This is a genomic window from Vibrio sp. KUL80 (genome assembly GCF_059725495.1).
Map to the genome: position 1 here is coordinate 634,387 of NZ_AP045841.1, position 115,343 is coordinate 749,729.

The 115,343-nt window shown below is 46.6% G+C and carries 99 protein-coding genes, 2 tRNA genes and 2 pseudogenes (2 of these 103 only partly in view); 69 read left to right on the plus strand and 34 right to left on the minus strand.

The window, feature by feature from the left end:
* The 6 genes and pseudogenes from prfB to AC6I8U_RS02900 form a co-directional block, all read left to right on the plus strand.
* Positions 1-376, plus strand: a protein-coding gene (prfB, locus tag AC6I8U_RS02875) for a peptide chain release factor 2 (RefSeq protein WP_156110994.1) (it extends 723 nt beyond the left edge of the window). Within the gene, positions 1-376 belong to an annotated coding region that runs on past the window's edge; the region does not span the whole gene.
* Between the two features lie 36 nt (positions 377-412).
* Complete coding sequence (gene lysS, locus AC6I8U_RS02880) at positions 413-1,930, plus strand: lysine--tRNA ligase (RefSeq protein ID WP_498017703.1); 1,518 nt, start codon at positions 413-415, stop codon at positions 1,928-1,930.
* Positions 1,931-2,090: 160 nt separating this feature from the next.
* Positions 2,091-3,285, plus strand: a pseudogene (locus AC6I8U_RS02885) (ISL3 family transposase).
* A gap of 174 nt (positions 3,286-3,459) precedes the next feature.
* A complete protein-coding gene (locus tag AC6I8U_RS02890; RefSeq protein WP_498017704.1) occupies positions 3,460-4,788 on the plus strand; it encodes a sigma-54-dependent transcriptional regulator in 1,329 nt (442 codons plus the stop codon).
* 345 nt (positions 4,789-5,133) lie between these two features.
* On the plus strand, positions 5,134-5,259 hold the full coding sequence (locus tag AC6I8U_RS02895; RefSeq protein WP_267967700.1) for a hypothetical protein: 126 nt from the start codon (positions 5,134-5,136) through the stop codon (positions 5,257-5,259).
* Positions 5,260-5,365: 106 nt separating this feature from the next.
* Complete coding sequence (locus tag AC6I8U_RS02900) at positions 5,366-5,617, plus strand: hypothetical protein (RefSeq protein ID WP_042473538.1); 252 nt, start codon at positions 5,366-5,368, stop codon at positions 5,615-5,617.
* Between the two features lie 89 nt (positions 5,618-5,706).
* Here the strand turns inward: AC6I8U_RS02900 and AC6I8U_RS02905 are convergent, their stop codons facing one another.
* Entirely contained in the window at positions 5,707-6,741 is a 1,035-nt protein-coding gene (locus AC6I8U_RS02905) for an NADP(H)-dependent aldo-keto reductase (protein ID WP_498017705.1), read from the minus strand.
* 145 nt (positions 6,742-6,886) lie between these two features.
* Between AC6I8U_RS02905 and AC6I8U_RS02910 the strand changes: the two genes are divergently transcribed.
* A complete protein-coding gene (locus AC6I8U_RS02910) occupies positions 6,887-7,192 on the plus strand; it encodes a DUF6482 family protein (protein ID WP_128648275.1) in 306 nt (101 codons plus the stop codon).
* Between the two features lie 15 nt (positions 7,193-7,207).
* On the opposite strand, the gene mutH is transcribed toward AC6I8U_RS02910, so the two are convergent.
* Positions 7,208-7,873: a DNA mismatch repair endonuclease MutH gene (mutH, locus tag AC6I8U_RS02915; RefSeq protein ID WP_498017706.1), complete on the minus strand. Its 666-nt coding sequence runs from the start codon at positions 7,871-7,873 to the stop codon at positions 7,208-7,210.
* Between the two features lie 622 nt (positions 7,874-8,495).
* On the opposite strand from mutH, the gene rppH reads away from it, so the two are divergent.
* Genes rppH through AC6I8U_RS02940 form a run of 5 tightly spaced genes read left to right on the plus strand, consistent with a single transcriptional unit; the run spans position 8,496 to position 13,793 of the window.
* Positions 8,496-9,014 (plus strand): RNA pyrophosphohydrolase, encoded by a 519-nt coding sequence (rppH, locus tag AC6I8U_RS02920; protein ID WP_042473544.1) that lies wholly within the window; start codon positions 8,496-8,498, stop codon positions 9,012-9,014.
* A 2-nt stretch (positions 9,015-9,016) separates the two neighbouring features.
* Positions 9,017-11,266, plus strand: a complete 2,250-nt coding sequence (gene ptsP / locus AC6I8U_RS02925) for a phosphoenolpyruvate--protein phosphotransferase (RefSeq protein ID WP_498017707.1) — start codon at positions 9,017-9,019, stop codon at positions 11,264-11,266.
* A gap of 21 nt (positions 11,267-11,287) precedes the next feature.
* A complete protein-coding gene (locus AC6I8U_RS02930) occupies positions 11,288-12,079 on the plus strand; it encodes a sulfite exporter TauE/SafE family protein (RefSeq protein ID WP_128648276.1) in 792 nt (263 codons plus the stop codon).
* 35 nt (positions 12,080-12,114) lie between these two features.
* Positions 12,115-12,930 (plus strand): prolipoprotein diacylglyceryl transferase, encoded by an 816-nt coding sequence (gene lgt / locus AC6I8U_RS02935; RefSeq protein WP_128648277.1) that lies wholly within the window; start codon positions 12,115-12,117, stop codon positions 12,928-12,930.
* Between the two features lie 11 nt (positions 12,931-12,941).
* The gene (locus AC6I8U_RS02940) at positions 12,942-13,793 is read left to right on the plus strand and encodes a thymidylate synthase (protein ID WP_498017708.1); all 852 of its coding nucleotides are present in this window, start codon (positions 12,942-12,944) and stop codon (positions 13,791-13,793) included.
* 50 nt (positions 13,794-13,843) lie between these two features.
* Here the strand turns inward: AC6I8U_RS02940 and AC6I8U_RS02945 are convergent, their stop codons facing one another.
* Positions 13,844-14,584, minus strand: coding sequence for an SDR family NAD(P)-dependent oxidoreductase (locus tag AC6I8U_RS02945; protein WP_498017709.1), 741 nt, complete (start codon positions 14,582-14,584; stop codon positions 13,844-13,846).
* 115 nt (positions 14,585-14,699) lie between these two features.
* Positions 14,700-15,023 (minus strand): YMGG-like glycine zipper-containing protein, encoded by a 324-nt coding sequence (locus AC6I8U_RS02950; RefSeq protein WP_498017710.1) that lies wholly within the window; start codon positions 15,021-15,023, stop codon positions 14,700-14,702.
* A 239-nt stretch (positions 15,024-15,262) separates the two neighbouring features.
* Here AC6I8U_RS02950 and AC6I8U_RS02955 point away from each other — a divergent pair, with 239 nt between their 5' ends.
* On the plus strand, positions 15,263-15,853 hold the full coding sequence (locus AC6I8U_RS02955; RefSeq protein ID WP_498017711.1) for a Slp family lipoprotein: 591 nt from the start codon (positions 15,263-15,265) through the stop codon (positions 15,851-15,853).
* A 49-nt stretch (positions 15,854-15,902) separates the two neighbouring features.
* Here the strand turns inward: AC6I8U_RS02955 and AC6I8U_RS02960 are convergent, their stop codons facing one another.
* The gene (locus AC6I8U_RS02960) at positions 15,903-17,048 is read right to left on the minus strand and encodes a Na/Pi symporter (protein WP_498018308.1); all 1,146 of its coding nucleotides are present in this window, start codon (positions 17,046-17,048) and stop codon (positions 15,903-15,905) included.
* A 407-nt stretch (positions 17,049-17,455) separates the two neighbouring features.
* Between AC6I8U_RS02960 and nhaR the strand changes: the two genes are divergently transcribed.
* Together nhaR and AC6I8U_RS02970 are read left to right on the plus strand one after the other, a co-directional pair.
* On the plus strand, positions 17,456-18,349 hold the full coding sequence (gene nhaR / locus AC6I8U_RS02965) for a transcriptional activator NhaR (RefSeq protein ID WP_498017712.1): 894 nt from the start codon (positions 17,456-17,458) through the stop codon (positions 18,347-18,349).
* A gap of 156 nt (positions 18,350-18,505) precedes the next feature.
* The gene (locus AC6I8U_RS02970; RefSeq protein WP_042473561.1) at positions 18,506-18,805 is read left to right on the plus strand and encodes an ArsR/SmtB family transcription factor; all 300 of its coding nucleotides are present in this window, start codon (positions 18,506-18,508) and stop codon (positions 18,803-18,805) included.
* A 111-nt stretch (positions 18,806-18,916) separates the two neighbouring features.
* On the opposite strand, the gene rpsT is transcribed toward AC6I8U_RS02970, so the two are convergent.
* Positions 18,917-19,177, minus strand: a complete 261-nt coding sequence (gene rpsT / locus AC6I8U_RS02975) for a 30S ribosomal protein S20 (protein ID WP_042473565.1) — start codon at positions 19,175-19,177, stop codon at positions 18,917-18,919.
* Between the two features lie 259 nt (positions 19,178-19,436).
* On the opposite strand from rpsT, the gene murJ reads away from it, so the two are divergent.
* The 7 genes from murJ (at position 19,437) to AC6I8U_RS03010 (ending at position 28,413) form a co-directional block, all read left to right on the plus strand.
* Positions 19,437-20,999 (plus strand): murein biosynthesis integral membrane protein MurJ, encoded by a 1,563-nt coding sequence (gene murJ, locus AC6I8U_RS02980; RefSeq protein WP_498017713.1) that lies wholly within the window; start codon positions 19,437-19,439, stop codon positions 20,997-20,999.
* A gap of 69 nt (positions 21,000-21,068) precedes the next feature.
* Positions 21,069-22,004 carry a bifunctional riboflavin kinase/FAD synthetase gene (gene ribF / locus AC6I8U_RS02985; RefSeq protein ID WP_498017714.1) on the plus strand — a complete coding sequence of 312 codons (936 nt, stop codon included), beginning with the start codon at positions 21,069-21,071 and terminating at the stop codon, positions 22,002-22,004.
* 62 nt (positions 22,005-22,066) lie between these two features.
* Positions 22,067-24,895, plus strand: a complete 2,829-nt coding sequence (gene ileS / locus AC6I8U_RS02990; RefSeq protein WP_498017715.1) for an isoleucine--tRNA ligase — start codon at positions 22,067-22,069, stop codon at positions 24,893-24,895.
* Positions 24,896-25,025: 130 nt separating this feature from the next.
* Positions 25,026-25,529, plus strand: coding sequence for a signal peptidase II (gene lspA / locus AC6I8U_RS02995; RefSeq protein ID WP_498017716.1), 504 nt, complete (start codon positions 25,026-25,028; stop codon positions 25,527-25,529).
* A 130-nt stretch (positions 25,530-25,659) separates the two neighbouring features.
* Positions 25,660-26,091, plus strand: a complete 432-nt coding sequence (gene fkpB, locus AC6I8U_RS03000) for an FKBP-type peptidyl-prolyl cis-trans isomerase (RefSeq protein ID WP_042473872.1) — start codon at positions 25,660-25,662, stop codon at positions 26,089-26,091.
* Between the two features lie 40 nt (positions 26,092-26,131).
* Positions 26,132-27,088 (plus strand): 4-hydroxy-3-methylbut-2-enyl diphosphate reductase, encoded by a 957-nt coding sequence (gene ispH / locus AC6I8U_RS03005; RefSeq protein WP_498017717.1) that lies wholly within the window; start codon positions 26,132-26,134, stop codon positions 27,086-27,088.
* Positions 27,089-27,564: 476 nt separating this feature from the next.
* Positions 27,565-28,413, plus strand: coding sequence for a magnesium transporter (locus tag AC6I8U_RS03010; RefSeq protein WP_498017718.1), 849 nt, complete (start codon positions 27,565-27,567; stop codon positions 28,411-28,413).
* 46 nt (positions 28,414-28,459) lie between these two features.
* Here AC6I8U_RS03010 and dacB read toward each other — a convergent pair whose 3' ends face one another.
* The gene (gene dacB / locus AC6I8U_RS03015; RefSeq protein WP_498017719.1) at positions 28,460-29,899 is read right to left on the minus strand and encodes a serine-type D-Ala-D-Ala carboxypeptidase; all 1,440 of its coding nucleotides are present in this window, start codon (positions 29,897-29,899) and stop codon (positions 28,460-28,462) included.
* Positions 29,900-30,321: 422 nt separating this feature from the next.
* On the opposite strand from dacB, the gene greA reads away from it, so the two are divergent.
* Positions 30,322-30,795 (plus strand): transcription elongation factor GreA, encoded by a 474-nt coding sequence (gene greA, locus AC6I8U_RS03020; RefSeq protein ID WP_042473574.1) that lies wholly within the window; start codon positions 30,322-30,324, stop codon positions 30,793-30,795.
* 118 nt (positions 30,796-30,913) lie between these two features.
* Positions 30,914-31,927, plus strand: coding sequence for an IS110 family RNA-guided transposase (locus tag AC6I8U_RS03025; RefSeq protein WP_498017720.1), 1,014 nt, complete (start codon positions 30,914-30,916; stop codon positions 31,925-31,927).
* 428 nt (positions 31,928-32,355) lie between these two features.
* Here AC6I8U_RS03025 and AC6I8U_RS03030 read toward each other — a convergent pair whose 3' ends face one another.
* Together AC6I8U_RS03030 and yhbY are read right to left on the minus strand one after the other, a co-directional pair.
* Complete coding sequence (locus tag AC6I8U_RS03030; RefSeq protein WP_498017721.1) at positions 32,356-33,390, minus strand: IS110 family RNA-guided transposase; 1,035 nt, start codon at positions 33,388-33,390, stop codon at positions 32,356-32,358.
* Positions 33,391-33,672: 282 nt separating this feature from the next.
* Positions 33,673-33,969 (minus strand): ribosome assembly RNA-binding protein YhbY, encoded by a 297-nt coding sequence (yhbY, locus tag AC6I8U_RS03035; protein ID WP_042473875.1) that lies wholly within the window; start codon positions 33,967-33,969, stop codon positions 33,673-33,675.
* A gap of 112 nt (positions 33,970-34,081) precedes the next feature.
* Between yhbY and rlmE the strand changes: the two genes are divergently transcribed.
* The 17 genes from rlmE (at position 34,082) to AC6I8U_RS03120 (ending at position 52,187) form a co-directional block, all read left to right on the plus strand.
* The gene (rlmE, locus tag AC6I8U_RS03040; RefSeq protein ID WP_498017722.1) at positions 34,082-34,711 is read left to right on the plus strand and encodes a 23S rRNA (uridine(2552)-2'-O)-methyltransferase RlmE; all 630 of its coding nucleotides are present in this window, start codon (positions 34,082-34,084) and stop codon (positions 34,709-34,711) included.
* A gap of 97 nt (positions 34,712-34,808) precedes the next feature.
* Positions 34,809-36,776, plus strand: a complete 1,968-nt coding sequence (ftsH, locus tag AC6I8U_RS03045) for an ATP-dependent zinc metalloprotease FtsH (protein WP_498017723.1) — start codon at positions 34,809-34,811, stop codon at positions 36,774-36,776.
* A gap of 55 nt (positions 36,777-36,831) precedes the next feature.
* Positions 36,832-37,662 (plus strand): dihydropteroate synthase, encoded by an 831-nt coding sequence (gene folP, locus AC6I8U_RS03050; RefSeq protein ID WP_498017724.1) that lies wholly within the window; start codon positions 36,832-36,834, stop codon positions 37,660-37,662.
* 19 nt (positions 37,663-37,681) lie between these two features.
* Entirely contained in the window at positions 37,682-39,019 is a 1,338-nt protein-coding gene (glmM, locus tag AC6I8U_RS03055) for a phosphoglucosamine mutase (RefSeq protein WP_234495242.1), read from the plus strand.
* Positions 39,020-39,298: 279 nt separating this feature from the next.
* A complete protein-coding gene (secG, locus tag AC6I8U_RS03060; protein WP_042473582.1) occupies positions 39,299-39,634 on the plus strand; it encodes a preprotein translocase subunit SecG in 336 nt (111 codons plus the stop codon).
* 34 nt (positions 39,635-39,668) lie between these two features.
* Positions 39,669-39,752: transfer RNA gene (locus AC6I8U_RS03065), tRNA-Leu, on the plus strand.
* Positions 39,753-39,807: 55 nt separating this feature from the next.
* Positions 39,808-39,884 (plus strand) — tRNA-Met (locus AC6I8U_RS03070).
* A gap of 236 nt (positions 39,885-40,120) precedes the next feature.
* Complete coding sequence (rimP, locus tag AC6I8U_RS03075) at positions 40,121-40,576, plus strand: ribosome maturation factor RimP (protein WP_042473583.1); 456 nt, start codon at positions 40,121-40,123, stop codon at positions 40,574-40,576.
* A 33-nt stretch (positions 40,577-40,609) separates the two neighbouring features.
* Entirely contained in the window at positions 40,610-42,097 is a 1,488-nt protein-coding gene (nusA, locus tag AC6I8U_RS03080; protein ID WP_234495243.1) for a transcription termination factor NusA, read from the plus strand.
* Positions 42,098-42,119: 22 nt separating this feature from the next.
* Positions 42,120-44,819 carry a translation initiation factor IF-2 gene (gene infB, locus AC6I8U_RS03085; protein ID WP_234495244.1) on the plus strand — a complete coding sequence of 900 codons (2,700 nt, stop codon included), beginning with the start codon at positions 42,120-42,122 and terminating at the stop codon, positions 44,817-44,819.
* A gap of 108 nt (positions 44,820-44,927) precedes the next feature.
* On the plus strand, positions 44,928-45,344 hold the full coding sequence (rbfA, locus tag AC6I8U_RS03090; RefSeq protein ID WP_498017725.1) for a 30S ribosome-binding factor RbfA: 417 nt from the start codon (positions 44,928-44,930) through the stop codon (positions 45,342-45,344).
* Positions 45,344-46,324, plus strand: a complete 981-nt coding sequence (gene truB / locus AC6I8U_RS03095; protein ID WP_498017726.1) for a tRNA pseudouridine(55) synthase TruB — start codon at positions 45,344-45,346, stop codon at positions 46,322-46,324. Before rbfA ends, truB begins: the two co-directional genes overlap by 1 nt.
* Before the next feature lie 90 nt (positions 46,325-46,414).
* Positions 46,415-46,684, plus strand: a complete 270-nt coding sequence (gene rpsO / locus AC6I8U_RS03100) for a 30S ribosomal protein S15 (RefSeq protein ID WP_005380094.1) — start codon at positions 46,415-46,417, stop codon at positions 46,682-46,684.
* Between the two features lie 336 nt (positions 46,685-47,020).
* Positions 47,021-49,153 carry a polyribonucleotide nucleotidyltransferase gene (pnp, locus tag AC6I8U_RS03105; protein ID WP_234495247.1) on the plus strand — a complete coding sequence of 711 codons (2,133 nt, stop codon included), beginning with the start codon at positions 47,021-47,023 and terminating at the stop codon, positions 49,151-49,153.
* 174 nt (positions 49,154-49,327) lie between these two features.
* Entirely contained in the window at positions 49,328-50,263 is a 936-nt protein-coding gene (gene nlpI, locus AC6I8U_RS03110; protein WP_498017727.1) for a lipoprotein NlpI, read from the plus strand.
* Positions 50,264-50,381: 118 nt separating this feature from the next.
* Positions 50,382-50,798: a MarR family winged helix-turn-helix transcriptional regulator gene (locus tag AC6I8U_RS03115; RefSeq protein WP_394150798.1), complete on the plus strand. Its 417-nt coding sequence runs from the start codon at positions 50,382-50,384 to the stop codon at positions 50,796-50,798.
* 48 nt (positions 50,799-50,846) lie between these two features.
* Positions 50,847-52,187 (plus strand): MATE family efflux transporter, encoded by a 1,341-nt coding sequence (locus AC6I8U_RS03120; RefSeq protein ID WP_498017728.1) that lies wholly within the window; start codon positions 50,847-50,849, stop codon positions 52,185-52,187.
* Positions 52,188-52,246: 59 nt separating this feature from the next.
* Here AC6I8U_RS03120 and AC6I8U_RS03125 read toward each other — a convergent pair whose 3' ends face one another.
* The 3 genes from AC6I8U_RS03125 to AC6I8U_RS03135 all read right to left on the minus strand — a co-directional run bounded on the left by AC6I8U_RS03125 (position 52,247) and on the right by AC6I8U_RS03135 (position 56,340).
* Complete coding sequence (locus AC6I8U_RS03125) at positions 52,247-53,125, minus strand: U32 family peptidase (protein WP_446567807.1); 879 nt, start codon at positions 53,123-53,125, stop codon at positions 52,247-52,249.
* A gap of 12 nt (positions 53,126-53,137) precedes the next feature.
* Positions 53,138-54,151 (minus strand): ubiquinone anaerobic biosynthesis protein UbiU, encoded by a 1,014-nt coding sequence (gene ubiU / locus AC6I8U_RS03130; protein WP_252012356.1) that lies wholly within the window; start codon positions 54,149-54,151, stop codon positions 53,138-53,140.
* A gap of 149 nt (positions 54,152-54,300) precedes the next feature.
* Positions 54,301-56,340, minus strand: a complete 2,040-nt coding sequence (locus AC6I8U_RS03135) for a putative bifunctional diguanylate cyclase/phosphodiesterase (protein WP_042473596.1) — start codon at positions 56,338-56,340, stop codon at positions 54,301-54,303.
* 179 nt (positions 56,341-56,519) lie between these two features.
* Between AC6I8U_RS03135 and ubiT the strand changes: the two genes are divergently transcribed.
* From ubiT to AC6I8U_RS03170, 7 genes are all read left to right on the plus strand, one after another.
* Complete coding sequence (gene ubiT / locus AC6I8U_RS03140) at positions 56,520-57,047, plus strand: ubiquinone anaerobic biosynthesis accessory factor UbiT (RefSeq protein WP_498017729.1); 528 nt, start codon at positions 56,520-56,522, stop codon at positions 57,045-57,047.
* The gene (locus AC6I8U_RS03145; protein WP_498017730.1) at positions 57,031-57,546 is read left to right on the plus strand and encodes a GNAT family N-acetyltransferase; all 516 of its coding nucleotides are present in this window, start codon (positions 57,031-57,033) and stop codon (positions 57,544-57,546) included. The genes ubiT and AC6I8U_RS03145 overlap by 17 nt, the downstream gene beginning before the upstream one ends.
* Positions 57,547-57,663: 117 nt before the next feature.
* Positions 57,664-58,095, plus strand: coding sequence for a DNA polymerase III subunit psi (locus AC6I8U_RS03150; RefSeq protein WP_498017731.1), 432 nt, complete (start codon positions 57,664-57,666; stop codon positions 58,093-58,095).
* On the plus strand, positions 58,082-58,549 hold the full coding sequence (gene rimI / locus AC6I8U_RS03155) for a ribosomal protein S18-alanine N-acetyltransferase (RefSeq protein WP_498017732.1): 468 nt from the start codon (positions 58,082-58,084) through the stop codon (positions 58,547-58,549). Before AC6I8U_RS03150 ends, rimI begins: the two co-directional genes overlap by 14 nt.
* A 177-nt stretch (positions 58,550-58,726) precedes the next feature.
* Positions 58,727-59,518: a hypothetical protein gene (locus AC6I8U_RS03160; RefSeq protein ID WP_446567814.1), complete on the plus strand. Its 792-nt coding sequence runs from the start codon at positions 58,727-58,729 to the stop codon at positions 59,516-59,518.
* Positions 59,519-59,701: 183 nt separating this feature from the next.
* On the plus strand, positions 59,702-60,469 hold the full coding sequence (locus AC6I8U_RS03165) for an SDR family NAD(P)-dependent oxidoreductase (RefSeq protein ID WP_042473607.1): 768 nt from the start codon (positions 59,702-59,704) through the stop codon (positions 60,467-60,469).
* Between the two features lie 62 nt (positions 60,470-60,531).
* Positions 60,532-60,936 carry a YMGG-like glycine zipper-containing protein gene (locus AC6I8U_RS03170; protein WP_128648295.1) on the plus strand — a complete coding sequence of 135 codons (405 nt, stop codon included), beginning with the start codon at positions 60,532-60,534 and terminating at the stop codon, positions 60,934-60,936.
* A 68-nt stretch (positions 60,937-61,004) separates the two neighbouring features.
* Here AC6I8U_RS03170 and AC6I8U_RS03175 read toward each other — a convergent pair whose 3' ends face one another.
* Positions 61,005-62,618: a transmembrane adenylate cyclase gene (locus AC6I8U_RS03175; protein ID WP_498017733.1), complete on the minus strand. Its 1,614-nt coding sequence runs from the start codon at positions 62,616-62,618 to the stop codon at positions 61,005-61,007.
* 325 nt (positions 62,619-62,943) lie between these two features.
* Between AC6I8U_RS03175 and AC6I8U_RS03180 the strand changes: the two genes are divergently transcribed.
* Positions 62,944-64,080 carry a BamA/TamA family outer membrane protein gene (locus AC6I8U_RS03180; protein ID WP_498017734.1) on the plus strand — a complete coding sequence of 379 codons (1,137 nt, stop codon included), beginning with the start codon at positions 62,944-62,946 and terminating at the stop codon, positions 64,078-64,080.
* Positions 64,081-64,133: 53 nt separating this feature from the next.
* On the opposite strand, the gene AC6I8U_RS03185 is transcribed toward AC6I8U_RS03180, so the two are convergent.
* Positions 64,134-65,312 carry an MFS transporter gene (locus tag AC6I8U_RS03185; protein ID WP_498017735.1) on the minus strand — a complete coding sequence of 393 codons (1,179 nt, stop codon included), beginning with the start codon at positions 65,310-65,312 and terminating at the stop codon, positions 64,134-64,136.
* Positions 65,313-65,648: 336 nt separating this feature from the next.
* Between AC6I8U_RS03185 and prfC the strand changes: the two genes are divergently transcribed.
* Positions 65,649-67,238: a peptide chain release factor 3 gene (gene prfC / locus AC6I8U_RS03190; protein ID WP_234495260.1), complete on the plus strand. Its 1,590-nt coding sequence runs from the start codon at positions 65,649-65,651 to the stop codon at positions 67,236-67,238.
* A 99-nt stretch (positions 67,239-67,337) separates the two neighbouring features.
* On the opposite strand, the gene AC6I8U_RS03195 is transcribed toward prfC, so the two are convergent.
* The 5 genes from AC6I8U_RS03195 to AC6I8U_RS03215 all read right to left on the minus strand — a co-directional run bounded on the left by AC6I8U_RS03195 (position 67,338) and on the right by AC6I8U_RS03215 (position 73,755).
* Complete coding sequence (locus AC6I8U_RS03195) at positions 67,338-68,720, minus strand: IS4 family transposase (RefSeq protein ID WP_498017736.1); 1,383 nt, start codon at positions 68,718-68,720, stop codon at positions 67,338-67,340.
* Between the two features lie 251 nt (positions 68,721-68,971).
* Entirely contained in the window at positions 68,972-69,937 is a 966-nt protein-coding gene (locus AC6I8U_RS03200) for an ABC transporter permease (protein ID WP_234495261.1), read from the minus strand.
* 2 nt (positions 69,938-69,939) lie between these two features.
* Positions 69,940-71,070, minus strand: a complete 1,131-nt coding sequence (locus AC6I8U_RS03205; RefSeq protein WP_498017737.1) for an ABC transporter permease — start codon at positions 71,068-71,070, stop codon at positions 69,940-69,942.
* Entirely contained in the window at positions 71,067-72,644 is a 1,578-nt protein-coding gene (locus tag AC6I8U_RS03210) for an ABC transporter ATP-binding protein (RefSeq protein WP_498017738.1), read from the minus strand. Before AC6I8U_RS03210 ends, AC6I8U_RS03205 begins: the two co-directional genes overlap by 4 nt.
* Before the next feature lie 115 nt (positions 72,645-72,759).
* Positions 72,760-73,755, minus strand: coding sequence for a BMP family lipoprotein (locus AC6I8U_RS03215; protein WP_197058735.1), 996 nt, complete (start codon positions 73,753-73,755; stop codon positions 72,760-72,762).
* A 314-nt stretch (positions 73,756-74,069) separates the two neighbouring features.
* Between AC6I8U_RS03215 and AC6I8U_RS03220 the strand changes: the two genes are divergently transcribed.
* From AC6I8U_RS03220 to deoD, 7 genes are all read left to right on the plus strand, one after another.
* The gene (locus AC6I8U_RS03220) at positions 74,070-74,195 is read left to right on the plus strand and encodes a DUF5363 family protein (RefSeq protein ID WP_128648315.1); all 126 of its coding nucleotides are present in this window, start codon (positions 74,070-74,072) and stop codon (positions 74,193-74,195) included.
* Positions 74,185-74,976 carry a TatD family hydrolase gene (locus AC6I8U_RS03225; RefSeq protein WP_498017739.1) on the plus strand — a complete coding sequence of 264 codons (792 nt, stop codon included), beginning with the start codon at positions 74,185-74,187 and terminating at the stop codon, positions 74,974-74,976. The genes AC6I8U_RS03220 and AC6I8U_RS03225 overlap by 11 nt, the downstream gene beginning before the upstream one ends.
* A 186-nt stretch (positions 74,977-75,162) precedes the next feature.
* Complete coding sequence (locus AC6I8U_RS03230; RefSeq protein ID WP_234495266.1) at positions 75,163-76,428, plus strand: NupC/NupG family nucleoside CNT transporter; 1,266 nt, start codon at positions 75,163-75,165, stop codon at positions 76,426-76,428.
* 463 nt (positions 76,429-76,891) lie between these two features.
* Complete coding sequence (gene deoC, locus AC6I8U_RS03235; RefSeq protein ID WP_042473619.1) at positions 76,892-77,668, plus strand: deoxyribose-phosphate aldolase; 777 nt, start codon at positions 76,892-76,894, stop codon at positions 77,666-77,668.
* 138 nt (positions 77,669-77,806) lie between these two features.
* Complete coding sequence (gene deoA / locus AC6I8U_RS03240) at positions 77,807-79,141, plus strand: thymidine phosphorylase (protein WP_128648298.1); 1,335 nt, start codon at positions 77,807-77,809, stop codon at positions 79,139-79,141.
* 15 nt (positions 79,142-79,156) lie between these two features.
* Positions 79,157-80,377, plus strand: coding sequence for a phosphopentomutase (locus tag AC6I8U_RS03245; protein WP_128648299.1), 1,221 nt, complete (start codon positions 79,157-79,159; stop codon positions 80,375-80,377).
* An 89-nt stretch (positions 80,378-80,466) separates the two neighbouring features.
* Entirely contained in the window at positions 80,467-81,186 is a 720-nt protein-coding gene (gene deoD, locus AC6I8U_RS03250; RefSeq protein ID WP_042473625.1) for a purine-nucleoside phosphorylase, read from the plus strand.
* A 91-nt stretch (positions 81,187-81,277) separates the two neighbouring features.
* On the opposite strand, the gene AC6I8U_RS03255 is transcribed toward deoD, so the two are convergent.
* Entirely contained in the window at positions 81,278-81,880 is a 603-nt protein-coding gene (locus AC6I8U_RS03255; protein WP_042473628.1) for a YtjB family periplasmic protein, read from the minus strand.
* Positions 81,881-81,988: 108 nt separating this feature from the next.
* Here AC6I8U_RS03255 and serB point away from each other — a divergent pair, with 108 nt between their 5' ends.
* Entirely contained in the window at positions 81,989-82,957 is a 969-nt protein-coding gene (serB, locus tag AC6I8U_RS03260; RefSeq protein WP_234495269.1) for a phosphoserine phosphatase, read from the plus strand.
* Positions 82,958-83,024: 67 nt separating this feature from the next.
* Here the strand turns inward: serB and AC6I8U_RS03265 are convergent.
* Positions 83,025-85,369, minus strand: a pseudogene (locus AC6I8U_RS03265) (PilZ domain-containing protein).
* Positions 85,370-85,628: 259 nt separating this feature from the next.
* Between AC6I8U_RS03265 and radA the strand changes: the two are divergent.
* Together radA and fusA are read left to right on the plus strand one after the other, a co-directional pair.
* On the plus strand, positions 85,629-87,008 hold the full coding sequence (gene radA / locus AC6I8U_RS03270) for a DNA repair protein RadA (protein WP_498017740.1): 1,380 nt from the start codon (positions 85,629-85,631) through the stop codon (positions 87,006-87,008).
* 292 nt (positions 87,009-87,300) lie between these two features.
* On the plus strand, positions 87,301-89,382 hold the full coding sequence (gene fusA, locus AC6I8U_RS03275) for an elongation factor G (protein ID WP_128648301.1): 2,082 nt from the start codon (positions 87,301-87,303) through the stop codon (positions 89,380-89,382).
* Positions 89,383-89,451: 69 nt separating this feature from the next.
* Here fusA and AC6I8U_RS03280 read toward each other — a convergent pair whose 3' ends face one another.
* Positions 89,452-90,399 (minus strand): LysR substrate-binding domain-containing protein, encoded by a 948-nt coding sequence (locus tag AC6I8U_RS03280; protein WP_498017741.1) that lies wholly within the window; start codon positions 90,397-90,399, stop codon positions 89,452-89,454.
* 91 nt (positions 90,400-90,490) lie between these two features.
* On the opposite strand from AC6I8U_RS03280, the gene AC6I8U_RS03285 reads away from it, so the two are divergent.
* Positions 90,491-90,700, plus strand: coding sequence for a DUF1127 domain-containing protein (locus AC6I8U_RS03285; RefSeq protein ID WP_498017742.1), 210 nt, complete (start codon positions 90,491-90,493; stop codon positions 90,698-90,700).
* A 42-nt stretch (positions 90,701-90,742) separates the two neighbouring features.
* Here the strand turns inward: AC6I8U_RS03285 and AC6I8U_RS03290 are convergent, their stop codons facing one another.
* From AC6I8U_RS03290 to chrA, 3 genes are all read right to left on the minus strand, one after another.
* The gene (locus tag AC6I8U_RS03290) at positions 90,743-92,428 is read right to left on the minus strand and encodes an AMP-binding protein (RefSeq protein WP_252012313.1); all 1,686 of its coding nucleotides are present in this window, start codon (positions 92,426-92,428) and stop codon (positions 90,743-90,745) included.
* Positions 92,429-92,635: 207 nt separating this feature from the next.
* Positions 92,636-93,769 (minus strand): HD-GYP domain-containing protein, encoded by a 1,134-nt coding sequence (locus tag AC6I8U_RS03295; protein WP_498017743.1) that lies wholly within the window; start codon positions 93,767-93,769, stop codon positions 92,636-92,638.
* A gap of 266 nt (positions 93,770-94,035) precedes the next feature.
* Positions 94,036-95,193 (minus strand): chromate efflux transporter, encoded by a 1,158-nt coding sequence (gene chrA / locus AC6I8U_RS03300; protein ID WP_498018309.1) that lies wholly within the window; start codon positions 95,191-95,193, stop codon positions 94,036-94,038.
* 145 nt (positions 95,194-95,338) lie between these two features.
* Here chrA and AC6I8U_RS03305 point away from each other — a divergent pair, with 145 nt between their 5' ends.
* Positions 95,339-96,283, plus strand: coding sequence for a LysR family transcriptional regulator (locus AC6I8U_RS03305; protein ID WP_498017744.1), 945 nt, complete (start codon positions 95,339-95,341; stop codon positions 96,281-96,283).
* 57 nt (positions 96,284-96,340) lie between these two features.
* On the opposite strand, the gene AC6I8U_RS03310 is transcribed toward AC6I8U_RS03305, so the two are convergent.
* Complete coding sequence (locus AC6I8U_RS03310; RefSeq protein ID WP_498017745.1) at positions 96,341-97,684, minus strand: MATE family efflux transporter; 1,344 nt, start codon at positions 97,682-97,684, stop codon at positions 96,341-96,343.
* Positions 97,685-98,033: 349 nt separating this feature from the next.
* Here AC6I8U_RS03310 and AC6I8U_RS03315 point away from each other — a divergent pair, with 349 nt between their 5' ends.
* Positions 98,034-99,218, plus strand: a complete 1,185-nt coding sequence (locus tag AC6I8U_RS03315) for an NnrS family protein (RefSeq protein ID WP_498017746.1) — start codon at positions 98,034-98,036, stop codon at positions 99,216-99,218.
* Positions 99,219-99,268: 50 nt separating this feature from the next.
* Here AC6I8U_RS03315 and asnB read toward each other — a convergent pair whose 3' ends face one another.
* From asnB to nagA, 4 genes are all read right to left on the minus strand, one after another.
* Positions 99,269-100,933, minus strand: a complete 1,665-nt coding sequence (gene asnB, locus AC6I8U_RS03320) for an asparagine synthase B (RefSeq protein ID WP_234495278.1) — start codon at positions 100,931-100,933, stop codon at positions 99,269-99,271.
* A 223-nt stretch (positions 100,934-101,156) separates the two neighbouring features.
* A complete protein-coding gene (locus AC6I8U_RS03325) occupies positions 101,157-102,737 on the minus strand; it encodes a cation:proton antiporter family protein (RefSeq protein ID WP_234495279.1) in 1,581 nt (526 codons plus the stop codon).
* Between the two features lie 103 nt (positions 102,738-102,840).
* Complete coding sequence (gene nagC, locus AC6I8U_RS03330) at positions 102,841-104,055, minus strand: DNA-binding transcriptional regulator NagC (protein WP_234495280.1); 1,215 nt, start codon at positions 104,053-104,055, stop codon at positions 102,841-102,843.
* A 2-nt stretch (positions 104,056-104,057) separates the two neighbouring features.
* Positions 104,058-105,194: an N-acetylglucosamine-6-phosphate deacetylase gene (nagA, locus tag AC6I8U_RS03335; RefSeq protein ID WP_498017747.1), complete on the minus strand. Its 1,137-nt coding sequence runs from the start codon at positions 105,192-105,194 to the stop codon at positions 104,058-104,060.
* 468 nt (positions 105,195-105,662) lie between these two features.
* Here nagA and nagE point away from each other — a divergent pair, with 468 nt between their 5' ends.
* Positions 105,663-107,234, plus strand: a complete 1,572-nt coding sequence (gene nagE, locus AC6I8U_RS03340; RefSeq protein ID WP_234495282.1) for an N-acetylglucosamine-specific PTS transporter subunit IIBC — start codon at positions 105,663-105,665, stop codon at positions 107,232-107,234.
* Between the two features lie 204 nt (positions 107,235-107,438).
* Positions 107,439-109,106 (plus strand): glutamine--tRNA ligase, encoded by a 1,668-nt coding sequence (gene glnS, locus AC6I8U_RS03345; protein ID WP_498017748.1) that lies wholly within the window; start codon positions 107,439-107,441, stop codon positions 109,104-109,106.
* A gap of 218 nt (positions 109,107-109,324) precedes the next feature.
* Here the strand turns inward: glnS and fcrX are convergent, their stop codons facing one another.
* A complete protein-coding gene (gene fcrX, locus AC6I8U_RS03350; RefSeq protein WP_252012297.1) occupies positions 109,325-109,771 on the minus strand; it encodes a ferric iron uptake transcriptional regulator FcrX in 447 nt (148 codons plus the stop codon).
* A 190-nt stretch (positions 109,772-109,961) separates the two neighbouring features.
* On the opposite strand from fcrX, the gene AC6I8U_RS03355 reads away from it, so the two are divergent.
* On the plus strand, positions 109,962-110,474 hold the full coding sequence (locus AC6I8U_RS03355; protein WP_042473656.1) for a DUF4442 domain-containing protein: 513 nt from the start codon (positions 109,962-109,964) through the stop codon (positions 110,472-110,474).
* A gap of 62 nt (positions 110,475-110,536) precedes the next feature.
* Here the strand turns inward: AC6I8U_RS03355 and fldA are convergent, their stop codons facing one another.
* The 3 genes from fldA to AC6I8U_RS03370 form a co-directional block, all read right to left on the minus strand.
* Complete coding sequence (gene fldA / locus AC6I8U_RS03360; RefSeq protein WP_042473660.1) at positions 110,537-111,070, minus strand: flavodoxin FldA; 534 nt, start codon at positions 111,068-111,070, stop codon at positions 110,537-110,539.
* A gap of 50 nt (positions 111,071-111,120) precedes the next feature.
* Complete coding sequence (locus AC6I8U_RS03365) at positions 111,121-111,342, minus strand: DUF2788 domain-containing protein (protein WP_042496654.1); 222 nt, start codon at positions 111,340-111,342, stop codon at positions 111,121-111,123.
* A 98-nt stretch (positions 111,343-111,440) separates the two neighbouring features.
* Positions 111,441-112,199 carry an alpha/beta fold hydrolase gene (locus AC6I8U_RS03370; RefSeq protein WP_252012295.1) on the minus strand — a complete coding sequence of 253 codons (759 nt, stop codon included), beginning with the start codon at positions 112,197-112,199 and terminating at the stop codon, positions 111,441-111,443.
* Positions 112,200-112,291: 92 nt separating this feature from the next.
* Between AC6I8U_RS03370 and seqA the strand changes: the two genes are divergently transcribed.
* From seqA to AC6I8U_RS03385, 3 genes are all read left to right on the plus strand, one after another.
* On the plus strand, positions 112,292-112,822 hold the full coding sequence (gene seqA / locus AC6I8U_RS03375) for a replication initiation negative regulator SeqA (RefSeq protein WP_128648311.1): 531 nt from the start codon (positions 112,292-112,294) through the stop codon (positions 112,820-112,822).
* A 91-nt stretch (positions 112,823-112,913) separates the two neighbouring features.
* Positions 112,914-114,560 (plus strand): phosphoglucomutase (alpha-D-glucose-1,6-bisphosphate-dependent), encoded by a 1,647-nt coding sequence (gene pgm, locus AC6I8U_RS03380; RefSeq protein ID WP_498017749.1) that lies wholly within the window; start codon positions 112,914-112,916, stop codon positions 114,558-114,560.
* A 425-nt stretch (positions 114,561-114,985) separates the two neighbouring features.
* Positions 114,986-115,343: the beginning of a transcriptional regulator GcvA gene (locus tag AC6I8U_RS03385; protein WP_252012292.1), read on the plus strand. It continues 551 nt past the right edge of the window; the window shows 358 of its 909 coding nt (coding positions 1-358); it begins with the start codon at positions 114,986-114,988; its stop codon lies beyond the right edge, outside the window.

Genomic DNA, 115,343 nt, shown 5'->3' on the forward strand with positions numbered 1-115,343 from the left:
CGACGTATACCGCGCGTCTGGTGCGGGTGGTCAGCACGTTAACACCACGGAATCTGCGGTTCGTATTACCCACGTTCCTACTAACATCGTAGTTCAGTGTCAGAACGATCGTTCTCAGCATAAAAACAAAGACCAAGCGATGAAACAGCTACGTGCAAAACTGTTCGAGCATGAACTGCAAAAGCAAAATGCAGAGAAGCAAGCGAACGAAGATGCCAAATCTGACATCGGTTGGGGCAGCCAAATTCGCTCTTACGTACTTGATGATTCACGCATTAAAGACTTGCGTACTGGCATTGAAAATCGCAACACTCAAGCGGTTCTTGATGGCGACTTGGACAAATTTATCGAAGCTAGCCTAAAATCAGGCCTGTAAGCTTTTCACCACTTTTAAAACAGGATACATCGAAAAATGACTGATGCTGTTCAAAACGAAAACGCACAAGAAGAGAATAAGCTAATCGCTGAGCGTCGTAGCAAGCTGGATCACATCCGTAAAAGCTGCAAAGCGAACGGCCACCCAAATGATTTCCGTCGTGAGCACCTAGCTGGCGACCTTCAAGCGGAATTTGGTGAGAAGACGAAAGAAGAGCTAGAAGAGCTAAACCACGTAGTGGCAATTGCAGGCCGTGTTATGGCTAAGCGTGGTCCATTCTTAGCGATTCAAGAAACGTCTGGTCGTATCCAAGCATACGCAGCAAAAGATGTTCAAAAAGAGCTAAAAGAGAAATACCAAGGCCTTGATATCGGTGACATCATCGGTGTGAAAGGTGCACTGCACAAGTCTGGTAAAGGCGATCTTTACGTGAACATGGAAGAGTACGAGTTGCTAACCAAAGCACTTCGTCCACTACCAGAGAAGTTCCACGGTCTCACTGACCAAGAGATGCGTTACCGTCAGCGTTACGTTGACCTAATCGTTAACGAAGACTCTCGTCACGCGTTCATCATTCGCTCTAAGCTTGTATCGGCAATTCGTAACTTCATGAGCTCAAAAGGCTACCTAGAAGTTGAAACGCCAATGATGCACGTGATCCCTGGCGGTGCGACTGCACGTCCATTTATCACGCACCACAACGCGCTTGATATCGACATGTACCTACGTGTTGCACCAGAGCTTTACCTAAAACGTCTAGTGGTTGGTGGCTTTGATCGCGTATTCGAGATCAACCGTAACTTCCGTAACGAAGGTCTATCGCCACGTCACAACCCAGAATTCACTATGATGGAATTCTACCAAGCGTATGCTGACTACAAAGATCTGATGGATCTCACTGAAGAGATGCTAAGCACGGTAGCGATGGATGTTCTAGGTTCAACGTCTATGCCTTACGGTGACGAAACTGTAGAGTTTGGTGGCACTTACGCTCGCATGAGCATGTTCGAAGCGATCAAACACTACAACCCAGACCACGCTGAAATCCAAGCGCTAACAGAAGAAGATCTCACTGACCGTGACAAGATGGTAGCGATTGCGAAATCTGTACACGTTGAGGTTGAGACGTTCTGGACATGTGGTCAGCTTCTAGAAGAGATCTTTGGTGAGACAGCTGAGCCTCAGCTAATCCAGCCAACGTTTATCACTGGCTACCCAGCAGATATCTCTCCACTGGCGCGTCGTAGCGATGATAACCCATTCTTCACTGACCGCTTCGAGTTCTTTATCGGTGGCCGTGAAGTTGCGAACGGTTTCTCTGAGCTTAACGATGCAGAAGACCAAGACGCGCGCTTCAAAGCACAGGTTGATGCGAAAGACGCGGGTGATGACGAAGCGATGTACTACGATGCAGACTACATTACTGCACTAGAACATGGTCTACCACCAACAGCGGGTCAAGGTATTGGTATCGACCGTCTAGCGATGCTATTTACTAACACGCACACCATTCGCGACGTTATCCTATTCCCAGCGATGCGTCCGCAAAAATAATCGTATATCCATCAGCAAGATGGTGAATGATTCCTACAAAGCCTCTCTTCGGAGAGGCTTTTTTCAGGTTCATCGCGGATTAGCGGGGACTTAAAACAAAAACGGTAGTAAGTGATAAGGTTACATCGCCAAACACAACCTTGCACAAACTACCGTTTTCATGCCGAATAATACTTTCCTATCATCGTTCTGGGAAGGCTTTCATGTCGTAAAGTCTGTACAAACGTCTTCTCTTATCACGATTACTCTCAAACCCAGTACGACTGCTCGATGTGCATGTGGGCAACATGTTCAAGCCATACATGATTATCAGTGGCGCACCATTAAGGAAGCGATGATTCTTGGCGTACCTGTCGAGCTGCACCTACAAACAAGGCGTATCAAGTGCCCTGACTGCGGTATCAAAACCGAATCTATTTCTTGGCTTGAACCTTTTTGCCCGTCTTACTAACCGCTTGCGTAGTTATATTGAACAGTTGCTGCCTCTTCTCCCTATCAAACATATTTCCCAAATGACGGGTGTTCATTGGCATACCGTCAAGGAGATAGATAAGCGCCGGCTGCAAAATGTAGTGCCAGAGGTTAACTGAGCGGAGCTGCGACAGCTTGTTATGGATGAGTTTGCCCTCTTCAAGGGACATCGTTATGCCACTGTTATCGCGGATGCAAAGACGCATCAAGTACTTTGGATAGGCGTCGGACGCAGCCGAAAAGATATCCGTCCTTTTTTCGAGTTACTCGGTAAGCATGGCCAGAACATAGAAGCGGTTGCGATGGATATGAATACGGCTTTCGACCTCGAAGTGCAGCAGCATTGTCCTAACGCCCGCATTGTGTACGACTTATTCCATGTAGTCGCCAAATTTGGACGAGAAGTGATGGATAGAGTCAGAGTTGACCAAGCTAATCGACTTAAACAAGACAGGAAAGCACGTCAATGGATTAAACGTTCACGCTGGGTTCTCCTCAAAAACAGAGGCAATTTAGACAGTAAGCAGGAGAGTTATCTAAATGAGATACTGAGTATGAACAAGGACTTAATGGTGACGTATTTACTTGGCTCTCAGCTTAAAGAGTTATGGCGGTGCCAGTCAGAGAGCGAAGCGGAAGGCTTGTGGGACATATGGTGGGAGCAAGTTCAAGAAAGCGGGATCAAACCACTAATGGACTTCGCGAGAAAGCTCAAACCGTACCTTCATGGCATAGTTGCTTCTGCAAGGTACCCACTCAACACCTGTACGCTAGAAGGGATAAACAACAAGATAAAGTTAATCAAACGAATGGGCTACGGTTACCGAGATATCGATTACTTCTTTCTAAAGATAAAAGCGGCTTTCCCCGGAAAGCCGCGATGAACCTTTTTTCATGCCACATTTCCGAGAATGTTTATAGAAAAGTTAGAAATCGTACACTAGTCTTAATTATGAGACACATCTGTACGTTTTAAACGCGATTGCCGTGTTTGATAGATGGTTTTATTTGCATAGAATAAATCTATTGAATCTAAAAACAATAATAGGAATGATGTAATGGGAACCGAATTTCGGATGGATTCAATCCCCGGCTCTTTAGTGGTTGTAGGGGGCGTGTATGAGCCATGGCTCTCTGTATTGGAGCAGGCGGGATGGCGCTGTACCCAATGTTCAGATTTACGTAAAGCTGATGCGTTATTTTCAGAGATTGGTCCCTGTATTGGAATTGTAGACCTAACTCGTGATGATTTCAGTCTTAACGGGATTGCGAAACTTGTCAGCACGCACAAGCAGGTGCGTTGGATAGCCTTTATTCGCGAGGCTCAATTGGGCTCGGATACGATATGCCAATTTATCGTAAACTTCTGTATCGACTTTTTTACGACACCTATTCCGGACTCACGATTGATGAGTACCATTGGACACCAACTGGGTATGCTCAAACTCGAGCAGAAGGTGTGGCCGCATAATGGTAATGACAGCGATCTCGGGATTGTTGGGCAATCTTTACCAATAAGACGTTTACGCGATCAGATTCGTCGAATCGGGCCTACTGATGTCAGTATCATGATTCATGGCGAAGTTGGCGCTGGTAAAGAGTCTGTGGCGAAAGCGATTCACCGCTGTTCTGCTCGTTCACAAAAGCCTTTTGTAGCGGTAAATTGCCGTGCATTCTCAGACGCTCGATTTGAGAATGAGTTTTTTGGGATGCACGATCCCGAACAAAGTTCGCTACTTGATCAAGCCTCTGGGGGAACGATCGTTCTCAACGATATCTTTACTCTACCCGCGAAACAGCAGCTTAACTTATTGAAGTTCTATCAAGATGGTCAAATAGAAACGGCGAAAGGAACCAAAGAGTTTGATGTGCGTATTCTGGCTGCCGATTCTTCGGATATTGAAAAAGCCCTGGGAGACGGCTCCTTCAATGAAGAGCTATTTCACTGTATCAATGTGCTTAGAATTAATGTCCCTAGCCTAAAAGAACGCGCGACTGATATTTCTTTGCTCGTCGCTCATTACATCAACCAGTTTGCGAAAGAGTTTAACTCTCCTGTTAAGTCGATTGATGATGATGCCATTAAAACGCTTACTTACTACCACTGGCCAGGTAATGTTAAAGAGTTAATGAACCAAGTTAAACGTGCCGTACTCATGACTGAAGAAGAGGTGTTAGTTAAGAAGCACTTCGAACTTCCAGGTACATTCTCTGGCAAGCGGAGCCTCAAGAGCATACGAGAGCGTTCTGAACGTGATGCACTTATCTTGGTGCTAGATAGCCATAACGGCCAGGTTACCTTAGCGGCAAAAGAGCTGGGTATTTCTCGAGCTACTATGTATAGATTGCTTAATAAGCACAATCTAATCACGGAAGAAACAATTTAACTTCCTCCAGTTATTCAGTTTAATCACCTAAAGGCGCTGTGGCGCCTTTATTTTTTTCATACTGGTTGCAGTCTAAACTAGATGTTTGTCGCACTATGAATATCCAGTACAATATCGTGTTGTATATTTCCGGTTTAAAATTAATCACCATAGTTAAAGGTAAAAGCTATGTAATAGTCGGCCTTTAAGTCGTCATTCGGCTTGTAACTAGAGTTTTCCGTTGTTTTTAACTTTTTTTTATATGATATGTTGATTTAATATACGGATTGAATAAGAATTAACCGTGAGCAAGACGCTCAACCTATCAAATTTCAGGATTAATAAGTCAGTATGGAGGCGCAGAAAATGATGAATCGTATTTCTTTTATCAACACTTGTGCTGCTTTCCGTACCGATGCTGAGCATATTATCGATCGTGATTCGATCGTAATTATGGCCGATAAACCGGTAGTAAAATCAGCACAAGATTAATTAATCCGTAACCTTATGAGGCTGCGGAATAGCAGTCACATAAGAGTCTAATTACCTCCAAGACCGCTATTTCTCTCCTCTGTAATATTCCAATCAGGAGATTATTATGCGTACATCTGTTTATCTAACTATCGCAACTTGGCTTATTAAAGCAGACATTCAAAAAGAAGAACGTGAGTGGAAACGACGCTACCGCCGCAGTGCTTATCAACTACCTTTGCACAATGAACACTTGTTGAGAGACATTGGCTTAGACAAAGAAGGTCGTCCTCTTGGTCGTGTCGCTGCACCTCAAGTTGTCGCTAAACGTAAAGCTCGTCATCTTCGTCGAGAATTACAGTCGCGAATAGCTACGTAAACCAAGGCGGGTAGTACGACTACCCGCCGACTATCAGAATATCGAGAAATATCTAATGAGTTGTAGTAGATATTCTCAATACCTAAAATCTAGGGGCATGGATTAGAATACTGTGCCCCTAATAATTGAAGCTCTTCTAGTAATTCATTTGAAAGCGTAACGTCGATACTGTCTATATTGCTTTTTAACTGAGTGAGATTTGTCGCTCCAATTATATTCGAAGCAACAAATGGACGTTGATTGACGAAAGCGAGCGCCATTTGCGCGGGATCTAAATCATGCTTATGAGCGAGATCGACATAAGCTTGTGTCGCTTCGATGCCTTGCGGCGTAAAATAACGGACGAAGCGTTCAAATAAACTACAGCGAGCGCCTGCGGGCTTTTGTCCATTAAGATATTTACCACTCAAGCAGCCAAAAGCGAGAGGAGAGTAGGCGAGCAGGTCGACGCCCTCATGGTGGCTGATTTCTGATAAACCCACCTCAAAACTGCGGTTCAATAGGTTGTAAGGGTTTTGAATTGAGACGATTCTCGGTAGATCGTGCTTTTCAGCGAGCTTAAGGAGCGTCATCACCCCCCATGGGGTTTCATTCGAGACACCGATATAACGAATCTTTCCAGCTTTGATGAGCTCATTGAGCGCCTCTAGCGTTTCAATAAGTGTGACTTCCTCATTGCCTTCAGGGTAGGGGTAATTGAGCTGGCCAAAGCAATTGGTTTTCCGTTGTGGCCAGTGCAATTGGTACAAGTCGATATAGTCAGTCTTCAAGCGCGTTAAGCTGTCATCGATCGCTTGGTGAATGTTACGTCGATCTAAGCTCATATTATCGCGGATGTAAGGTACGTTACGTGGGCCTGCAACCTTGGTGGCGACAATAACTTTTTGGCGCTTGTCTGAGTGAGATAACCAGTCGCCGATATAGGACTCCGTCAATCCCTGTGTTTTTTGTTTAGGTGGGACGGGATACATCTCTGCGGTATCAATGAAATTGACGCCACGCTCAACGGCATAATCCAACTGGTCAAATGCATCTTGTTTGCTGTTCTGTTCACCAAAGGTCATGGTACCTAAACAGATTTTGCTCACTTCGAGCGAAGAATGTGGGAGCTTGTGGTATTTCATTGAGCCATCCTTGCTTGTCGTTGTTTGATTCCACTATACCCCGTTTTTATAAAAGATCTGTTCAATAAATGCGCAATTAGCCACTTATTGGCTAAACTGAGAGTTATCAGTAAAGCATTATCCACAAAAGAGAAGGAGGTGGACTATGCAAAAGCATCAGCTCGATCGATGGTTACATGGACACCACAAAGATTCTTATAAACCGCCTAGAGTGTTCGTAATTGGTTGTGCTGATATTTCACACTATCTACTTGCAGTGGAATACAAGCACAAACTTGAACCGATCAAAGAAGACGATGAGCCGATCCATTACGAGTCTTTAGACTCGGTAAAAGAAGCTCTGACCCGTCTAGGCGTTGAGAAGGCATATTTGCGACTTCATAACGCCTATGATGAGTGCGGAAGCGCTGAGATGAACCGGTATTGCGACATTGAACTGAATCTGCATTGAAAACCAGGGCAGATGTTAGGCAAAATAAGTATCTAGTATGTAGCTAGTAAACTTTGCCCTGAGGTAAAAGCCTCGAGGTAGGGTTTTGATTGGCTGTCCGCTCGCACCATAAGCTTCGGTTTTAGCGCGGCTGTTGGCGGCTTTCGGGCGTATTTGTAATACCTCGCCGCTTCTGGCTGTTATTTGGTTGACCCCGCCAAGCGCGATAAGATCCATCAACTCTTCCCAGTCATTGCGCAGCAGCGTCTCTTCTTCTTCTGACGGGCTCCAGATAAGTGGAGAACCCACTCGTCTCTCTGCGACCGGAATTTCACGTTCACCTTCAACCGGCAGCCATAGCACGCGAGATAGTTTGTTTCTGATGTGACTCGTTTCCCAAGTCAAACCTGTGATGCCAGTCAAGGGCGCAACACACACAAAAGTTGATTCTAGAGGTTTACCGTTGTAGCCGACAGGAATGCTCTTTAGCTCGACACCGATTTCTGGAAAGTCTTGAACCGGCTTACTGCCAGCCGTGGCACCAAGATGCCATTCGAGAAGTTGTCCCACCCAGCCTTTATCTCGTTTGAGATTTTCAGGCACTTTCATATTTGCTTGTTCGGCAAGTTCGCCAAATGACACACCTGCGATGTTGCGAGCACGTTCGAGCAGTTCCGATTCTGTAGCTGGAGTCGTTTTCATGTTTGCTAGTACAGTTGGCTGGATAGACGATATTGAGTTTACCACGTTAGCGTATTTGTGCTCTGTACAAAAAGAGATCACTCTGGTGGAAAGTTGATCTATTAATGACTTATCCACAGGAAGGATGGTAAATACCGGTGATTTATCGACTTCTGTATAAATAATCAGTGGTATTGTGCCTATAAAACACTTGATATATCAGGGTTTGTATGAATCTTATCAAATTCGATGTGGATAATTTAGCTTGTGGTTGATCTTTAACCGATCTGATCTTTTCGTTAATTTTTAAATCGCCAGTTCAAAAACTAATGATCGATATTAATTTAAGTTACTGAATTTATGGTGGTAAAATTTAATTAGTGCATTATTGGCTTTTCTAGGGCTTTTATACTAAGTTGAGTTTTTCCTAGAGATCAAAGATTCTGCACACAGTTATTCACAGAAAAGGTGAATAAATGTGGTCTAGGTCTCATTGCTATGTTGATAACTGGCGTTTTGTTCGAATCTTATCCAATGGTTCTCAAAGAACTGGGAATTGTTCAAATTTACACATCCTTAAGTTTGCTCAAGTTGGGGATATGTGGAAAAATCAAGGTAATGAAAATTTAATTGAGGTTGGCCAGTGATAGATGGCGATGGTTACCGACTGAATGTTGGTATTGTAATCTGTAACAACCATGGTCAGGTCTTCTGGGCTAAACGATACGGACAACACTCATGGCAGTTCCCTCAGGGCGGTATTGACGAAGGTGAATCCCCTGAAGAGGCCATGTATCGAGAACTGTATGAAGAGGTGGGGCTCACTAAGAACGACGTCAAGGTCGTTGCGGTCAGTCGCCATTGGCTAAGATATAAGTTACCCAAGCGCTTGGTTCGCTGGGATTCGAAACCTGTCTGTATTGGGCAAAAACAGAAATGGTTTTTACTGCGTCTGGATTGTGATGAATCCAAGATCAACATGCAGCGCGGTAATACCCCTGAGTTTGATGGTTGGCGTTGGGTGAGCTATTGGTACCCAGTAAGACAAGTCGTTTCTTTTAAGCGTGATGTCTATCGCCGAGCGATGAAAGAATTTGCATCCTTGGCAATGCCGTTTAAGGAACGAAAATTTAAAGGCAAAAGAAAGCATCGAAGAGGGTAAGTATGCTATCGCAACTAAGGGATATAGTTGAGCACGTTTCAAAAGTTGAAGACGTGCATGCGGCCCTCGAGATGTTAGTACAACAAACATGTGCAGCCATGAACACCGAGTGCTGCACGATTTACCTTGCTAACAAAGATAAGCAGCTCTTAGAGTTGATGGCCACTCAAGGCCTCACCTTTGAGGGTGACACAATCCAAATTGGTTTTGATGAAGGCTTGGTGGGGTTGGTGAAGCGTACAGCAGAGCCTATCAACTTAGCCGAAGCCGCCAAACACCCTGCTTTCAAGTTTTTCCCAGAACTTGGTGAGGATGTCTACCACTCCTTTTTAGGCACACCGATTATTCATCGCAAGCAAGTGCTTGGCGTATTGGTCGTGCAACAAAAAACGTCCCGCCAGTTTAGTGAAATGGAAGAGTCTTTCCTCGTCACGCTGTCTGCGCAGGTTGCGGTTTTGATAGCCCACGCCATCGCTCAAGGACATGGATTCTTTGACGATAACGCAGTCCCAGTGATTAAAGGTATTGGCGCGTCATCCGGTGTGGCCATAGGCCCGATTTGGTGGGACAACACTCAGCCTGATCTTAGTGATGTTTTTCCCGCCTCTACCCTTGATGTTGCTAGAGAGCAAGAGCTTCTTTCTGTGGCGATTGAGAATGCGCTGGCCGATTTTAAGCGTATGCGTAAAAAGCTCGATCTCGAGCTGAACAAAGACGCGTTAGCCATATTCGATCTCTTTACCCACTTGCTCAACGATCCTATGTTGAGAAATGATCTCAAGGCGCAGATTCAAAAAGGTGATAAGGCCGATTGGGCCCTAAGACAGGTGGTTGAAAGCTATGCCAATCGCTTTGCTAAAATGTCTGACGTCTATCTACGTGAACGTGCGCAGGATGTGAAAGAACTTGGACAGCGCCTGCTGTTTTTCTTACATGATACTGAATACCCGATTCATGAATTTAGTGAGCCGGTGATCTTTGTCGTTCGAGAACTCACCGCCTCGATTCTAGCTTCCATCCCTAAAGAACAACTGCTCGCAGTCGTCTCTCTTGAGGGGGCTGCCAACTCGCACGCAGCGATTTTGTCGCGTGCAATGGGTATTCCTGCTGTAATGGGCGTAAACACCAACCCTGCACTGCTTAGTGGCAAGCTCGGTATCGTTGATGGGTACAGCGGTGAAATATTCCCTGACCCGAGCCATGAATTGCTCTCTGAATATCGTGAGTTGGTAACGGAAGAATCTGAGTTGTCTCAGATGGTGGAGTCAACCGCGGGGCTAGAAGCTGCTACCAAAGATGGTCAGCGTATCCAAGTGATGCTCAACGCAGGTTTGAGTGCCGATACCAGTATTTCTATTAATAAGAACGTAGACGGTGTTGGATTATATCGAACCGAGATCTCGTTCTTGCTTCAGCAGCAGTTTCCATCTGAGGAAGAGCAGCTACATCAGTATCGTTCTGTCCTGAGTGCTTATCCAAGCAAGCGAGTTGTGATGCGAACGCTGGATATTGGTGGAGATAAAGCGCTGCCGTATCTGCCAATTGATGAAGACAACCCATTTTTGGGCTGGCGTGGTATCCGCTTCACACTGGATCACCCTGATATATTCCTTATTCAGATCAGGGCGATGTTGCGCGCCAGCGTCGGCATTGATAATTTGAGTATCCTCTTGCCCATGGTGTCGTCAGTGCAAGAGTTTGATGATGCCTCGACATTGATTGAACAAGCTTATCAAGAGGTTCTCGTTGAGCACCCTGAGGTGAAGAAGCCGGAAATAGGTGTGATGATCGAAGTGCCCTCTATGCTCTACATCTTGCCGTTTATGGCTGAGCGGGTCGACTTTGTCTCGGTGGGGACCAATGATTTAACCCAGTATCTGCTGGCGGTTGATCGAAATAATGCTCAGGTTGCCGACATCTACGAAACCTTGCATCCATCCGTATTGGCAGCGATGAAACATATATTTGAAACCTGTCAGTCTTATCATCTACCTGTTTGTATTTGTGGTGAGCTTGCGGGCGATCCTATTGGTGCACTACTGCTTGTTGGTTTGGGGTATGACACGTTAAGTATGAACACCTCAAACGTTGCTAAGGTAAAGTATTTGCTTCAACAAAGCTCGCTTGATGAGCTTAAGCAACTTGCTGACAAAGCGCTGATGCAACCTTATGGTAAAACCATCTACAATCAGATGCGCGAATACTTCGAGAATAAAGGGCTCGCGGGCTTTATTCGTGCAGGCAAATTTTAACTTTACTATTTTGGTCGTTTTGTGAATTACGAATTAATACTGCTTTTGTTGCTGCTTGGCGCTGTAGTAGGGACCATGTCTGGTCTTTTAGGGATTGGCGGTGGACTTATTGTGGTGCCCGCACTGGCGTTTTTGTTGCCGAAGTTTCACATTTCCAGTGATGTGGTGATGCACATTGCGTTGGCTACTTCGCTTGCCTCTATCATTATTACCTCTGGCTCTTCTGCGCTCAATCACCTCAAATTGGGTAACGTAGATCTGTTTGTTATTAAGTGGTTGATGCCTGGTGTCGTCATCGGTGGTTTTGCTGGATCTTATGTTGCTGAGTGGATTCCCTCTCACTATCTGCCGAAAGTGTTCGCGTTTATTGTGCTTATGCTCGCCATTCAGATGTTTTTATCGATCAAGTCGCAATCGGTGCGCTCGTTGCCTTCACCTGCGGTGACGACATGTTGTGGTGCGGGTATAGGCATGATTTCCAGTCTAGCCGGGATTGGCGGCGGCTCAATGTCGGTGCCATTTTTGAGTAAACACGGTGTCGAAATGCGTAAAGCAGTCGGCTCATCCTCAGTGTGTGGTTGTGTGATTGCGATTGCCGGTATGATAGGGTTCGTGATTCATGGTGCGAAAGTGGATGGTTTACCAGAGTACAGCGTCGGCTACGTCTATTTGCCCGCGTTATTTGCGATTGCGGCGACGTCGATGATTACGACTCGTTTTGGTGCCAAGTTGGCTACGACCATGCCAACACCGAAACTAAAGAAGATTTTTGCGGTCTTTCTATTGTTCGTTGCATTCTCTATGATGTTCTAGCCCCAATTAATCAATAATTTTTAAGTGAGCGTTTTATGTCTCAGGGATATATCCAATTTCCTAATATTGACCCTGTTCTGTTTGAGTTAGGTCCTTTGTCGGTTCGCTGGTACGGTTTGATGTACCTGATTGGCTTTGCTTTTGCGCTATGGTTGGCAAATCGCCGCGCCGATAAGGCTGGCTCTGGTTGGACTCGTGAACAGGTTTCAGATCTGCTGTTTGCTGGCTTCCTTGGGGTCGTTATTGGCGGTCGCGTCGGTTACGTGCTGTTTTATGGCTTCGAAGAGTTGATGCAAGACCCACTTTACCTGTTTAAGGTATGGACCGGTGGTATGTCATTCCACGGTGGGTTGTTGGGTGTCATCAGTGCGATGTTCTGGTATGCACGAAAAAATGGTCGCACCTTCTTTAATGTTGCTGATTTTATTGCGCCGCTTGTACCGTTTGGTTTAGGTATGGGGCGTTTAGGTAACTTCATGAACAGTGAACTTTGGGGACGAGTCACCGATGTGCCGTGGGCGATTATCTTTCCTAACGGTGGCCCGTTGCCGCGCCACCCATCACAACTCTATGAATTTGCCCTAGAAGGTGTGGTTCTGTTCTTCATCCTGAACTGGTTTATTCGCAAACCGCGTCCTGAAGGCTCTGTCTCAGGTTTGTTCTTGCTCGGTTATGGTACGTTTAGATTTATGGTAGAGTACGTCCGCGAGCCGGATGCGCATCTTGGCTTGTTCGGTGGATTTATCTCAATGGGACAAATCTTATCCCTACCAATGGTTATCATTGGTGCCTTGATGGTTGCGTGGGCTTACAAAGTGAATGGCGCAACCACCTCCAACGTTTCAAAGTAATAGGAATTGTCGTGAAGCAGTATTTAGACTTATGTCAGCGTATCGTTGACGAGGGTGTATGGGTAGAGAATGAGCGAACAGGTAAACGTTGTTTGACTGTTATTAATGCGGATCTTACCTACGATGTTGCCGGCAATGCCTTCCCGTTAGTCACAACACGTAAGAGCTTCTGGAAAGCGGCGGTCGCAGAGCTGCTGGGTTACATTCGCGGTTATGATAATGCGGAAGATTTTCGCAAGCTTGGCACTAAGACATGGGATGCCAATGCAAACCTAAATGATGCGTGGCTAAACAATCCTTACCGTAAAGGTGAAGATGATATGGGCCGCGTCTACGGTGTTCAGGGCCGAGCTTGGGCAAAACCGGATGGTGGTCATATTGACCAACTGCGTAAGATTGTCGATGATCTGACGAATGGGGTCGATGATCGCGGAGAAATCCTTAATTTCTATAACCCTGGTGAGTTCCATATGGGTTGTCTGCGCCCTTGTATGTATAGCCACCATTTCTCATTATTGGGCGACACTCTATACCTAAATAGTACGCAACGTTCATGTGATGTACCGCTGGGCTTAAATTTTAATATGGTTCAGGTTTACGTGTTCTTGGCGATTATGGCTCAAATTACAGGTAAAAAGCCTGGCCAGGCGTACCATAAAATTGTCAACGCGCATATTTATGAAGATCAGCTAGAACTGATGCGAGATGTGCAGCTTAAGCGTGAACCACTTGCTGCGCCAACATTCCGTATTAACCCTGATATTAAGTCTCTTGAAGACCTTGAAACGTGGGTGACATTGGATGATTTTGAGGTAATTGGCTATGAGAGCCATGAACCTATTCGTTACCCGTTCTCTGTGTAACGTTGATTAGAAACGCCGAGCTTGATGCTCGGCGTTTTTCTTTCAGCTGATTACCAGCTTATCGCCTCCCGCTCGGTGAAGAAACCAGCCGTAGGGCCATCCTCAGCTAATGTCGCAAGCCAAATCGCGGTATCAGCGCCTTCCCGTGGCGTTTTCAGTTTGACGTTCTCTCCGTACTCAGGGAGCTCTTCTAGATTCATCCCCGAATCAACCCAGCCAGGGCAGTAAGAGTTCACTTTAATCCCAAAAGGCTCTAGCTCTTTAGCGAACAGAACTGTGTTAGCGTTGACACCAATCTTGGACGATTGATACGCAGCGCAGATGTCATCTCGCCAAGGGGAATGCATGTCGGATAACTGCGACAGTTGGGCTGCTTGACTGGAAACATTAACCACTCTAGCACTGCTCGATTTCTTAAGCAGCGGCGTTAGGGCGCGCGTCAGCAAGAAGGGACCAATCTGGTTGACTTCAATCACGCGTCGATAGGTGTCTTCATCGATCAAAGATGGATGCTTACCGAAATCGGTTAAGATAGAAGCGTTATTGACCAGCACGTCCAAGCGACCAAACTCCTCGTGGATTTTGTTGGCGATGGCTGGAAACATCGATGACATGGCGAGATCAATTTTAACGTGTGACGCCATATAGCCTTTATGACGGAAGTCATTGGCTAGCGAGCCGCAAGATTGAATATCGGCCATGATGACATGGAATCCTTGTTCCATCAGCATTTCCGATGTGGCTAAACCGATGCCTTGATATGCACCAGTAACGAGAGCAATTTTGTGCATGATTGACCTTTTTTGTGGCGTTCAATCAAGACAGTTTATCGGCGGGGAACAGAAGATGGCAGTAACATAGGGGGATGTTACTTAAAGGTTACTGCCAAAATGTGAAGGTAAAATGCTAGTCGTAGTAGTACTCTTCGGCGATTTCTTCTTCAACAATTTCTTCCTCGACGATTTCCTCTTCGACAACAACGTCTGTTGCCACTTCACAAGCACCCTCGTTATACGCCCCGTCTATGGTACCGACAACCGCACCGGTACCGCCACCAATAGCTGCGCCAGCCGCTGCACCACTGCCACCATCGACAATACCACCAACCACGGCACCAGTAATAGCGCCGTCTACCGCACCATCAATCGCCCCTTCTGCGGTTTGGTCGCAGTAATAGGCGAAGCTAGGGGAAGCGATAAGTGAGGCTAGAAGTAGAATTTTTGTTTTCATGACAAGGTCCTAGATTGAGTAACTGCGTATTAGAGTAAACAAGGAATGTGCGCTGAGTAAGGTCGGCAGCGTCAATCTTGGGTTAGATTCTGGTTGTCGTATTGTTGGGGTGTATTAGGTTTGATTAGAAGTGTTTGTGTATCAATATCTGGAAGCCTAAACTCAAGTTCAGGGAGCAACTTGCTAAGCGGTAACACCTTGACTCATAATGAAATGAGTGATGATTAGGAGAGCAGATAATGCGAGTGTACGTATGGATATTGGTCGCCTTACTGGTGGGGTGTAGCAGTGGACCAGATGAGATTAAAGTGGCGGATGAAAAGCTGCTTGTTAGCTACCAAGATGCCCGTGAAGACGCGACACCTTTCAAGAGCCAACCCGCTCGTTGGGGAGGTGTGGTGGCTAAGCTCACTAATCCTTCTGCGAGTAGTAGTGAGCTGCAGATCAGCCATTTTGAGTTGGACTCTAAAGGAAGGCCAGATGAAACTCGTCAGGGTAGCAGTCGCTTTGTGGTCAAAGTAGAACGCTTTTTGGACCCAAAAATCTTTATGTTAGGCAAACCGATGACGTTTGTTGGCATTATTGAGGGGCAAACTGAGATAAAAGTGGGTGAGCAGACCCTATCTGTCCCTGTGCTCAAAGCATCAAATTATTACCTTTGGACAGAAGATAAGCGCATCAAAACCTACTATGTCGGCGATCCGTTCTACAACTACTACTATGACAGATATTATTATTGGGATTACGTCGATGAAGCGGATCTCATCGAGCATTATGACGCCTATGATGCTTACGACGCTTATGATGCCTACGACTATGGCGATTTTTAGATAAAAAAAGACCCAGCTTCTTAGCTGGGTCTTTTTATGAGTTTTAACCTTAGGCTGTTAGCGCGAGGATGGAACCAGGAATCACTACGAAGATAGAGACTAGGTAACCAGCAACCACCGCTTTGTTTTTGATGGCCATATCTGAGATATAGTCCGCGCCTTTCACTGGTAGCTCACGTAAGAACGGAATACCAAAGATGAACACCGTTGCCATAATGTTGAACACTAGGTGCACGAGGGCAATCTGTAGCGCAAATACAGCGTATTCACCAGATACCGCCGTCGCAGCAAGTAGACCCGTGATACATGTACCTATGTTCGCACCTAGCGTGAATGGGTATACATCACGAACCTTTAGAGCACCTGTACCTACTAGCGGTACCATCAAGCTTGTTGTCGTTGATGAAGACTGAACCAGTACAGTAACGATTGAGCCAGATACGATACCGTGAATTGGACCACGACCAATTGCGTTCTTCAAAATCTCGCGAGCGCGGCCAACCATCAGGCTCTTCATCAGTTTGCCCATCACTGTGATGGCAACGAAGATAGTCGCAATACCTAAAACAATAAGTAGCACACCGCCAGTCACACCACCAAATGCACTTAGCGGCTCTTGGATTGCGCTCACTACCGGCTTAGTGATTGGCTTGATGAAGTTGAGACCACCCATACTTACATCACCAGTTGCCATCATAGGTGAGACTAACCAGCTAGAGATCTTATCCAACACACCGAACATCATTTCCAACGGCAGGAAGATAGCCACAGCAAGCAAGTTGAAGAAGTCGTGAATCGTTGCACTTGCAAAAGCACGTTTAAATTCTGTATTGCAACGAACGTGACCTAGGCTTACTAGGGTATTGGTTACGGTTGTACCAATGTTAGCACCCATGATCATTGGGATTGCTGTCGTGACAGGCAAGCCACCGGCTACCAGACCAACAATAATAGAAGTAACGGTACTAGAAGATTGGATAAGTGCCGTAGCAACCAAACCGATCATCAAACCTGCAACTGGGTGAGAAGCAAACTCGAACAGCACTTTTGCGTGCTCGCCAGTCGCCATTTTGAAGCCACTACCTACCATCGAAACAGCAAGTAGCAATAAGTAAAGCATGAATGCCAAGTTAGCCCAGCGCAGCCAACGCGTCGTAGTCGACATAGGAGTCGTCGCTGTAGTTGCTTGGTTCATCATAGTTTTCTCCGTTTGGCCTTGGTTAATCTATTTGCGGCCTGTTGTTGAATCTGACGCGATAGTAGAACTCGAATATTACAGAAATATGACGAAACTATTTCTATGTGAATTAAGTGCGATCTTAGGTTGGTTTTTAGTCTGTAATTTTGAATTTACGACTTTAAGTTATTGAATTTTATTGATTATATTCTATGTGAGAAAAAGAGATTAATCTGACCTGATTAATGAATTAAATCGATTTATATTGTCTTGTTTGTCAGTTATATGACAGTGGTGTGTCTAATGTGACAGTTGGCGGTTCGTAGAAACAGTATCATTTGCTTAATAATTTCGGTTTTAACGAATATTGTTGGATTGGGCAGATTTTGCTATAAATGTAGGTCACTCTTTTTAGGCGAATTAGCATGTCTCACCTTAACTATAATCATTTGTACTACTTCTGGATGGTGTGCAAACAAGGTTCGGTCACCAAAGCGGCAGACGCTCTGTTTTTAACCCCTCAAACGGTCACGGGGCAAATCAAAGCACTGGAAGAGCGCATGGATGGCAAGCTAACCAAGCGAAACGGGCGTAGTGTTGAACCTACAGAACTAGGTCAGCTGGTGTATAAGTATGCCGATCGTATGTTTGGCCTAAGTTATGAGATGCTCGACATCGTTAATTACAGTCAGCGCTCTAACTTACTGTTTGATGTCGGCGTTGCTGACGCGTTATCAAAACGCTTGGTGAGTAAGATCTTGATGACGACGATACCAGAAGACAACAATATTCATCTTCGCTGTTTTGAATCGACGCACGAGATGTTGTTAGAACAACTCGCTCAGCACAAGTTGGATATGATCCTGTCTGATTGCCCAGTTGATTCAAGTCAGAGTCCGGGGCTATTCAGCAAGAAGTTAGGGGAGAGTCGTATGAGCTTCTTTACTTCAGGACACAGGGACAATGTTAGCTTTCCAGAAGTATTAGAGCAGACCCGCCTTCTTATCCCTGGCAGTCGAACCTCAATGGGACGAAAAGTGCTTCAATGGTTTGATCAGCAGGGGATTCAACCTAACATTCTAGGCGAGTTTGATGACGTAGCTCTGATGAAAGCCTTCTCTATGTATAAAGATGATGTGATTTTCCTTGCGCCGAGTATCTACATGTCTGAAATTAAAGACCAGCGACACTTGCAGCTTATTGGTGACATAGAAGATATCAAAGAAGAGTACTACGTCATTTTTGCGGAACGTATGATTCAACACCCTGCGGTGAAGAGTGTATGTGAAGCAGACTTTACTGACTTACTTGCGTTTTGAGTAAGCTAACAAATTACTCTTTCCAATTACACTTAATTAAACAAAGCGTTACCATACACGTCCTAACCATGTAGAATGTGCTGGAAATTGCCAAGGTTGCTCAAAAAGCAGCCAGTAGGTTGTCATCGGTGTCGCGAAAAGATTTAGAGGTAGACTATGAACTTGCAGGATATGGAGAAAAACTCAGCACAAGCGGTTGTACTCTTGAAAGCGATGGCTAATGAGAGGCGCCTGCAAATTCTGTGTATGCTACACAATACCGAGCTCTCTGTCGGTGAACTGTGTTCTCGCCTAGAGCTAAGTCAGTCGGCATTATCTCAACACTTAGCTTGGCTTCGCCGAGATGGTCTGGTCTCCACTCGAAAAGAAGCTCAAACGGTGTATTACACACTAAGCAGTGGTGAAGTCCGTCAATTAATTGAAACACTACACGGTATGTATTGCAGTGATCACTAGTAGGTAGTGGAAGGCGCGAGCAACGAATGTTGCGAAAGAGCGCAGTGAAAGAAACGACAGATACAAAAAAACCGGCATTAGCCGGTTTTTTAACGCAATACAAAGTCTAAATTATAGAGCTTTGATTGCAGCAGAGAAGCGTGCCTTGTGACGAGCAGCTTTATTCTTATGAATAAGGCCTTTAGTCGCCATGCGGTCAAGGATTGGAGTAACTTCTGCAAATGCTGAAGTTGCTGCTTCTTTGTCGCCAGCTTCGATAGCTGCGATTGTTTTCTTCATGTAAGTGCGCATCATAGAACGACGGCTAGCGTTGTGCTGGCGACGTTTCTCAGCTTGGATAGCGCGCTTCTTAGCAGATTTACTGTTTGCCAAGGGTCTAACTCCCAAAAACTTAGTTCGGTGACAATTTAAGGGCGAGGAATATCCCTCATTTGCGCTCAATTGTCAAATGATTTGTGCAAAAACCCGACGATATAAAACAACTTTTGATATCTGTGGGCTATCGCGGTTAAGATGGCGGGGATTCTAACAGTATTTTTCGACCAATGCTAATACTAATCCTCTCTTCAATAACAAAGGCTATTGAAACCGATAAATAGCAAAGCATTGGCTAGGTAATTCAGAGGTTATCGTGAGTAAACGCCTTCTTAAGTCAGGCATGATAGTGAGTGCCATGACGCTGGTGTCTCGAGTATTGGGACTGGTTCGTGATGTGGTGGTGGCGAATCTAATGGGGGCAGGGGCGAGCGCTGATGTCTTCTTCTTTGCCAATAAAATCCCCAACTTTCTTAGACGCCTTTTTGCAGAAGGCGCATTCTCTCAGGCATTTGTGCCGGTACTTACTGAATATCATGCCTCGGGTGATAAAGACAAAACTCGAGAGTTAATCGCCAAAGCCTCAGGGACGCTTGGCGTCATTGTTACCATAGTTACCTTGCTGGGTATTCTTGGCTCGAGTGTCGTGACGGCACTGTTTGGCTTTGGTTGGTTTCTTGATTGGCTCAACGATGGACCCGCAGCACCAAAGTTTGAACTCGCCAGTTTGATGCTCAAGATCACCTTCCCTTATCTTTGGTTCATCACCTTTGTAGCCTTGTCTGGGGCGATTCTCAATACCTTAGGTAAGTTTGCGGTTTCCTCTTTTACCCCTGTTTTTCTTAACGTGATGATCATTGCCAGTGCGTGGTTCATTTCACCTAACCTTGCTCAACCAGAAATTGGTTTGGCGATAGGGGTATTCATGGGCGGCTTTGTCCAGTTCGCGTTTCAAATTCCCTTCCTTATAAAAGAGGGTGTACTCGTTAAACCTAAATGGGGTTGGCGCGATCCCGGCGTAACTAAGATCCGTACCTTGATGATCCCAGCGCTGTTCGGCGTATCGGTTAGTCAAATTAACTTGCTATTCGATACCTTCATTGCCAGTTTTCTCGCGACGGGCTCTATCAGTTGGCTCTATTATTCCGATCGTCTTTTGGAGTTTCCGCTTGGTCTGTTTGGTATCGCCATTGCGACGGTGATTTTGCCTGCCCTGTCTCGTAAGCACGTGGATGCGCACAGCGAAGGCTTTGCCCATACCATGGATTGGGGGGTGCGCATGGTGATCCTACTTGGATTGCCTGCCATGTTGGGATTAATGGTGCTCGCCAAACCCATGCTGATGGTGCTATTCATGCGCGGTGAGTTTACGCCGCACGATGTTGAGCAAGCCTCTTTGTCCCTCTTAGCTTATGCATCTGGCTTGCTTAACTTTATGTTGATCAAGGTGCTGGCACCAGGCTATTACTCACGTCAAGACACAAAGACGCCGGTGAAATATGGCATTATTGCTATGGCGTCCAACATGGTCTTCAATGCAATCTTTGCTTATTTCTACGGGTATGTTGGTCTGGCAATGGCAACAGCGCTGTCTGCCTTTATTAATATGGCGCTGCTTTATCGTGGACTTCACCGTCAAAATGTCTATCGCATTACCAAGAAAACCATTGGTTTTGTCATTCGTCTAGTGATGGCTGTAGCCGCCATGGTGGCAGTATTGATGTGGCAACTACAAGACATGCAGCAATGGCTAAGCTGGGGCTTATCAGAGCGTATTTTGACTTTAACGGTTCTGATCGGTCTTGGTGGCGTCACTTACTTGGTTGCATTGCTTATCTTGGGAATTCGCCCGAAAGACGTAAAAGCAGCGACAGATTAACAATGATTGGTTATAATCCGTCAGTTTCACACTCGTAACATTTACTCAAGCAGGTGGTTTAGTCGTTTCATGGAACTCATTCGAGGCATACATAACCTTAAAAATCAGCACCATGGCTGCGTTTTAACCATCGGCAATTTTGATGGTGTTCACCTCGGACATCAGCGTGTACTGAATCAAGTTAAGCAGAAAGCATCGCAACTGGGTTTACCTGCGGTTGTCATGACATTTGAGCCTCAGCCTATGGAGCTGTTTGCCAAAGACAAAGCGCCGGCGCGTTTGACTCGGTTGCGTGATAAGTACGAGCTGCTTGAGAAAATGGAACTGGACCGCCTATTGTGTGTGAACTTTAATCAGCGATTTGCCAGCTTAACGGCGGAGTCTTTTATTCGAGACTTGTTGGTGGGTAAATTGGGTGTTAAGTTCCTTGTCATCGGCGATGACTTCCGCTTTGGTAAAGGGCGTGAAGGCAATTTCGAGATGCTTAAAAAAGCGGGCGAAGAGTTCGGTTTTGAGGTTGTGAATACGGCAAGTTTTCGTGTTGAAGAGACTCGAGTCAGTTCAACGGCCATTCGTCAGGCTCTTGCCAATGACGAGCTCGATGCAAGCGCAGAAATGTTGGGGCGTCACTATACTTTGTCCGGGCGTGTTGCCCATGGTCAAAAGTTAGCGCGTGGCTTTGGGTTTCCAACTGCCAACATTTCACTTAAGCGCTATGTCGTTCCTGTCCGCGGCGTCTATGCGGTGCAGGTGTTTGGTGTTGATGATAAGCCGCTACCGGGCATTGCCAATGTAGGTAAAAAGCCAACGGTTGCGGGGACAACGCCAGATCTTGAAGTGCATATCTTTGACTACGAGGGCAACCTTTATGGTCAACAAATTGAAGTGGCACTGCTTCATAAAATCCGTGATGAGAAAAAATTTGAGTCACTGGAGCTGCTTAAGCAGCAAATAGAATTGGATGCTGATGTAGCAAGGGTGTGGCTACGTCAGTTTAAGGGTTAGCGGAAGATTCCACCGCTAACATAATGTCTAACTTTCGCCCAATACAACGGAATTAAGAATCGATGAGTGAGTATAAAGATACCCTGAACCTACCTGAAACAGGGTTTCCAATGCGCGGCAACCTGGCCAATCGTGAGCCAGAAATGCTTAAGCGTTGGTACAAAGAAGATCTTTACGGTGAGATCCGTAAAGCTAAAAAAGGCAAAAAATCCTTCGTGCTACACGATGGCCCTCCATATGCGAATGGTGACATTCACATTGGTCACGCTCTAAACAAGATTCTTAAAGACATTATTATTAAATCCAAAACACTTTCAGGTTTTGACGCACCATATATCCCAGGTTGGGATTGCCACGGTCTGCCTATCGAACTAATGGTAGAGAAGAAAGTGGGTAAGCCAGGTCAAAAAGTGACTGCGGCTGAATTCCGTGAGAAATGTCGCCAATACGCGGCAGGTCAAGTTGAAGGTCAAAAAGAGAGCTTCAAGCGTCTAGGTATTCTTGGTGAGTGGGACAAGCCTTACCGCACTATGGACTTTGCAACTGAAGCAAACATCATTCGTGCTCTAGGTAAGATTGCTGATAACGGCCACCTACTAAAAGGCTTCAAGCCAGTTCACTGGTGTACAGACTGTGGTTCTGCACTTGCTGAAGCTGAAGTAGAGTACAAAGATAAAGTGTCACCTTCTATCGACGTACGCTTTAAAGCGGCAGACGAAGCTGCGCTAGTGTCTAAGTTCGCACTAAGCGAAGGTCATGAAGGTCAAGGTGACATCTCAATCGTTATCTGGACGACCACACCATGGACGTTGCCAGCTAACCGTGCGGTATGTCTACGTGACGATCTTGAGTACGTACTTATCCAAACTGAGGGTGACAACCCTGAGCGTATTATCGTGGCTTCTGAGCTTGCGAAAGACGTGATGGATCGTGCGGGTATCGAGCACTTCCACAACCTTGGTTTTGCGAAAGGTGCGGATCTAGAGCTTTCTCAGTTCAACCACCCATTCTACGACTTCACTGTTCCGGCGATCCTAGGCGATCACGTAACGACTGAATCAGGTACCGGTGTGGTTCACACAGCACCAGGTCACGGTCAAGAAGACTTCGCGGTTGGTCAAAAGTACGATCTAGAAGTGGCAAACCCTGTAGGCTCAAACGGCGTTTACTTGCCAGACACTGAGCTATTTGCCGGTCAACACGTGTTTAAAGCGAACGATGCGGTTGTAGAAGTACTAAAAGAAAAAGGTGCGCTACTTCATCATCATGCATACGAGCATAGCTACCCACACTGCTGGCGCCATAAGACGCCAATCATCTTCCGTGCAACACCTCAGTGGTTCGTATCTATGGACCAAGCGGGTCTACGTGCAAAAGCACTAGAGTCAATCAAGGGTGTTGAGTGGATGCCTGAGTGGGGTCAAAGCCGTATCGAAGGCATGATTGAAGGTCGCCCTGAGTGGTGTATCTCTCGTCAGCGTACTTGGGGTGTGCCAATCGCTCTGTTTGTTCATAAAGAGACAGCAGAACTTCATCCAAACTCGCTAGAGCTGATTGAAAAAGTCGCTCAGCTAGTGGAAGAGAAGGGCATCCAAGCTTGGTGGGACGTAGAAATTGCAGATCTACTTGGCGACGACGCAGACCAGTACGAGAAAGTTTTGGATACACTCGACGTTTGGTTCGATTCTGGTGTGACTCACTACTCGGTTGTAGATTCTCGTGAAGAATTTAACGGCAACAGTGCAGACCTGTATCTAGAAGGTTCTGACCAACACCGTGGTTGGTTCCAGTCTTCGCTGATTTCATCTATCGCGATGAAAGACGAAGCGCCATACAAGCAAGTGCTAACGCACGGCTTCGTGGTTGATGGTCACGGCCGTAAGATGTCTAAGTCAATCGGTAACGTTGTTGCGCCAAAAGATGTGACTAACAAACTAGGTGCAGACATCCTGCGTCTATGGGTAGCATCGACTGACTACACGGGTGAAGTTGCGGTTTCTGATGAAATCCTAAAACGCTCTGCAGATGCTTACCGTCGTATCCGTAACACGGCTCGTTTCTTCCTAGCAAACCTAAACGGTTTCAACCCAGAAACTGACCTAGTACCAGCAGAAGAAATGGTGGCACTGGATCGCTGGGCGGTAGGTCGCGCGCTAGCGGCTCAAGAAGAGATCGTAAAAGCATACGAAGAGTACAACACGCACGGCGTGACTCAGCGTCTAATGCAGTTCTGCTCTATCGAAATGGGCTCGTTCTACCTAGACGTTATTAAAGACCGTCAGTACACAGCGAAACTGGGCGGACACGCACAGCGCAGCTGTCAGACAGCGCTTTACTACATCGTTGAAGCACTTGTTCGTTGGATGGCACCTATCATGTCGTTCACTGCTGATGAAATCTGGAACGAAATGCCAGGCAAGCGTGAGAAGTTTGTGTTCGCTGGCGAGTGGTTCGAAGGTCTGTTCGGTCTTGCTGAAGGCGAAGAGCTAAACAACGAATTCTGGGCTGAAATCCAAACGGTTCGTGATGCAGTAAACAAGCAGCTTGAAGCGGCGCGTAGCGAGAAAACCATCGGTGGTGCACTGCAGGCTGAAATCACCCTGTTTGCTGATGATGCGCTAACGGCGAAGCTTAGCAAACTAGAAGACGAGCTACGTTTTGTGTTGCTAACGTCTGCAGCAGCGGTTAAGCCAATGTCTGAGAAGACAGATGCAGCGAAAGCAACAGACCTAGAAGGTCTATTCGTTGAAGTAGCAGCTACTGAAAATGAGAAGTGTGACCGTTGTTGGCATCACACTCCTGACGTAGGCACGATCGCGGGTCACGAGAAGATTTGTGGTCGCTGCGTATCGAACGTAGACGGTGAAGGCGAAGTTCGTAAGTTCGCTTAATGGTAAGCTAACCGGAACTTTTGAAAGATTTAACAGCCCCAGTTTTTACTGGGGTTGTTTTTATCAGCTAACTGATTGAACATATAATTCATTGAGTGTTTGCTACCAAAGGTAGCGATAAAGGAAACAGATGAGCGAAACGGCAATCACATTTCGACAATCAGGTGTACGCTGGCTTTGGCTAGCGGTGGTGATTTTTATTGCAGATATCAGCATCAAGCTCGTAGTCATGGATAACATGGGTTACGGTTGGGCAAATCGAATTGAAATCTTGCCATTCTTCAATTTGCTCTACGTCCATAACTATGGTGCAGCATTTAGCTTCTTGAGCGAGCAAGCTGGCTGGCAGCGTTGGCTGTTCACCGGCATCGCGTTTGTCGTCACTGGTATGCTAACGTACTGGATGAGCAAGCTTCCGGCAAAAGAGAAGTGGAACAACATTGCTTATGCGATGATCATCGGCGGCGCAGTAGGTAATGTTTTTGACCGCGTAGTTCATGGCTTTGTTGTCGACTACTTGGATTTTTACTGGGGTAACTATCATTGGCCCGCTTTCAACCTAGCAGACATGGCTATCTGTATTGGTGCGGCGATGATTATTATCGATAGCTTTCGCAATAAAGAGCAAAAGTAGCGCAGATAACGAATAACCTTAAGCGCTGTGCGTTGATATGCACGGCGCTTTTTTATATAACAAGCTAAATGATAAAGAGCTGCTGTGCGTATCAATCAACACAGACTCAATAACACAAGGAAGCCGTAACGTGAGCATCATTTCCCAAGATAGCGCTGTCACCCTACATTTCACCATCAAGCTGAGCGATGGCTCTGTAGCCGACAGCACCCATAATATGGGTAAGCCTGCCAAATTTATTATTGGTGACGGTAGCTTAAGTGACAATTTTGAAAAATGCTTGGTGGGTTTGACGTCTGGTGACAACAAAGCCATTGAGTTAAAAGCCGTAGATGCGTTTGGTATGCCAAATCCAGACAATGTTCACCATATGGATCGCGCAAAGTTTGTAGGTGACTCTGAGGTTGAAGTCGGTACAATAATGGCCTTCTCAGGTCCTGATGGCATGGAGATCCCTGGTATCATTACGGATATTGCGGGCGATTCGGTAACGGTTGATTTTAATCACCCGTTAGCAGGGCAAGATGTCACCTTTGAAGTTGAAATTCTCGAAGTAGAATAAAACCACTCAGATAAATACGATAAGTAATAGCGGTTCCTCAATGAGTAATGAAATGAAAATTAAACTAGCTAACCCACGTGGCTTTTGTGCGGGTGTAGACCGAGCGATCAGCATTGTTGAGCGCGCGCTTGAGATGTATCAGCCGCCAATCTATGTCCGTCATGAAGTGGTACACAACCGCTTTGTGGTTGAAGGTCTAAAACAGCGTGGTGCGATCTTTGTTGAGGAACTGAGTGAAGTGCCTGATGACAACATTGTGATCTTTTCAGCTCACGGCGTGTCTCAAGCGGTTCGTAAAGAAGCAAAAGCGCGTGAACTGACGGTGTTTGATGCGACTTGTCCGTTGGTAACTAAAGTCCATATGGAAGTGGCTCGTGCGAGTCGCCGTAATATGGAAGTAGTGCTTATTGGTCATGCGGGTCACCCTGAGGTGGAAGGGACAATGGGTCAGTACTCAAGTGAGACTGGCGGCATGTACCTTGTTGAGCGTCCAGAAGATGTATTAACGCTTGAGGTTAAAGACCCAAGCAACCTTCATTACGTGAGTCAAACCACACTGTCTGTGGATGAAACCGCGGATGTGATTGATAAGCTTCGCGAAGTGTTCCCTGATATCCAAGGTCCTCGTAAAGACGACATCTGCTATGCAACGCAAAACCGCCAAGATGCGGTTCGTGAACTCGCTGGAGCCGTGGATGTTATGGTTGTCGTAGGCTCGACCAACTCTTCGAATTCAACGCGTCTTAAAGAGCTTGCAGAGAAGCTGGGTACACCGGCATACCTGACGGACACGCCTGATCTGATTCAAGCAGAGTGGTTTGAAGGTAAAGGTCTGGTTGGCGTGACAGCGGGTGCGTCAGCGCCAGAAGAGCTAGTTAATCATATTATCGACCGAATTAAAGCACTGGGTGCTGATGATGTGGAAGAAGTCTTAGGCCGTGAAGAGAACATGTTCTTTGAGGTGCCAAGAGAGCTTCAAGTGAAGGTTGTCGATTGATCTTGATATCAATGTCTGTTGAAAACGCCGCGTTTCTTACGCGGTGTTTTTTATTGCGCTTTTTGTCTAGTAAGGATGAAGAAAAACAACGAGTTCGAGCCTGTGAAATGACACTTATATGAACAAAAGTAAAAAGAGATTTCTATACCGAAATTGGGCTTTACTCACCGGCGTATTTTGGTATCCTACGCCGCGCTACCAGTAGGGTAGTTTTTTCGGAGATAACTATGAACAATACCGACCATCCTCCTAGTATGAAAGGAGAAGAATAGCCTCACGTCGGTAATTGCGATCTTCGCTCCTACCCCTTGAGGTAGGTGTATTTCCTTTCTGTAACACCCTGATATTTTTCTCCTTTCTTCTATTTAGTCATTCTATAAGTGTGCTTGTTGCATGGCAGCTGTGCTGTGTTTAACTGCGCCCATACAGAGCTGACGTTTTGATGGTCGTTACCAACGCTAATCGGGAGATTCGCCATGACGGTAATGAGCAATACATATATTGAAAATGCAACACCTCGCTTCTCGGAAGAGGAGATCAGTGCAGCAACAAAAGCATTTCTACAATACGACACAGATCAGCAACTGAACTTACTGACAGTGATGCCGATTGATGAAGCAGTAGGTGTGTTACAACACTGTGCCCTAGGGCAAGTGCAATTTCTAATTGAAGAACTTGATCTGCAAGGTCACGACAAGCGAGCTCGACTGTTCGCTCACCATTTGGGGTTAATTCACTCAGAAGCGGAAACCACAGGTGGCTATCTAACAACAGGTGTGCTCGAGCACGTTAAACAGCGTATTGGCTGGATCATTACGTTGGCTCTATTGGGTATCGTATCTGGGCTTATTATTGCACAGTATGAAGATACACTTAGCCAGCTTGTACTGCTTGCCGTCTACATGCCTGTCATCGCTGCCGCTGGTGGTAATACGGGTACTCAGGCAGCGACCTTGGTCATTCGCGCCTTAGCGACAGGCGAGCTACGCAAAAGGCAGTGGCTTGACGTGTTGTGGAAAGAAAGCCGCGTGGCGGTCTGTCTTGCGGCTGCCGTTGCACTCGTAATGGTAGGGCGCATTCTAGTCTTTGGCGATGCGAATTCAGCTGGCGGCTTTGATATTAACTTGATTGCGATGGCCATTGCCGTGGCGCTGTTTATTCAGGTCACAGTGTCCACGACATTGGGTGGCGTGCTACCAATCATTGCACGTGTATTCAAGTTGGATCCTGCTGTACTTGTGAGCCCAGTGCTAGCCTCTATCGTTGATATCTCAGGTATGTGGATTTACTTCACTGTGGTCAATCACTTCTTAGGATTGTCTTAACCACTCAAGAACTCGGCTATCTAATCGCAGAGAACGCAGAGCGCAGCTATTGCTGCGCTTTGTTGTTTGAGCGTTCTAACGAGAAGCTGTAATCCACGACTTGTCGATAATAGGCTTTCTCGAACTGGGTGAGCGGCGACTCTACCGGTTTGCTCGTCGTAGGCTTCTGAGGGTGATAATCCGTCACAAATTGCACGAACAAGCTCTCACGTTCTCCTTTACTACCTAGGCCAAATCCCATCATATTGTAAGTACCAAACAATGAACCACTTTTGGCGACAAGTGCACCCTTTATAGGGGCTTTTCGCATGCTTGAGCGATACTTTAGCGTGCCGTTGTTTCCTGAGACTGGCATCAATCGAGCGAGTTTTAATTGGCTGTCATTGTTATGGATGTAGCTAAGGACTTGCTGCATCTGATTGGCTGTCACACGGTTATTACGAGATAATCCTGAGCCATCTTCAAGCACGGCGAGTTCAAGATCGATGCCCGCTTTATCTTTCAAAATGGCTTTAATCGCTCCAGTACCGTTGTTAAAAGAGCCGGGCTCATTAAAGTAGGTCGCGCCTAGGGTTTTGGTGATGTTATCCGCATAGAGGTTGTTGGAATCTTTGAGCATGACAGCAAGCAGGTCATTCAGCGGACGAGAACGCTGGACGAACAGTGGCTTCTGGCTGGTTATGTTGGGCGTACCTACTCGCACTTCACCTGAGAGCGTGACGCCAAGGCGTTGTAACTCAGATTTAATTACGTCGACTGTAAATTGCTCAGGAGAAGAGACAGCAAATTTAAGGGGGATGGGGGACTGACGTTGCACCGCGCAGCCACTAATCGAGTACTGGTTATTTGGGCTGACTTCGAGCTCTAGGTCGCAATGACTTTGCTCTTGTTGTTCTTTGGATACGCTAAGCGCAGTAGTTGATGCACTGACAGGCTGGTGTGATGGGATATTAACACGTGTGGAACCATTGCTATTGGTGTAGAGCGCACCTTGGACACAATTACCGTCAAGGGTAATGGCCGATGCTGGAGCGCTGTAGCAAACCCCAAGAATATCCCAAGGCCACCCAACACCGCGCTGATAGCCTGCGAAAGCTCGGTCATCTAACCAAATATTATTAAAGCGTGAACCTACTTCTGATTTAGCCTCTTTGAGCATAGTCGTCAGTGATGCTCGACTAAAGGTAGGATCTCCTGAATACTTGATGATAAGGTCTTTGCCTGATGTATAAAGCGTGGTTTCAAATCGAAAACTATCGGGTAACGTTAGTTTTGCGGCCAAAGCTGTTACGACTTTTAACGTACTCGCTGGTGGAAAGAATTGATCGATATTTTCTGCGATAAGAGGCTGCTCTGGGCTTGAGAGTGGTGCGATTAGCTGCGCATTGCGACTACCATATGGTAAGTGCTTGCTGGCATCGATGCCGGTGGCAAATATCGACGATGAAAAAAGCAGAAGACAGCTGAGTGAGAGTTTTGGTGTCATGGCGATTCAAAGAAGAATGGGCTTAGTTTTAATGTAGGCTAACAACCTATTAAGTCGAGATAAAGCGTTTAATTTTCGCAAAAATTTGCTTCGAATAGTCTTTATACTGCTCAGCGAAAAGGACACTAGGTCGCTCACACTTTCATACTATCGTTAGCGTGGTTTACCTTGCGAAATCAAAGCCAACTAGGCTATATTGTTGCGTTGCTCTAAAAGAACAACTCTGATTGTTATCAGAAAGAGCACAACAGCCAGTGCCAGCAATAAGTGCTTCCTTATTGCCTCAGAATCCGAATCTCAGTGATTTGTATCCACGGATTGATTACACTAGGCTTAATCCAGTTTATTTTTCAAATTGTACTCAGGCTTGCTTGAGTAGGGTTTTATTGTCCAAAGGATGCTTTGGAAAAGAGGTTGTTACAATGGAAAAGGTTCCAATGACTGTACGTGGCGAACAGCAGCTACGTGAAGAGCTAGATCGTCTACTTAAACTTCGTCCACAGATTTCTGAAGCAATTGCAGAAGCGCGTGAACTTGGTGACCTAAAAGAGAACGCAGAATATCACGCAGCTCGTGAAGAGCAGGGCATCTGTGAAGCCCAAATTCGTGATATTGAATACAAGCTGTCTGTCGCGCAAGTTATCGATGTGACGAAGCTAGACAACACGGGTAAGATCATCTTTGGCTCTACTGTGACTCTAATTGATATCGATACGGATGCTGAGCAGACTTACCAAATCGTGGGTGATGACGAAGCCGATATTAAATCTGGTCGTATCTCAGTAAGCTCACCGATCGCGCGTGGCCTTATCGGTAAAATGGAAGGTGACGAAGTGACAATCGTGACTCCTGGCGGTCAAAAAGACTTCGAAATCGACAAGGTAGCTTACGTTTAAGCTACGTTGTTGACTGAAAGGTCGAAAGAAAGTCGCCAATTTGGCGGCTTAATTATATGGTCCGCCTCACTCTTAAGCCCCTACGCTTAGAGTAGGCTCTCAGAACGAGGTGAACCATATGTCTACCATCCACATTTTAGGTATCGATTTAGGTAAGCACTGCTTTCATGCAGTAGGTAATAATTATTCTGGCAAGGAAGTTATTCGCCGTAAGTTTAATCGAAGCCAACTCCTGCGTTTCTTATCCTCACTCGAACACACAACGATTGCTTTCGAAGCCTGCGGTGGTGCTCACTGGCTCGCAAGAAAGTGCCAAGCCTTTGGGCATCGAGTTCGTCTCATCCCACCTCAATATGTAAAGCCTTACGTCAAAGGCAATAAGAATGACTTCATCGACGCAGCTGCGATAGCCGAAGCCGCCAGTCGACCAACCATGAGATTTGTCTCGGTTAAATCAGAAGAAGCTCAAGTTATTTCTGCTATTCATCGTGTACGAGAAGGCTATGTGAAAGAACGAACCGCATGTATGAGTCGTATTGGTGCATTGCTACTCGAATTTGGACTCAGCTTCCCTAGAGGGCATGCGAAGATGAAAACACTGTTTCAATGGTTAGCGGAACAAGATGTTGAATTGCCACAAAGTCTTATTGCTGAACTTCTCTCGATTCATGAACACTACAAGTACTTAAATGACCGAGTCTCTGAGCAAGACCAAAAGTTGAAAAGCATCGCTATAAGTAATGAAAGCGCAGAGTTGCTGAAGACCATCCCAGGGGTCGGTGATTTAACGGCAACGTTGTGCGTAGCGAACATCAGTTCCGCTTCTAATTTCGATGGAGGGCGAGAGATGGCAGCATGGCTTGGGTTAGTTCCTAGACAATTCTCAACAGGGGGAAAGTCTAAGCTGTTAGGCATGAGTAAACGAGGGAATAAACACCTAAGGACTCTATTTATTCATGGCGCTCGGGCCGTACTTTCTAGGATAGAAACAACAGGAAAGGTGTTTGGAGATTGGTTAGTGAATCTTCGAGTAACGAAACCTTTTAATGTGGTTTTAGTAGCACTTGCCAACAAGCTGGCGAGAATAGCTTGGGCGGTGTTGTATCACCGCCAAGCTTTTCAGGCTGCATAGCCATAACCAAGTTTGCAACGCCAATGAACGTGATGACAAAACGGTCAATCGGCCAGATTAGTAACCTGTCACAAAAATAGCATTTAATGCTTTCGGCTTTTTTAAGGATAATCTGGCGCGGATATCATCGTGGAGCGGGGAAGTTAGTGTTCCCAACGTGGACTCCGAATACATATATGGTCTCCCCCATTTGCGCAAGCAGCATTTCGATGATAGGGACAGGTTAGCGGTCATATATTCGGTCTCTCATATTGAAGCTATAACTTCGGACCTTGATGAATCATTCGCACGTACCATCCTACTAATCATTAGCTCGGACTTAATATCCGATGTATTCGTCAGGTTTTGGGTACGTCGGTTTGACCTGTGTCTCATCTTAAATGCTAATCACACAAATTTGGTGATATTAAAAATTTCAGATTAAAGAGTTAGCAACCTGCTAACTTTTCGATTGGTTTATACTCCTGTTTCTTAGTCACAATTACCCACGCCATCCGTAACATTTTGTTCGCGAACGCAATAACAGCTCGATTAAAGCCTCTTTGCTCAACCAAGCGGTTAATCCAGATACTAAGCTTATCGGTCTTCTTCTTAGCATGAGCAACTACAGCTCTTGCACCGTTAACAACTAAAGAGCGGAGGTGGGAGTCACCCCTTTTACTAATACCCAGTAAGACATTTTTTCCTCCAGTGCTGTTTTGACGGGGGATTAATCCTAAAGCTGCCGCAGCATCTCTGCCGCGCTTAAACTGATACCCATCTCCCATCCAAGAGGTTAAGGAAATACTTACGATAGAACCGACACCAGGCATTGTAATTAAACGCTGACAAGTATCATTCGATTTAACAGTGGCTTCTATATAATCCTGATACGCACTCAGTTCTTTCTCGATATCAAGCAATCGCAAATATTGACGGTTAAGAAATTGGCGAAACACATTAGTCAACTCATTTTCAGCATCTTCTAGTATTCTGGGGACTTCTTTTTTAACCGTAGAGGCTCGCTGGGCTATGACGATACCGTATTCACTCAAAAGCCCACGGATATGGTTAATTAGCCTGGTTCGTTCGACATTTAAAAGTCGGCGCATATGAAGGATGCTTTGCTGATCCTGTTGTTCAATTGATTTTATCGCGACCGTTCGCATAGCTCCGTGTTGCGAGGCTTCAGCTATCGCTTGAGCATCGTTGTAATCATTTTTTTGACCACGTAAATAACCTTTAACATGCTGAGGCGGCAAAAGTTGAACATCATGACCAAGTTTTCTAATCTCACGCCCCCAGTAATGGGCTGAGGAGCAAGCTTCCATAGCAACGACTGACAGATCTAGGTTTGCCAAGTATGGTAGTACCTGGTTTCTGCTTAACTTCTTTCGGGTTACCCGCTTTCCATGCTCGTTCAAAACCACAAAGAAGAAACTATTTTTTGCTAAATCGAGGCCTATTGTTTTACGCTTAATCATGGTCTTCCCCTTATTTCTGATAAAATAGAACTAGTTCTATTTTGGCGCAATATGACGCCGTTAGTGGGAGGGGGAGACCATTTCATCATTAGCGCAAACCAACTCCGTTATTACTAAATTGTAGTTGCAATAACGGGGCGGACCATACATTTTTTGTGCCTGCATGATGGTGGCGTCGTACTTGTTTGACAGATACCCCTTGTCAGAAAAATGAAAAGGCCGCAGATGCGACCTTTTCCACTTTGAAACAAATTGTTTCTATAAAATCAACTGATCAACAAATTACTTGCGTGGCAGTTCGATTTTCTTTTGCTCTGACTGACGGTAAAGAACAAGAGTCTTACCGATAACCTGAACTTTCTCCGCTTTCGTTTCGCGCACAATTGCGTCGATAATCAGCAGTTTAGTTTCACGGTCTTCTGACGCCACCTTCACTTTAATCAGTTCATGGTGGTCAAGAGCGATTTCGATTTCCGCTAGAACAGCCTCTGTTAGTCCATTTGCGCCCATAAGCACAACGGGTTTCAGTGCGTGTGCTAGGCCTTTTAGGTGCTGTTTTTGTTTGGTGCTTAGGTTCATAACGCGGCCAAATTTATTTACTATTAGGGTTGAAAAGTCGTATTTTAACGCCATCTAATGACGAAGACTATACTTTATTCTAAGGGCTTGCCCTTATCGAGTTGGAAATTGAATGAGTAAGCAAAAACATTCGGCCAGTTCTGGTCGTTGGCTAAAAGAGCATTTCGATGATAAATATGCCAACGAGGCCAGACGAAAAGGCTATCGTTCACGTGCTATCTTTAAGGTTGAAGAGATTCAAAATAAAGATAAGCTACTGAAACCTGGGATGACTGTGGTTGACCTTGGTGCTGCTCCTGGTGGGTGGTCTCAATACGCAGCTAAAGTCGTTGGCGACGAAGGACAGGTGATTGCCTGTGACTTGTTGCCAATGGATCCTATCTCTGGTGTGAGCTTCCTTCAGGGCGATTTTCGTGAAGAAGCGGTGCTCGATGCACTACTAGAAAGAATCCAACCGGATATGGTCGACGTAGTAATGTCTGATATGGCTCCGAACATGGCAGGAAACTTATCTGTCGATCAGCCTAGAGCAATGTATCTTGTTGAACTAGCATTAGATATGTGTCATCAAACTTTAGCACCTGGCGGCAGTTTCGTCGTGAAAGTGTTCCAAGGCGAAGGGTTTGATGAATACGTAAAACAGGTACGTGAAGCCTTCAAAGTTGTGAAGATTCGCAAGCCTGACTCATCTAGAGCTCGCTCTCGTGAGGTGTTTATTGTGGCTAATGGTTTCAAAGGCTGAACATTAGTTTACAAAGACAAAATTAACAATGTAGCTACAGCCTAAAAACTGTAGTACCCTACCTTTAATTACAATTAGTTATCGAGAGGCTGACACCTTGAGTGACATGGCAAAGAATTTAATTTTGTGGTTAGTCATCGCCGTTGTGTTGATGTCGGTATTCCAAAGCTTTGGGCCGGGAGAAAGTAACGGCCGAGCGGTAGATTACACCACGTTCGTACAGGAAGTTGGCAATGGCCAGATTCAAGAAGCTCAATTCAAAGACAGCGAGATAACCTTTACTCGTCGTGGCGGTGGCGGTCGTTTTGTGACTTACATGCCAGTTTATGATCAAAAACTTCTTGATGACCTAATTAATCAAAACGTGAAAGTTTCGGGTACGCCACCGGAAGAGCAGAGCCTGCTTGGCACTATCTTCATCTCGTGGTTCCCTATGATTCTTCTTATCGGTGTCTGGATTTTCTTCATGCGCCAGATGCAAGGCGGCGGCGGTAAAGGCGCTATGTCGTTCGGTAAGAGTAAAGCTCGCATGATGAGCGAAGAACAGATCAAAACTACCTTTGCTGACGTTGCAGGTTGTGACGAAGCAAAAGAGGACGTTAAAGAGCTCGTAGACTACCTACGTGATCCAAGCCGCTTCCAGAAGCTGGGCGGTAAGATCCCAACGGGTGTTCTAATGGTTGGTCCTCCAGGTACTGGTAAAACGCTTCTTGCTAAAGCGATTGCCGGCGAAGCGAAGGTACCGTTCTTTACGATTTCTGGTTCTGACTTCGTAGAAATGTTCGTGGGTGTGGGTGCATCTCGTGTACGTGACATGTTTGAACAAGCGAAGAAAGCAGCACCTTGTATCATCTTCATCGATGAAATCGATGCGGTAGGTCGTCAGCGTGGCGCTGGTGTTGGTGGTGGTCACGATGAGCGTGAGCAAACCCTTAACCAAATGCTCGTAGAGATGGATGGTTTTGAAGGTAACGAGGGTATCATCGTTATTGCGGCAACTAACCGTCCTGACGTACTTGACCCAGCTCTACTTCGTCCTGGTCGTTTTGACCGTCAAGTTGTGGTTGGTCTACCTGATGTACGTGGTCGTGAACAGATCTTGAAAGTACACATGCGTAAAGTACCTCTAGCGTCAGACGTTGAGCCATCTTTGATCGCACGTGGTACCCCAGGCTTCTCTGGTGCAGACCTTGCTAACCTAGTTAACGAAGCTGCTCTGTTTGCAGCGCGTGGTAACAAACGCAACGTGTCTATGGTTGAGTTCGAACTAGCGAAAGACAAGATCATGATGGGTGCAGAGCGCCGCTCTATGGTGCTTTCTGAAGAAACCAAAGAATCAACGGCATACCACGAAGCGGGTCACGCCATCGTTGGTCGCCTGGTTCCTGAACACGACCCTGTGTACAAGGTATCTATTATCCCACGTGGTCGTGCACTGGGTGTGACTATGTACCTACCAGAGCAAGACCGTGTGAGTATGTCTCGTCAGCACCTTGAGTCGATGATCTCAAGTCTATACGGCGGCCGTCTAGCTGAAGAACTTATCTACGGTAAAGACAAGGTATCGACAGGCGCATCAAACGATATCGAACGTGCGACAGATATCGCTCGTAAGATGGTGACACAGTGGGGCTTCTCTGAAAAATTGGGTCCTCTACTGTACGCGGAAGATGAAGGTGAAGTGTTCCTAGGTCGTAGCGTAACTCAAACGAAACACGTATCGGGTGAAACGGCGAAACTGATTGACGAAGAAGTTCGTCTCTTGATTGACCGAAACTACGATCGTGCTAAGCAGATACTCGAAGACAACATGGATATCATGCACGCCATGAAAGATGCGCTTGTAAAATACGAGACCATCGATGCAGGTCAGATTGATGACCTGATGGAGCGAAAATCGGATATTCGTGAGCCAGCAGGCTGGGCTGACCAAGCGGCAGCGCAGCAAGAAAAGGCAGAGGCTAAGCCAGAGCCTAAAGCAGAAGAGCCAGCTGCGCCAGCCGCTGACTCAGAAACAAAGGCAGAAAACGTGTCTTCTGAGCCAACTAAGAAAGACTCAGAGTAACCACTTGTGATTAAGCCCCGAGCCTAGCTCGGGGCTTTTGTCGTTTAAAGCAGTTATGATTTTACAAGCAAACAACAAAACACTCTCTCTCGATACGCCCCAAGTCATGGGCATCGTCAATGTCACGCCAGACTCATTCTCCGATGGTGGGAAATTCAATTCGGTTGATGCCGCGCTTGAACAAGTTGACGCTATGGTTGCGTCTGGGGTTACCATTGTCGATGTAGGTGGCGAGTCAACGCGCCCTGGAGCGCCAGATGTTGAACTACAAGAAGAGCTAAAGCGTGTTATCCCAGTCATTAAAGCCATCCGTGAACGACATGACGTATGGATTTCTGTCGATACGAGTAAGGCAGAAGTGATGCGTCAAGCGGTAGAGGCGGGGGCGGATATCATTAATGATGTCCGTGCACTTCAAGAACCGGGCGCTTTAGAAGTGGCGGCTAAGGCAGGAGTGCCGATTTGTCTGATGCACATGCAAGGCCAGCCGCGCACTATGCAAATGAATCCGACCTATGAGGATCTTTTGAAAGACGTGGCGGAATTCTTACAAGAACGTATCTCTGCGTGCGAAGCAGCCGGCATTTCTCGTGATAAACTCATCTTAGATCCGGGGTTTGGATTTGGCAAAACACTCGAACATAATTATCATCTGCTAGCGCATCTAGATAAATTCCATCAATTTGAATTGCCTATTCTTGCTGGTATGTCGCGTAAATCAATGATTTTCAAATTGTTAGATAAAGCCCCCGCGGATTGTTTAGCGGGAAGCCTTGCCTGTGCGACGCTCGCTGCCGCGAAAGGGGCACAGATTATCCGCGTTCATGATGCGGTGGAAACCGTTGAGGCGATGAAAATCGTCCAGATGATGCAATCAAATTTATAAAAACGAATAAGGAAATAGAATGTCACAACGACGTTATTTTGGTACCGACGGTGTTCGTGGAAAAGTGGGTCAATACCCAATTACACCTGACTTTGTACTTAAACTAGGCTGGGCTGCGGGTCGTGTTCTTGCGAAGCAAGGCACAAAGAAAGTGATCATCGGTAAAGACACGCGTATCTCTGGCTATATGTTGGAATCGGCACTAGAGGCGGGTCTTTCTGCAGCGGGTCTAAAAGCCATCTTCACTGGTCCATTGCCAACTCCTGCAGTGGCTTATCTAACGCAGACTTTCCGCGCGGAAGCTGGCATCGTTATTTCTGCTTCGCATAACCCATATTATGACAACGGCATTAAGTTCTTCTCTTCTGAGGGAACGAAACTTCCGGACTCAATTGAGCTAGCGATTGAAGAAGAGCTGGACAAAGAGATTGAGTGTGTTGAATCGGCTGAGCTTGGTAAAGCAAGTCGTTTGACCGATGCTGCGGGTCGTTATATCGAGTTTTGTAAGAGCACCTTCCCACACGATTTGAGCCTAGCAGGTCTAAAAATTGTTATCGATTGTGCTCATGGTGCCACTTATAAGATTGCACCTTCAGTATTTAAAGAGCTTGGCGCTGAGCTAATTTCTATTGGTGTTGACCCAGATGGTACCAACATTAACGCTGAAGTGGGTGCCACGGACGTACGAGCTCTACAAGCAAAAGTGGTTGAAGAAAAAGCCGACCTTGGCCTTGCTTTTGATGGTGATGGCGACCGCATCATCATGGTCGATCACCTAGGCAACAAAGTAGATGGTGACCAAATTGCCTACATTATTGCCCGTGACGCATTACGTCGTGGCGAGCTAAAAGGTGGTGTTGTCGGTACTCTAATGACCAACCTAGGTATGGAGAATGGTCTTAAGCAGCTTGGAATCCCATTCGTTCGCGCAGCCGTTGGTGACCGCTATGTCATGGAACAATTGCTTGAGCGTGACTGGCGCATCGGTGCAGAAAACTCAGGTCACGTTATCCTGCTTGATAAAGTGACGACGGGTGATGCTATCGTGGCTGCGCTGCAAGTGCTTGCTTCTGTGATTGGTGCGAAGATGTCGCTCAATGAGCTTGCAAGTGGCATGACGCTCTACCCACAAGTGCTGATTAACGTTCGTTTCAGTGGCGATGCAAACCCGCTAGAAGCAGAAGCTGTAAAACAGGCGGTAGCGAAAGCGGAAGCGGATCTTGGCGATAAAGGTCGTGTACTACTTCGCAAATCGGGCACAGAGCCACTGCTGCGTGTTATGGTTGAAGGCGAGGATGACGCGCTAGTGAATCAGTCAGCACAATACATTGCTGATATCGTAAAAGAAAACTGCTAAATAGAGACTGTTTAGCATGAGCAAGAACCAAATTAGTTCTTTTGGTTCTTGCTTATTTTTTATATGATTACTCGCTTATTCTTATCGGTAATTGTTCTTTTGCCCTTTTTTTGAGCGTTCGGTTGCTCGGCGAAAGATTTTTGTCATTTTTCTCTTGTCAGTCAGTGCGGCATTCGCTAGTATTGCCACCGCCTTCGCTTAGGAGGTCATAGCCAGGTTTTCAGTGCGTACAGCAAGGAAAGCGGCGCTGGCTCAACAATTAGGAACATAGGTGGACACATGATTCAAGTTCTACTTGTGATTTACCTGTTGGCTGCGCTTGGTGTTATTGGCCTAGTGTTGATTCAACAAGGTAAAGGCGCAGATATGGGAGCCTCATTCGGTGCTGGCGCTTCAAACACAGTGTTTGGTGCTAGTGGCTCAGGAAATTTCCTAACCCGAATGACTGCAATTTTTGCAATCGTATTTTTTGTTATCAGCTTAGTACTTGGCAACATGTACACTCACAAAGGTGAGTCTCAATGGGTTGACCCTACTCAAGGTCAAGTGATTGAGCAAGCAGCTGATGCAGCGAGTGATGTTCCAGCTGAAAACAGCGACGAGATCCCTCAATAAGTCGATTGATTCTAACGAATCGAAAAGCTTAGATGCCGAGATGGTGAAATTGGTAGACACGCTAGCATGAGGTGCTAGTGCCTTTGGTGTGAGGGTTCGAGTCCCTCTCTCGGCACCATTATTTATAAACTTGTAATACAGGTTGTTGAGCGTATAATGCTCAGCACGTCGGACGCGGGGTGGAGCAGCTTGGTAGCTCGTCGGGCTCATAACCCGAAGGTCGTCGGTTCAAATCCGGCCCCCGCAACCAATACTTTCTAAGTGTTGATGGATTGCAAGTTTAGCAGTGTGAAAAAATCACTGCACATCGAGGAAACACCAACTATCTTTTTAGGGTGTTATTTTTTCTCGATGATCAGGGTCCAGCAACAAAAAACCCCGACTATCGGGGTTTTTTGTTATTTGCGCTTTTTAAAAGGCCGCAAATACAAGTGCTTGGAATTTAAATTGGGCTATATGCCCTTTTTTTGTTTCTGGAGTGGTTAAATGACTGGTTTAGAAAGACAACTTACAGAATTGCTCGAAGCGCCTGTTGAGGCAATTGGCTACGAGCTTGTTGGTTTAGAGTTCATCCGTGCAGGTGAGCATTCTACCCTTCGAATCTATATCGACCATGAAGATGGTATTACTGTTGATGCTTGCGCAGAAGTAAGTCATCAAGTAAGTGCAGTAATGGATGTCGAAGACCCAATTACGGTGGCTTATAACCTAGAGGTGTCTTCACCAGGCCTAGAAAGACCACTTTTCAAAGCAGCACATTACCAACAATTTATTGGTCACGAGGTCAGCATCGTTCTAAAAATGGCTGTCGGCAACCGTCGTAAATGGAAAGGTGTCATCCAATCTATTGAAGGCGAGACAGTGACCATCCTTGCTGATGGTAACGAAGAAGAAATGGCGCTAAGCAACATTTCAAAAGCTAACCTTATCCCTAAATTTTAGGTCCCTAATAATAAAAGCTTAGAGGCTAGATAAATGAGTAAAGAAATTTTAGCGGTAGTAGAAGCAGTTTCTAACGAGAAAGCTGTTCCTCGTGAGCGTATCTTTGAAGCGCTAGAGATTGCATTGGCGACCTCTACAAAGAAAAAACACGAAATGGAAATTGAAGTTCGTGTTGCTATTGACCGCAAAACTGGCGAATTTGAAACTTTCCGTCGCTGGATGGCAGTAGAAGAAGTTGAATTCCCAACGAAAGAAATTTCTATCGAAGCTGCGCAGTATGACGATGAATCTGTTGAACTAGGCGACTTCGTAGAAGAAGAAATCGAGTCAGTAACGTTTGACCGCATCACGACGCAAACAGCGAAGCAAGTTATCGTTCAGAAAGTACGTGAAGCTGAGCGCGCGCAAATCGTTGAGCAGTTTATCGACAACGAAGGCGATCTGGTGACAGGTGTGGTTAAGAAAGTTAACCGTGACACTATCATTTTAGACCTTGGTAACAACGCAGAAGCCGTGATCCTACGCGATGACCAGCTTCCACGTGAAAACTTCCGTCCAGGTGACCGTGTACGTGGTCTTCTTTACAAAGTGGCTCCTGAAGCTCGCGGTTTCCAGCTATTCATTACTCGTTCTAAGCCAGAAATGCTTGCTGAGTTGTTCCGTGTGGAAGTGCCAGAGATTGCTGAAGAGCTAATCGAACTGAAAGGCGCTGCGCGCGATCCAGGTTCTCGCGCGAAGATCGCTGTGAAAACAAACGACAAGCGTATCGACCCTGTGGGTGCGTGTGTGGGTATGCGTGGTGCACGTGTACAAGCGGTTTCTGGTGAGCTTGGCGGTGAGCGTATCGATATCGTTCTTTGGGACGATAACCCAGCTCAGTTTGTTATCAACGCAATGGCACCAGCAGACGTTGCTTCTATCATCGTTGATGAAGATGCGCACGCAATGGACATCGCAGTTGAAGCAGATAACCTAGCGCAAGCTATCGGTCGTAGCGGTCAAAACGTACGTCTTGCATCTCAACTTACAGGTTGGGAACTGAACGTAATGACAGTTGCAGACCTTCAGAAGAAACACCAAGAAGAAGCATCAGCTTCTATCGAAAACTTTATGAAGCACCTAGACATCGAGCAAGACTTCGCGGAAATGCTTGTTGAGGAAGGCTTCTCAACTCTAGAAGAAGTGGCCTACGTGCCAGTTAACGAGCTTCTGGAAATCGACGGCTTAAACGAAGAGCTTGTAGAAGAGCTTCGTAGCCGTGCAAAAGATGCCCTAACGACACTTGCTCTTGCTCAGGAAGAGTCATTCGAAGGTGTTGAGCCAGCTGAAGACCTACTAGGACTAGAAGGTCTAGAGCGTGAAATGGCATTTAAACTGGCTGCAAAAGGTGTAGCTACTCTTGAAGACCTTGCAGATCAAGGTGTCGATGAGCTAGAGGGCATTGAAGGGCTAACAGAAGAGCGCGCAGGTGAGCTAATCATGGCTGCACGTAACATCTGTTGGTTCGGCGACGAAGAATAATAATCAGCAAGGAGGTAGTTGCATGACAAAACTTACGGTTAAAGCACTTAGCGAAGAGATTGGTACGCCAGTTGAACGCCTAATTGAACAACTTGCTGATGCTGGTCTGAAGAAATCAGAAAGCGATCAGGTGAACGATGAAGAGAAGCAAACGCTTCTCACTCACCTTAAGAAAGAACATGGTGATACATCTGGTGAGTCAGAGCCTACTCGTCTTACGCTGCAGCGTAAAACTCGTAGCACTCTGTCTGTTTCTGCCGGTGGCGGTAAGAGCAAAGATGTACAAGTAGAAGTGCGCAAGAAGCGCACTTATGTCAAGCGCAGTGCGATCGACGAGCAAGCAAAACGTGAAGCTGAGGAAGCAGCAAATCGTGAGGCGGAAGAGCGTGCCCAACGTGAAGCCGAAGAGCTAGCCAAACGTGAAGCTGCAGAGAAAGCACAGCGTGAAGCAGAAGAGAAAGCTCAGCGCGAAGCCGAAGAAAAACGTCTAGCAGAGGAAAAAGCTAAACGTGAGGCTGAGCAACCTGAAGCAGATGCTGCTAAGCGCGAAGAAGCGGAAAAGGCTAAGAAAGAAATGAACGCAAAGAATGCTGAAGCGAAGAAAGAAGCGGACGAACTAAAACGTCGTCAAGAAGAAGAGGCGCAACGTAAGGCGGAAGCTGAAGCGGCTCGTCTAGCTGAAGAAGCTCGCAAACTAGCGGAAGAAAACGAAGCTCGTTGGACTGCTGAAGAGAAGAAACCAAAAGAAGAGGGTGACTACCACACCACCACTTCTAAATACGCTCGTGAAGCAGAAGATGCTCAAGACCGTAAAGAAGAAAAAGCACCTCGCCGTCGTAAGAAGAAGGCGAGCCCACAAGAAGACAACCGCGGCGGTCGTGGCGGTCGTAACCAACGTGGTAAGAAAGGCAAACTGGCTAAGCCTACGTCTATGCAGCACGGCTTCGATAAGACAGCTCAGGTTGCTAAGCAAGATGTTGTTATCGGCGAAACCGTTGTTGTTTCTGAGCTAGCAAGCAAGATGTCTGTTAAAGCAACAGAAGTCATCAAGGTGATGATGAAGATGGGCGCAATGGCGACTATCAACCAAGTTATCGACCAAGAAACTGCACAGCTTGTTGCTGAAGAAATGGGCCACAAAGTTGTTCTACGTAAAGAGAACGAACTGGAAGAAGCAGTGCTGTCTGATCGTGATGAAACATCAGAGGCCGTTTCTCGTGCTCCTGTTGTAACTATCATGGGTCACGTTGACCACGGTAAGACATCGACACTTGACTACATCCGTCGTACTCACGTTGCTTCAGGCGAAGCGGGTGGTATTACCCAGCACATTGGTGCATACCACGTAGAAACTGAAAACGGCATGATTACTTTCCTTGATACTCCTGGACACGCGGCGTTTACCGCAATGCGTGCTCGTGGTGCTCAAGCGACAGATATCGTTGTTCTAGTTGTAGCTGCAGACGATGGTGTAATGCCACAAACAATCGAAGCGATCCAACACGCGAAAGCGGCGGGTGTTCCTCTGATTGTTGCAGTGAACAAGATCGATAAAGAAGACGCGAACCCAGACAACGTTAAGAACGAGCTGGCGCAGTACGACGTTATCCCTGAAGAGTGGGGCGGTGAGAACATGTTCGTTCACATCTCTGCGAAACAAGGTACTAACATCGATGGTCTTCTAGAAGCTATCCTACTTCAATCAGAAGTACTTGAGCTAACAGCAGTTGCTGACGGCATGGCATCTGGTGTGGTTGTTGAATCATTCCTAGATAAAGGCCGTGGTCCAGTTGCAACAGTTCTAGTTCAATCTGGTACGCTACGTAAAGGCGACATCGTACTTTGTGGTCAAGAATACGGCCGTGTACGTGCGATGCGTGACGAGCTAGGTAAAGAAGTGACTGAAGCTGGTCCATCTATCCCAGTTGAGATCCTTGGCCTATCTGGTGTTCCATCATCAGGTGACGAAGCAACAGTTGTACGTGATGAGCGTAAAGCACGTGAAGTAGCGAACTACCGTCAAGGTAAATTCCGTGAAGTTAAGCTAGCACGTCAGCAAAAAGCGAAACTAGAGAACATGTTCTCTAACATGGCTGCTGGTGATGTTGCTGAACTAAACGTAGTACTAAAAGCGGACGTACAGGGTTCTGTAGAAGCAATCTCTGACTCTCTACTGAAACTGTCTACTGATGAAGTTAAAGTGAACATTGTTGGTTCTGGTGTAGGTGGTATTACAGAAACTGATGCAGTACTAGCAGCAGCTTCTAACGCTATCATCCTAGGCTTTAACGTACGTGCTGATGCATCTGCTCGCCGTGCTGTTGAAACTGAAAACCTAGACCTACGTTACTACTCAATCATCTACCAGTTGATTGACGAAGTGAAACAAGCAATGGGCGGTATGCTTGCTCCTGAGTTCAAGCAAGAAATCATCGGCCTTGCAGAAGTACGTGACGTATTTAAGTCTCCAAAACTTGGCGCAATCGCGGGTTGTATGGTGACAGAAGGTACTATCAAGCGTAACAACCCTATCCGCGTACTGCGTGATAACGTTGTAATCTACGAAGGTGAGCTAGAATCTCTACGCCGCTTCAAAGATGACGTTCAAGAAGTTAAGAACGGTTACGAGTGTGGTATCGGCGTTAAGAACTACAACGATGTTCGCGTTGGCGACCAAATCGAAGTATTCGAAATCGTTGAAATCAAACGTACTCTAGACTAATTGACAAAATCGCTACTCAGTTTTTAACTTGAGTATTGATGGTTGTTGAATACGCCATGGGGGGCTGGTATTTACCATCCCCCCATTCTTTCTATAGTGAGAAAAGAAATGTCAAAAGAATTTAGCCGCACACAACGTGTTGCGCAGCAACTACAAAAAGAGCTTGCTCTTATCCTTCAACGCGAAGTTCGCGATTCTCGCCTAGGTATGGTGACGATTTCAGACGTAGAAGTGTCTCGTGACCTAGCATACGCAAAAGTATTCGTCACTTTCCTATGTGTGGGCGAGCAAACGCCTGAATCTAGCCTAGCAGCACTTCGTGAGCACGAAGCTCATATTCGTATGATGCTAGGTAAGCGCATTCGCCTACGTCTAACGCCAGAAGTACGTTTCCACTACGACAACACGCTTGTTGAAGGTATGCGTATGTCTAATCTAGTGAGCGAAGTGGTTAACGAAGACAAGCGTAAGCAAAACGAAGCTGGTCGTAGCGAAGAAAACGGCGCTGAGGGAGAAGAGCAGTAATGGCTAGACGTCGCAAGGGACGTCCAGTCAACGGCGTTATCCTTCTAGATAAACCTACCGGTATCTCATCGAATGATGCTCTGCAAAAAGTAAAGCGTATCTACTTTGCTGAAAAAGCAGGGCACACGGGTGCTCTTGACCCACTAGCAACTGGCATGCTGCCAATTTGCTTGGGCGAAGCCACCAAGTTTTCGCAATTCCTATTGGATTCAGACAAGCGCTACCGCGTGATCGCTAAACTTGGTGAGCGCACCAATACCTCTGACTCTGATGGCGAAGTGGTTGAAACTCGCGATATCAACGTCACTCCAGAGCTTCTTGATGAATGCATCGATAAGTTCCGTGGTGAGTCTGATCAAGTGCCGTCAATGTTCTCAGCACTGAAATATCAAGGTAAGCCACTTTATGAGTACGCTCGCCAAGGTATCGAAGTACCGCGTGAGGCGCGCAAGATCACTGTGTATGAAATCGTCCTACATCGCTTTGAAGGTGACGAAGTAGAGATGGAAGTACACTGCTCGAAGGGCACGTACATCCGTACTATCGTCGATGATTTGGGCGAAATGCTAGGCTGTGGTGCGCACGTGACTATGCTGCGTCGTACGGCGGTTGCTAAGTACCCTTATGAGAACATGGTGACCCTAGAGCAGCTTAACGAGCTATTCGAACAGGCAAAGCGTGAAGAGCGTCAGCCGCGAGAGCTGCTTGATCCACTGCTAATGCCAATGGACAGCGCAGTACAAGACCTTCAAGAAGTGAATGTATCACCTGAGCTTGGTGACTTGCTTCAGCATGGTCAGCCAGTGCAGGTTTCAGGCTTACCAGTCGATGCGCCAGTACGCATGACCATGGGTGAAAAGCGTTTATTCATCGGCGTTGGCGCGATGAATGACGATGCCAAGCTTGCACCTAAGCGACTCGTTGTTTTCCGTGAGGAAGAAGTACTCAATAGAGCGACGAATACTCCTTGCTCTAGCTAGAATTATTCCCTATAATTCGCGCTTCGCGTAGCGGCTGAATCAGAGATTGGCTGCTACAAATTTTAAACTTACTCTTATTAGGAGAGAATTATGTCTCTGAATGCAGAAACTAAAGCAGCAATCGTTGCAGAATACGCACAAGGCGAAGGCGACACTGGTTCACCAGAAGTTCAAGTAGCTCTACTTACAGCTTCTATCAACCACCTACAAGGTCACTTCAAAGCACACAAAGGCGATCACCACAGCCGTCGTGGTCTTCTACGTATGGTTTCTCGTCGTCGTAAGCTTCTAGATTACCTAAAAGGTAAAAACCTAGCTCGCTACCAAGACCTAATCAAACGTCTAGGCCTACGTCGCTAATCAGCGTCTGCATAGAAAGTTTGTTAAAAGGGGCTATATGCCCCTTTTTTGTTAGCTAAATTCTTTAGTTAATGGCAAAACTTCCACTAAGTAGTTTATACTACGTCCCGTCTAAACAGAGTTGTCTAAAGCATATCCGTTTAGCCACAATCTGCTCAGTACATTACAGTCCATTTTGTCGACCGCAGGGTCGCGACTATTCCAAGCACATTTGCTCGCTTTTAGCGGCATAGAACTCGCTGCTTAGAGTTAAGTTTGTTTGAACTAGTCGCGATTTGTAATGCATTGAGCGCACAATCAAATGGTCTGGACTCGCTCCAGAAAAAAGGAAATACAATGTTCGAAAAACCAGTTGTTAAGTCGTTCCAATACGGCAACCACACTGTGACGCTAGAAACAGGCGTTATCGCACGTCAAGCTACTGCAGCTGTAATGGTAACAATGGACGATACAGCAGTATTCGTATCTGTTGTTGGTAAAAAAGAAGCGGTTGAAGGTCAAGACTTCTTCCCTCTTACAGTTAACTACCAAGAGCGTACTTACGCGGCAGGTAAAATTCCAGGTGGCTTCTTCAAGCGTGAAGGTCGTCCATCTGAAGGTGAGACACTGACAGCTCGTCTAATCGACCGTCCAATCCGTCCACTATTCCCAGATGCATTCAAAAACGAAGTTCAGGTTATTGCAACGGTTGTCTCTGTTAACCCGAACGTACAGCCAGACATTCCAACAATGATTGGTACGTCTGCAGCACTTGCTATCTCTGGTATCCCGTTCAACGGTCCTATCGGTGCAGCACGTGTTGGTCACATCGACGGTCAGCTTGTTCTTAACCCAAGCAACACTGAGCTAGAAACATCTAAGCTTGATCTTGTTGTTGCGGGTACTGAATCTGCAGTACTAATGGTTGAATCAGAAGCTGATAACCTAACTGAAGAAGAAATGCTATCTGCAGTTGTGTTCGGTCACGACCAACAGCAAACTGTCATCACTGCAATCAACGAGTTTGCAGCTGAAGTTGCTACTCCTGCTTGGGATTGGGTTGCTCCAGAAGAGAACACGGCTCTTAACGAGCGTATCGCAGAGCTAGCGGAAGCTAAGCTAGTTGAAGCGTACCAAATCACTGAAAAGATGGCTCGTTACGATCGCATTCACGCGATTGCAGCAGAAGTGAACGATGTTCTTCTTGCTGAAGATCCAGAAGCGAACACGAAAGAAATCCACACTATCTTCCACGATCTAGAGAAGACAGTTGTACGTCGCAGCATCATCGCGGGTAACCCACGTATCGATGGTCGTGAAAAAGACATGGTTCGTGCACTGGATGTACGCACTGGCGTTCTTCCACGTACTCACGGTTCTTCACTGTTCACTCGTGGTGAGACTCAGGCGCTAGTAACTGCGACTCTTGGTACGCAGCGTGATGCTCAAATCATCGATGAGCTAACTGGTGAGCGTAAAGATCACTTCCTACTACACTACAACTTCCCTCCATACTGTGTGGGCGAAACGGGTTTTGTAGGTTCTCCTAAGCGTCGTGAAATCGGTCACGGTAAACTGGCTAAGCGCGGTATCGCAGCAGTAATGCCTTCTGTTGAAGAATTCCCATACACAGTTCGTGTTGTATCGGAAATCACTGAATCTAACGGTTCATCTTCAATGGCTTCTGTATGTGGTACGTCTCTAGCTCTTATGGATGCAGGTGTTCCAATCAAGTCTTCTGTTGCGGGTATCGCAATGGGTCTTGTTAAAGAAGGCGACGACTTCGTTGTACTTTCTGACATCCTTGGTGACGAAGACCACCTAGGTGACATGGACTTTAAAGTAGCAGGTACTAACACTGGTATCACTGCACTTCAAATGGACATCAAGATCGAAGGTATCACTAAAGAGATCATGCAAATTGCTCTTAACCAAGCGCAAGGTGCACGTAAGCACATCCTTTCTGTAATGGATGAAGCGATCTCTGGTGCTCGTGAAGAGATCTCTGAGTTCGCTCCACGTATCCACACAATGAAGATCAGCGCAGACAAGATCAAAGACGTTATCGGTAAAGGTGGCGCGGTTATCCGTCAGCTAACTGAAGAAACTGGTACGACTATCGAGATCGAAGACGACGGTACTATCAAGATCGCGGCGACTGACGGTGACCAAGCGAAAGATGCGATCGCTCGTATCGAAGCTATCACAGCAGAAGTTGAAGTTGGTAAGATCTACACGGGTAAAGTTGCTCGTCTAGCTGACTTCGGTGCATTCGTAACGGTTCTTCCAGGTAAAGATGGTCTAGTACACATCTCTCAAATCGCTCAAGAGCGTGTTGAGAAAGTGACTGACTACCTGAAAGAAGGCCAAGAAGTTCAAGTTAAAGTACTTGAAATCGACCGCCAAGGCCGTGTACGTCTAAGCATGAAAGAAGCGGTAGAACAGCCAGCGGAAGCTGCGAATGAAAAAGCGGCACCTGACGCAGAATAATTCGCATTTCTAGACCATTGCGTCTAAAAGCATGCTATAAAGAGGGGGCAATCGCCCCCTTTTTTAGTGCGCGAAGGAAATTACCTGCTATACCATTAAAGCAGCACGGCAAAAAAATTTAATAAAAGCCGTCAGTTACGCTTAGCGATAGTAGGCATTAAGGAGAAGAATATAGTGAAGTGGTTTCGAATCTTAGGATTGAGTTTAGTGGCCGTCGTGACGGGTTGTGCATCCAACTCATCAACGCAAGATCAGCAGTGGTTAAACCCACCAATGGCAGTGCCTTTGCAAGCCAATGTTCAATATGAAGTACAGGTTGCAAGACTGACTCAGCTACTTCAACGCAGCGATCTTGATAATGACGTGCGTGCTAAAATGCACTTTGAGCGTGGTTCTTATTTCAATAGTCTAGGTATGCGTGATTTGGCGCAACTTGATTTTAACCAATCGCTTCAGCTTAATCCTGCTCAGCCAGTGGTGTTCAACCAAGTTGGCCAATACTTCACGCAGATTGGTGATTTTGATTCAGCCTATGAAGCATTTGATTCAAGTTTAGAGCTGGATCCTGCCAACTCTTACGCGCTTCGCAACCGCTCGATCGCACTTTACTACGGGGACCGTATCCCTCTCGCTATCGAAGGCATGACGCGTTATTACCAAGAAGAGCCATCAGATCCATACCGCGCGTTATGGCTTTACATCATCTCTCGTGAAGCGAGTCCATCAGAAGCTGCGATTAACCTCAATAAGCAATATCTATCTCGCAATAAAGATTGGGGCTGGATCTTGGTCGCGCTGATGTTAGATCAAGTATCGGAAGAGCAGGCCTTCCAAGCGATTTTGGCAAGCAGCCGAGACAACAATGTATTGGCAGAGCGTTTGACAGAAGTGTACTTCTATCTTGCGAAGCGTCATCAAATCGACGGTGATTTCCCAACAGCCGTATCGCTCTATAAGTTGGCAATCGCCCAAAACGTCTATGATTTTGCAGAGCATAAGTACGCATTCCTAGAGCTGACAAAAATCTTTGAAATCGTTAGAGCTCAACAACAAGAAGAAGCGAAGAAACAGCAAGAAGAGCAAGTGAACGCAGAGCCTAGCGACGCCTAATTTTCTGAGACACGTTGAATTCGAAAACACCAGCCATTGGCTGGTGTTTTTTTATGCGTTGAAGTTTATTTCTAATCGCCCTAAAATAGTTAGCCATGCTAATTAATAAGTAATGTGAATGTCTATAGAAGTCAATTTAGAGAAAATGGAGCGACTGACTGCTAAGGTCTGGCGTAGTTACTGTAAGGAAGATCCACTCTCGCATCTTAGTTTTAATGAGTATGACTATTTGAAGACGGTACAGGGTTCGTTAGAACCAATACGCCTTACCGACCTCGCCAAGGAGTTAGAGGTGTCTAAACCTTCAGCAACCAACATGGTTAAGCGGTTGGAAAAGAAAGGGTTGGTGGAGCGTCTACCATGCCCAGATGATGCTCGCGCGAAAAGAGTGATACTTACTGAGAAGGCTCGCATTCCTTTGGCATCAGAAACGGAGATTTACGGCGCCGTTGCTGAAAAACTAAAAGTAAACCTCTCACAGAGTGAGTTTGCTTCGCTCAACCAGCTACTGACAAAGGCTCTGAGGCCAGAATAGGGTTCTGGATGAGCCATCTGATAACAATAAAACCGTAGTAAAGTCGTTATGGAACAAAAATCAATCTATCAACAGTTTTGGCGCTATGCGATCCCAACCATTGCCGCCATGCTCGTCAACGGCTTGTATCAAGTCGTGGATGGGATATTCATTGGCCAGTATATGGGTGGGGAGGGGCTCGCGGGTATCAATGTCGCTTGGCCTGTTATCAGTGTCATCCTTGGACTTGGGATGATGGTCGGCGTGGGCACGGGCGCTTTGGCTTCCATCAAGCAGGGTGAGAATGACCTTGCGGGTGCTAAACAGGCATTGGCAACCGGTATGATGGCCTTGCTCGCGCTAAGCCCTATTGTCGCGATTGCTTTGTGGCAATTTGCGGATGATATGATATTGCTTCAGGGCGCGCAGGGGCGCATGTATGAGTTGGCAATGCAGTATCTCGATATACTCATTGTCGGTGGCGTCTTTGCGCTTGGCTCCATCGCTGTCCCGTTTCTGCTGCGTAATGACGATAGCCCTAATATGGCGACTTTGCTCATGGTGCTGGGTGCGGTGATCAACATCGCTCTAGACTATTGGTTCATTGCTTTATTAGGGTGGGAGCTAACAGGGGCTGCTCTCGCAACCGCTATCGCCCAAGCTGTGGTCACTGTTTTAGGTATTGGCTATTTCTTTACGTCTAGAGCCAAAATGCGCTTAACACTGAAGGACTTTAAGTTTCAGTTCCATTTGCTGCCCAAGATCTTTTCGATCGGCGTGGCGAGCTTCTTTATGTACGCTTATGGCTCATTTATGGTGGCGATACATAATGCACTCTTTGCAGAGTATGGTTCGGTTACCTTAGTCGGGGCTTATGCGATACTTGGTTATATCGTCGCATTCTACTATTTGATTGCCGAAGGCATTGCCAATGCGATGCAACCGCTGCTGAGCTACAACTACGGTGCGCGCCGTGAAGATAATATGCGTAAGCTGTTTAATGTCGCCATGCTAAGTTCAGTTGTCGGTGGGGCTGCATTTATCGGATTGTTAAATCTGTTCCCGTATCAGGCGGTATCGGTATTTAACTCATCAGAACCGCAGCTTATTGAACATACGGTGATGGGGATACGATTACATCTTTTCTCGATGTTCTTAGATGGATTTCTAGTCGTTGCCGCCGCTTACTATCAAGCGATAAGCTACAGCAGAAAGGCGCTATTTGTTACCTTAGGGAACATGCTGATTCAATTGCCATTTCTTTATGTGATGCCAAAACTCTGGGGAGTCACTGGCGTTTGGATTGCTTACCCGTTGTCAAACGTCGCGCTGAGCCTGGTGGTTGGCGTGATTATCTGGCGTGACATACGTAAGCTGCAAACCAATGGCTATACCGCAGCGACGGCTTAATCTTTTGAAACTAAAGGGCCTCGCGAATAGCGAGGCCCTTTGTATTGGATTTGCTTTGACTAGATCTGTTTAATATCGAGACCAGCAATCTGATGCCAGTAACCGTTGCACTGACGGTCGAGTGAGGCGACTGGGTTACTGCCGTCTTCATTGGCTCTGAAGCGGTCAACCTCAGCAAAGGTATCCAGTCCAAGTGGGCTCAGACGTACAACATCGACCAAGCCTTCCATCGACTTAAGATCGTTGATTAGGTTGTACTGATAACCAGATTGCGTTTGGATACCGTTTAGGTTGAACACCGACTGGCCCTCTTGGCTCTCTACTTGGAGGCCTGTCGGGTATTTAATACAGCAGGTTTCGCAGTCATCTTTTGCGCGGTTTTCTGCACGAGCAGTGAAGCAGCGTGCAGAATACGCGAGCGGTAAATAACCGTGGCTAAATACTTCCACCTCGAACTGACCACGAATGCCCAAGTCGTCTGCTTGGTTCATGGCGTTTTCTAGCCATTCGCGTGACAGTTCCACTGGCATACACCAACGAATCATGCCTTGCTTAGCAAACAACTGTAGCGTGCGAGCGTTGTAGGTGTTCACCGCTGGCCCTACGACAAATGGTACCTTACTTTCACTGGCAAGTTGGATAGCGGATACGTCATTGGCTTCAATCGCAAAGTCACCGTTATCGATGTACTTCTTCATGATATTCACTTCACTCGGCGCTTCGAGTAGTGCCATAGTGGATAGCACCACTTGCTTACCCGATGCGCTGAGCTCTTTAGCAATATCAAACCAATGAGCAGGTTTCATCTCACGGCGCTTAGAACACACACTCTCGCCTAGATAGATAATATCGGCAGAGCTTGATTTTGCTTGTTCGTAGAAGCTCTCTACATCTTGCTTTGGCCAAAAGTACAACAATGGCCCTAATGCATATTTCATGTATTTTGCTCCTTATTGCCACTTACGGTGGTAAGCACCGAGTGTCGTTTGTGTGCCTTCAGAAACGTTGGCTAGAGCACTATCCCAGCTTGGTTTTACTTGGTATTGCTCTGGGTTGCGTTGGTACATATCAATGGCTTCGCGCCAAGTGCGAGTCACTTGCTCGACGTAGGCTGGACTGCGTTGGCGACCTTCAATTTTCACTGATGCGACATTCGCTGCAAACAGCTCAGGCAACATAGATAGGGTATTTAGGCTAGTTGGCTCCTCAAGGGCGTGGTAGCGCTTGCGTTCACCGTCAACTTCCGCTTCAAAACGTCCCTTACAAAGCGTAGGGTAGCCAGCGTTTTCACCTTGTGCGTAGCGGTCGATCAAAATGTCATTTAGACGTGACTCTAACCCGCTTTCGGTCTCTTGCCAGCGTACATATTTTGCTGGAGAACAAGCGCCAACTGTGTTCGGAGATTCGCCTGTCAAATAGGAGGAGAGATAGCAACGTCCTTCAGACATGATGCACAGGCTGCCGAAAGCAAACACTTCAAGTTCAACATCTGACGTCATGTTTCGAGATAGCTGTTTGACCTGATGAATCGACAGCACGCGAGGTAGAACCACGCGCTTCACATTGAAGTTCTTGTGGTAAAAATCGATGGCCGCTACGTTGGTCGCAGAGGCTTGTACTGAGAGATGCAATTCAAGATCTGGGTACTTGTTTGCAGCATAATCCAGTACGGCGATATCGGCCACAATCAATGCATCGACACCAAGGTCTGCCGCCTGATCAACGGCATTCGTCCAGCGCTCAAAGCCATTTGGGTGAGCAAAGGTATTTAGGGCGATATGCAGCTTTTTATTGTGGTCATGAACATACTGCGCGGCACGTTCAAGCTTTTTACCCGTGAAGTTCAACCCCGCAAAATGGCGGGCATTGGTATCGTCTTTAAAGCCGATATAAACGGCATCGGCACCGCAATCAATTGCAGTCTTTAGCGCAGGTAAGTTGCCTGCTGGGCATAAGAGTTCCATATGCTCATTACCATAAATCTGTCAGTAGAGCGCATTTTATGAAGATTTGATAAAGGTCAATTTGATATAAGGCAGGTTTCGCTTAATAAGCAACGAATTAACACCAAAGAGGTAAGCTAATTTGGGGGATAAACGCTCAGTCTCTTTGGCTAGTTTCTGTGTCGGCGGTTTTGAGCAAATAGCGCTTCGACTTCATGCTTTGGTTGTGGGCGATGGAAGTGGAAACCCTGAATCGAATTGCAATTTAAGTTGGATAGTAGTGTCGCTTGATGGCGTGTCTCGACCCCTTCGGCAACAACAGACAGATTCAGTGATTTACCAAGGTTGATAATGTTCTCGATCACCGTGAGCTGTTTTGGCAGCGTATCGATATCCATGATAAACGCTCGGTCTATCTTAAGTTCATCGATAGGGAAGTGCGCTAGGTAAGAGAGCGAAGAGTACCCAGTACCAAAGTCATCAATAGAGAGCGCAAAGCCAAGCTTCTTGATTGAGTTGAGCATCTGCAAGGTGTGCTCACTGTTACTCATTACTGCACTTTCTGTCAGCTCAAAGGTGATACAGCTTGGATCGAGTCCGGTGCTGCGAAGTAAGCGCTCCATGTAGTCAATAAGCTTAGGGTTGCCAAATTGCTCAGGCGATAGGTTGATCGCGACGCGGCCTGGCAAGATGCCTTGAAGTTTCCAGCGTTTCACAGTGGTGAAGACATCACGCATAACTACTCGGCCTAAACTCTCGATCAGGCCCGCTTGCTCGGCGACAGGGATGAAAGACGCTGGACTAATGTAACCTTCGACAGGGTGCTTCCAACGCACCAGTGCTTCTGCGCCATTAATGCTGAAGTCACGCGCGTTCACCTTAGGTTGATACCATACCTCAAGACCATTTTGTTGCAGTGCTTTTTGGAGCTCGATCTCAAGCCACAAGCGCATACGTGCTTCTTTGTTCATTTGGTCGTTGAACTTCACCAAACGGTTACGACCACGCGCCTTTGCTTCGTACATTGCGGTATCGGCGTTTTGCAGCAGGATGCGAGCATCATTGCCATCGTTTGGTGATTGGACGCTACCAATCGAGCAAGCGAGTCTTTTGCTGAAATGGTGTAGGTCGAAGGGTTGGTTAATTAGGCTAATGATTTTCTCTGCTAGCTCATCAGCGGCAATGTTGCTATCAGGCTCTGGCAGAATGATGCCAAACTCATCGCCACCAAGGTGAGCGAGAACCGCATGCTGAGGCAAGTAGCGTTTGAGGCGTGCTGAGACCTCTTGAATCACTCGGTCGCCGATATGGTGACCCAATGAGTCATTAATATTCTTAAAATTGTCGATATCAAGGTAAAGCATCACAAACGGGGTGCCTTCCTCAATAAAGTGCTCCAAACAGCGTGTAAATCCGAGGCGGTTATACAGCTTGGTGAGCGCGTCGATATTCGCGTCTTCATGGCTGTTTTTTGCAACAGGACTCGGTTTCTCATCAAGGTCTTGGACCAATATTAGGTGCGCATTGGCACCAAATAGATTGGCACTATCGACATGCAATGAGAGTCTGCGTTGAATGCCGCAATAATCACTGGTTGAGAAGGTAAGCGGTGTTTTAGCATCGACTTGACTCAGGTCGAGTTGTACTCGTTGATTGTCGTTTTCGTTGCGTAGGAGTCGTGTCAGTGACTCTCCGAGTAAGTCGCTTTGACTTGAGTAACCAAATAGGCGCGCTGAAGCCGGGTTTGCCGACAAAATGCAGCCATCTTCAACCAGTAACAAACCATCGGGAATTAACTCAGCAAGCTTTAAAAATTTGCTTTCAGATTCCTCTAGGGAGCGAGTGATGATCTGCTTTTCTGACGTATCGATGGCATGGAAGACGATGTATTCGATAACGCCATTGAGTTCAATAGGAGAGACGCTGAAGTGAAGACTAGATTCGATATCTGATTCATCGAGAGTGACTTCGGCTTCAATGGATTCACCAAGAAAGGCACGCTCGTAGTATGGTTTGAGGTGATTGTAGAAACGAGCGCCTAAAACCTCGTGGTCATTCATACCAACCAGGTCACTGTGGGTAAGTCCCGCGACATCGCAATAGCGATCATTGACCATCCAGTAACGGTGCTCGTCATCCAAAATAGCAAAAAAGAAGGGGCTATTGGATGTTAACTTAGCAAAGTATTCCTTTAACAATTTGGATGACATCAATGTACTACCAGTTTTCTGAAGCGCTTATATATCAGTAACCCACACACTATAACTGTGATTTATCCGTTAGAAAAGGGTTAAGACAAAAGCAAAAAATATTTGACGCACAACAGGATTTTTTTTGTACGAATACCGTATTATGTCGTTTCTCAAGTACAAACTAACGGAAAAACCGCGTGTTAGACAAGATTCGAAGTCAACTAGTTAAAAACGCAGCACAAATTTTGCGATCTCCAGTCCATTTTCTGCCAACCAAAATTCAGAATAAAGCGCTGCTTGAAGGGCTAAAAACCGTTTTTAAAGAAGCACTTGAGGACGGTGACTTCGAGCTTTTAGAACAGAAGTGGTTGAAAGTTCATATTCGTGATCTAAACCTCAGTTGGTATATTTCCTACAACGATGAGACGCTCGTCGTTTCCGAATCTGTTGAGCAAGAAGACGTCAGTTTTAGCGGTAATCTGAATGACTTAGTCCTAATCGCGGGGCGTAAGGAAGATCCTGATACGCTGTTTTTCCAACGCCGTCTAAGCATTGAGGGTGATACCGAACTAGGCTTAGAAGTAAAGAACTTAATGGATAGTGTTGATCTTGACGCGCTTCCAAAACCAATGTTGTCAGCATTGATGCATCTTGCAGAGTTCGTTCATAAAGGATTGCAGCCAGCTCAAGGCGCAAGTGAGGTACCTAATGCTTATTCGAACTGAAGCACCCGCTGACATTCTTGCCATCGACCGCCTACTTAAGTCAGTGTTTGATACAGAGGCGGAAGCAAACTTGGTGATGGCACTTCGCGAGAACAGTCGCTTGACGCTGTCGCTTGTGGCATGCAGTGACGAAGGGGAAGTGATCGGCCACGTGCTGTTCTCACCAGTAACACTCAATGGCGAAGACTATGCTTGGCAGGGTTTAGCTCCACTTGCTGTGGCTCAATCGCACCAAGGCCAAGGTATTGCAAAGGCTTTGGTAAAAGAAGCGTTCGAGACTCTACCAGACTTTGGCTATCCAGCGTGTGTGGTGCTTGGCGATCCGAATTACTATTCAAAGTTTGGCTTCAGCTCCGCAGGCGAAGAGGGATTGAGCTGTCAATGGGAAGTACCAGAAGGTGCATTCCAGGTAAAATCATTGACGGCAGACTCGATTCAGACTCTTCTTTCTGGTAAATCGGGTGTGATTGAGTACAGCCCAGAGTTTCTAGAGCTTTAATTCATTTTTCACACGAGTAAGATCCTACTTACTCGTGTGTTGGTGATCCAATTCGCCTCTGTTACACTTCGCCCAACATACTCGGATTTTGGTCGAACCTGATGAGCAGGCAGTCCTATGCATAACAGCACCACGCTACAGCTGATGGGTATTCAAACTTGGGAGCTAGCTCACCCAGAGAGAATGCCAAACAGTGCTCAAGCCACATTTTCACTCGCTCCATCTTGCCAGCTGCTGTTTGTATCAGCTGTGAAGCCGGAGGGAGAGCTCGTCTCATTCTTTGAAAAAATCTTAAAGGCGATGAAGTTAGAGCTTGATAGTGTCTTGCACATCACACCAGAACAGCTGGGTCAACTCGACGCGCAATCTGTCCCGACTTGGATGTGGTTCGCAGGCGATGAACATGCTGCTGACCGTTTTGAGCATTGGATGCTACTGCGCGACATACCATCAAAACCTAAGTTTCTTCAATCGTCTTATTTGGCAGAAATCGAGGGTGACGACAGTCAAAAACGACAGCTTTGGAATCAAATTCGTGCCTACAACTGATATCACCTTTACTGAGATACAAACATCCCATCTCGACGCCATTGTAAACATCGAGAGTCAAGCGCATAGCCACCCTTGGAAAACCTCCATGCTCCATGACCTAAACGGTCGAGGCGCACACAACGTCGTTATGCTGGTGGACGAACAGCCGGTTGGCTATTTCTACGCTCAGAATATTGTCGGCGAAGTGTCGCTGTTAAACATTGCGGTGTCACCACTTCATCAAGGCAAAGGTTATGGTCGTCAATTGGTCCAGCACTTTTTAGCCTACTGTGAGACTTCCCAAGCGGAGAGTGCATGGCTAGAGGTAAGGGAGAGTAATGTGCCCGCTGTGTCGCTCTATTTGGCGGAGGGCTTCAATGAGGTCGACCGACGCCGTGATTACTACCCAACCGAAGATGGTCGTGAAGACGCGGTTATCATGTGCTATCACTTTTTGTTTTCAGCAATGTGACAGAGAATTGCCGCTGCGCCTCAACTCTATATTTCCGCTCTATCGTGCCTAAAACTTAGTTAGAACGCCGACTAAACCGTCAGATTTATAGATAGGTTACATTACCCAGAGTTACTTCGAATAACTCGCCAGTGCTTCATACTGCCCGCAATTATTGATAATCATGGGATTAAAAACATGAAGCACATTTCAACTCTTTCTGCAGCGATCCTAGCCGCATTGACAGTCAATGCTCAGGCATCGGAAGAGCAAACCAATGACCCTGCTGACGTGACTCGTCCTCAAACCTACTTAAAAGTTGATTCTGGCGCGAAAGGCAAAGACGGCCTAACTCGCCTGCAATTGAACATGGCTGGCTCTTATAATGAAGACATTGGCTACCTAGGTCAGTTTGAGACCGACTTCCAAACCAACCTTGACGGACAAGAAGGTAAGTCGAAAGACTTTGGCCTGTCTCGTATCCGCGCACGTTACTTCCAAGTGCATGCGACGGGCTCTGAGGTGCTTCCTGAAATTGGCTTCTCGCTTGATTACATTAGTTATGGTTCAAACTGGGTAGCAAAGCAAAGTGGCGTAGAGCAAACCGCCGCGGTAGGTGCAGTTGCCAAAGTGATTACTCCGTTTGAAAACTGGGTCTCTTACCCGAATATCGCCGTGATGCGTAACGAATACGACAACGGTCGTTCTGAAAACGGCTGGCAGGCAAACTGGTTCAACTCATTCTATCTGTCTGAGCAAGGTCACTATGTCACCGTGAACCCACAGTACGCGAACTACAACAACGCGTTTGGTAAAAACGAGCAGTCACTTGAACTTAACTTCGAAGGTGGTGTACCACTGACTTCCGATGGCAGCGTTTGGGGTAACGTCACATACTCAGAACACTTCTTCAAAGCAGGTACAGAGTCACGCATGAAGCATCTAGATGGCAATCGTGAAGTGCGTATTGGTGCTACTTGGTTCTTCTAACCAATTAGCGTAAACAGTTCCTCTCAACTCTAAGGCAAGGATGCCTTAGTCTCTACTTTATTCCTACTTTTTCGTTCCCTTGTTACTGGATCGTTTCCAGTTACTAACTCCATCCCAAGTCGCAGAGTCGTTACACTGCATCACAGTGAAATTCTAAACGAGTTAAATCCATGAGGACGCATAATGTCTATGCCATTTCAGCTTACCGATAAAGTCGTTGTATTGATTGGAGGAACGTCAGGTATCGGAGAAGCGATTGCCAAGCGTTTAATCAATGCAGGCGCAAAACTGGTGATTGCCGGTGTCAATGCGAACGAGCCTGCGTTGCAGACGTTGGAGGCGCACTATGTCTATGCCGATGTGACCGATGAGTTCTCGCTAAGCGAGCTTATGGCGATTGCGTTCGAGCGCTATGGCCAGATTGATGTGTTGGTGAACTGTGCTGGCTCGACCAATGGCTACAGCACCATCATGGAGTCGAAGAAATCGGAGTACAACGCCAACTTTGAAGTGAATGCGCTAGGAACGGCTTTGACGATCAAACACGCTGTACCTTACATGCCAAAAGGCAGCAGTATTATCAATATTGCATCAGTTGCCGGTACACAGGGCGTGCCATACCTTGGGGCGCTTGCTAGCTCAAAGTGGGCGGTTTTGGGTATTACTCAGACTGCAGCACTTGAACTTGGTACCAAGCAAATACGGGTCAACGCCGTATGTCCTACCTCTGTCGATACCCCGCGTGCGCACACGTCCGGTGGCGAGCCACAACTTCGTATGGAAAAGCGCGCTGTCCCACTTGGTCGTATCGCGCAGCCAGAAGAAGTCGCCGCGGTGGTGCATTTCTTAGCATCGGAAGACAGTAGCTTTGTGAATGGCCAATCAATTGGTGTTGACGGCGGTTTCAGCGCCGGCATGAGTATTGATGCCTACAATCAGCTCGCACAGTGATTAGCTCGCACAGAGATCAACTTGCACAAGAACCAACTAGCACAATAATTTGGAGCTTATTTATGAATAAAACCCGTTTACTTTTAGGAGCATGCCTATTGATGCTCAGCTCAAGTACTTTTGCTTATTATTGCGATCAAGAAGCGGAAGGCGCTGTTGTCGGTGCCGTTGATGGTGCGATTACCGGTGCGATTGTTGGTGGTATTGTTGATGGCAGTGATGGTGCGAAAACTGGTGCTGTGATTGGCGGCGGTGCTGGCGCGGTCGGTGGTGCTATTGATGGTGCTTACTATGAGGGTGCTTGTGAAGTGGCAACGGATGTGATCGTTGAAGACGAGATCATTGCAGAGGAATATCTGGCGGAAGAGTATATTGAAGAAGAGTACATCGCCGAAGAGATCGTCGAAGAAGAAATTGAAGATGAGTACTTAGCTGAAGAGATCTACGACGACGCTTTGTACGACTAATTCGGAATTCACAGCCATCAAACTATAAGAAAAGAGAGCCAATCGGCTCTCTTTTCGATTCTAACTTTTTATAAACGCTCTAGGGCTTCAAGTAGCTTGTTTTTAATGGCTGGGCTTGAGATAAAGGCACCCAAATATCGCTCTTCACTACCCTCGAAGTCAGGGCGGATTTGTAGCATTTCTTTGTAGCTTGCTTGAGCTTGTTTAAACTCACCCTTGTAGACTTGGATGACCGCTTTGAGCATCGGGATCCAAAATAGACGACGTAGCGATAGCTTGCTGACCGACTTCTCAGCACCGTCAAAGTCATCTTGCATGATCTTAAACACCACAGAGGCAATCGAGAACCAAGGTGGACGGAACGGGTTCAACTCTTTAGAGCTGCGAATCAGCTCTAGGCCTCGTTCGAATTCGCCTGCCATGCACAATGCCCAGCCACACAAACCAATCTGATAAGCGGCATTCGGGTTGATATCCAATACCTTGTCGACGGTCTCTATAATGCCGTTAACGTCGTCTTTCAACTGATGCGCCATCAGCATTGCCATTTGTGCTTCTTGGTTGCTTGGCTCTAGCTCTACCGCGCGACGAGCGTGGTTCAGACCAGTTTCAACAGCGTTGTCGACCTGTCCCATACCGAGCATCTCGGCATCAAAGTACAGAACCGCGAGCATAGAGTGAAGCAGCGCCACATCAGGCTCGTTCTGAACCGCGCTAAGCAATGCTTGCATGGCTTGAAGGTGGGTATCTTCTGTCAGCGTCATTAGGTAGTGACGATAGCGCAAGGTGGCTTCATAAGTCGATAAGTGCTCAATCTTCTTCTGATTGCAGCTTGCATAGATTTCACGATGGATAATTCCAAAGCTAGACGCAAGCTCAGCAACAATCTCGGCGATGATGTCGTCTTGAACAGAGAAGAGGTCTTCAGTGGCTAGGTCACAGGTGTACTTTTCAGCCCAAACTTGCTCACCGCTGTCGGTGCGATACAACTTGGCATAGATGCGCACTTTGTTGCCAAGGGCCTGCATAGTACCTGATGTAATAAACGATACATTGAGCTTCTCACCAAGCCCTTTAACATCTGCGGACGTGCGAGGGTCAATATTGGTATCACCAAGGGCATGCATCGAGACAACTTTTAGCATGTCAAAGCGAGCAAGCTCAGTGGCGAGCTCTTCACCAAAGCCTTCTGCAAAGAAGCGTTTTTCAGCATCATCTGATAGAGACAAAAATGGCAGTACAGTAATGGTTGGATTAAGCGATTTATTGGTCTCGCCAACCATTTGCGCCAGAGTTGTTGATTGACGAGCGGCCTGTGGAACCTGAGGGGTAAAGAGAGGGCTGTAGCGACCTTTAGGGATCGACAGTACCAATGGGTCATTAACCCCTTCCGTTAAATAATACGTTTCGAGAGTGCGTCGGACGCGACCCGCTTGAATTCGAACAATTGGGTCTGCTTGATGATCAAAATCAGCATCACGATCAAAGACTTCGGTAGCAATTGTAAATTGCTTTAAGCGATCTCCATTGCCCGCCAAAGTTTGCTCTACAACGAAAGAGAGGAGCTGCTTCATCTTAGGGCTTTGGTCGAATGCTTTGCTGGAAAGAATGCGATTGAGTTGATCTTTCACACGGGCTTGATTTTCTTCGATTCGAATATCTAATGGAGCTTGTTCTGACACCGTTGGTAACTCTCTCTTTGTAGGATCTGCGTATTCTGCCACTTTAGGACATTGAAAAATAGTAACGAGTTCACTTCTTGATTAAAAACTAGATATCACTCGCTACTCATACCAATATAAAAGTATGCACGCCGTTAAAATAATAATCTAAACCATAGACTTATCATTAGTAACTATAGACGAGCCGAATGCTTACAGCGAGCCAACAGGCTGACATTTTTACTAAGAAGTGCCGCTAACTCAGTGGCTTTTGTTATCTAAACGTGATTATTATGTAACGATTGATATCCGCTAATGCTGTGTGTTTTTACGCGTGGGAGAGGTCATGGAAAAGACGAATAATAGGATAATTCTGGCAGTGATTTCAGCCTTGTGTGTCTCGTCAAATGTCGGGGCTATGGGGCAATTTATTGATCCCAAAGATGGAATGTTTGATGCGAGTAAATGGGTACTGGATAACGCCGTGGGTTTTATGCCGGTGCCCATCATTATTACTGACCCAGCCGTTGGCGCTGGTGGTGGTGCAGCGCTACTGTTTTTCCATGAATCTGAGAAGCGCAAACAGCTTAGAGAAGAGAACCCCGACGAAGTGGTAGGTTTGCCGCCAAGTGTCACGGCAGTAGCAGCGGCGGCAACCGAGAATGGCTCTTGGCTAACCGGCGCATTCCATTTTGGTTCATGGCAAGAGGACACTTGGCGCTACCAAGGTGGTTTGTTTTACGGCTCGTTTAACCTCAAATACTACGTTGTCGATACCCCGTTTGATTTCAATATCGATGGTCTCTATTTCATGCAGGACATTGACTACCGAGTCGCGGGCAGCGATTGGTTTGTTGGTGCTAAGTACTCGATTCTCTCCTCGAAAAGCACGTTTGATATCGGTAATGTCATTCCCGGAATTCCCCCTCTCGATTTTGATTTAGAGGACGCTGCTGTCGAGCTCAAGGTTACCTATGACAGCCGGGATACCATCTTTACACCGAACGATGGGCTAAAAGCTAAATTAAGTGCTGATTTTCATAATACGGCATTTGGTGGCGATGTCGACTATACAAAAGCTCGTGCACAAGTGAACTACTTCGCACCTGTTCGAGATGATCTCATTATTGGCGTCAGAGGGGATTACCAAACGGTTACTGACGATGCGCCTTACTACGCCAGACCTTTTATTAATATGCGCGGCATTGCGGCCATGCGCTACCAAGGACAGGATATGGCATTGGCTGAGCTCGAAGCGCGCTATGACATCACACCTCGCTGGTCAATCATCGGATTTACTGGAACCGGTAAAGCCATTGAAGATGGACAAAGCTTCTCCGATGCAGAGTATCAAAGTGTCGTCGGTGGCGGCTTCCGATACCTTGTAGCAAGACAGCTTAATATGCGGGTAGGTGTGGATGCTGCGAAAGGTCCAGAGGAGTGGGCGTATTACATTACTGTCGGGCATGCGTGGCAGCTGTGATTGAATAAAACAAAGGCTGGAGTCATCCAGCCTTTGTTCGTTAATGTGAGTAATTACTTACGTTTAAACAACAGAGTAGCGAATGCTAACATCAAGGTCACAACGATACTTGCCGCACAATAATCCACAACCGAAACAAAACCTCCAGCGTCGATGAGCTGACCTGCAATGTAAGTACCTACTCCGAAGCCAATCGCCATCGCAAACATCAAAATGCCCTGGGTCAAAGCTGGAGAGCTTGGGCTGAGCTCTTCTGCGATCGCTGGAATGACCATATCAAACCAAGAGATCGCTTGCATGAGTAGTACTATCAACAAGATAGGAACAAGGCTTGGAATATTGGTGCCTATTGCTAACCACAGACCAATAGAGGTTACTGCATAGCAAGCCAATGACACCATCCAGATGATATAAGGGCTGCTTTTCTCTGCGAGGCGACCAGCTGGCTCAAGGAGTGCCATGGTTAATACCGCGGAGCCAGCGAGACCAAACGCAGAGTGTCCAAGGTCGACGTTAAACACCTCTTTGATGATGATAGGCCCAGTTTCCATTAAGTTACTGGCGGTAAACATGGAAATGAACACGGTTGCCAAGAACATCACAAATGCGATGGCGGTGCGCTTGTTGCTTTTCTTCGTCAGTGATTCATCGTCGCTTTGCTGTTCAGCCTCAGGCACTTGTACTTTTGGTGGCGGTGCAATAAAGACAGTAACAATAGAAACACAGACCAATGCCATCAGCATCAGCAGTTTTTGTTCACTAGTCCAACCTAATAGGCTCACCACGCCGAGGAGCGAACCTGCAATCACCACGCCCAAAAACTGGAACTGAAACAGGCGACTTAGCCCACGCGCTTGCTCGTTCTCTGGCAGAGAATTTAGAACAAACGTTGGGTTCAGTACCAACTGAGAGACGGTACCAATACCGATGGTCAGACCGACTAGCAGGTAGGTGCAGGTTTCAGTTTGTGCAAAGTAGAGCAGTATCAGCGAAAGTAGGTGTGAGAACAGCGCCACTTTTTGCATCTGGCGGTGGATGCCATATTTATCGGCGAGCCAACCAATGAGCGGTGCACTGATACCAAACAGGCCAATCAGAGACATCACGCTACCCATAAGAGAGCCGCTGCCTGTGCGTTCGATAATTAGCGGTGTCAGCATCAGGGCAATGCCCGCCCACTGAACCACACCGTTTGACATCTGTGCGATGTACCAAGGTTTAAAAGTTTTCATGGAGTGTTCCCCAAATTAAAGACCCTAAGGTCAAAACGAAATGAAATTGCGATAGGTAAAAGCACAGGAAAATGCTCTTATTTATCGAAACTTGGTTTACGGCAAAAAGTATATGGGAGGCGATTTGCGTTGAGCAGTGTGTAACCCGTTGTTACTTCAAGGGAGGAAGTAAGTTACTGAGCGTGTGAGACGTGAGTTATTGGCTTGGGGAAACTAGTGATTGAGAATCGAAGCCAGATCGGTGAAAATAGCGCCCATTATTTTTTCGACGCCTTCGAGTAGTGGTTGAGCCAATACTCTCAAACGCTATTCTACAAACCAAGAAGATCGAGATTCATGTCAAATCCTCAATTTCAGCAAGAAGTTTCTAAGCGCAGAACTTTTGCGATCATCTCTCACCCGGATGCGGGTAAAACCACCATTACTGAAAAAGTACTGTTATTCGGAAACGCGATTCAGAAAGCAGGCACAGTAAAAGGCCGTGGCAGTGCACAGCACGCGAAATCGGACTGGATGGAAATGGAAAAAGAGCGTGGTATCTCGGTAACAACCTCCGTGATGCAGTTCCCATACAACGACTGCTTGGTTAACCTTCTTGATACCCCAGGACACGAAGACTTCTCGGAAGATACCTATCGTACACTGACGGCGGTTGACTCTTGCTTGATGGTTATCGATGCTGCTAAAGGTGTCGAGGATCGTACTCGTAAACTGATGGAAGTTACCCGTCTTCGCGATACGCCTATCGTTACCTTCATGAACAAACTTGACCGTGACGTTCGTGACCCAATGGAAGTATTGGATGAAGTAGAGAGCGAATTGGGCATGATGTGTGCGCCAATCTCTTGGCCAATTGGTTGTGGTAAAGAGTTTAAGGGCGTGTATCACATCCACCGTGACGAAACGATTCTTTATGAATCTGGCCACGGTCATGAAATCCAAGAAGTACGCATCATCAAAGGTCTTGATAACCCAGATCTTGATGAAGCTGTCGGCGCTGATCTTGCGGAAAGCGTGCGTGAAGAGCTTGAGCTAGTGATGGGCGCATGCCCTGAGTTTGAACTTGAGTCATTCCTAAAAGGTGAACTGACGCCAGTTTACTTCGGTACCGCACTTGGTAACTTCGGTGTTGACCATATGCTAGATGGTCTAACAAAATGGGCACCAGCACCGCAAACACGTCAAGCGAACGAGCGTGACGTTGAAGCAACAGAAGACAAGTTCTCTGGTTTCGTGTTCAAGATCCAAGCAAACATGGACCCTAAACACCGAGACCGTATTGCCTTCATGCGTATCGTATCGGGTACCTACAAGCAAGGTATGAAGATGAACCACGTTCGTACTGGTAAAAACGTCAGCATCTCTGACGCAGTAACCTTTATGGCGGGTGACCGTGCGCGCGCTGAAAATGCGTACGCAGGTGATATCATCGGTCTTCACAACCACGGTACTATCCAGATTGGTGACACCTTCACTCAAGGTGAATCACTGAAGTTCTCTGGTATTCCAAACTTCGCACCAGAACTGTTCCGTCGCATCCGTCTAAAAGATCCATTGAAGCAGAAGCAGCTACTGAAAGGTCTGGTTCAGCTATCTGAAGAGGGTGCTGTACAGGTATTCCGTCCACTGCAAAACAACGATCTGATCGTTGGTGCGGTTGGTGTACTCCAGTTTGACGTGGTTGTTGCGCGTCTGAAGTCTGAGTACAACGTTGAAGCGATCTACGAGAGCGTTAACGTTGCAACAGCACGCTGGATTGAGTGTGACGACGATAAGAAGCTCGAAGAGTTCAAGCGCAAGAACCAAACCAACCTAGCGTTGGATGGTGGCGACAACCTAAGCTACGTTGCACCGACTATGGTGAACCTAAACCTAGCGCAAGAACGTTTCCCAGATATTAAGTTCCGTGCGACGCGTGAGCACTAATGCTGGTTGATTGAATGGGAAAGCCGCTCGGGAGAGCGGCTTTTTTTGTTTTTGGTAGGGTTATTGAAGAGCCTACCCCCTCTAACTCCTGTCTCTTGATCACAAGTCTGGATCAAGAGACTTTGCTAGATCATACCCCTCAACAATATCTTGCAGTCTAAACCAACCTTCCCAGAGTCGTTCCCATCCAACTCGGCCAGTTCGCTTAGTGTCATGCCAGTTGGCCAGTTTCCCCAGATTGAGGTATGCCCAGTGTAAGTGTGGTGGCTTCTTTGGGAGACGTTTTTTCTCTCTTTTTAACCAAAGTAATTTCCAAGCCTTGGGGCTTAGTATCTGTTCGCAACTCACTTTCTTAGCTCTATCTTTTTCTAAACCCAAGTATCGAAGTTGCTGAATTCGGCATGCTATAAAGCTAAGTAAAACAATCATTTTCTCTAGATTGGCTCTGCTTTGCATACGTAGGTTTTCAACTTGAGTTCCTCCTGTCTTCCACGACTTATGGAAGTCTTCAATTAACCAGCGTCGCTCGTAATATTCTAGGATGGTGATGGCTTGTTTTTTGGTTCTCACAGGTTCAGAAGTCAGAATATGCCAGCACAACCCCTTGCTATTACCTTGTTCAATGCAACTTACGTAATTAAGTTGAACCGGCTCTCCCTTCTTGGTCGATGGAACTTTGAGCGTCACAGGTGCGTAGCGAATATCACATATCGCTTCTCGTGCTTTTCGCCCACCTCTCTGCATCACTGGAACCGTTCGCTCACCTGCACTTTTAAGCGAAGAACCGAAAGAGTAGAGTTTATCGTCTGACTCCTCTATACAACGAGCCTGCATGGAGCGAACAATAAATCTCTGATTATTTTCTGTTTTATACGTCAGGTACTCATACAGATCTGCTTCTCTATCACATACAGAAATGACGTGCTCCATTGTATCGCCCAGTCGTTCTGCTACTTTGCGAGAGGCTTGTTCCCATTTATAGCTTTCTTTCTCTTTATATGGACGCTTGGGCTGCGTTTCACTTTTTCCTTTCTCAGCTATATTTCGGGTCCAGCGGTACTGTTCAATCAAACCCACAACATGGTGTTGCTTAGGAGAAAAAAGCAACACTGAGTGAGCTTGAAAACCTTTCGATTTCTCGTAACGAGTCGTGTGCCCTAGCTCTTTGGATACAGTTTTGTGGGTAAAGCTTAACGAGGTTGTGTCTTCAAGGGCAAGCAATGCCCCTAAGCCTTTCGCAGACTCAGCAGTTGCAGAGAACCCCGCTTCTGCAATGTCGTCTGCTTTGATATCTTCGTTTCGAATGAACCGATAAGCGGCTTCAATATCGGCTGGATTGGAGAGAGATTGCAACACAGATTTACCTATATGGCTGGCTATTGAGCTCGCAAGAGAAACAAGTCGACGGGTACGTCGTGGGTCACCAAGCTGAGCATCATTAAAAGTGGCTTTGGCCCATTTTGCAGTATCTGTGATGAACATGTCGATATCCGTGTTGTTTTAGATATCGTTTAGATCGCAGTTAAATCAATAAGTTTAATAAAATAGCGCAAGGATTAACTTGCGCTATTTGTGTATGAAAGACAGCTCTAACTCCCCCTTATAAAGGGGGAGAACTACAGGCTAGCTCCTATCGTCGCATCGCCGTTTTTTTGTAAGGCGATGCGTAGCGAGCCAGTAGTTCCTCCCCTTAATAAGGGGAGGCTAGGAGGGGTAAAAACGCGAAGCGTTTTCTACTCTCGCTCCTTAGTATAGGGCACCCCAATCGCCTTAGGCGCCACCGCCTTACCAATAAACCCGGCCAACAAGAACACCGTCAACACATACGGAATCGCCTCAATCGCCTGAACAGGAATTGGGAAGTCGCCAATCGATACACCCTGCATACGAATCGCCAATGCATCCAAGAAGCCAAACAGCAAACATGCACCCATTGCTGTAAACGGACGCCACTTACCAAAGATAAGCGCTGCCAGAGCCATATAGCCCTTACCTGCACTCATGTTAGGAATGAACTGCGCCGTTTGTGCCACCGACAAGTAAACGCCGCCGATACCAACTAACACGCCACAAATAGCGACCGCAGCATAACGCATACGAACCACTGAGATGCCTGCGGTATCTACGGCTGATGGCGATTCACCCACAGCGCGCAGACGAAGTCCAAAGCGCGTCTTAAACAGTAGGTACCAACAGGCTGGGACGATGAAGACTACCATGTACACCAGAATCGAGTGGCCACTGATAAGCTCTGAATAAAGCAGACCAAGCACAGGCACATCCGCTACCGCATCAGCGCCCGGGAAGGTGATAGGCGCAAATCGCGCATCGCCCGATAGTGCTGGTGTTTGACCGCCTTGTTGGAACCAGTGACGACCAAGCGTAATGGTGAGGCCTGCCGCGAGGATATTGATTGCCATACCACTGACCACCTGATCGCCGCGGTGGGTGATCGAGGCAAAACCGTGGAGTAGGGCAAGTAATACCGACACGCCAACACCTGCAAATAGACCGAGCCAAGCGGAGCCGGTGACATGTGCTGTCGCAGCACCCGCAAATGCAGCTGCCAGAAGCTTGCCTTCTAGGGCAATATTAACGATACCCGAGCGTTCACAAAACATACCGGCAAGCGAGGCAAGGATAAGCGGGGTTGCCACACGTAGCGTGGCATCAAGCATGAGAATAATCGTTTCAAACATAATCAAGCGACTCCTTTCTCTGCTTGTTGCTCAGTTTGTTTCTTGCCGAACAGTTTGAGGTAGGTTCTCTCTAGAGAAGGGCGGAACATGTGCTCAAGAGCGCCAGAGAATAGAATCACCAAGCCTTGCAGTACCACAACGATGTTTCGGTCAACACCATACTCAAAGCTCAGCTCCGCGCCGCCTTGGTATAGGAAACCGAATAATAAGCTTGCCAGTAATACACCCACTGGGTGGTTACGACCCATCAGTGCAACGGCGATACCAGTAAAGCCAAAGCCTTCAACGAAGTTCAGCTTGATCTGGTGCAGCTCACCTTGAAGTACGTTCAGACCAAAGAAGCCCGCCAGCATGCCCGAGATAAGCATGGTCAAGATGATGATCTTCACATACTTGATGCCTGCGTAGTTGGCTGCTGAAGGGTTAGAGCCCACAGAGCGGATCTCGTAGCCCCAGCGTGAGTGCCACATCAGTAGCCACACAAACACACAGCACAAAAGAGCAAAGATAAAGCTGAGGTTCATTGGGCTTGGTGCCATTTCAATCCCAACGACCGCGAGGATCTCATGCATCTTTGGTAGCCAACTTGAAGCCGCAAAGACCCGGCTTTCTGTTGCCATGGTGGTTTCTGGCTTGAGGATATCGACCAACAAGTACGCCATCAAAGAAGAGGCGATAAAGTTAAACATGATGGTGGTGATAACAATGTGTGAGCCGCGCTTGGCTTGTAGGTAAGCTGGGATAAATGCCCACGCTGCGCCAAATAGGCCGCCGACAACAATTGCTACCGGAAACACAAAGTACCAAGGCGCATATTCGCCTAAGGTGAGACAGATAAGCCCCACACCGAGGCCGCCAATGTAGGCCTGACCTTCGCCACCGATGTTAAACAGACCCGCGTGAAACGCGACGGCGACAGCAAGTCCGGTAAAGATAAAGCCTGTGGCGTAATACATGGTGTAGCCAAAGCCTTCGGCGTAACCAAAGGCACCCGTCCACATCACTTTTGCAGCATCAATCGGATTGATGTCGATATACATAAACAGCAGGGCAGACACTAGGAATGCCACCAGCACGTTAATCGCTGGTAGCAGAGCCACGGTTACCCAAGCTGGAACTTTTGCTTGGCTCATGCACTTTCTCCTTGTGGCTGATTGGCCGCTGCCGATTTAAGGTGGTCAGGCATGATGTTTGCCATCATCAGACCTAAGGTTTTCTCATCGGCATCTTTGATTGACACTTCGCCGACAATCGCGCCATCGAACACGACAAGAATGCGATCAGAGAGGCTCAGAATTTCATCAAGCTCTACCGAGACTAAAAGCACGGCTTTATTGGCATCACGCGCTGCGATGATCTGCTGGTGGATGTACTCAATGGCACCGATATCAACCCCACGAGTCGGCTGTCCGACTAAAAGCACATCCGGGTTTTGTTCCATTTCACGGGCAATTACCAGTTTTTGCTGGTTACCACCGGAGAAATTAGCGGTTTTTAAGGTAGTGTCGTTGGGGCGCACATCCCACTTATCCATGCTGGCCTGACAGCTCTCTTTTATGGCCTGCTTGTCTTGCAGAAGACCCTTGTTGTATTGCGGTAGGTGATGGTAGCCAAGGATATAGGCTTCTTGTGCTTCGAACTTGTTGATAAGCCCTTGCTTGTGGCGATCCTCGGGAATATGACCCACGCCAATCGCGCGAACCTGCTGCGGATCGAGCAAGGTGTGCTTATCGATGTGGCTGCCGTTGATGTCAATGCTGCCCGAATAAGGCTGGATGATGCCGGATAGCAGCGCGAGGATCTCGGATTGCCCATTGCCAGATACGCCGGCAATACCGACCACTTCACCTTGGCGCACGCCAAAGCTCACGCTTTTCACGCGCTCGACACCTGCGTCATCAAAGTACTGTAAGTTATCGACTTTAATCAGCTCTTTCTTCGGATTGGCCTCTGACTTATCGACTTTAAGACGAACTTTGCGTCCTACCATCAGCTCAGCCAATTGCTCTTTATTGGTGTCAGCGGTCACTACATGTTCCACCATCGCCCCTTGGCGCATAACGGAGATGTTATCGGTGATCGCCAATACTTCACGCAGTTTGTGCGTGATGATCATAATGGTGGTGCCTTGCTGACGAAGTTTGTCGAGGATCTTAAATAGGTGATCCGCTTCTTGAGGTGTCAGCACGCCCGTTGGCTCATCGAGGATCAAGATCTTCGCACCGCGATAGAGCGCTTTTAAGATCTCCACGCGCTGCTGAAGACCTACCGGAAGCTCGCCAACTATGGCGTCTAAAGGGACTTCCAAGCCATAATCTTCGGCGAGTGCTTTGAGTTTCTTCTTCGCTTTGCCAAGGCTTTCTTGTAGCTTCCATCCATCTTCAGCGCCGAGAACAATGTTCTCGAGTACGGTAAAAGTCTCCACCAACATAAAGTGTTGGTGCACCATGCCTATGCCTGCCTTGATCGCTTCTTGAGAGTTCGCCGGCTTATAACGTTCGCCATTGACGGTCATCTCGCCTGCATCTGCGTGGTAAAAACCGTAAATAATACTCATAAGAGTGGACTTGCCTGCACCATTTTCACCAATGATGCCGTGAATCGTGCCTTGTGGAACTTTCAGGTCGATATACTTGTTGGCGTGCACCGCGCCAAATCGCTTATCGATCTGCTTGAGTTCGATGGCAATAGATTGTCCATGTGTCACTAGATACTGCCTTATAATTATACGCCGCTGTTTTTAGGCAGCGGCGTTGTTATGTTTAAACCTAGGTTGCTGATAAATATACATAATCTAGGTTTTCATTCTGAGTGTAATGCGTTTAGATGTTACACGTGTTGTCTGACATGTAGTCGTGAACGGCGATCTTGCCTGAAACGATGTCAGCTTTGAGGCCATCTAGGTACTCTTTCATTTCTGGTGTGATAAGGTCTTTGTTGTAGTCATCGTATGCCCACTCAACTGCACCTTCTTTAAGACCTAGCACCTTGATGCCTGCTTCCCAGTTACCTTGCTCTGCTTCTTCCCACGTGTTGTAAGCGGCAACGCCTACTTTCTTAACCATTGACGTCAGCATAGTGCCTGGTTGTAGGTGGTTTTGGTTTGAGTCAACACCGATAGCGAAGTTGCCCGCATCTTTCGCTGCTTGGTAAACACCCATACCTGTGCCGCCTGCTGCTGCGTAGATAACGTCCGCGCCTTTAGAGAACTGTGATTTCGCAAGCTCAGAGCCTTTTGCTGGATCAGCAAACGCTGCTGGTGTAGAGCCAGTCATGTTTTGGAAGGTTTCGATTTGTGGGTTTGCGTATTTCGCACCTTGGCGGTAGCCACACTCAAACTTACGAATTAGCGGAATGTCCATGCCACCTACGAAGCCAACCTTCGCGGTTTTCGATGCTTTAGCGGCAAGTGCGCCGACTAGGAATGAACCTTCATGCTCTTTAAATACAATAGATTGCACGTTTGGTTTATCAACCACCATGTCGATGATCGTGAATTGAATGTCTGGGAATTCAGTGGCAACCTTTTCTACCGCTGAAGCCATGTTGAAGCCAACAGCAACGATTGGTGTGAATCCACGGCTCGCTAGACGGCGCAGACCTTGTTCGCGCTGTGCCTCATTCTGTGGTTCAAATTCACGTACTTTAATGCCTTTATCTGCATTGAAGACTTTTACACCATTTTGGAACACGGCTTCGTTGAATGATTTGTCGAATTTACCGGCTGTATCGTAAACCACTGCTGGTTTTGCTGCGAATGCACCAAATGAAGTAACTGCCACTGCGAGTGCAGACATTTTTAGAATAGTTTTTTTCACGATCAATTCCCTTATAGTGTCGAATGATGGGGCATCATTGACGATTCGATAGGCTAGGCGTATCCAAAATAATTTGCCTAGAAAGTAGTCGTTTGTAAAAACATGATCTGGCCAGCCACAAGCAAACCGAACAGTTTACAAACAATGCGTGTCATTTTATCGTTTGCTTGTGCAAAAAAAACGCTTTGCATGGCAGCATTGAGGTATAAGTCACAACTTAGTGATAAAACTCTAACTATTGCAGCTATCCTTTGTATAGCGAGGCGCAACGCGCTAAATACTGCAATCGATTACACCTTTTTTTGGGATTCATCATGTTGAAGTTAATGAAGAAATGGCTAAAGAAGTATGACGAATGGTGTGCCTCTCTCGGTCTCACTCCAGAGAACAAACGCAGCTGCGTTCCATACAAAAAAGAGCCCAACCGCGATGATAGATAGTCACTGTCATCTCGATCTGCTTGCTGATAAAAAAGAGCTCCAACAGGTACTTCTCGATGCCAAGAGTGCTGGTGTGCAGAAAATTGTTGTCCCTGGGATCAATGAAGCGAACTGGGATCGAATTAGAAAGCTCTCGACAGACTACGACCAGATCCATTATGCATTAGGTTTTCATCCGCAGTTTTTAGATGGCGTTACGAAAAGCAGTCTCGAGCGACTCGCTCAACGGGTTGAGGAACAGGTTCCAGAAAAATGTGTGGCGATTGGCGAGTGCGGGCTCGACTTTTATCACGGTCGTGAAGGTGAAGCCTTTCAAAAGCAGGTTCTAGAAGCTCAGATAACGTTAGCCAACCACTGCAAGTTGCCAGTATTACTCCATTGTCGAAAGGCTCATCAAGACCTTGTGGTATTGCTCAAGCAAACTCAACCGAAATATGGCGGAGTTGTACATGGCTTTAGTGGCAGTCTGCAACAAGCGATGGACTTCGTAAAACTGGGTTTAAAAATTGGCGTAGGCGGTGTCATTACCTACGAAAGAGCAAAGAAAACACGCGCGACGATAGCGGCTTTGCCTTTGGAAAGTTTGTTAATAGAAACAGACGCTCCTGATATGCCATTAAGTGGTTATCAGGGCAGTCCTAATGAGCCCAAAATGATAAGTTTGGTGCTATCTTCTTTAATTGAGTTGAGAAATGAATCCGAGCAAACGGTTGCCTCACAATTGGATGTCAATAGCAAATCTACGTTTAATTTTTGTGATTTAAATTCGCTTAAATTGTGAATTCGAAAACGTTTGCAGAGTCTATTTGTGATGTTGATCACAAATCTCAGTGTATCTCCCATGTGTTCAGAACGAAAGTGTGAGGGGGGTACTACTTTCTTTTCTGTGGGTTTGTATAATCGCCCCCGCTTTTGAGCTTCAATTTTTGTTACACGCCAAATTTATTATATAAGGAAGTCATAAACTATGAGCCTGTTTATGAGCCTGGTTGGTATGGTAGTGCTTATTGCAATCGCAGTACTACTATCGGATAACCGCAAAGCTATTAATATCAGAACTGTGGCTGGCGCATTTGCTATCCAATTTGCACTAGGTGCATTCGTTCTTTACGTACCTTGGGGTCAAGAGATCCTACGTAGCTTCTCTGACGCTGTATCTAGCGTGATTAACTACGGTAACGACGGTACGTCATTCCTATTCGGTGGTCTTGTTTCTGACAAGATGTTTGAAGTATTCGGCGGCGGCGGTTTCATCTTCGCTTTCCGTGTACTACCTACACTAATCTTTTTCTCTGCGCTAATTTCTGTACTTTACTACCTAGGTGTAATGCAGTGGGTTATCAAGATTCTTGGTGGCGGTCTGCAAAAAGCGCTAGGTACATCTCGTGCGGAATCTATGTCAGCGGCAGCTAACATTTTCGTAGGTCAAACCGAAGCACCTCTAGTTGTACGTCCTTTCGTACCTAAGATGACTCAATCTGAGCTATTCGCTGTAATGTGTGGTGGTCTAGCTTCTATCGCTGGTGGTGTACTTGCAGGTTACGCTTCTATGGGCGTGCCAATCGAGTACCTAGTAGCAGCATCTTTCATGGCAGCACCTGGTGGTCTTCTATTCGCTAAGATCATCAAGCCAGAAACAGACGAGCCAGTAGAACAACTACACAGCATGCAAGCTGAAGGTGAAGACAAGCCAGCTAACGTTATCGACGCAGCAGCGGGCGGTGCATCTGCAGGTCTTCAACTAGCACTGAACGTAGGTGCAATGCTAATCGCATTCATCGGTCTTATCGCTCTAGTTAACGGTATGCTTGGTGGCATCGGTGGCTGGGTTGGTATGCCTGAGCTACGTCTAGAAATGATTCTAGGTTGGATCTTCTCACCACTTGCATTCCTACTAGGTGTGCCATGGTCTGAAGCGACAATCGCTGGTGAGTTCATCGGTATGAAGACGGTTGCGAACGAATTCGTAGCATACGCGAACTTCGCACCATACCTAGGTGAAGCAGCTCCAGTTGTTCTTTCTGAGAAAACTAAAGCAATCATCTCATTCGCTCTATGTGGTTTTGCGAACCTGTCTTCTATCGCAATCCTACTAGGTGGTCTGGGTAGCCTTGCACCTAAGCGTCGCGGTGATATCGCTCGCATGGGTGTGAAAGCAGTAATCGCAGGTACGCTATCTAACTTGATGGCAGCAACGATCGCTGGTTTCTGTCTAAGCCTTGCTGGCATGTAATTGCTCGCGTTAAGGTAATTAGTATATAGACGCCGTATTAAATCGCCCCGTAGCAAGAAATTGCTGCGGGGCTTTTTTGGTTTTTGGGGGCCAGAAAACCTCAATAGTCCTTTTGGGATAAGGGATGAATGATGGACAACGGAACTTTTTTGAGATACAAACCGTTTGCGTTTTAATCGGTACTACCGTTTTTGAGATCACTCCTATACTGTATAGGCTACTCAGTAACTCATCGTGTGTTTAAGGTAATGACACAGACAATTGATGAGTTATTCAGCCAGAGCCAGTTCTCACCACAGATAGGAATCAGGTGATCTAAACGAGCAGGTACTGTGCGGTGACAGGGATAGCAATTGGTGAGGCAGCGAGTTTGCCGAGCCGAGTCTTCAAGGAACCAAGTCCGTTCATTTATTGCTGACGTGTTTGTCAGGTAATTAATTGAATATATTGACCGGAGATAGAAATGAGCGATTTAAAATCAGCAGCTCTACGTGCACTAAAACTTATGGATCTAACCACGCTAAATGACGACGACACTAACGAGAAAGTGATCGCACTATGTCATGACGCGAAAACGGCTGTGGGTAACACAGCTGCGATCTGTATTTACCCTCGCTTTATTCCTATTGCTAAGAAAACCCTTCGTGAGCAAGGTACACCAGATGTACGTATCGCGACGGTAACCAACTTCCCACACGGTAACGACGACATTGAAATCGCAGTAGCAGAAACCAAGGCTGCAGTTGCTTACGGCGCAGATGAAGTAGACGTGGTGTTCCCATACCGCGCACTTATCGCTGGCAACGAAGAAGTAGGTTTCGAGCTAGTGAAACAGTGTAAAGAAGCGTGTGGCGATATTCTTCTGAAAGTTATTATCGAAACCGGTGAGCTAAAAGAAGAAGCACTTATCAAGAAAGCATCAGAAATCTGTATCAAAGCAGGTGCTGACTTCATTAAAACCTCTACAGGTAAAGTGCCAGTCAACGCGACTCCAGAGTACGCTCGCATGATGCTAGAAGTGATTCGCGATATGGGCGTTGCTAAAACCGTTGGTTTCAAACCTGCTGGTGGCGTGCGTACTGCGGAAGACGCGGCTGCTTACCTAGCAATGGCAGACGAAATCCTAGGCGCAGACTGGGCAGACAACATGCACTACCGCTTTGGTGCATCAAGCTTACTGACCAACCTACTGAATACATTAGAAGTAACTGACGAGACGGCGGATCCAAGCGCGTACTAAGTTACTTTGCGGGATTTGAGTTCCGTGGAAGGTTAACCCCTCCTAGCCTCCCCTTATAAAGGGGAGGGACTACCCACACGCCCGCAACTTCTACCCTACACTTATTCTGTACTTCAGCACTTCGCTGTGGAGGCACTAATGTATTTACCTCAAGAGATAATTCGTAAAAAACGCGACGGTCATGAACTGAGCGCGGAAGAGATCAACTTCTTCATTCAAGGTGTGGCGAAAGACACGGTATCGGAAGGTCAAATTGCAGCATTTGCGATGACCATCTTCTTCAATGAAATGACCATGCCAGAGCGCATTGCGCTGACTTGTGCCATGCGTGATTCTGGCATGGTTATCGACTGGAGCCATATGAATTTTGGCGGTCCGATTGTCGATAAGCACTCAACCGGTGGCGTGGGGGATGTTACCTCACTAATGCTTGGTCCAATGATTGCGGCTTGTGGTGGCTTCGTTCCTATGATTTCAGGTCGTGGTCTTGGCCATACAGGCGGCACATTGGATAAGCTTGAAGCTATCCCAGGCTACAACATCACCCCGACCAATGAGGTATTTGGTGAAGTAACGAAAGAGGCGGGTGTAGCCATCATCGGTCAAACCGGCGATCTCGCACCAGCTGATAAGCGCGTTTACGCGACACGTGACATTACGGCGACGGTAGACAATATTTCGTTAATCACGGCTTCTATTTTGTCGAAGAAGTTGGCTGCGGGCCTAGAATCTCTAGTGATGGACGTAAAAGTCGGCTCTGGTGCCTTTATGCCAACGTACGAAGCGTCAGAAGAGCTTGCAAACTCAATTGTTGCAGTGGCGAACGGCGCGGGTACAAACACGACGGCGATCCTTACTGATATGAACCAAGTACTGGCATCCTCAGCGGGCAATGCGGTGGAAGTGCGTGAGGCCGTACAGTTCTTGACTGGTGAATACCGTAACCCTCGCTTGTACGAAGTGACGATGGCTCTGTGCAGCGAGATGTTGGTACTTGGTAAGCTGGCAAGCGATACCGAGCAAGCGGAAGCCATGCTTAATGAGGTACTCAATAACGGCAAAGCCGCTGAGTGCTTTGGCAAGATGGTGAAAGGTTTAGGTGGCCCAGCAGACTTTGTTGCTAACTACGATAATTACCTAGAGAAGGCAGAGATCGTTAAGCCAGTGTTTGCTGATGTTGACGGTATTGTCTCAGCGATGGACACACGTGCGATTGGCATGGCTGTCGTTGGTATGGGCGGTGGACGTCGCGTAGCAACAGATACTATCGATTATGCGGTTGGATTCGATCAATTCATCAAGCTTGGTGAAAAGGCAAGTGCAGACAAGCCACTTGCTGTTATCCATGCTCGCAATGAAGCGCAGTGGCAAGAAGCCGCAGACGCGCTGAAAGCCGCCATCACCGTTGGTGATACAGTTTATACAGAAACTCCTTGTGTATACCGCCATATTCGTGCGGAAGATCTAGCATAAGGGTGGAGAGAAGTTATGAAACGTGCATTTATTTTAGTTCTAGATTCTTTCGGTATTGGCGCAACAGCGGATGCCGATAAGTTTGGTGATGTGGGCTCAGATACCATGGGTCATATTGCTGAGCAGTGTGCGAAAGGTCTGGCAGACAACGAACAACGTAGCGGTGAGTTGAAGTTGCCAAACCTATCCAAGTTAGGCTTGGCTATGGCCCATAAAGAGTCAACGGGCGCACTTGCAGCTGGTTTGCGTGATGACGTCGAGGTCATTGGTGCTTACGGCCACGCTGCTGAACTGTCTTCGGGTAAAGATACACCATCTGGCCACTGGGAAATTGCCGGTGTACCAGTATTGTTTGATTGGGGTTACTTCACAGACAAAGAGAACAGCTTCCCTAAAGAGCTAACAGATCGCATTTTAGAGCGTGCAGGTATTGACGGCTTCCTTGGTAACTGCCATGCCTCTGGTACTCAGGTTTTGGATGATCTTGGTGAAGAGCATATGAAGACAGGGCAACCTATCTTCTATACCTCTGCGGACTCGGTATTCCAGATTGCATGTCACGAAGAGACATTTGGCTTAGAACGCTTACTTGAGCTTTGTCAGATCGCTCGTGAAGAGCTTGAAGACTACAACATCGGTCGTGTTATCGCTCGTCCATTTATTGGTCCTGGCAAAGGTCAATTTGAGCGTACTGGTAACCGTCGCGACCTTTCTGTCGAACCGCCAGCACCAACTGTGCTGTCTAAACTGGTTGATGAAAAGCAAGGCCAGGTCGTGTCGATCGGTAAGATTGCTGACATCTATGCGAACTGTGGCATCACCAAGAAAGTGAAGGCGACAGGCATTCCAGCTCTGTTTGAAGCAACCAAAGAGCAGATCAAAGAAGCGGGTGATAACACGATTGTTTTCACTAACTTCGTCGATTTTGATTCAGCGTACGGTCACCGCCGCGATGTTGCCGGTTATGCTGCGGCGCTGGAATACTTTGATTCTCGTATTCACGAAGTGATCGAGTTAATGCAAGAAGACGACGTGCTTATTCTGACGGCAGACCACGGCTGTGATCCAACATGGCAAGGTACCGACCACACTCGCGAGCATATCCCGGTCATCGTCTATGGTGAGAAAGTACCTGCAGGTTCTTTGGGGCTACGTGAAAGCTTCGCTGATATTGGTCAAAGTCTTGCGAGCTACTTTGGTACATCCTCAATGGACTACGGAAAGAACTTCCTGTAATGACAGTAAGTTAAGAGCAAATTAGCTTGCTCTTAACTCGTTTAAACCACTTTTCAGAATTGATAACGAACAACGTAAAGGAAATAACAATGGCGACTCCTCACATTAACGCGGAAATGGGTGATTTTGCTGACGTAGTATTGATGCCAGGTGATCCACTTCGCGCAAAATACATTGCTGACACATTCTTGGATGACGCAGTACAAGTATGTGATGTTCGTAACATGTATGGCTACACAGGGACCTACAAAGGTCGTCGTATCTCTGTGATGGGCCATGGCATGGGTATCCCTTCATGCTCAATTTACGTGACAGAGCTGATTAAAGACTTTGGTGTTAAGAAGATTATTCGTGTTGGTAGCTGCGGTGCAGTGAACGAAGACATTAAAGTACGTGACGTAGTGATCGGCATGGGTGCGTGTACTGACTCAAAAGTAAACCGTATTCGCTTTAAAGATCATGACTTTGCAGCCATCGCTGACTACCACATGGTGAAGAATGCTGAAGAAGCGGCAAAAGCACGTGGCATCAATGTGAAAGTGGGTAACCTTTTCTCAGCTGAGCTGTTCTATACACCGGATCCAGAAATGTTCGATGTTATGGACAAGTACGGCATTGTTGGTGTTGAGATGGAAGCAGCGGGTATCTACGGCGTTGCAGCAGAATACGGTGCGAAAGCGCTGGCGATCTGTACTGTTTCTGACCACATCAAAACGGGAGAGCAAACCACTTCAGACGAGCGTGCAACAACGTTCAATGAAATGATGGAAATTGCACTGGACTCAGTACTTCTGGGTGACGCTGAATAAGCACGTTTTCTAAGATAGTTTAAGGCCTCGCATTTGCGAGGCCTTTTTGTATTCTATTGTTGCTTAAGATATCTAGGGTTGGTTAAAAAATCTAGGGCTGCTTAAGAAGAAGGTTTTCGCCTTTGTCTTTCGATTGCCGTCTAAGCAGAACCATTAGCAAGATGCCGCACAAGAAGCTCATCAGGATCATCATATACATAAAGCGGTCACTTTTTCTGTAGTGGTGATCTGAAATCGCCGTTACTTTACCGGTTTCAAAGGTAATACGAACAAAGCCAATAATCGTATTGTCGTTAATGATAGGCTCGACCAGTTGCTGGCGTCCGATACTGGCAGTCGATAGTGGGGTATCGAGCCCCAATACCTCACGAACCGTCTGAGCATTGTTGCTCGACGCAACTTTGACCCCTTCAGAATCATAAACCGTCGCATCCAGAACCAGGCGTTCTTTGGACAGCTGATTCGTCAGTGCACCGAGACGCTCTTGGTCTTGGTCTATAAGCATCTGCCTTGCCGACTTTGAGGCTTGCGAGATAAGTACTTTTGATAGCACTTCTAATTGGTTAGCTTGAATGCGCTCGTTTCCCTTGCTGATCAGTACGCTGTTACTGGTAATAAAAAACACCATCGCCGCGATCAAGCACAAGGCAACCAAACGCAAAAAATTCCTAAACGAAAACAGTGAACCGTCCATAAAAGTGCAAAAGTACTAAGAAATTACTGATTGGTTCATATTGATGCTTGCACAACCAAATTGCAATAGGGTAACGTTTCGGGAGCTCACTTGAAGGAAGGATTAGCCATGGATGCTATTAAACCGCTTGCGATCAGTAAGCGTATCCCACTAAAACAAAGATTTCCGGAGACATTGCTCTCTCACTCGCTAGAGAAGCGCGCTGCTACCTGGATTGTCTACGCACCCACTTTATACACTGAACTGTTCAATGATTTGGACTTCTATGTTGGCGAGACCACTCGAATCCTAGATATCTGGCAAGTTGGTCAATACGAGGTCGCTTTGATGGAAGGTAACCTTACCCCAGACCATATTCGTATTCTTGATGAACTGAACGTAGATTATGCAAGGCTTTGCGATGTTCCTGATCTTAACAAGCCAGGTGTTATTGTGCTCGATATGGACTCAACCGCGATTCAGATAGAGTGTATTGACGAGATTGCTAAGCTGGCTGGCGTTGGTGAGCAAGTGTCAGAGGTCACTGAGCGAGCGATGCAGGGTGAACTCGATTTTGAGCAAAGCCTTCGCCAACGTGTTGCTGCATTAAAAGATGCTGACGAATCTATTTTAAGTGAAGTGCGTGAATCTTTGCCTTTGATGCCAGAGCTTCGCGAGATGATTAAAACACTGCAAAGCTATGGCTGGAAAACCGCTATTGCGTCAGGCGGCTTTACCTACTTCTCTGATCACTTAAAAGAGATGCTCGACCTAGATTTTGCACAATCCAACACATTAGCAATCAAAGATGGCAAGCTATTGGGAGAGGTCGTTGGAGAGGTGGTTTCTGCGCAAACCAAAGCGGACATTCTGCTTGAGCTTGCCGAAGAGTACGATGTGGAGCCGCACAATACGATCGCTGTGGGAGATGGTGCGAACGACCTAGTGATGATGAAGGCTGCGGGTCTTGGCATTGCGTACCATGCAAAACCTAAAGTTGAGGCGCAGGCTCAAGTTGCTATTCGACATGCTGGATTGGGTGGTATCGTTTGTATCTTGTCAGGTCTGCTTGCAAGACAGAAGAAAATTGGCTGGTAGTTGATAGCTAGTGATTTCAAAAAAAGCCCTCGTAGGTTAACCTGCGAGGGCTTTTTAGTTGGCGCAATTAATGGTTCATCTCAAGCCGTATCAGCACTTCTTCAGTAATGTCCACGAGCTCGCAGTATCCAATGATAGAGGTCATTTCGTTTTCTAGGTTGCGTGCATGGCTTAAGCTCAACGACAGCAGCTCGTTGATGTCTTTTTCATGAGCGTAGTCAATGCGTCATAAACAGGTCCAGAAGAGACTCTCAGAATGTACAGCTCACCCATGCTAAGGGCATCTTTAATGAACTTAATTCGCTGCTGGGTAGACTCGAAATCATCGCGAACCTTAGTGTGAATCGATTGGATTCTATCGCCGAGTTTAAGGACGCCAATATAGAGCTCACAGGCAATAGGTTTGGCACCTGGTTTACGTTTGAGAGGTTCGGCCAACAACGAATTACTTCTGCCTTTAAAGATGGGCTCAAGCGCGAGCTTTTGGTCGTGCCCAATGCGTTCAAAAAACTGCAAGTAGCCTGGCAGTGGAAAATTGACACCCACTGAGCGGCATTTGACTGAGGTACCGCGTTTATCGACATAAACGGGCGTAGAGACCATTTTTCCAAGTAACACGTTGTGCAGTGCCTCAAGCAGTGAGGTGCTTGGTAAGATTTCTTGCTGAGCGACTAACTTGTCTTGGTTGTTCTCTATAATGCCTCTAAAGAAGGCGATTGTTTTGACCGTCTTTCCAGATTCAACAATAGAGAGGTGCACCGTTTTTCTGTCTGCGGACATGCGAACGATTTCGTACGGTACCTGGTTCAATGGAATTCGGTCGTTGTAACGTTTGAGCTCCAAATAGTCCACGTTTATAACCGAACCTGAGGGTATAGCTAAAGGCTCACTGAGTGTAATGCTTGCGCCATGCTTGGAAAGATCGACAGTTTTTCCTTGAATACGTTTATTTTCAGCTGTGCTTATCGTTAACGGAGTCGAGAATTGGTACCTTGGTTCTTTACGACGGGATTTGGCATCAAAGTACAGACCTCTGGGTTGGCTCTTGACGCTCCGTGGGTGCCTAAACTGGTTTAAGCTGTTGGTAGGTAGTCGTGGTTTCTCGGTAAATAGATAATCACTTGCTGACCTCTCATCACCGATCTCTTGCAGGATCCCAAAGTGTGTAAGTTTCTCGTCATGGCCGACGAGTTCACTGTATTGTTTAGATATCGTCAGCATATCATCAGCAGACAGTTCAAATACAGATAGCCTGAATGCTCTCCAGCTAGCTCTTCTTCCTCCCACGTGCCAGAACAGTTGTCGTTCTTGGCGATCTGCTTCAGGCATCATCATGGAATAGAAAAGTTTCATTCCATTGTGTTCATGAGTGAAGGTATAAAGAACGTTGCTACACCCTTTTATACCCGCTTTAACCAATAGCTCCATGCGCTGACTAGAGAAAAGTGATGCGAGCGACTGCTGGTTGCGTTCATCATGCCAATAGCGCCAGATATCCTGATTATTTTCGGTGAGCAAGGCGACTTTGAGGTCGTTGCCACTGAAAAAAAGCGGCAGGTTACAAGCGTGTTTCAGATAAGTATGTTCAAATCCTCTAGTTCGTGCACGCGTGATAAGATCTTGATTGTCGTGGCGAACCTTTTTTGACTCAGTATTAAGCATCTTGTCGACGACGAGCTCAACCGCATTGGTTCGTGTTAACCTAAGAGTACGAAGGTACTTTACAGGAGAGATGCCATGCAAACCGTCTACGCCAAGTACTCGGTATTCAATAGGCTCTGTTATTTCTTTTAGTTGGCTAGTTTCTGCTAATTCGTCGAATGTAACGGAAATGACTTGCCCTAAGTCGTAATCAAAGGTACCTGGAACTTTAAACTTGGCTCCAGAGCTAGATAGGTCGACACTAAGGCCAATAACAGTTTCCCCGTTTTCGAGCGTGATGGAAACTTGTGACTCTACCTTTAACCGGCACTCTTTACGTTTTAGGTCATAACCCAGGTTAATCGGCGCAGCTGCATAAGGGCTTCGAGGATCGGTTAAATCACCTCTATTGGCATTGCGTTGCTCGTCACCCAAATTACTCAGGGTTTTCTTATCAACCAGCAACTCCCACACACCTTCAGTGTAGCCACCATATTTGCGAGTGAGCTTGTGGTACGAGTTAAATGCACGGTCATCTAACCAATGAGCTAGACCGTCGAGTTGATATTGGTGGCAATTAGTAGAAACTCGGCCACGAAGATCAATACGCTTATGGCAAGGCGCCATTAGACGGTTGAGTTCCATCTTAACTAGTAATTTAGTCGATGGTGACTCTCCCTCGGTCACTTGGTTTAGTACTTGGTCGAAGTCCTCAGCGTGGTAAGCTGAAATTAAACGCTCGGCAATGGAAAGTATTTCTGTTTGCTGCATGAGTTTTGTTAAAGTGTTCCTTTTGATGATGAGATTCATCAGAATTAAGTACAGCGTAATGTCTTATATATCGGCAGTCATGCCGAAAACCTGAATGATATGTATCGGAAAGATAAGGTATTGTCTCACTTTATTCTTGGGGCATTGTCGCGTATTGACAATACTTTTCATTGGTTTCACACCAAAACTAATAGATTAGTCAATAAATAAATGCAACTTAGTGCATTGTAACGCTAGAGTAAGTAGGTTAGTTCAAATTATGGCAAAAGCGAAAAGAGCTTACGTTTGTAATGATTGCGGAGCAGATTTTCCCCGTTGGCAAGGTCAATGCAACGCATGTGGCAGTTGGAACACGATCAGTGAAGTCCGTCTGGCTGCATCACCTCAAGTTGCTCGCAACGAGAGACTGACAGGTTATGCTGGTGGAGCGACGGAGTCGACAATCCAAACTCTCTCTGAGATTGATCTGCAAGAAGTGCCACGATTTACCAGTGGCTTCAAAGAACTGGACCGAGTGTTGGGAGGTGGCGTTGTACCTGGCGCGGCCATCCTCATCGGTGGTAACCCTGGTGCAGGTAAATCAACATTGCTACTGCAAGCTATGTGTTGGTTGTCCTCTCAGATGCCTACTTTATACGTCACTGGCGAAGAATCTCTGCAGCAAGTCGCCATGCGCGCTTCTCGCTTAGGGTTGCCGAAAGAGCATCTCAAGATGCTTTCTGAAACCAACGTGGATCGTATTTGCCAAATCGCTGAAAAAGAGCAGCCAAAGCTGATGGTTATCGACTCTATTCAGGTAATGCATGTTGCTGATGTCCAGTCATCACCAGGCAGTGTGGCGCAGGTACGCGAATCAGCGACGGCACTAACTCGTTACGCTAAGCAAAACAATGTAGCGATATTCATCGTTGGTCATGTGACTAAAGATGGTACCTTGGCAGGTCCAAAGGTGCTGGAACATATCATCGACTGCTCAGTACTACTTGATGGTGGTACGGATAGCCGCTTTAGAACACTTCGAAGCCACAAGAACCGCTTCGGCGCGGTAAATGAACTTGGCGTATTTGCGATGACGGGGCAGGGGTTAAAAGAAGTCAGTAACCCATCGGCGATTTTCCTCTCTCGTGGCGAGGAAGAAACATCGGGCAGTTCAGTCATGGTCGTGTGGGAGGGGACTCGTCCGCTCCTCGTTGAGATCCAGGCTCTCGTTGACTACAGTCAACTGGCGAACCCGCGCCGCGTCGCGGTAGGTCTTGAGCAAAATCGTCTGTCGCTTCTTTTGGCTGTGCTGCACAAACATGGTGGCTTGCAGATGGCGGACCAAGATGTATTTGTCAACGTCGTGGGTGGCGTCAAAGTTACCGAGACCAGCGCAGACCTTGCTTTGGTTATGGCATTGCTTTCAAGCTTTCGCGACCGTCCGCTACCGAAAGATGTGGTTGTGTTTGGTGAGGTGGGACTTGCTGGCGAGATTCGCCCAGTACCAAGTGGCCAAGAGCGATTAATGGAAGCGTTCAAGCATGGCTTTAAAAAAGCAATTGTCCCGGCGGCCAATATGCCGAAAGGCGGCATTGAAGGCATGCAAATCCACAGCGTGAAGAAGCTTTCAGAAGCGATTTCAGCATTTGATGAACTTTAATGGTGGCTTTTGCTCAATTTCAGGTAGAATACCGCCAACAAAAGTACGATTTTGCGAAATGACATCGAAAAATCACCAAGAGCAGCTAAAATTAACTGCGATCTGGTAACAACACCCAAATCCGTTGAAGCTTGATGATATAAGCCTTGAGAGACCATTTCTCCCAAGGTGGCGTGTGATCGAGTCGGGTTCGGATAACTTTTTTTTAATACACATGCACGCAGAGGTATCGGTCTTTACAGATTGTGATATACTCTGCGCGCAATTTATACCTTATAAACAGAGTAAGACAATGGCAGATTTATCAAAGTACAGAAACATTGGTATTTTCGCGCACGTTGATGCGGGTAAAACTACCACCACTGAGCGTATCCTTAAGCTTACTGGTAAAATCCACAAAACTGGTGAAGTACACGACGGTGAGTCTACAACTGACTTCATGGAGCAGGAAGCTGAGCGTGGTATCACAATCCAGTCTGCTGCGGTAACTTGTGAGTGGAACGGCCACCGCCTAAACGTTATCGATACTCCTGGACACGTTGACTTCACAGTTGAAGTATATCGTTCACTTAAAGTACTAGACGGCGGTATCGGTGTATTCTGTGGTTCTGGTGGTGTTGAGCCTCAGTCAGAAACAAACTGGCGTTACGCGAACGAATCAGAAGTATCTCGTCTGATCTTCGTTAACAAACTAGACCGTATGGGTGCAGACTTCTTCAACGTTGTTGACCAAGTTAAGAACGTTCTTGGCGCTAACCCACTAGTAATGACTCTGCCTATCGGTCGTGAAGACGATTTCGTTGGTGTTGTAGACGTACTAAACCGTAAAGCTTACGTTTGGGATGATTCTGGTCTTCCAGAAAACTACGAAATCCAAGACGTTCCTGCTGACATGGTTGACGATCTAGAAGCTTACCGTGAAGAGCTAGTTGAGACTGCTGTAGAGCAAGACGACGACCTAATGGAAGCGTACATGGAAGGTGAAGAGCCTTCTATCGAAGACCTTAAGCGTTGTATCCGTAAAGGTACTCGTGACCTAGCGTTCTTCCCAACATTCTGTGGTTCTGCATTTAAGAACAAGGGTGTTCAACTAGTTCTTGACGCTGTTGTAGATTACCTACCAGCTCCAACTGAAGTTGATCCTCAGCCTCTAACAGATCCAGAAACTGGTGAGCCAACTGGTGAAGTTGCTACAGTTGACGCTGACGCGCCACTAAAAGCACTTGCGTTCAAAATCATGGACGACCGTTTCGGTGCACTAACGTTCATCCGTATCTACTCAGGCCGCATGAAGAAGGGTGATACTATCCTTAACTCTGCAACTGGTAAGACTGAGCGTATCGGTCGTATGTGTGAGATGCAGGCTGACGAGCGTAACGAACTTACTGAAGCACAAGCTGGTGACATCATCGCTGTAGTAGGTATGAAGAACGTTCAAACTGGTCACACTCTATGTGATCCTAAGCACGAATGTACTCTAGAAGCTATGATCTTCCCAGAACCAGTAATCTCTATTGCTGTTTCTCCGAAAGACAAAGGTTCTACTGAGAAGATGGGTATCGCTATCGGTAAGATGGTTGCAGAAGATCCATCTTTCCAAGTTGAGACTGATGAAGATTCAGGTGAAACTATCCTGAAAGGTATGGGTGAACTTCACCTAGACATCAAGGTAGACATCCTTAAGCGTACTTACGGCGTTGAGCTAGAAGTAGGTGCTCCACAGGTAGCTTACCGTGAAACTATCACTCAAGCAGTTGAAGATAGCTACACGCACAAGAAGCAGTCTGGTGGTTCTGGTCAGTTCGCGAAAATCGACTACCGTATCAAACCAGGTGAGCCAAACTCTGGCTTCACGTTCTCTTCTTCAGTTGTTGGTGGTAACGTTCCTAAGGAATTCTGGCCAGCAGTTGAGAAAGGCTTCGAGAGCATGATGGACAACGGTGTTCTAGCTGGCTTCCCAACGCTAGACGTTGAAGTTGAGCTATTCGACGGTTCATTCCACGCAGTTGACTCTTCGGCAATCGCTTACGAAATCGCAGCGAAAGGTGCATTCCGTCAGTCTATGCCAAAAGCTGGTGCACAGCTTCTTGAGCCAATCATGCACGTTGACGTGTTCACTCCAGAAGATCACGTTGGTGATGTAATCGGTGACCTTAACCGTCGTCGTGGTATGATCAAAGACCAGCAAGCTGGTACTACTGGTGTTCGTATTAAAGCTAACGTTCCTCTATCAGAAATGTTTGGCTACATCGGTCACCTACGTACTATCACATCAGGCCGTGGTCAATTCTCTATGGAATTTGAACACTACTCTGCATGTCCAGCAAACGTTGCTGAAGAAGTTATCGCTAAAGCGAAAGAAGACAACAAGTAATTGTTCTTTGACTTCAGATAGTAAAAACCCGCCGAAAGGCGGGTTTTTTTATGGTGTAATGATTCGGTTCTACATTGCGTTTGGTCTCAGTACGTAGTCGGTCTCGATGATAGATAGGTGAGACATATCACAGCGCTTAAACTCCTCCACTTCTTTGTTTAGCCAAGACAGGAAGGTTTGAATTTTAGGCCGATTGAAGTGGTTTGCCGGTGCACACACGTAGTAGGCGAATCTAGGTTTTAGCGCGAAATCACCGATACGAACTAGCGTCCCTTCTTTGATGTACCTGTAAGCGAGGCTGTGCTTAATCAATCCAACCCCCTGCACAGACAATGCTCCTTCTACAACAAAGTGCGCCCCATTATATTGAAGCGTTCGCGTGCCTATTGGCGCACCCACATGATTAAGCCATAAGCTCCAGTCCATATCCGGCCAGGTATCTTCAATTAAATCTGCTTTATGCAGATCATGAATCGTGTGGATGTTGTGTTGCTCTTGATACAGGGGATGACAAACGGGATAGATAATGTCCTCCATCAAAAGGCGGCTCTCGACATCAGGGTATTGGCCCTCACCATAGCGAATACAGATATCCACCGAGTCATCTTGGAACGTCACCAGTTTATTATTGGGTTCGAGCAGCAGGCTGAGCTCTGGATACTGTTCACGAAAGCTCTGAATTCTAGGCACCAACCAATGCTGAGCAAAAGAGGGAAGGGTAGAGATAGAGAGTCGGTTAGGCTCTGCGTCGTTATGTATGCTCTGAACGCCGCGAAGAATATGTTCAAAGCCCTGACTTAGCTCCTTAAAAAGCGAATGTCCCTCGGCCGTGAGCATGACTTTTCTATGCTGTCGATAAAACAGCTCACAACCAAGTTGCTCTTCTAGCTGACGTATCTGTTGGCTGATTGCCGCTGCTGAAACATAAAGTGTTGTAGCGGCATCCTTAAAGCTGCCAAGTTTGGCGGCTTGATAGAAATAATACAGCCCTTGAAGTGGAGGGAGTTTATCTTTCACTTAAGTTTTCCTTAACTTAATGACAGAATAGATCGTTTGTCAGTTTTCTCTGTGTGCACAAAAATTATACGAAAAGACGGAGGGAAAACAAATGGACAGAACCATTATGAAGCTAGAATGTGCAGAGCAAGGAAACGGTGGATTTCAGCTGAGAAAGAATATCTTAACTGTACTTGGCGTTTGGTATCGAAATTACAGAACTCGAAAAGCGCTTGCAGAGATGTCAGAACGATTACTTGATGATATCGGAATCACTCCCTATGAAGCGAAACAAGAGAGTCGTAGACCTTTCTGGAAATAAAATAGGCGACCCAGAGGTCGCCTATTCTAGAATAAAGAGTGATTACTCTTCCCATACCACCAATTGACCTTTTGGCCAGTTCTGACCGACTTCGTGGTACTTCTGCTCTAGAAGGTGGCGTTTAATTTTAAGGGTAGGGGTTAGCAAACCGTTTTCAATGCTCCACGGCTCTTTAACCATAAGAACGCCTTTGATGTGTTCGTGAGATTCCAGCTCTTGATTCATGCGTTTGACGACTCGTTCCGCGGTACGAGCATAACGCTCGCGGTCGAAGTTCGGGAAGTCGTGAGGGACGACCAGTAAGATTGGTGCAGGCAGGCCTAAACCAATCAAACACATCATCTCAACGCGGCTGTACTCTGCGAGCTTTTTCTCAATAGGAACGGGCGCAACAAACTTACCTTTGGCGGTTTTAAAGGTGTCTTTTTTACGACCTTGGATAGTTAGGTAGCCTTCACTATCGATCACACCAATATCACCAGTATGTAGCCAGCCGTCACTATCAAATGACTCTTGTGTTGCGATATCGTTTTTATAGTACCCAGAGAACAAGCCTTTACTGCGAACCATGATCTCTGAGTCATCGGCAATCTTGAGCTCAATACCTGGACCTGCATTACCCACTGAGCCGATTTTATCTCCGCGGAAAGGATGGTTGAGGGTGCTGTAGGCAAAGGATTCGGTCATCCCCCAAGCTTCGGTAATATTCAAGCCGACACTGTGGTACCACTCGAGAAGAGCAGGTGAGACAGGGGCTGAGCCACAACCCAAAACACGAGCCTGGTCAAGGCCAAGGCCGTCAGCGAGTTTTTTCTTAATCAGTGTGTTGACGAAAGGTATCTTCAACAGGATATTGAGTTTTTTCTGCGGTAGCTTGTCTTGAATTCGTTGTTGGAACAAGTTCCACAGACGAGGTACAGAGATAAACAGCGTCGGACGCTGCATCTTCACGTCTTCAATAAAGGTATCCAGTGATTCTGGGAAAGCAGTAGGTACGCCACCCTGTACTGAAGAGCCAAAAATATAGACTCGCTCGGTAATGTGCGCGAGTGGCAAGTAAGAGAACAAGCGGTCATTGGCTTCAATACCGATATGATCAATCAATCGTTGTACCGACCAAGAAAAAGCGCCATAGGTCAACATCGCACCTTTGGGTAGGCCTGATGTGCCCGAGGTGTAAACCAGTGACATCAGCTTATCATCGTAGTGAACAGGGCGCTCTTCGCTTGGCTCATTGTCGGCAACCAGCTGAGTAAAACTGTGTTGGCACTCTGGTGCTGAGTCGTAAGGTAAAGAAATAGTGATGAGATCGCTAAGATTCCCCATCACCTCACTGGTGGCCGCTGCGTCATCCAATTTTCCTGCGATAAGTACCTTACTCTCACTGTGAGTGAGACAATATTCAATGGTATCAGGACCTGCTGTAGGGAAGATTGGCACGCTGACATAGTCACCGAGCATCATCGCAAGATCGCAAATAAACCACTCGGCACAGTTTTTCGAGATTAGCGCGACTTTATCACCAGGCTGAATGCCAAGCCCACGAAGTGCCGAAACTAATCGTAGTGCTTTATCAGCAACCTCGGCATACGTGAATTCAACAAATTGTCGGTTAATGATTTGTTTTAGGTAAACCTCGTTAGGTTTCTCATGCGCCCACTTTAGGATCATTTCGTTAGGCGGTGGTAGAGTACAGCTAGAAGTAGTCGTTTCGTTAGGCAGTATCATTCTTGAACTCCGTTTACGTGTAGAACGATAAATTTTATAGTTGTATTTATGTTAATTGATTGTTAACACTACAATACTAGACATACTGAGAATGGACTGCAAGAAGCGATTGGCGCATAAATGCGGCCCCGAGCACATAAGTCGAGTAAAAACTCAATTTTTCGGGGCGCATTCACAACGAGTAGAAGGCCGTTTCTTTGTTAACGGTTAATGTCTCGGTAGAAAGTTTGATTGCATCACAAGCTTTACAGCGTCTTGCTGCGCACGTAGGGCCTGAACGCAATTGCCATCGATCTTGCCTAGGGTAACCATTTTCTCTAGCTCTAGAAGCGCGTGGGTCAGTGACCAAGATTCGCTGTAGGAGCGGTGACTTGTCAGGGCATCAAAAATGTTAGCAACGGTAACAATTCGCGCTGATACAGGAACATGTGCGTGGCTGAGGCCGCGAGGAGCGCCACTGCCATCGAGATACTCATGATGATACTGAATGATCTCTCTGAGCAATTGAACACAGGTTTGTTGCTCTTCGTGAATCTGCCGAGCTAAAGCGTTAATCAGATTGAGCCCTTGCTGGATCTGTGCGGTGAGTTTCAAATGATCCCCCCAATCCTCCAGCCAAAGGCTTTGCTGCTTACTACCAAGATTCGAGTATTTACCAACATCATGCAGCTCAGCAAACTGAACCATATGCTCGATAGTTTCATCATTCAGCTGATAAAGCTCTGCTACTTTTTCACCAATTAGGCGTGTGTACTGACCAACACGATAGGCGTGATCAAGGCTCTCGTTCTGATGCTCGAAGTTGGTGCGGCGAAGAGAGAAGCCTAAATCGGACATAGCGTTGACGCACTGACGCTGCTCACAAATCTGACGTACGAGATTATCAGAATCTTTGATGAGTTCGCTGGTGGTTGATGAGTCGAAGAACCCTTTGCGATCAGCATCGAAAAACAGCAGGCCTATAAACTCACCGTTATCAAACACAGGTCGAGTGAATGAGGCTTCATAGCCCTGTTCAAGTAACCATTTAGAATGCTGCGAGTCATTGGCAATTTCGGTAGGGATATCATTGACCACACGAGTTAGTTGGCGAGTGACCATCTTACCTAAGCGAGACTGAGCAGAGATAGGCGCGCTGTAATGAAGCAAGGGAGTGCCTTGTAACGTACTGTGCGCAAAGGTTCGCAGTTGACCGTGAGTACTGTCATAGGATGCAAAGGCCATTCTGACGACTTCAGGTATTTGCTCGTGAATAGCGAGGTGCGTCTGCTCAATACCTTGATTGATTGAGTCGGCTTTGGCGGTGTTGAGATGCCGATTGCGGGGTGTAGATTTGTCCATAACTCGCCTCCTTACTCTCACCTACAAACATGGCACGCGAATCTGGTTGCGGTTACAGTTGCTCTCATAGATACAGCCGCAGGAGCAAGAGGTTCGTGTGCGAACCGTGTCGGAAGGTGATTCTATAAATACACGCTTTTGCTTATATCGTTAACCCTTTTGATGCAGTTGACGGTCGATAAGGGGCATTTGCCCCTCATAATTAGTGTATGAATCAGCTAGAAAAGTTGCGAGAAATATCGCTCAAAATCAGAGCGATACTTGATTTAGATTAAATTTGCTAGGCTCGGAGCAATCAGGCCAGCACACGCAAAATAGATGACCATCCACACAATAGGCAGTTTAAACTGTTTCATCAGTAAGGCGCCCAATAGAACCCAGGCTAAGTCAAGCGAAGAGACCACAGCACTGACGAAAACAGGTTGGTACAGGGCAGAGAGTAGTAGACCAACCACCGCAGCGTTGACCCCCATTAAAGCCCCTGAAACCGCTGGAATGCTTGCGAGCTGTTGCCAATTCTTAAGAACGCCTACTAGCAATAGAAAGCCTGGAACGAAAACGCCAAGAGTGGCGATGATGGCGCCCACAATAGGTGCCGTTGGCATAAGCTCATAACCAATATAGGTGGCGAAGGTAAACATTGGTCCCGGAACCGCTTGCGCCGCCGCATAGCCTGTAAGGAATGCATCTTGAGTTAATTGGTCACCAACAATATTTTGAAGTAACGGTAGAACCACATGACCACCACCAAACACTAAGCTACCTGCCTGGTAGAAGTCCGCGAACAGTTGCAGTGACGGCGAAAAGTGTCCAAGTAGCGGCAGAGCAACAAGCAAAGCAAAAAAGCTAACTAATGGCATTACCGAGAAAGAAAGTGTGCCTGCAGGGGACTCATTGTTGCCAGTCGCTAGATAGCGAGTACCTACAAGAGCTGCGATAATTAGCACGATGATTTGCGTGGCAATACCCTGGAAGACCAACAGTGCAATGGCTGTCCCGATGCACAAAGACACGGTAAGCGTAGACTTGCAGAAGTTTTTATACATTCCCCAAGCCGCGTCAGCCACGACCAGTACAGCAAGTAGCTTCAAGCCATGGACGATGTTTTGGAATACGCTCGACTCGGTTAATTGGCTGCTCAATACTGCAAGTGCCAACATGAGGATAACTGAGGGCAGTGTAAAGCCAAGAAAGGCCATGATGCCGCCGCCAAGACCGGCGCGCTGATAACCCACAGCAAAGCCCACTTGACTTGAGCCTGGTCCTGGTAAGAACTGGCTGAGGGCAACGATTTGTGCGTAGTCGTTATCACTGAGCCATTTGAGCTTTTCAACAAAGGTATTTCTAAAGTAACCAATGTGTGCAGCAGGTCCACCGAAGCTTACCCAGCCAAGGGCAAAAAAGATCTTAAAGATGGCAAACAAGGATTGCTGCTGAGTGGGTTCGCGAGTGAGCGAATCTGAGTTGCTTGTAGACAAAGTAATACCTGCGTAGCGATAACATTTTCGATTAGCGCTGATACTAAGTCGTGACATATAATGATTCAAATCGATAGTTTTGATACCTACTATGAATGAAATGGGACGAGGAAAATTAGATTGGAAGCGGATAGATCTCAACTTGTTGATTGTGTTCTATCACCTATATCAGACCCGTAGTGTCTCTGTCGCTGCGCAGAAGTGTTTCGTTAGCCAGTCTGCGATGAGTCATAGTCTCGCTAAACTTAGAGAGCTGTGTGGCGATAAGCTGTTTGAAAGAAAGTCGCACCAAATGGTGCCGACAGAGCGTGCGAGTGAGCTCTTTCCAACCGTAGAACAGATCCTTAGCTTGGTGCAACATAAGGTCTTGCCAAAGGCAGTGTTTGATCCCAATGAGTATCGAGGCGTCTGTAAGATAGGTCTAACCGACTACGCTGAGTTTATTTTTGGTCCGGTGATTTACGATGCCATCCTAACCGATGCCCCTCATTCGAAGGTTAGCTTCGTCAACGTGAATCGTAATAACTATAAGTCGATCAGTGAGCAAGAAAGTCTAGATATGATCATCGGCAGCATTCCTGAACTGGATGAGCAGTTCGATGGACAAACCTTATATACAGAAAAACACGTTTGTATCTATGACCAATCTCAGGTGCCAATTGAGCATGTCGATATCGAAACCTTCGTCTCCCTGCCGCACTGTTTGGTCAGCCCTGAGGGAGCCTTTACCAGCAATGTAGACAAACACTTGGATGCCGTAGGACTGACTCGCTCGGTAACCGCGGTATCTCGCAATTTCCTCACCATCGGACGCTTGGTAAGTGGGCGTGCAATGTTTGCCATTGTTCCTGAAAAAATGGCGCAGATTAGCCTTATGCAGCCACACCTCACTGCCGTTGCTCCGCCGGTACCTGTTGCCGACTTCGACATCGCATTGATTTGGAGAAAGCAATCACAGTTGAGTGCAAAAGCTAAGTGGCTCAAAGAGGCCCTTTATGAAGCGGTGTTGACGTCAATCAGGGAGAGCAGTTTGTAGTTCGAGCACATCGTTTGAGTGATGTGCTCGATGGCTTTTTGAAGGTGGCCGTGGCGATTAAGTCAGGGCAAAGCGCGTCCACACTTTGGAGCGCCAACGATGAATCATAACCAATCCGCGCAGCCACTCATCCATGCCTATGGCTATCCAGGCACCTAAGATACCAAAGCCCCAATGCAGGCCAAGCAAGTAGGCAAAGACAACGGCAATGCCCCACATACTCAAGATCCCCATTTTTACAGGGAACTTGATATCGCCAGCACCTTTCAGAGCGGCGATGAAAATGAGATTAGAGACTCGACCTGACTCAACAAAAATAGAACCACCAATGAGCATTGCGACAAGCGTGACGATTTCCGGGTCTTGGGTGAACAGATCGATAAGTGGATATCGGAACAAGAACAGAGTAATCACTATGCCTGTCGATGCCGCAAGACCCACTAGATAGTATTTCTGGATGCGACTCAGTATGTCATCAGCCCAGCCTTTACCGATAAAGTAGCTCGTTTGAATCTGCCCTGCCTGACCCAGAGCAAGTGCAAAGGCAAAAGAAACGCGCGTGATATTTTGAGCATAGGTAAATGCCGCCAATGATGCGGTGCCCATCTGCACGACAAAGTAGACAATCGCCATCTGCGCCATGTTATAGGATAGGATCTCTCCGGCATTCATCATGCCGATCTTCATGATCTTCTTGTAGAGTGTGCTTGGGATAGCACGCCAGGTCGCAAATGGCAGGTCAATGCGCTTTCCACGTACTGCCAATATCATTAATAGTGTGCCGATCACTTGGCTCACTACGGTTGCCGTTGCTACGCCACTGACACCGAAGACTGGCAAGCCAAACGGCTGATAGAGTGCGACATAGTTACCGAATATATTAATAACGCCCGCAATTAGGTTAATGACCATGGGAGAGCGTGAAAAGCCATGGCTTCTCAATATAGTGGTCAGTACGATACCAAGAGTGACGTTGAAGGTCATTGAGCCGCTGATGATAAGATAGTCGTAACCATAGGCTGCAACTTGTTCTTCTAATCCAAACAGCGCAATAAAATGCTCAGCACCCACAAGCAGTGACAAGCTCAGAATAGCGCCTAAACCAAGAGCGAGCAGAATGCTCGCGACCCCTGTTTGTGCAGATTCAGAAAATTTCGATGCGCCATTGTATTGAGCGATGAGAATGCCTGTGCCACTGCTGACCATCATGGACACGACGATAAGAAAAAAGCTGATCTGGGTGATCACTCCGACCGCGGAAACCGCTTGATCAGAATAGCCACTGAGCATAAACACATCGGTAGTATTGAGAGCGGTGCGCAGTAAGACTTCGATAAAAATGGGCCACGTCAGCGCGACGATGTTCATTCGCTTATTGAGCGATGAAGCACTGTTAGACATTCGTTTTCACCTAGTATTAATAGGGTTTTGGTTAAAGGGTCGGCAAGTTTACTCTCTATTGGCGCAAACACAATACAATAATCATCTCCTCGAGAGAGTTTGACATTTTGTTCTATCAACGAGCGTTGTTGTAAAAAATAGAGCCCTGATAAGAAGAACCTATTGCGTGATTCTTTCATTTTGTCCCCAAGTAATTTATTACTTAATGACAATTTCGTGTCTTTATGACTCTGGGTTGTTGTGAGTCAAAAAGACACTTATTTCTTTTATATATCTGATAAATAGTGATTTTAAGTTTGGCATGCTTCATGCAATAGGTTCTTAGTTAGAGATTAGATAGCGAGTTGAGATGTTAAATATCGTCGATAAAAAAGCCGAAGAAGCGATTCCTGCTTGGCTTAGATTGGGCTTTCGTCCATTTTTCTTACTCGGTAGCGTTTACGCTATTTTTGCAGTCGTAGCTTGGGTCATTATGTTCCAAACCGGTCAACCTGAAGTACTTAAAGTGCCGGCGTTGTGGTGGCACGCACACGAAATGATTTTTGGTTTCGCGATGGCAATAGTGGTGGGGTTTGTACTTACTGCAGTGCAAACTTGGACGGGTATTAATGGTACTAAGCATTATCGTTTGTTAATGCTGGTGGGGCTATGGGTTGCCACTCGTATCTTGTTCTGGACGCCTGTGCCTTTGTGGTTAACCTCAAGTATTGAATCTCTGTTCATTGCTTTGGCTGCCTATGAGGTTGGCTTTCGTGTGTATCGCTCAAAAGGGTGGCGCAATCTGTTCTTTGTTCCTCTCTTTCTATTAGCGATCTTCGCGAACTTTGCTAGTTATGCAACGATCAAAGGCATGCCTCCATTTAGCTCCAGCGCAGTATGGCAAGCGATGTTGTGGTGGTTTGCTATCTTGTTGTCAGTGATGGGAGGACGCGTCATTCCGTTCTTTGCTGCGCGTCGTTTTCAGTATGAAAAGTCACAGCCCATTGTATGGCTCGAATGGCTATCGACCTTGTCGTTGATGATGCTGTTTGTGCTGAGCTTTTTCCCATTGTCGCTAGCTACTCTAGGGAAACCTTTAATGTTGATTGCAGGGGCGTTGCAATTGGCTCGTTGGATCCGCTGGAAACCTTGGTTAACCTTATCTGAGCCTTTGGTATGGTCGTTAATGCTAACCTACTTATGCTTGCCATTGAGCCTGTTATACCGTGGTATTCTCACTGACGCTTTCGCGGCTCACGCGATGCTTCATTTGTTTGCGGTAGGGGCCTTAGGTGGTCTTGTGCTCGCTATGATCAGTCGTGTCACTATGGGTCATACTGGACGAGCAATCTACGAAGGTCCAAACATGACACTGGCGTTTGGCGCTATCATCTTGGCAGCGGTCGTGCGCAGTGTCGGAGTCGCAGTTTGGCCTCAACACATGTTTACCATGGTGGATATTAGCGCCGGCCTATGGGCGTTTGCGTTTGCTATGTATGTGTATCACTTTGGCAAAATGCTCGTGACACCAAGGGCGGATGGACATCCAGGCTAGACCTATACAATCGACGTAAAAAAACCAGCCGAAGCTGGTTTTTTTGTATCTTAGTAAGCGTCGTTGTGAACAGCTTGAACTGCACGGCCCGATGGGTCAACACAGTTTTGGAATGACTCATCCCATTCAATTGCTTTCGCTGAAGAACAAGCGACAGATGGACCACCCGGTACACACTTCGCTGCTGACTCTAGCGGGAACAACTCTTCAAAGATTTCGCGGTATGCATAACCTTCTTTCGTTGTTGGCGTGTTGTATGGGAAGCGGAATGCCGCTGTTTCCATTTGCTGATCAGTAATCTTAGCTTCAGCCACTTCTTTTAGCGTATCAATCCAGCTGTAGCCAACGCCGTCTGAGAACTGCTCTTTTTGACGCCATGCGATTGATTCTGGTAGGTAATGCTCAAAACACTCACGAAGAATGTGTTTTTCCATCTTACCGTTACCACACATCTTATCTTCTGGGTTCAGGCGCATAGCCACGTCGATAAATTCTTTATCTAGGAATGGAACGCGACCTTCTACACCCCAAGCTGCAAGCGACTTGTTGGCACGAGCACAGTCAAACATGTTCAGTGCGAGTAGTTTACGCACAGTCTCTTCGTGGAACTCTTTCGCGTTTGGCGCTTTGTGGAAGTAAAGGTAGCCGCCAAAGATCTCGTCAGCACCTTCGCCAGATAGCACCATCTTAATGCCCATCGCTTTGATCTTACGACCCATTAAGAACATTGGTGTTGAGGCGCGGATGGTGGTGACGTCATAGGTTTCAATATGATAGATAACATCACGAATCGCATCCAAACCTTCTTGGATTGTGTAGGTCATCTCATGGTGAACGGTACCGATTTGATCAGCAACTTCACGAGCGGCTTTAAGATCTGGAGCACCTTCAAGACCTACAGCGAATGAGTGAAGCTGTGGCCACCATGCTGCAGACTGCTCATCGTCTTCAATACGCATTGCCGCAAAACGTTTTGCAACCGCTGACGTGATAGAAGAATCTAGACCACCAGACAACAACACACCATAAGGTACGTCAGTCATAAGCTGGCGCTTAACCGCTGCTTCAAGGGCTTCCGTCAGCTCTTCTTTACTGGTGGTGTTACCTTGAACTGCCGCATATTCGTTCCAGTCGCGGATGTAGTAACGCTGAGGTTCTGCATCTTTGGAACCGTAATAACAACCAGGAGGGAACTCACTAATGGTTTTACAAACTGGTACCAGTGCTTTCATTTCTGAAGCAACGTAGTAGTTACCATGCTCGTCATAGCCTTGGTAAAGTGGGATGATACCGATATGGTCACGGCCCACTAGGTACTCATCTTTTTCTTCATCGTACAGTACAAATGCGAAGATACCGTTTAGCTCTTCAAGCAGATCTGCACCCATATCTTCATAGAGCGCTAGAATAACTTCACAGTCAGAATCCGTTTGGAACTCGTATTTACCTTCGTAACGAGCACGAATCTCTTTGTGGTTATAGATTTCACCATTTACTGCAAGGATGTGTTTTTTATCTTGGCTGTAAAGTGGCTGTGCACCACTATTAAGACCAACGATAGCTAGGCGCTCATGCGCAAGAATTGCTTTATCTGAAGCATAGATACCTGACCAATCAGGACCACGGTGGCGAAGCTTTTTAGACATTTCTAACGCGATTGGGCGTAGAGCGGCTGCATCACTTTTAATGTCTAAAATGCCAAATACTGAACACATACAACTTCCTTTTTGATGAAATTTAACGCTGTTGAGTTCAATTTGCCATCTGCACAAAAAAAAGCAACCGTGAACAATGAAAAATAGAATAAAAGGCGATGTTAGTTAGAAAATATTTAAATAAAATCCATTTTTGATGAATGAAATCAATGTTTGGGTGTTTTTTTGGTCGCTAAAAGCAAAACAGCCGCTATTTAGCGGCTGTTGAATTGATAAGTTTGGCTTACTTTAGATTCGGCTGCAGTTGGTCACATACATGGCGAGCAAAACCACTACCTGCCTCGCTGTAGATGTTAAATGCAGCATTGACACCCATTTCTTCAAGTTCCGCCAATTGATCTGGATAAGCAGCAATAGCTGCGACTTGTCCCTTGAACTGTTTTTTCTGAAGTAGCTCTAGCGCCGTTTGGTTACCTTGGTGGTGTGGCATTGCCAGAAGAACCAGCTTTACATGGGCGGTATCAAGGATGCGTTCCCAAAAATCAGGGTCAGTCGCATCACCAGCGATAACATTTCGACCTTTAGCTTGGTGATCGGCGGCGGCCTCTTCGCGAACTTCTACTCCCAAGCTTACCTTTCCATAGCGTTCATAAAGTTCATCGTATGCTCCGCTACCGATTCTTCCCATCCCTAGGATCAGTACCTGTGCTTCACCTGGGTTGATAAACTGATCTCGTGTGTTAATTTTCTCTGCTGCTTGCTCCTTGAGCCATTTTGCTGAGCGTAAATAGATACTGTGACCCACGCGGTTGAGCGGGGCAGAAATAATAAATGACAGCGATACCGATATCGCTAATGCCACCAAAATATCGCCTGAGATCCAGCCAAGCTTGTAGGCAAGGCCGCCAACAATCAATCCAAATTCACTAAAGTTGAATAGGGTGAGTGTGGTTAATAGGCAAGTGCGGACGCGGAATTTAAACGCGTTGATCACCACGAAGTAAAGAATACCTTTAAGCGGTAGCAATAGAAGCAGCAACACGCCAAGGATAAAGCCTTGCATTGTCGGCTCGTCAGCTAAACCAATATTCAGGAAGAAGCAGACCAGGAACAGCTCTTTGAGGTTAAAGAGTGACTTAGACAGCTCAGACGCCTTGCGATGAGAAGCGAGTAGCATACCAAGGATTAGTGCGCCAAGATCGGGCTTCATGCCTACTAGCTCAAATAGACCCGCACCCATGACCAGAGCAAAGAAAATACCACTCAGTACTAGCATTTCTCCGTGACCCGCTTTGTCGAGCAGCTTGAACATAATTGGACGCAATAACGGTAAACCAAAGAGCGCGATGGCATACCATTCAGGGAACTTACCCGTCGATGCGGTCAAGAAGATAACTGCAAAGATATCCTGCATAACCAGGATACCGATCGCCAGTGTTCCGTAGGTGGCATTCATTTCCCCTTTTTCTTGCAGTGTCTTCACCGCAAAAACAGTACTGGAGAAAGAGAGAGCAAAGCCAAGCAGTATTAGTTGATCGATGCCTAGTGTTGCCAAACTGGTCACGCCAAGGAATTTTAGCCCCAGAAGTAGTAGGGCAAAGAGTAGGGTAGAAAGTAGATTGTGGACAGTCGCGCCGGCCCAGATTTCTTTGGACAGCAGTGTTTTAACGTCGAGCTTAAGACCGATAGTAAATAGCAGCAAGGTGACCCCAAGGTCTGCCAGAGTAGTGATGGTCGACGTTGATTCAAAGCCAAAGTTATGCAGCAAGAAGCCTGCGAGCAAAAAGCCGACTAAAGGGGGCAATTGGCATTTGAGAGCGAGAAAGCCTGCAATAAAGGCGACGGTGATTAGAATCAGTTCCATATTATTCTATTAGTTTTCCACAAAAAAAAGACCACACATGCGTGTGGTCGTCTATTCTACTCGAAATTACCGCTTAGGTGCTGCGGAATTTCATTACACTTGTTCAATCTTCAAGTAGTTTTTGTAACAAAACGCCGTTGAGCATCGCTCTCTTGATCATCGCGAAAGCACCCATGGTTGGCTGCTTGTCTATCTCTGAGGCAACAATGGGTAGGTCGCTATGGAAGGTCGTTAGCGATTGATTTTCGACATTGCGGCGGATTGCTGGGAAAAGGATGTCTTTCGCCATGGTAATATCGCCAGCGATGATGACTTTTTGTGGGTTGAATAGGTTAATCGTAATGGCAATCGCTTTGCCTAATTGATTACCCACGCGAACTAAGCTCTGTTTCGCCAGTTCGTCACCATTGAGTGCGTGAGAGCAGACATCTTCTATAGTAATGTGCTCTTTGAGTGCAAGCGTTGACTCATAGCCTTGTTCGATGAGGGTGCGAACTCGTTTAACGATGGCAGGGTTAGCCGCCACCGTCTCCAGACAACCAAAGTTGCCACATTGACACTGCTCGCCAAGTGGATCGATTTGGATATGACCAATCTCACCAACGTTACGGTTGTGCCCTAAGAAAACCTGACCGTTGACAATAATGCCGGCACCAGTGCCTCGGTGAACGCTGACTAGAATTGAATCTTGGCAATCACGGCTGGCACCAAAATAGTGTTCAGCGAGTGCTAGGCCACGAACGTCATTACCAACGAAACACTCTACCTTAAACTGCTGCTTCACAAGATCTGCAAGCTCAAGTTTGTCGATGTCGGTGTTTGGCATGTATTCCACAACACCTGTAGTTGGGTTGACCAAACCTGGCAGGGTAACGCCAATGGCAATAAGTTGATCGATCTTCGGGCTGTGTTGTTTAAGGAACTCACGGATTTCAGTGATTAAGCCTTCACTCAGCTCGTTTTGATTGGTGTAGTAAAGCTCTTTATGGGCAAACGCGAGCTCTTTACCACCTAGGTCATAAAGTGAGAAAGAGATGTAATCACGGCCTAAGCGGACTGCAACGGAGTGGAAGGGTTCGACAGCGGTGGTCAACGATATCGCACGTCGGCCACCGGTTGAAGCTTGCTGAGCGACCTCTTTAATAAGGCCGCGTTCGAGCAACTGGCGGGTAATTTTGGTAACACTTGCAGGAGCCAGTTGGCTGACGTCTGCAACTTGAATGCGCGAGATAGGACCTTGCTGGTCTATCAAACGGTAAACCGCTGCGCTATTGAGTTGTTTTACTAAATCTACGTTACCTATTTGTCCGCCATTCATGCTTAATTTTGCTCGTATTGTCCGTTAACAACCGTGCCTTGAACATTGAAGTCTCTGTCGAACACAGTCAGGTTAGCAACCATGCCTTTTTTGATACGACCGAGTTTGCCTTCGATACCCATCGCTTTCGCAGGGTAGAGCGTAGCCATACGTAGAGCTTCGTCCAAAGCGATACCAGCGTGTTCTACTGTATTTTGAACCGCTTCTATCATGGTCAGTGCGCTGCCACCTAAGGTGCCATTTTCATCCACACACTTACCATCCTTGTAATATACTTTCTTACCGACAAAAATAAAGTATTCCATGTCAGCACCCGCCGGAGCTGTGGCGTCCGTCACTAATACGAGCTTTTCGCCCTTCACTTTATGCGCGATACGAATATTCGCATAGTCGACGTGAAAACCGTCAGCGATAATACCCGCGTAGACATCTGGTGTGTCATAAATCGCGCCAACGACGCCAGGTTCACGACCTGTCATTGGAGTCATCGCATTAAACAAGTGCGTCGCAAAGGTGATGCCTGACTCAAAGCCCTGGCGAGCTTGTTCGTATGTAGCATTGGTGTGACCAATAGAAACCACGATACCTGCATTGTGAAGTCTTTCAATGTGCTCTGGCGCATTTTGCTCAGGGGCCAGTGTTACCTTGGCAACGAGATCGCGATTTTCGCAGATAAGGTCGATCATTGCGTCGTCAGACTGACGAATGAAATCTGGGCTGTGGATGCCTTTTTTCGCGACGTTTAAATATGGACCTTCGAGGTGCAGACCTAGAGAGTGGTTCTTATATTGGTCTTGGTATTCACGAGCTGCCGATAGCGCCTGACGCATATTCTCATCTGACGATGTAATCAGAGTTGGCAGAAAGCTGGTACAACCCGACTTTAGGTTAGCTCTATGCATGGTGTGAATTGTATCTGCGGTGATTTCGTCGTTAAACATCACACCGCCACAACCGTTTAGCTGCAGGTCAATAAAACCAGGGCTTAGGTTAGCGCCATTCAAATCCACACGTTCGATTGACGAAGACAGTTCTGAATCAGGAACGATAGAATGGATGTTTTCTCCATCAATAAGCACTGCATGATTGGTGAGAACATCAGAACCAGTGAAGACCTTACAGTTCGTTAATGCATACATAGTTAGCGAATCCTTGTGTTGTATTCTTTCTAGCTTGTTACATCGCTGAGATTAATCGTATTGATTTTACTTGATTTCTAGCACTTAGTAACAGGGCGAATTTTAAGTCAGCAAGTTATAAATAGTTAATGTGGTCAAAGTAACTTAATGATTAATCGAGAGTTATTATCATTTTTTCTATATGAGCGGTTGTTGAAAACTTGATTTACATCGCAGTTTAACCGCCATTCTTTGCAACTCTCACTATGGAAATCCTACTTAGATTTGACCATTTTTTCGTATGATAAAATAAGTTTTATGATCTCGCTAGCAAAAAGCCTGAATTTTGGCAAAAACTGGTGATTAGGATCACAAATGATAAGGTTTTAATTTGCGGGGCGAATTTAATTCCATACACTGAAAAGGACTAAATTGAACGGCTAAAATAAGTCGTCCAAAAAAATTCAAATCCTATAGGGGGAACTTAAGGTGAATATTCTAGGATATGCGCAGAAGCTAGGTAAAGCATTGATGCTTCCTATCGCAACGCTTCCAATTGCGGCGCTTCTACTACGTTTGGGCCAACCTGATCTATTAGACGTTCCATTTATGGCGGCTGCAGGTAATGCAATCTTCAGTCAGCTACCACTACTTTTCGGTCTAGGTATCGCGATTGGTCTATCTAAAGATGGTAACGGTGCAGCCGGTCTTGCTGGTGCAGTTGCATACTTCTCACTAACAGCGGCAGCAACCACAATTGATGCAAGCGTTAACATGTCATTCTTCGGCGGTATCTTCGCAGGTATCATCGCTGGTCACTCATATAACGCATTCCACGCTACTCGCCTACCAGAATGGCTAGCATTCTTCTCAGGTAAGCGACTTGTACCTATCATGGCAGGTCTCTTTGCTCTAGTAGCTGGTGCGATCTCTGGTGTGGTTTGGCCTTCAATCCAAGGCGGTCTAGACGCTCTAGCACACGCAGTATCTACATCTGGCGCAGTAGGTCAGTTTGTTTACGGTACACTTAACCGTGCGCTTATCCCTGTTGGTCTGCACCACGTACTTAACTCTTACTTCTGGTTCGGTATGGGTACATGTCAAGAGATCATGGTAACTGGCGCGCAAGCGGCTGGCCAAGCTCTACCTGCACTACAACAGCTTTGTGTTGACCCAGCTCTTGCTAAGACTCTAGTTGCTGGTCAGTCTCACACATTTGAATTCGCTAACTCAGTAACGCCTGAAATCACAGCAACGGTTAAAGAAGTCACTGAAACAGTGAAGTCTGGTGACCTACACCGCTTCTTCGGCGGCGACAAAGGCGCTGGCGTATTCATGAACGGCTTCTTCCCAGTAATGATGTTTGGTCTACCTGGTGCAGCACTAGCTATGTACCTAGCAGCGCCTGCTGAAAAACGTGGTCAAGTTGGTGGCGCTCTATTCTCAGTAGCATTCTGTTCTTTCCTAACAGGTATCACTGAGCCACTAGAATTCATGTTCGTATTCCTAGCACCTGCACTATACGCAATGCACGCCGTGTTCACAGGTCTGTCTCTAGTCGTAGCTAACATGTTTGGTACGCTACACGGCTTCGGCTTCTCTGCTGGTCTAATCGACTTCGTACTGAACTGGGGTCTAGCAACGAAACCATTCATGCTACTAATCATCGGTCTAGGTTTTGGTGCTCTATACTTCTTCACTTTCAGCTTCGCAATCCGCGCATTCAACCTGAAGTCGCCTGGTCGTGAAGATGATGACGAAGCAGTAGAAGTTGCAGCTGGCGAAGGCAAAAACGGTGACCTAGCTCGCCAATACCTAAAAGCGCTAGGTGGTCATGACAACCTAACGTCAATCGATGCTTGTATCACTCGTCTACGTCTAACACTTAAAGACCGCTCTGTTGCTGACGAAGCAGTACTTAAGAAACTTGGTGCGAAGGGTGTGGTTAAACTAGGTGAAAACAACCTACAAGTTATCCTTGGCCCTCTAGCTGAAATCATCGCTGGTGAAATGAAGTCTATCGGCGCTGGTGAAGACCTATCAGAAGTGAAACTGCCATAATCACTCTGACTCATTGATTTCCATACCAAAGCCTCTCCCCCGAGAGGCTTTTTTTGTGTCTGTAGAACCGCCTGTGTTACCTGTTCATAATTCAGTACTAAAATAATCTAATGAAAATGCGAGATCTTGTTGAGGTTTCTCAAAGAATTGTGGATCATTAGCGTTTATATATCTGACAATACTTAAAACATAGAGGTGTTATAGATGAGTGAAGCTGAGGCTCGTCCATCGAACTTTATTCGCCAAATCATTGATAAAGATTTAGCGGATGGCAAGCATACTAGCGTGCATACTCGTTTCCCGCCGGAGCCAAATGGCTACCTGCACATCGGTCACGCGAAATCTATTTGTTTGAACTTCGGTATTGCTCAGGACTACCAGGGTCAGTGCAACTTGCGCTTTGACGACACCAACCCTGAAAAAGAAGACGTTGAATACGTTGAGTCAATTAAGAATGATGTAAGCTGGTTAGGCTTCGATTGGTCAGGTGAAGTGTGCTACTCATCTAACTACTTCGATAAGCTTTACGAGTATGCGGTTGAATTAATTAACAAAGGCTTAGCGTACGTTGAAGAGCTAAGTCCAGAGCAGATCCGCGAGTACCGTGGTACGCTAACCGCGCCAGGTAAGCCAAGCCCTTACCGCGACCGCCCAGTTGAAGAAAACCTAGCGCTGTTTGAGAAGATGCGTGACGGTGGCTTCGAAGAAGGAACGGCATGTCTACGTGCAAAAATCGACATGGGCTCTTCGTTCATGGTGATGCGCGATCCTGTTCTATATCGTGTTCGCTTTGCTGAGCACCACCAAACTGGTGACAAGTGGTGCATCTACCCAATGTATGACTTCACGCACTGTATCTCAGATGCGCTAGAAGGCATTACGCACTCACTATGTACGCTAGAGTTCCAAGACAACCGTCGTCTATACGACTGGGTTCTAGATAACATCACTATCGACTGTCAGCCTCGCCAGTACGAGTTTAGCCGACTAAACCTTGAGTACACAGTGATGTCGAAGCGTAAACTAAACCAACTTGTGACAGAGAAACTGGTTAACGGTTGGGACGACCCTCGCATGCCGACAATCTCTGGTCTGCGTCGTCGTGGCTTCACGCCTGCGTCAATTCGCGAGTTCTGTAAGCGTATTGGTGTAACTAAGCAAGAGAACATGATCGAGTTTGGTTCACTAGAATCTTGTATTCGTGATGACCTAAATGAGAACGCACCTCGTGCGATGGCTGTACTTGACCCAGTTAAGATTGTTATCGAGAACTACGAGGGTGAAGGTGAGACGTTAACCCTTGCGAACCATCCAAATAAAGAAGAAATGGGCACTCGTGAAGTACCATTTACTCGTGAAGTTTGGATTGAACGTGAAGACTTCCGCGAAGAAGCGAACAAGAAGTACAAGCGTTTAGTGCTAGGCAAAGAAGTACGTCTACGCGGCGCGTATGTGATTAAAGCTGAGCGCATCGAGAAAGACGACGCAGGTAACATCACCACTATCTTTTGTAGCTACGATCCAGAAACGCTAGGTAAAAACCCAGCAGACGGCCGTAAAGTGAAAGGCGTTATCCACTGGGTATCAGCGGACAAAGGTCTTCCAGCAGAGATTCGTCAATACGATCGTCTATTTACCGTCGCTAACCCAGCAGCGGCAGATAACTTTGCTGAAACCATCAACCCAGACTCATTGGTAGTGATCAACGGCTTTGTTGAGCCAAGCCTAGCGGCAGCGAAAGCTGAGCAAGGCTACCAGTTTGAGCGTATGGGTTACTTCTGTGCGGACTCTAAAGATTCTACCGCTGAGTCTTTAGTGTTTAACCGCACGGTTGGTCTTCGTGATACTTGGGCGAAGATTGAAGGGAAGTAGGTTTAAGAGCTAACCCCTCCTAGCCTCTCCTTAGTAAGGGGAGGAACAACAGGCTAGCTCCTATCGTCGCATCGCTGCTAATTATATAGGCGATGCGAAGCGAGCCTTTGTTCTCCCCCTGATAAGGGGGAGCCAGAGGGGGTAAAAACAGCACTCACCAAACCCAACTCACAAAAAAACCAGCCATCAGGCTGGTTTTTTCATATCCAAATATAGACTTACTTAGGCTTGTGCGCCTTAGGATCTGTCTTACACGCGCCACCAACACACTTACCATATAGGTACAAGCTGTGGTTCGTTAGCTCGATGTTGTATTTAGCCGCGATTTCTTTCTGACGAGTTTCGATTAGGTCATCAGAGAACTCAATGACTTCACCACAGTCTAGGCACACTAGGTGGTCGTGGTGGTGCTGAGTTGATAGCTCAAATACTGACTTGCCGCCTTCGAAATGGTGACGAGTGACAATGCCGGCATCATCAAATTGGTTCAATACTCGATAAACTGTTGCTAGACCGATCTCTTCTCCAAGGTCGATAAGCTTCTTATACAAGTCTTCTGCGCTAATGTGTTGGTACTCTGGCTTCTGCAGTACTTCTAAAATTTTAAGTCTTGGCAACGTGACCTTCAGTCCCGCGTCCTTAAGTGCCTTGTTATTGTCTGACATAAACTTTCCTGTGATGATCTGCAGCAATAAACAGATTTCATGTATCCATTCATTATAGGGTACTACAGCGTAACAATAAACCACGAACTTCAAAGGGTTACTAACTATTAACATAGAAGCAGAACTATGTCACTTTACAAACACATCTGACCAGTTACAATTTATTTACATCTGGTGAAGAGTTGTAGTTATGGATAGACGATTAGCAAAAATTTATAAACCTAAATACGTTAAGTTTGCTTTGAATATTTGGCCACCTTTTTGGGGGGCGGGCATACGCATTGAAGAGATCAGTGAGGATTTTCGTTCTGTGAAGGTTCGTTTGAAGCTGCGCTGGTGGAACAAGAATGCCAACCGCTCTCAGTTTGGTGGCAGCATTTTTGCAATGACGGATCCTATCTACTCTTTGATGCTGATGGGGATATTGCGCGAACAGTATTATGTATGGGATAAAGAAGCGAGTATCGATTTTATTAAGCCGGGATTTTCCGACCTTCGAGCCGAATTTGTCGTGAGTCAGGACATGTTGGATGACATTTTGCAGAGCACTGCCACTGGAGAAAAGTGCTTTCCTGAATTTGTTACTCACATTCAGAATAATAAGGGCGAGGTTGTATCGACTATTCAGCGTAAGCTGTATATTCGTAAAAAGGCTGAGTATCGAGAAATGCAAGCCAGTGATACCGAATCAGTGGGAGCATAGAGTTTTACTGCTTTAGATACAAAAAAACCTCCAATAGGAGGTTTTTTTAGGTTTATGAAGAATTAGTCTTCTAGCTCAGCTAGGCACATTTCTTCATAAAGCTGCTTAGTCCAGCTCGATACGCGCTCATCCGTCAGCTCTGGTTGACGATCTTCGTCAATACATAGACCAACAAATTGAGATTCGTCACCTTCAACAAGTGCTTTTGACGCTTCAAATTCGTAGCCATCTGTTGAAGTGTAACCGATGATAGTGCCACCTTTGCCTTCAACGATGTCGCGTACTGTACCCATAGCGTCACAGAAGTATTCTGCGTAATCTTCTTGGTCACCACAGCCGAAGATAGCCACTAGCTTAGTAGAGAAGTCGATGCCCTCTAGCTCAGGGAAGAAGTCATCCCAATCTGCTTGAGCTTCGCCGTAATACCAAGTCGGGATACCAAGTAGAAGCAGATCGAAGTTATCGATGTCTTCTTTACTACTTTTAGCGATGTCTTGAACGTGGATGAGCTGTTTACCCAATTGTTTTTGGATCATCTTTGCAATAGCTTCTGTGTTGCCAGTATCGCTACCAAAGAATAGACCTACACTTGCCATAGATTCAGTACCTTTTTATCTGTCTTCGTTGGATTCAGGAACAGTGGCGATTAGCCCAGTCCTGTGCCTTCCCAGCTAAGCTGAATAATGCCTTTCGCGACAAAACCTGCACAGCCTAAGAACAGCACAAGCCACACAATACGTCGACCAAACACGGGGACATTGCCTTGTTTTAGTACATCTTTGATTGCCATACCGATCAGAAAAAAGATGGACGCAAACAATAGATCCAAACCAATGGACTCGAGTTTATCTATATAGTCGTAAAGCATGGTATTCCTTTGTGCCAATATGCTTGCGCGGAACTATACCATTGTTACTCGGTAAAGTTAATCCATGGAAATCAACCTGCTTACGATGTAGGTCAAAATTAGATGAATTTGCGTATCGCTCGCAATACCTCGTTTGGCTTTTCTGCGTGCAGCCAGTGACCCGTGTTCGCGACAATGTGGACCTTTACCTGACCAAACTGCTGTTGAATCTGTTGCTGATGATCCGCTTGGAGGTAGTCTGAGTCGGCACCTTTTAGAAACAGGACAGGCGTCTCGGTCTTACGGATTGGTTGCCAGTCGAGTATCTGCATGTAGTTTTGCTCTAGACCTTTGAGGTTAAAGCGCCATCCCATGTGCTCACCGGTATTATAGAGCGACTTACCGAGAAACTGCCTAACTCCTTCCATTTCGATGTGCTCGCTCATTGCTGCCATGGCTTCGCCGCGTGTCTTTGGTGTTTGCTGACAAACGGCATTGAGCCCCGCGAGCACGTTGTCATGTCGTCGGGTGTCGTATTTGACCGGAGACATGTCCATCACCACGAGTTTTTGGATAGGGTAGTCGTAATCACAAAGCTTCATCGCGACCTTTCCACCCATGGAGTGACCAATAATAATCGGGTGTTCTACATTAAGTTCTTCAAGTAACTCAATGATATCGTTCGCCATTAATGAATAGCTATGCTCTTCGCTGTGAAACGAACGCCCATGATTGCGAAGATCGATGCTGATGACATCATGATCTTGCTTAAGTTCTCGAGCAAGCACGCCAAGGTTATTGAGGTCACCAAATAGTCCGTGGATGAGAACGACTGGCGCGCCGTGACCTTCTCTTTTGTAGTTTAATAAAGCTGACATTTTCTGTTATTCGTGATGTGTTTAACGTGGAGGTTCATCGCGGAACTCGTTATAATCATCCAGAGTTTAAACATAGAGATTGTGAAAAGCGAATGAAAACAATTGAGGTTGATGAGGATCTATACCGTTACATTGCAAGCCAGACCCACCACATTGGCGAAAGTGCTTCAGATATCTTACGACGTTTATTAAAGGTAGATGCAGCCGAGACGGAAAAGAGACCCGCTGCCGCTAAGACGATTGTCGTGAGTAAAGAGGCACCGAAAGTAGAAGCTGTTGATTCAGTAAAAGAGATGCGCTCTCTACTGATTTCAGACGAGTTTGCTGGCCTTAAGAAAGCGATTGACCGCTTTATGTTGGTCTTGTCTACTTTGCATCGCTTGAATCCAGAAGGTTTTTCAGAGGCGACGCAAGTGAAAGGTCGCAAGCGTGTCTACTTCGCTAACAATGAAGCGACCTTGTTAGAGAGTGGCAATACAACGAAACCAAAAGCCATTCCAAACACGCCGTTTTGGGTGATTACCAACACCAACACCAGTCGTAAGAGACAAATGGTCGAGCAGGTAATGACCATGATGGAATTCCCTGCAGAGCTCATCGAGAAAGTCACGGCTTCTATCTAAGATTTCGATTTAAACCTCATAATGTTCAAACTTAAACGAGTATTATGAGGTTTTTTGTATTTTTAAGCTTGAATTTGAAAGGACGTCAGTTATGGCTATACACCCACGCGCGGGCCAAAAGGCTTTGCAAGAAGATTTGCATAATATCCCAGCGCTTGTTTCTAATTACTTCTTAGTTCAACCAGAAGCTGGTAACACAGCTCAAAGCGTACAGTTTGGTACGTCTGGTCACCGCGGTAGTGCCGACAAGGCAACCTTCAACGAAAACCACATCCTTGCCATTGCACAAGCTGTGGCTGAAGTACGCGCAGAGAAAGGCACAACGGGCCCACTGTTTGTCGGTAAAGATACTCACGCACTGTCAGAACCAGCGTTCGCGACTGTGGTTGAGGTATTGGTTGCCAACGGTGTACACGTGATTGCTCAAGAAGATAACGGCTATACGCCAACCCCTGGTATTTCACACGCGATTTTGACTTACAACCTGTCCAGCGATAAGAAAGCGGACGGTATTGTTATTACGCCTTCACACAACCCACCTCAAGATGGCGGTATCAAGTACAACCCAACGCATGGTGGTCCAGCAGAAGCTGAGCTAACTCAAGCGATTGAAGACCGTGCTAACGAAATCATCAGCAACGAAATGAAAGACGTTAAGCGCCTACCTATCGCCGTTGCTAAAGCGAATGATTTGTTTGAAGAGCGTGATTTGGTGAAACCGTATATTGATGACCTAGTCAATGTCATTGATATGGAAGCGATCCAAAAAGCGGGTCTCAAGATTGGTGTTGATCCGTTGGGTGGCTCAGGCATTGACTACTGGCGTCAAATTGGCAAAGCGTACAACCTAGATCTTACCTTAGTTAGCGAAGCGGTCGATCCATCATTCCAGTTCATGTCATTGGATAAAGATGGCGTCGTTCGTATGGACTGCTCATCGCCATATGCAATGGCTGGTCTACTGGCACTTAAGGATGACTATGACTTGGCATTTGGTAATGACCCAGACTACGACCGTCACGGCATCGTAACGCCAAAAGGTCTGATGAATCCAAACCATTACCTGGCAGTGTGTATCGACTACCTATATCGTCATCGCAGTGAATGGCGCGCTGACGTTGCTGTAGGTAAAACGTTGGTATCGAGTGCGCTGATTGACCGTGTTGTTGCTGATCTTGGCCGTACGCTGTGTGAAGTACCGGTTGGCTTTAAGTGGTTTGTTGACGGTTTGTACAACGGTGAGTTTGGCTTTGGCGGCGAAGAAAGCGCAGGTGCGTCTTTCCTTCGTAAAGATGGTACACCGTGGTCAACAGACAAAGACGGCATCATCCTTTGTCTTCTAGCGGCAGAAATCACGGCGGTAACGGGTAAGAACCCTCAGCAGTACTATGAAGAGCTTGCGGCTAAGCACGGTGAGTCTAAGTACAACCGTATTCAAGCGGTAGCGAATACAGAGCAGAAGAACGTGCTTAAGAAGCTATCACCTGAGATGGTGTCTGCAGAAACTCTAGCTGGTGACGCGATTACGGCTCGCCTAACGCATGCTCCAGGTAATGGCGCGGCAATCGGTGGCCTAAAAGTCACAACCGCTAATGGTTGGTTTGCAGCGCGCCCATCTGGTACTGAAGATATCTACAAAATCTACTGCGAAAGCTTCAAAGGTGATGAGCACCTAAAACAGATTGAAGCCGAAGCACAAGAGATTGTGAATCAAGTATTTGCAGACGCTGGCTTGTAATCCTAATCTGACAAAAACGATTAGCTCAGCTATTAATAAAACTATAGAAAGCGGTCACCATGGGTGGCCGTTTTTTTATGGGCTGATTTAGCGGATATAACTATCCAGAATTAGTGAATAAAATTCAGATAAAAAAACACCGCCATATAGGCGGTGTAAGAAAATTTGACAGACAGGTCAAAAATACAGGAAGTACACACATCAACTAGGGGATAACTAGCCAAGGTGTGGTGGTAGAATTCTACCTAACTCGAAAATCGAGATTGCAAACACAACATCGCAAGCGCAGAGTCAATCGGTTCTAGAGAGAACCGAGCCGTTCAGACTCGCGTTTGCGGGATGAAATATAGAATTTCTCTGGCTGTTCGGCAATGGATAAATTATAATGTTTCAGATTAAAAAAACTAATGCATTAGAGAGTCGTTATGTCGAGACGTTTGCCTCCCCTCAATTCGCTCAAAGTTTTCGAGGCGGCCGCGCGCCATTTGAGCTTTACCAGAGCTGCGGAAGAGCTGTTTGTCACTCAAGCGGCGGTCAGTCATCAGATAAAAGCACTTGAGGAATTTTTGGGCCTCAAGCTGTTTCGTCGCCGAAATCGTTCGTTGCTACTGACAGAGGAAGGCCAAAGTTACTTTCTTGATATCAAAGATATTTTCACGTCACTTGCCGAAGCCACTGACAAGGTACTCGAACGCAGTGAAAAAGGCGCACTAACCATTAGCTTGCCCCCAAGTTTTGCGATTCAATGGCTGGTTCCTCGCCTTGCGGATTTTAATGAGCAAG

Excerpts from the sequence above, each read along its gene's own strand:
- lysS (WP_498017703.1), top strand. The coding sequence starts at position 413 with ATGACTGATGCTGTTCAAAACGAAAACGCACAAGAAGAGAATAAGCTA.
- AC6I8U_RS02890 (WP_498017704.1), top strand. The coding sequence starts at position 3,460 with ATGGGAACCGAATTTCGGATGGATTCAATCCCCGGCTCTTTAGTGGTT.
- AC6I8U_RS02895 (WP_267967700.1), top strand. The coding sequence starts at position 5,134 with ATGATGAATCGTATTTCTTTTATCAACACTTGTGCTGCTTTCCGTACC.
- AC6I8U_RS02900 (WP_042473538.1), top strand. The coding sequence starts at position 5,366 with ATGCGTACATCTGTTTATCTAACTATCGCAACTTGGCTTATTAAAGCA.
- AC6I8U_RS02905 (WP_498017705.1), bottom strand. The coding sequence starts at position 6,741 with ATGAAATACCACAAGCTCCCACATTCTTCGCTCGAAGTGAGCAAAATC.
- AC6I8U_RS02910 (WP_128648275.1), top strand. The coding sequence starts at position 6,887 with ATGCAAAAGCATCAGCTCGATCGATGGTTACATGGACACCACAAAGAT.
- mutH (WP_498017706.1), bottom strand. The coding sequence starts at position 7,873 with ATGAAAACGACTCCAGCTACAGAATCGGAACTGCTCGAACGTGCTCGC.
- ptsP (WP_498017707.1), top strand. The coding sequence starts at position 9,017 with ATGCTATCGCAACTAAGGGATATAGTTGAGCACGTTTCAAAAGTTGAA.
- lgt (WP_128648277.1), top strand. The coding sequence starts at position 12,115 with ATGTCTCAGGGATATATCCAATTTCCTAATATTGACCCTGTTCTGTTT.
- AC6I8U_RS02945 (WP_498017709.1), bottom strand. The coding sequence starts at position 14,584 with ATGCACAAAATTGCTCTCGTTACTGGTGCATATCAAGGCATCGGTTTA.
- AC6I8U_RS02950 (WP_498017710.1), bottom strand. The coding sequence starts at position 15,023 with ATGAAAACAAAAATTCTACTTCTAGCCTCACTTATCGCTTCCCCTAGC.
- AC6I8U_RS02955 (WP_498017711.1), top strand. The coding sequence starts at position 15,263 with ATGCGAGTGTACGTATGGATATTGGTCGCCTTACTGGTGGGGTGTAGC.
- AC6I8U_RS02960 (WP_498018308.1), bottom strand. The coding sequence starts at position 17,048 with ATGAACCAAGCAACTACAGCGACGACTCCTATGTCGACTACGACGCGT.
- nhaR (WP_498017712.1), top strand. The coding sequence starts at position 17,456 with ATGTCTCACCTTAACTATAATCATTTGTACTACTTCTGGATGGTGTGC.
- AC6I8U_RS02970 (WP_042473561.1), top strand. The coding sequence starts at position 18,506 with ATGAACTTGCAGGATATGGAGAAAAACTCAGCACAAGCGGTTGTACTC.
- ribF (WP_498017714.1), top strand. The coding sequence starts at position 21,069 with ATGGAACTCATTCGAGGCATACATAACCTTAAAAATCAGCACCATGGC.
- ileS (WP_498017715.1), top strand. The coding sequence starts at position 22,067 with ATGAGTGAGTATAAAGATACCCTGAACCTACCTGAAACAGGGTTTCCA.
- lspA (WP_498017716.1), top strand. The coding sequence starts at position 25,026 with ATGAGCGAAACGGCAATCACATTTCGACAATCAGGTGTACGCTGGCTT.
- ispH (WP_498017717.1), top strand. The coding sequence starts at position 26,132 with ATGAGTAATGAAATGAAAATTAAACTAGCTAACCCACGTGGCTTTTGT.
- AC6I8U_RS03010 (WP_498017718.1), top strand. The coding sequence starts at position 27,565 with ATGACGGTAATGAGCAATACATATATTGAAAATGCAACACCTCGCTTC.
- dacB (WP_498017719.1), bottom strand. The coding sequence starts at position 29,899 with ATGACACCAAAACTCTCACTCAGCTGTCTTCTGCTTTTTTCATCGTCG.
- greA (WP_042473574.1), top strand. The coding sequence starts at position 30,322 with ATGGAAAAGGTTCCAATGACTGTACGTGGCGAACAGCAGCTACGTGAA.
- AC6I8U_RS03025 (WP_498017720.1), top strand. The coding sequence starts at position 30,914 with ATGTCTACCATCCACATTTTAGGTATCGATTTAGGTAAGCACTGCTTT.
- AC6I8U_RS03030 (WP_498017721.1), bottom strand. The coding sequence starts at position 33,390 with ATGATTAAGCGTAAAACAATAGGCCTCGATTTAGCAAAAAATAGTTTC.
- yhbY (WP_042473875.1), bottom strand. The coding sequence starts at position 33,969 with ATGAACCTAAGCACCAAACAAAAACAGCACCTAAAAGGCCTAGCACAC.
- rlmE (WP_498017722.1), top strand. The coding sequence starts at position 34,082 with ATGAGTAAGCAAAAACATTCGGCCAGTTCTGGTCGTTGGCTAAAAGAG.
- folP (WP_498017724.1), top strand. The coding sequence starts at position 36,832 with ATGATTTTACAAGCAAACAACAAAACACTCTCTCTCGATACGCCCCAA.
- glmM (WP_234495242.1), top strand. The coding sequence starts at position 37,682 with ATGTCACAACGACGTTATTTTGGTACCGACGGTGTTCGTGGAAAAGTG.
- secG (WP_042473582.1), top strand. The coding sequence starts at position 39,299 with ATGATTCAAGTTCTACTTGTGATTTACCTGTTGGCTGCGCTTGGTGTT.
- rimP (WP_042473583.1), top strand. The coding sequence starts at position 40,121 with ATGACTGGTTTAGAAAGACAACTTACAGAATTGCTCGAAGCGCCTGTT.
- nusA (WP_234495243.1), top strand. The coding sequence starts at position 40,610 with ATGAGTAAAGAAATTTTAGCGGTAGTAGAAGCAGTTTCTAACGAGAAA.
- infB (WP_234495244.1), top strand. The coding sequence starts at position 42,120 with ATGACAAAACTTACGGTTAAAGCACTTAGCGAAGAGATTGGTACGCCA.
- rbfA (WP_498017725.1), top strand. The coding sequence starts at position 44,928 with ATGTCAAAAGAATTTAGCCGCACACAACGTGTTGCGCAGCAACTACAA.
- truB (WP_498017726.1), top strand. The coding sequence starts at position 45,344 with ATGGCTAGACGTCGCAAGGGACGTCCAGTCAACGGCGTTATCCTTCTA.
- rpsO (WP_005380094.1), top strand. The coding sequence starts at position 46,415 with ATGTCTCTGAATGCAGAAACTAAAGCAGCAATCGTTGCAGAATACGCA.
- pnp (WP_234495247.1), top strand. The coding sequence starts at position 47,021 with ATGTTCGAAAAACCAGTTGTTAAGTCGTTCCAATACGGCAACCACACT.
- AC6I8U_RS03115 (WP_394150798.1), top strand. The coding sequence starts at position 50,382 with ATGTCTATAGAAGTCAATTTAGAGAAAATGGAGCGACTGACTGCTAAG.
- AC6I8U_RS03120 (WP_498017728.1), top strand. The coding sequence starts at position 50,847 with ATGGAACAAAAATCAATCTATCAACAGTTTTGGCGCTATGCGATCCCA.
- AC6I8U_RS03125 (WP_446567807.1), bottom strand. The coding sequence starts at position 53,125 with ATGAAATATGCATTAGGGCCATTGTTGTACTTTTGGCCAAAGCAAGAT.
- ubiU (WP_252012356.1), bottom strand. The coding sequence starts at position 54,151 with ATGGAACTCTTATGCCCAGCAGGCAACTTACCTGCGCTAAAGACTGCA.
- AC6I8U_RS03135 (WP_042473596.1), bottom strand. The coding sequence starts at position 56,340 with ATGTCATCCAAATTGTTAAAGGAATACTTTGCTAAGTTAACATCCAAT.
- AC6I8U_RS03145 (WP_498017730.1), top strand. The coding sequence starts at position 57,031 with ATGCTTATTCGAACTGAAGCACCCGCTGACATTCTTGCCATCGACCGC.
- AC6I8U_RS03150 (WP_498017731.1), top strand. The coding sequence starts at position 57,664 with ATGCATAACAGCACCACGCTACAGCTGATGGGTATTCAAACTTGGGAG.
- AC6I8U_RS03160 (WP_446567814.1), top strand. The coding sequence starts at position 58,727 with ATGAAGCACATTTCAACTCTTTCTGCAGCGATCCTAGCCGCATTGACA.
- AC6I8U_RS03165 (WP_042473607.1), top strand. The coding sequence starts at position 59,702 with ATGTCTATGCCATTTCAGCTTACCGATAAAGTCGTTGTATTGATTGGA.
- AC6I8U_RS03170 (WP_128648295.1), top strand. The coding sequence starts at position 60,532 with ATGAATAAAACCCGTTTACTTTTAGGAGCATGCCTATTGATGCTCAGC.
- AC6I8U_RS03180 (WP_498017734.1), top strand. The coding sequence starts at position 62,944 with ATGGAAAAGACGAATAATAGGATAATTCTGGCAGTGATTTCAGCCTTG.
- AC6I8U_RS03185 (WP_498017735.1), bottom strand. The coding sequence starts at position 65,312 with ATGAAAACTTTTAAACCTTGGTACATCGCACAGATGTCAAACGGTGTG.
- prfC (WP_234495260.1), top strand. The coding sequence starts at position 65,649 with ATGTCAAATCCTCAATTTCAGCAAGAAGTTTCTAAGCGCAGAACTTTT.
- AC6I8U_RS03195 (WP_498017736.1), bottom strand. The coding sequence starts at position 68,720 with ATGTTCATCACAGATACTGCAAAATGGGCCAAAGCCACTTTTAATGAT.
- AC6I8U_RS03200 (WP_234495261.1), bottom strand. The coding sequence starts at position 69,937 with ATGTTTGAAACGATTATTCTCATGCTTGATGCCACGCTACGTGTGGCA.
- AC6I8U_RS03205 (WP_498017737.1), bottom strand. The coding sequence starts at position 71,070 with ATGAGCCAAGCAAAAGTTCCAGCTTGGGTAACCGTGGCTCTGCTACCA.
- AC6I8U_RS03220 (WP_128648315.1), top strand. The coding sequence starts at position 74,070 with ATGTTGAAGTTAATGAAGAAATGGCTAAAGAAGTATGACGAATGGTGT.
- AC6I8U_RS03225 (WP_498017739.1), top strand. The coding sequence starts at position 74,185 with ATGATAGATAGTCACTGTCATCTCGATCTGCTTGCTGATAAAAAAGAG.
- AC6I8U_RS03230 (WP_234495266.1), top strand. The coding sequence starts at position 75,163 with ATGAGCCTGTTTATGAGCCTGGTTGGTATGGTAGTGCTTATTGCAATC.
- deoC (WP_042473619.1), top strand. The coding sequence starts at position 76,892 with ATGAGCGATTTAAAATCAGCAGCTCTACGTGCACTAAAACTTATGGAT.
- deoA (WP_128648298.1), top strand. The coding sequence starts at position 77,807 with ATGTATTTACCTCAAGAGATAATTCGTAAAAAACGCGACGGTCATGAA.
- AC6I8U_RS03245 (WP_128648299.1), top strand. The coding sequence starts at position 79,157 with ATGAAACGTGCATTTATTTTAGTTCTAGATTCTTTCGGTATTGGCGCA.
- deoD (WP_042473625.1), top strand. The coding sequence starts at position 80,467 with ATGGCGACTCCTCACATTAACGCGGAAATGGGTGATTTTGCTGACGTA.
- AC6I8U_RS03255 (WP_042473628.1), bottom strand. The coding sequence starts at position 81,880 with ATGGACGGTTCACTGTTTTCGTTTAGGAATTTTTTGCGTTTGGTTGCC.
- serB (WP_234495269.1), top strand. The coding sequence starts at position 81,989 with ATGGATGCTATTAAACCGCTTGCGATCAGTAAGCGTATCCCACTAAAA.
- radA (WP_498017740.1), top strand. The coding sequence starts at position 85,629 with ATGGCAAAAGCGAAAAGAGCTTACGTTTGTAATGATTGCGGAGCAGAT.
- fusA (WP_128648301.1), top strand. The coding sequence starts at position 87,301 with ATGGCAGATTTATCAAAGTACAGAAACATTGGTATTTTCGCGCACGTT.
- AC6I8U_RS03285 (WP_498017742.1), top strand. The coding sequence starts at position 90,491 with ATGGACAGAACCATTATGAAGCTAGAATGTGCAGAGCAAGGAAACGGT.
- AC6I8U_RS03290 (WP_252012313.1), bottom strand. The coding sequence starts at position 92,428 with ATGATACTGCCTAACGAAACGACTACTTCTAGCTGTACTCTACCACCG.
- AC6I8U_RS03295 (WP_498017743.1), bottom strand. The coding sequence starts at position 93,769 with ATGGACAAATCTACACCCCGCAATCGGCATCTCAACACCGCCAAAGCC.
- AC6I8U_RS03305 (WP_498017744.1), top strand. The coding sequence starts at position 95,339 with ATGAATGAAATGGGACGAGGAAAATTAGATTGGAAGCGGATAGATCTC.
- AC6I8U_RS03310 (WP_498017745.1), bottom strand. The coding sequence starts at position 97,684 with ATGTCTAACAGTGCTTCATCGCTCAATAAGCGAATGAACATCGTCGCG.
- AC6I8U_RS03315 (WP_498017746.1), top strand. The coding sequence starts at position 98,034 with ATGTTAAATATCGTCGATAAAAAAGCCGAAGAAGCGATTCCTGCTTGG.
- asnB (WP_234495278.1), bottom strand. The coding sequence starts at position 100,933 with ATGTGTTCAGTATTTGGCATTTTAGACATTAAAAGTGATGCAGCCGCT.
- AC6I8U_RS03325 (WP_234495279.1), bottom strand. The coding sequence starts at position 102,737 with ATGGAACTGATTCTAATCACCGTCGCCTTTATTGCAGGCTTTCTCGCT.
- nagC (WP_234495280.1), bottom strand. The coding sequence starts at position 104,055 with ATGAATGGCGGACAAATAGGTAACGTAGATTTAGTAAAACAACTCAAT.
- nagA (WP_498017747.1), bottom strand. The coding sequence starts at position 105,194 with ATGTATGCATTAACGAACTGTAAGGTCTTCACTGGTTCTGATGTTCTC.
- glnS (WP_498017748.1), top strand. The coding sequence starts at position 107,439 with ATGAGTGAAGCTGAGGCTCGTCCATCGAACTTTATTCGCCAAATCATT.
- fcrX (WP_252012297.1), bottom strand. The coding sequence starts at position 109,771 with ATGTCAGACAATAACAAGGCACTTAAGGACGCGGGACTGAAGGTCACG.
- AC6I8U_RS03355 (WP_042473656.1), top strand. The coding sequence starts at position 109,962 with ATGGATAGACGATTAGCAAAAATTTATAAACCTAAATACGTTAAGTTT.
- fldA (WP_042473660.1), bottom strand. The coding sequence starts at position 111,070 with ATGGCAAGTGTAGGTCTATTCTTTGGTAGCGATACTGGCAACACAGAA.
- AC6I8U_RS03365 (WP_042496654.1), bottom strand. The coding sequence starts at position 111,342 with ATGCTTTACGACTATATAGATAAACTCGAGTCCATTGGTTTGGATCTA.
- AC6I8U_RS03370 (WP_252012295.1), bottom strand. The coding sequence starts at position 112,199 with ATGTCAGCTTTATTAAACTACAAAAGAGAAGGTCACGGCGCGCCAGTC.
- seqA (WP_128648311.1), top strand. The coding sequence starts at position 112,292 with ATGAAAACAATTGAGGTTGATGAGGATCTATACCGTTACATTGCAAGC.
- pgm (WP_498017749.1), top strand. The coding sequence starts at position 112,914 with ATGGCTATACACCCACGCGCGGGCCAAAAGGCTTTGCAAGAAGATTTG.